General features: G+C 49.2%; 54 protein-coding genes and 1 pseudogene (1 of these 55 cut by a window edge). 49 read left to right on the top strand and 6 right to left on the bottom strand.

Translation table 11 applies throughout. The annotated features are described in order from the left end of the window. The 4 genes from FJQ58_RS11890 to FJQ58_RS11875 form a co-directional block, all read left to right on the top strand. On the top strand, positions 1-1,864 hold a 1,864-nt coding region (locus FJQ58_RS11890; protein ID WP_139993568.1), incomplete at its 5' end, for an S-layer homology domain-containing protein. A 201-nt stretch (positions 1,865-2,065) separates the two neighbouring features. Continuing rightward, on the top strand, positions 2,066-3,079 hold the full coding sequence (locus FJQ58_RS11885) for a LacI family DNA-binding transcriptional regulator (protein WP_139993566.1): 1,014 nt from the start codon (positions 2,066-2,068) through the stop codon (positions 3,077-3,079). A 226-nt stretch (positions 3,080-3,305) separates the two neighbouring features. Continuing rightward, the gene (locus tag FJQ58_RS11880; RefSeq protein ID WP_139993564.1) at positions 3,306-3,722 is read left to right on the top strand and encodes a hypothetical protein; all 417 of its coding nucleotides are present in this window, start codon (positions 3,306-3,308) and stop codon (positions 3,720-3,722) included. Next, a complete protein-coding gene (locus FJQ58_RS11875) occupies positions 3,709-6,237 on the top strand; it encodes a DUF4832 domain-containing protein (RefSeq protein ID WP_162341457.1) in 2,529 nt (842 codons plus the stop codon). Before FJQ58_RS11880 ends, FJQ58_RS11875 begins: the two co-directional genes overlap by 14 nt. Before the next feature lie 88 nt (positions 6,238-6,325). Here the strand turns inward: FJQ58_RS11875 and FJQ58_RS11870 are convergent, their stop codons facing one another. Further along, positions 6,326-7,630, bottom strand: coding sequence for a Gfo/Idh/MocA family protein (locus FJQ58_RS11870; RefSeq protein ID WP_139993560.1), 1,305 nt, complete (start codon positions 7,628-7,630; stop codon positions 6,326-6,328). A gap of 25 nt (positions 7,631-7,655) precedes the next feature. Continuing rightward, positions 7,656-9,194 (bottom strand): glycoside hydrolase family 31 protein, encoded by a 1,539-nt coding sequence (locus FJQ58_RS11865; protein ID WP_139993558.1) that lies wholly within the window; start codon positions 9,192-9,194, stop codon positions 7,656-7,658. Between the two features lie 237 nt (positions 9,195-9,431). Here FJQ58_RS11865 and FJQ58_RS11860 point away from each other — a divergent pair, with 237 nt between their 5' ends. From FJQ58_RS11860 to FJQ58_RS11830, 7 genes are all read left to right on the top strand, one after another. Then, entirely contained in the window at positions 9,432-10,754 is a 1,323-nt protein-coding gene (locus FJQ58_RS11860; protein ID WP_139993556.1) for an ABC transporter substrate-binding protein, read from the top strand. A gap of 79 nt (positions 10,755-10,833) precedes the next feature. Continuing rightward, positions 10,834-11,703 carry a carbohydrate ABC transporter permease gene (locus FJQ58_RS11855; protein WP_202915253.1) on the top strand — a complete coding sequence of 290 codons (870 nt, stop codon included), beginning with the start codon at positions 10,834-10,836 and terminating at the stop codon, positions 11,701-11,703. Between the two features lie 18 nt (positions 11,704-11,721). Then, positions 11,722-12,552, top strand: coding sequence for a carbohydrate ABC transporter permease (locus tag FJQ58_RS11850; protein ID WP_139993607.1), 831 nt, complete (start codon positions 11,722-11,724; stop codon positions 12,550-12,552). Positions 12,553-12,743: 191 nt separating this feature from the next. Beyond that, positions 12,744-19,148, top strand: coding sequence for an S-layer homology domain-containing protein (locus FJQ58_RS11845; RefSeq protein WP_139993554.1), 6,405 nt, complete (start codon positions 12,744-12,746; stop codon positions 19,146-19,148). Between the two features lie 133 nt (positions 19,149-19,281). Continuing rightward, positions 19,282-20,799 (top strand): extracellular solute-binding protein, encoded by a 1,518-nt coding sequence (locus FJQ58_RS11840; protein ID WP_139993552.1) that lies wholly within the window; start codon positions 19,282-19,284, stop codon positions 20,797-20,799. Positions 20,800-20,834: 35 nt separating this feature from the next. After that, positions 20,835-22,547, top strand: a complete 1,713-nt coding sequence (locus tag FJQ58_RS11835) for a sensor histidine kinase (RefSeq protein ID WP_139993550.1) — start codon at positions 20,835-20,837, stop codon at positions 22,545-22,547. A 17-nt stretch (positions 22,548-22,564) separates the two neighbouring features. After that, positions 22,565-24,178, top strand: coding sequence for a response regulator transcription factor (locus tag FJQ58_RS11830; RefSeq protein WP_162341455.1), 1,614 nt, complete (start codon positions 22,565-22,567; stop codon positions 24,176-24,178). Positions 24,179-24,535: 357 nt separating this feature from the next. On the opposite strand, the gene FJQ58_RS11825 is transcribed toward FJQ58_RS11830, so the two are convergent. Further along, the gene (locus FJQ58_RS11825; RefSeq protein WP_139993546.1) at positions 24,536-25,786 is read right to left on the bottom strand and encodes a response regulator transcription factor; all 1,251 of its coding nucleotides are present in this window, start codon (positions 25,784-25,786) and stop codon (positions 24,536-24,538) included. A gap of 25 nt (positions 25,787-25,811) precedes the next feature. Next, complete coding sequence (locus tag FJQ58_RS11820; RefSeq protein WP_162341453.1) at positions 25,812-27,554, bottom strand: sensor histidine kinase; 1,743 nt, start codon at positions 27,552-27,554, stop codon at positions 25,812-25,814. Between the two features lie 422 nt (positions 27,555-27,976). On the opposite strand from FJQ58_RS11820, the gene FJQ58_RS11815 reads away from it, so the two are divergent. The 4 genes from FJQ58_RS11815 to FJQ58_RS11800 all read left to right on the top strand — a co-directional run bounded on the left by FJQ58_RS11815 (position 27,977) and on the right by FJQ58_RS11800 (position 35,788). Next, positions 27,977-29,305: an ABC transporter substrate-binding protein gene (locus FJQ58_RS11815; RefSeq protein WP_139993542.1), complete on the top strand. Its 1,329-nt coding sequence runs from the start codon at positions 27,977-27,979 to the stop codon at positions 29,303-29,305. A gap of 72 nt (positions 29,306-29,377) precedes the next feature. After that, entirely contained in the window at positions 29,378-30,250 is an 873-nt protein-coding gene (locus tag FJQ58_RS11810; protein WP_139993540.1) for a carbohydrate ABC transporter permease, read from the top strand. Further along, positions 30,247-31,080, top strand: coding sequence for a carbohydrate ABC transporter permease (locus FJQ58_RS11805; protein ID WP_202915252.1), 834 nt, complete (start codon positions 30,247-30,249; stop codon positions 31,078-31,080). The genes FJQ58_RS11810 and FJQ58_RS11805 overlap by 4 nt, the downstream gene beginning before the upstream one ends. 115 nt (positions 31,081-31,195) lie before the next feature. Next, positions 31,196-35,788 carry a X2-like carbohydrate binding domain-containing protein gene (locus tag FJQ58_RS11800; protein WP_162341451.1) on the top strand — a complete coding sequence of 1,531 codons (4,593 nt, stop codon included), beginning with the start codon at positions 31,196-31,198 and terminating at the stop codon, positions 35,786-35,788. A 121-nt stretch (positions 35,789-35,909) separates the two neighbouring features. On the opposite strand, the gene FJQ58_RS11795 is transcribed toward FJQ58_RS11800, so the two are convergent. After that, positions 35,910-36,767, bottom strand: a complete 858-nt coding sequence (locus tag FJQ58_RS11795) for an SDR family oxidoreductase (RefSeq protein ID WP_139993536.1) — start codon at positions 36,765-36,767, stop codon at positions 35,910-35,912. Positions 36,768-37,164: 397 nt separating this feature from the next. Between FJQ58_RS11795 and FJQ58_RS11790 the strand changes: the two genes are divergently transcribed. The 8 genes and pseudogenes from FJQ58_RS11790 to FJQ58_RS11755 form a co-directional block, all read left to right on the top strand. Continuing rightward, positions 37,165-38,052 carry a carbohydrate ABC transporter permease gene (locus FJQ58_RS11790; RefSeq protein WP_139993534.1) on the top strand — a complete coding sequence of 296 codons (888 nt, stop codon included), beginning with the start codon at positions 37,165-37,167 and terminating at the stop codon, positions 38,050-38,052. Between the two features lie 12 nt (positions 38,053-38,064). Continuing rightward, on the top strand, positions 38,065-38,928 hold the full coding sequence (locus FJQ58_RS11785) for a carbohydrate ABC transporter permease (RefSeq protein ID WP_139993532.1): 864 nt from the start codon (positions 38,065-38,067) through the stop codon (positions 38,926-38,928). Between the two features lie 139 nt (positions 38,929-39,067). After that, the gene (locus tag FJQ58_RS11780; RefSeq protein ID WP_139993530.1) at positions 39,068-40,342 is read left to right on the top strand and encodes an ABC transporter substrate-binding protein; all 1,275 of its coding nucleotides are present in this window, start codon (positions 39,068-39,070) and stop codon (positions 40,340-40,342) included. 153 nt (positions 40,343-40,495) lie between these two features. Then, complete coding sequence (locus FJQ58_RS11775) at positions 40,496-42,097, top strand: glycoside hydrolase family 43 protein (RefSeq protein ID WP_139993528.1); 1,602 nt, start codon at positions 40,496-40,498, stop codon at positions 42,095-42,097. A gap of 7 nt (positions 42,098-42,104) precedes the next feature. Then, the gene (locus FJQ58_RS11770) at positions 42,105-43,157 is read left to right on the top strand and encodes an NAD(P)-dependent alcohol dehydrogenase (protein ID WP_139993526.1); all 1,053 of its coding nucleotides are present in this window, start codon (positions 42,105-42,107) and stop codon (positions 43,155-43,157) included. 77 nt (positions 43,158-43,234) lie between these two features. Next, entirely contained in the window at positions 43,235-45,007 is a 1,773-nt protein-coding gene (locus FJQ58_RS11765) for a sensor histidine kinase (protein ID WP_139993524.1), read from the top strand. Continuing rightward, positions 44,982-45,752: a response regulator transcription factor gene (locus FJQ58_RS11760; RefSeq protein ID WP_139993522.1), complete on the top strand. Its 771-nt coding sequence runs from the start codon at positions 44,982-44,984 to the stop codon at positions 45,750-45,752. The genes FJQ58_RS11765 and FJQ58_RS11760 overlap by 26 nt, the downstream gene beginning before the upstream one ends. 11 nt (positions 45,753-45,763) lie before the next feature. After that, positions 45,764-46,101 (top strand): annotated as a pseudogene (locus tag FJQ58_RS11755) (oxidoreductase); the annotation flags it as partial. 233 nt (positions 46,102-46,334) lie between these two features. Here the strand turns inward: FJQ58_RS11755 and FJQ58_RS11750 are convergent. Continuing rightward, positions 46,335-48,320 carry a beta-galactosidase gene (locus FJQ58_RS11750; RefSeq protein WP_139993520.1) on the bottom strand — a complete coding sequence of 662 codons (1,986 nt, stop codon included), beginning with the start codon at positions 48,318-48,320 and terminating at the stop codon, positions 46,335-46,337. 116 nt (positions 48,321-48,436) lie between these two features. Between FJQ58_RS11750 and FJQ58_RS11745 the strand changes: the two genes are divergently transcribed. From FJQ58_RS11745 to FJQ58_RS11625, 26 genes are all read left to right on the top strand, one after another. After that, a complete protein-coding gene (locus tag FJQ58_RS11745; protein WP_139993518.1) occupies positions 48,437-49,279 on the top strand; it encodes a helix-turn-helix transcriptional regulator in 843 nt (280 codons plus the stop codon). Positions 49,280-49,538: 259 nt separating this feature from the next. Continuing rightward, positions 49,539-50,432: an ABC transporter permease gene (locus tag FJQ58_RS11740; protein ID WP_139993517.1), complete on the top strand. Its 894-nt coding sequence runs from the start codon at positions 49,539-49,541 to the stop codon at positions 50,430-50,432. Positions 50,433-50,435: 3 nt separating this feature from the next. Further along, positions 50,436-51,332 (top strand): carbohydrate ABC transporter permease, encoded by an 897-nt coding sequence (locus FJQ58_RS11735; protein ID WP_138755973.1) that lies wholly within the window; start codon positions 50,436-50,438, stop codon positions 51,330-51,332. Positions 51,333-51,404: 72 nt separating this feature from the next. After that, positions 51,405-53,105, top strand: a complete 1,701-nt coding sequence (locus FJQ58_RS11730; RefSeq protein ID WP_139993515.1) for a type 2 periplasmic-binding domain-containing protein — start codon at positions 51,405-51,407, stop codon at positions 53,103-53,105. A gap of 90 nt (positions 53,106-53,195) precedes the next feature. Next, entirely contained in the window at positions 53,196-54,983 is a 1,788-nt protein-coding gene (locus FJQ58_RS11725; RefSeq protein ID WP_139993513.1) for a cache domain-containing sensor histidine kinase, read from the top strand. Then, entirely contained in the window at positions 54,983-56,581 is a 1,599-nt protein-coding gene (locus FJQ58_RS11720) for a response regulator transcription factor (RefSeq protein ID WP_238403999.1), read from the top strand. Before FJQ58_RS11725 ends, FJQ58_RS11720 begins: the two co-directional genes overlap by 1 nt. Before the next feature lie 36 nt (positions 56,582-56,617). Continuing rightward, on the top strand, positions 56,618-59,431 hold the full coding sequence (locus FJQ58_RS11715; RefSeq protein ID WP_202915251.1) for a glycoside hydrolase family 2 protein: 2,814 nt from the start codon (positions 56,618-56,620) through the stop codon (positions 59,429-59,431). 233 nt (positions 59,432-59,664) lie between these two features. Continuing rightward, positions 59,665-61,455, top strand: coding sequence for a cache domain-containing sensor histidine kinase (locus FJQ58_RS11710; RefSeq protein WP_238403997.1), 1,791 nt, complete (start codon positions 59,665-59,667; stop codon positions 61,453-61,455). Between the two features lie 4 nt (positions 61,456-61,459). Next, entirely contained in the window at positions 61,460-63,055 is a 1,596-nt protein-coding gene (locus tag FJQ58_RS11705) for a response regulator transcription factor (protein ID WP_139993509.1), read from the top strand. A 179-nt stretch (positions 63,056-63,234) separates the two neighbouring features. Continuing rightward, positions 63,235-64,680 carry a carbohydrate ABC transporter substrate-binding protein gene (locus tag FJQ58_RS11700; protein WP_139993507.1) on the top strand — a complete coding sequence of 482 codons (1,446 nt, stop codon included), beginning with the start codon at positions 63,235-63,237 and terminating at the stop codon, positions 64,678-64,680. 417 nt (positions 64,681-65,097) lie between these two features. Beyond that, complete coding sequence (locus tag FJQ58_RS11695; RefSeq protein ID WP_139993505.1) at positions 65,098-67,236, top strand: discoidin domain-containing protein; 2,139 nt, start codon at positions 65,098-65,100, stop codon at positions 67,234-67,236. 258 nt (positions 67,237-67,494) lie between these two features. Then, on the top strand, positions 67,495-68,391 hold the full coding sequence (locus FJQ58_RS11690; RefSeq protein ID WP_238403995.1) for a carbohydrate ABC transporter permease: 897 nt from the start codon (positions 67,495-67,497) through the stop codon (positions 68,389-68,391). Between the two features lies 1 nt (position 68,392). Further along, positions 68,393-69,232 carry a carbohydrate ABC transporter permease gene (locus tag FJQ58_RS11685; protein ID WP_139993504.1) on the top strand — a complete coding sequence of 280 codons (840 nt, stop codon included), beginning with the start codon at positions 68,393-68,395 and terminating at the stop codon, positions 69,230-69,232. A 43-nt stretch (positions 69,233-69,275) separates the two neighbouring features. Beyond that, positions 69,276-71,033 (top strand): glycoside hydrolase family 35 protein, encoded by a 1,758-nt coding sequence (locus FJQ58_RS11680; protein WP_139993502.1) that lies wholly within the window; start codon positions 69,276-69,278, stop codon positions 71,031-71,033. Positions 71,034-71,053: 20 nt separating this feature from the next. Next, positions 71,054-72,508, top strand: a complete 1,455-nt coding sequence (locus tag FJQ58_RS11675) for an alpha-L-fucosidase (RefSeq protein WP_139993500.1) — start codon at positions 71,054-71,056, stop codon at positions 72,506-72,508. Continuing rightward, a complete protein-coding gene (locus FJQ58_RS11670; protein ID WP_139993498.1) occupies positions 72,489-73,571 on the top strand; it encodes a peptidylprolyl isomerase in 1,083 nt (360 codons plus the stop codon). The genes FJQ58_RS11675 and FJQ58_RS11670 overlap by 20 nt, the downstream gene beginning before the upstream one ends. A gap of 365 nt (positions 73,572-73,936) precedes the next feature. After that, the gene (locus FJQ58_RS11665; RefSeq protein WP_139993496.1) at positions 73,937-75,007 is read left to right on the top strand and encodes a Gfo/Idh/MocA family protein; all 1,071 of its coding nucleotides are present in this window, start codon (positions 73,937-73,939) and stop codon (positions 75,005-75,007) included. A gap of 150 nt (positions 75,008-75,157) precedes the next feature. Then, positions 75,158-75,928 carry a sugar phosphate isomerase/epimerase family protein gene (locus FJQ58_RS11660; protein WP_139993494.1) on the top strand — a complete coding sequence of 257 codons (771 nt, stop codon included), beginning with the start codon at positions 75,158-75,160 and terminating at the stop codon, positions 75,926-75,928. Positions 75,929-76,006: 78 nt separating this feature from the next. Beyond that, on the top strand, positions 76,007-78,343 hold the full coding sequence (locus FJQ58_RS11655) for a helix-turn-helix domain-containing protein (protein WP_139993492.1): 2,337 nt from the start codon (positions 76,007-76,009) through the stop codon (positions 78,341-78,343). Between the two features lie 223 nt (positions 78,344-78,566). Beyond that, on the top strand, positions 78,567-79,469 hold the full coding sequence (locus FJQ58_RS11650; RefSeq protein WP_139993490.1) for an ABC transporter permease: 903 nt from the start codon (positions 78,567-78,569) through the stop codon (positions 79,467-79,469). Between the two features lie 16 nt (positions 79,470-79,485). After that, the gene (locus FJQ58_RS11645) at positions 79,486-80,394 is read left to right on the top strand and encodes a carbohydrate ABC transporter permease (protein ID WP_139993488.1); all 909 of its coding nucleotides are present in this window, start codon (positions 79,486-79,488) and stop codon (positions 80,392-80,394) included. A 76-nt stretch (positions 80,395-80,470) separates the two neighbouring features. After that, the gene (locus FJQ58_RS11640; RefSeq protein ID WP_139993486.1) at positions 80,471-82,063 is read left to right on the top strand and encodes an ABC transporter substrate-binding protein; all 1,593 of its coding nucleotides are present in this window, start codon (positions 80,471-80,473) and stop codon (positions 82,061-82,063) included. Positions 82,064-82,164: 101 nt separating this feature from the next. Beyond that, the gene (locus tag FJQ58_RS11635) at positions 82,165-88,209 is read left to right on the top strand and encodes an Ig-like domain-containing protein (RefSeq protein ID WP_139993484.1); all 6,045 of its coding nucleotides are present in this window, start codon (positions 82,165-82,167) and stop codon (positions 88,207-88,209) included. 16 nt (positions 88,210-88,225) lie between these two features. Continuing rightward, the gene (locus FJQ58_RS32315; RefSeq protein WP_162341449.1) at positions 88,226-88,390 is read left to right on the top strand and encodes a hypothetical protein; all 165 of its coding nucleotides are present in this window, start codon (positions 88,226-88,228) and stop codon (positions 88,388-88,390) included. Beyond that, positions 88,387-90,975 carry a beta-mannosidase gene (locus tag FJQ58_RS11630; protein ID WP_162341447.1) on the top strand — a complete coding sequence of 863 codons (2,589 nt, stop codon included), beginning with the start codon at positions 88,387-88,389 and terminating at the stop codon, positions 90,973-90,975. The genes FJQ58_RS32315 and FJQ58_RS11630 overlap by 4 nt, the downstream gene beginning before the upstream one ends. A 433-nt stretch (positions 90,976-91,408) precedes the next feature. Then, a protein-coding gene (locus tag FJQ58_RS11625) for a carbohydrate ABC transporter permease (protein ID WP_139993480.1) crosses the window boundary here: on the top strand, positions 91,409-92,272 show its 5' portion. 27 nt of this gene lie beyond the right edge of the window; 864 of the gene's 891 nt are visible here — the first part of the coding sequence; its start codon is at positions 91,409-91,411; its stop codon lies beyond the right edge, outside the window.

Raw genomic sequence — 92,272 nt, 5'->3', positions numbered from 1 at the left:
AGCAGCGTACACCTTTACGCCAACCACAGCAGGGCAAGTGACGTTGGTTTTCACGGCAAATGATGGCAACATCGATTCCACGGACACGTACACGGTGGAGCTTACGGTAAACTCTATACCTGTTCGCAAGCCTAATGTAGGCGCAACGACGAATGCAACAGTGACGGTGAACACGCCGTACACATTAGATCTCTCTACCATATTTGAAGATGCGGACAGCAATACGCTGAGCTACAAAGTTTCCGTGGATGGCGAAGCAGCGACGACTGCCGCAGCAGCGTACACCTTTACGCCAACCACAGCAGGGCAAGTGACGTTGGTTTTCACGGCAAATGATGGCAACATCGATTCCACGGACACGTACACAGTGGTACTGACCGTTAATTCGATGCCTGTTCGCAAGCCCAATGTAGGCGCAACGACGAATGCAACAGTGACGGTGAACACGCCGTATACGCTTGACCTCTCTACTATTTTCGAAGATGCGGATGGAGATCTGTTGAGCTACAAAGTAGCGGTAGATGGTAATCCAGCCATAGCTGCGAACGAGACTTACTCGTATACGCCAACTAGCGAAGGTATAGTCACGTTAGTTTTCGCTGTTCATGACGGCAAGGTCGTAGCTACTGACACATACACCGTCACGCTGACGGTTTCCAGACCCGAAGCTGGCGGGACCGGTGGACCTGCGAATCCTAGCTACCATGTGACCATTTCCGGCACTAATTCTACGCTCCCGGTTAAGATTGATGCAAAGACAGGCCGGGCGGTGATAGCTGTTGGAGCATTGGCGGAAAAGCTCTTTGTTAGTGGGGAGCCAACTGAAATTACTGTACCGATTATTCCTAATGTTGACCACTATACGCTAGAAGTACCTGCTGATACGCTGTCCGGCTCTCAAGGAACAGGCACGCTCATCTTCATCACCCCAAAGGGCAGTATTACCATTCCGGCTGATATGCTCAAAGGAATGGTTGAAACAGAAGGGAAGATAGCAGGCATTACGATTGGGCTAGGCGACAAAACCGGATTGTCTGCTGAAGCAAAAGCCGCAATCGGCAATCGACCGTTCGTGGAGCTTACACTGACTTTGGACGGCGTGCAGACGCCGTGGAACAATCCGGCTGCAGCTGTCAAGCTATCCATCCCTTACGTGCCAACGGCCGAAGAACTAGAAGATCCGGAGCACATTGTAATCTGGTACGTGGACGGCAGCGGCAATATTATTGCGGTCCCAAGCGGCCGTTACAATGCAAAAAGCGGAACAGTGACCTTTGCGACGACCCATTTTAGCGATTATGCTGTAGCTTATGTGAAAAAGGCCTTCAGCGATTTGAGCAGCGTGGAATGGGCAAGACAGTCGATTGAGGTGCTGGCCTCGAAGGGTATTATTAACGGTACAGTAGCGGGGGCGTATTCTCCATCCGCCCGTATTACTCGCGCCGATTATTTGGTCTTGCTCGTCAAAACCTTGGGATTGACAGCGGAATTTGAAGGCAATTTCGCAGATGTGAAGCCAGACGCCTACTATTACGAAACGCTTGGCGTTGCGAAGCGGCTAGGGTTGGCTACGGGTATTGGCAATGATGAATTCCATCCGCTTGAAAACATCTCGCGGCAGGATATGATGGTGTTGACCGCTCGTGCTTTGGAGAAGGCTAAGCAGTTGAAAGCATCGGGGGATCTCGCCATCTTGGCTTCGTTCAATGACAAAGGGGACATCGCAGAGTATGCGAAGGCTAGTCTAGCGGCTTTGGTGGAGGAAGGTCTAATCTCCGGCTCCGGAAATAAGCTTAACCCTCAAGCGCCAACGACACGAGCGGAAGCAGCGGTATTCCTCTACCGGATATACAACCAATATTAATTGAGGGCTAATGCAATTCCAGATACTCCTGTCGGGTTTTACACGGCAGGAGTTTTCCTTTTATTGCTGCTCAGCATCAAGGATGGTTATGCGGTTAGGCCGGTCCTTTGTGAGCAACTGCGCATGATTGACTGAATACGTTAATAAACGCTATAATTTCCTTGTTGTGCAAAAAATTTCGTAAAGATTGGGGGGACGCAAATGAAACTAAAAGAAATTGCAAAAAAGGCAAACGTTTCAATTAGTACAGTGTCCAGAATCATAAACAATCAAGGCAATTTCAGCGAGGAGACTCGCAGGAAAGTACTGGATATTGCCAACGAGCATTTAAAGCCCGGTGTCGTTCCCTCCAAGCTGGTAGGGATAGCCTATAATATAGTCATAATCGTACCAGGCAATAATGACTTCTTTGACAATGACCCGTCTACCTCTGCCGACTTGAATCATTTAAAGGAAGAGTTTGAAGCATACGGCCATCAGATTCATATTGTGAAACATGGCTTGGATTTGCAGTCCTCTCCGGCCTATAAGCTTCTAAATGAAGAAAAAGTAGACGCAGCCATCATATTTGACCCATTCGTCAATGACAAGATGTTCGAAGAGTTTGAGAAACTTGGAATTCCGTATTTGCTTACGAATGGAAGAACCTATAAGATCGGTCACAACTATATTGACTACGATAACCGTAAAGGCGCTTATGAGGTGATTCGATATTTGCATGAGCTAGGGCATCAGAAAATCGGCATTATTGCAGGCCCTAAGAATCATCTAGTGAATTTAAATCGGTTGGACGGCTGCAAAGACGCATTCCGCGATTTGAAGCTGCCATGGTTCGACAGCAATGTCTTAATGGGTGCTTTCGACCCTGCCCATGGCTATGAAGCAGTGAAGCAACTGATGAGTGGTGAGCCGTCTATAACCGCGATTTTTACGTTTAACGACATCATCGCTTTCGGTGCGATGAAGGGATTGGCGGAGATGAATATCCGTATTCCTAAGGACGTTTCCTTGGCTGGGTTTGATGATTTAAAGCTATCGGAGTTCATGGTTCCGCCTCTCACGACCGTCCGAAGGTTTCGGTACGATATTAGCTCTATTATCGTAAAAGTACTGACAGAATTGATCACGAACAAAAATATTTCAGAAGTAAATATCAGTTTGAAGACTGAGCTCATTGAGCGAGAATCCTGCGCAAGTGTGGTCAATAAGGTGTAAAAACTCTCCTTAAATCAATTCCCAAAAACCGTCCTTCAGAGTTCATGACCATCTGAGGGCGGTTTTTTCGCGTTTAAAATAGCAAAAAAACGATCATTCATTCAAGGGAAGCAAGTGTCAGAATTATTTTGATTGACGGCGCGAGCGAAGTTGGAATATACTGAAAACGCAAAAAGTTTGCGCAATTTAATTGCGTAAACTTTTTAAAATAAGGGAGGGATAATTGATGAAGAGCAGTTTTTCAAAACCTTTATTGAAAGCGTTTACTGTATTATTATCTTTTGCACTGCTGACTGGGGGTTCGTTTGTGGGACCTTTTCTTAATGTGGCATCAGCAGCTGTCGGTCCGATCAGCGTTAATTTGACCGAGACGCAAGAGGCCTACAAAAATCCCTTTAAGGGATTCAGGCCCACTCGTTTCATGAACGACACCAGCTTCTCCAATCATGAGTACGGAACTGTGTTTAAGCACTATATCAAATACACCGATTTGGAGAATGCAGCATCGGACTCCGTTCAGAAGATTAAGGATTGGAGTAATACGGCATGGGCAGGAATCGAAAGCCAGAATAAAAAGGTGATCCCTCGCGTTTTTATCGTATACCCGAATGGTGGGGAGTTTTGGCCGCGTGCCTCATGGTGATGTGACGACACAATGGACGTCCGAAACATTAAAAAACCGTCTAACCGCTTTCGTTCAGAAGCTTGGCCAAGCTTGGGACAACGACCCCAGAGTTGCCTATATCGAGCTAGGGTTGTGGGGGAATTGGGGAGAGCATCACCTTTGGCCGGATAAGATGGCGGACAATACAGATAGAATCCCGCTAAGCTTCCAGACGGCATTAGGCGACGCCGCTACACAAGCTTTTCAGAACAAGAAAGTTCAAGTGCGCTATCCCGATACGTTTCAAAATTACAACTTCGGCTTTCTATGGGATTCCTTCGCCTTAATCGATGATCTGGCAGGAGGGGAAGGCATTGTTGCAAGAAATGTCTGGAGAACACAAGTCAATGGCGGTGAGGTTGCCTACGATTGGGGGCAGAAGGAGATACAGCCGGGTGATTCGCCTAACGACACGTTAAGCGATCCGAACCATCGGAACTATGTTATCGACTGGATCAAAAAAACACATACAACAAGCCTGGGCTGGATTGATCTGTATGACGCCGGCAATTCCGCCGTATCGCAAGGGGCTGCTTTGATGCAGAAGGAGCTTGGTTACCGCTTCGTCATTAATCAGGCGACTTTTTCCGGCAGCGTGGAGCCCGGCGGGTCGATGAATGTTGCTTTTCAAGTCGTGAACAAAGGATCCGCTCCGTTCTATTACAACTGGCCTGTGGAAGCCAGCTTGCTAAGAAGCGATCGCACGGTGGCTTGGAAGGGGATTTTCAACAATGTAGACATACGGAATTGGATGCCTGGAGACAATTGGAACAGCACAACTCGCCAATATAGTCAAGCGCCTGCCGTTCAGCAGGTTTCCGGTGCATTTACGATTCCCTCCAATGTTCCGGCGGGAACCTACACCTTGGCACTTTCCATTCTTGACCCTTATGGGTATAAGCCAAGCGCTAGATTTGCCAATACAAACTACTATACAGGCGGCAGAACACCGCTTGGCAAAGTAGGAATTGGTATGGACCCTGCCAATCAAAACATCGGGCCTTTCGATTTATTGAAGTCGGACAATACGCTTTCGTATAACCTAACCCAAACGGCTTATGATGGCGGTTATAGCGGAGGAGGAAGCGCAGATACTCAGGCGCCAAGTACACCTGGGAATCTGACAGTAAGCGGGACGACTTCGAGCAGCGTCAGTCTGACGTGGTCGGCTTCAACCGACAACGTTGGCGTAACCGGCTACGAGATTTACCGCGGAGGCGTATCGGTAGGCTCTTCGAGTACCAATGCCTTTACAGACACCGGATTAAGTCCGGCCGCGAATTATAGCTACACAGTCAGGGCAAAGGATGCGGCGGGGAACGTATCCGGCAACAGCGCCTCTGTAAGCGCGACCACCAACGCTTCCGGAGGAGGCGGAACCGGGACGGCCTATGAAGCGGAGTCCGCTAGCAATACACGGACTGGGGCAGCAATCGTTTCCACGTGTGCCACATGCTCAGGCAGCTCGAAAGTAGGGTATGTCGGGAATAACGACGGTACTTTACAATTTAACGGTATTAGCGCGTCAGCTGCAGGAACGTATACGATGACGGTTTCTTACCTCAGCGGCGAGGCTCGTTCCGCACAGCTGCGCGTTAACGGTGGATCAGCTTCCACGCTTAATCTGCCTAGCACGGGGGGCTGGACTACGGTTGGCACCGTTCAGGCTCAGGTGCAGCTGAATGCAGGCAATAACACCATCCATTTCTCTAATCCGACAGGCTGGGCGCCTGATTTCGACCGCATTCAGATTTCTGGAGGAGGCAGCACTGGCGATACACAAGCGCCGACAGCGCCAACAAATTTGAGCGTGCTGAGTAAAACTGCGAACAGCGTAAGCTTGGCATGGAGCGCTTCGACAGATAATGTCGGCGTTACAGAGTATGCGATTTTCAGAAACGGGAATCAAGCGGGCACTTCTGCAACGGCTAGCTTTACGGATAGCGGATTAATTGCGAGCACGGCCTATGTGTATACGGTGCGAGCAAAAGACGCAGCAGGCAATCAATCGGCAGCAAGCGCGAGCATTACTGCAACGACAGATGCCGGAGGGAGCGGGACGAACGGGTTGTTAGTAGATAACTTTGATAACACTCCGAGCTGGCCGGGCAGCAATGATTTGGGCAAATGGTCTAGCGCAAACGGGTTTGTAAACAACGCAGGCGTCATTGAATCAGGAGCATTGAAGCTTCAGTACAACAACGACGGCTGGTTAGGCACGGATATTAATCAGAACATCGGAAGTTATTCGAAAATGGTCGTTCGCATCAAGGGCGCAAGCGGCGGCGAGCAAAATCATTTCCAGCTCACGATCGGCGGGGTGACCAAGACGTTTGCGGCTTTCAGCGGAAATACGATTACAACCAGCTACAAAGATATTGAAATTGATTTGGTTGAGAATGGCGTAGACCGCAGCAGCCCGGGACAACTGTCGATGTCCTTTTGGCATGGAAGCAGCAGTACGGTTTGGATAGATGAGATTCGTTTCGTATAAGCGGGAATTGGCTCGCTTTACGATTAACTTAGTAACACAAAACAAAGACCGGCCCGCAGAACTGCGGGCCGGTCTTTGTAAATCCCTACTAGGATTCATGAGCAAGCTGAGGCGTGCTGTGAAGTGTCGTTGAGGAAAAAGATTGGCGAAAGAGCTTCATGTCGACAACGTCGCCGTTCCTCAGTCTGGATTCCTCGGCGGCAAAGGCCATAAGATGGCTTTCCAGAGAGGCCTCTGCAGAAGTCAGCGTATCTATAAATCGTCCATTCCGAAGGTCGGACAGGAACTGCCGCATAATCCCGTCGTCGCCGCCTTGATGGCCGCTTTCGCCGATTGGGGTTTGAATGACGGATTGAGTGCCAGACGAAAACTCGAATAGATCGATGCGGCCGCTTAGCAAATCGCCCCGAATTTCCCCTTTGGTCCCCATGACTTGGACGATACGATTCATATCACGAGTAAAACCGCACATGCTGAATATAACGGTAGCTCCGTTTTCGAATTCCATATTTACCGTCTGATGATCGACCACATTATTATCTGTCCGATAAACACATTTGCCATAGGGACCTTCCATAATGGCTTTCATCCGATTGGCTTCGGTAGGGGGATCGGCGATGAGTGCCGCAAAAGGATTTGACTTAATATCCTGCATATAAAATCGCAATGCGGAATAAGGACAGGCATGTTCCACCTCGCAGCCATCCGTACAGCGGTCGGCCGAGCCGGCAGGGGCATTTTCAATTCGAAAATGGCCTAATGACCCAAAGGAACTGATCCTCGTACAATCGGCATCAACAATCCAACGAATCAGATCCATGTCGTGACAAGACTTGGCTAAAATCATTGGACTGGACAAAGTGTCGTTCCGCCAGTTGCCTCTGACAAAGCTGTGGGCATGATGGAGGTAGCCGACGTTTTCATTGTGTTGAATGGACATCACATTTCCGATAAGGCCGTCCGTAATGAGTTGCTTCATTTTTTGCCAAAAAGGCGTATAGCGTGAGACGTGGCAGATGGAGAGCAAGCGGCCTTCTTCGCGTGCGACTTTCTCCATTTCCACACACTCCATGGGACTGTTGGACATGGGCTTCTCAAGAAGGACGTGATATCCCTTTCTGAGAGCGGCAATCGTTGGTTCGTAATGCATCTGATCCTGTGTGCAGATGAGGAGGGCATCACAAAGCTTCGGTTGGCTCAGCAGCTCTTCCCATGTGGAGTAGAGCTGCTCTGAGGTTAGGTTTAAGGCGTCGGCAATCCTCGTTCTTCTCTCATCGTTCGGTTCGGCAACGGCGACTACCTCTGCCTCGCGGGGAAATCTCTGAACATAGGGCATATAGGATAAGAAACCTCTAGCGCCTGCTCCTATTACAGCTAATTTAATCGTTTTCATAAGATGATCTCCTTAACGAGAGGATTCAAATTTTTCTAAACCAGGGCAATCGAGAAAGAGGCGCGTTAATTTCAATCTGGATAGGGCCATCGACTATGCTTCCGTCATCACCCAGCCACCGGCCTTCCGGAAACTGGACGCTTCGAGTCTTTTGTCCCTTGTGCAGGACTGGGGCTACTAGTACGGATTCGCCAACCATGAATTGATCCTGAACTGCATGAAAGCCTTGAAGCGGGAAAACGAATTCCAGACTGCGGAGGATGGGAAGTCCATCTTTCGCAGCTTGGTCGGCAAGCTTGGAGATGAGAGGGCCTAATTCCGTTCGTATCCGAACAGCCTCCATACACCATGACAATTCATCGCCGTTTAACACGCGCCAAGGCGCCATGGAAAACTGCATCGCGGGAAATAAAGCCGAGCATTGAACGTAGCGGATAAAGAGCTCGGAATCAAAACGGAAATGAGGCGAATTAATATCGCCATCCATCCCTCCGCCAACCATGTCAGGACAATTAAAAGCGTATCCCATCAGGCCCTGCGCAATAGCGTTGGGGATGAGTCCCTGTAGTCCGGTCGCTGCTTCCCATGTGTGCGTCTTATCCCGCTGCCGCTGGATAAGCGCTTGTCCCCCAAGCTTCCAGCACATGCGCAGTTCGCTAAGGGCATATCCGATTCCGAGCCTGGCATAGGACTCGCAATCTTCCATCGCGAGGACGGGGCGTGACCATGCGATATCTCCTGTCACATCATCCATTAGGTCAGGCAAGAGGGGTTCTCCGGCATCCAGCTTGAATCCGTCAACACCGTAATCCTCAATCAGCCTGTCTAATTGCTGTCTGAACCAAGCGGCTCCGTCTAGGTTTGTATAGTCGATGACCGCGCTGTACCCGTTCCACCATCTCCTTAGGACAGGCGTGCCGTTAGCATGCTTCATCAAGAATCCAAGATCACGCAGCTTCCGGAAGGTGATGCTGTCGGGACTCACGTACGGGCATACCCAAAGCATGATTTTAAACCCTAATTCATGCAAAGCAGCGATCATGCCGGCAGGGTCGGGAAATCTATGCTTGTCAAAGTCCCAGGTTCCATAGTCTTGCATCCAATTGTCGTCAATGATTAACACGCCTGGAGGCATGCCTTGCTGAATAATAGATCTCGCATAATGGAGGAGCTTTTCCTGTGTCGGTTCATAAAACATTTCTACCCATGTGCAGTATTGCGGTGCTTCAAAGGCTAGTTTGTCAGGCGTAATGCCGGAAGGCGGGAAATATTTATTAGATGCATGCCGGTAAGCGCCTTGAAGGGTTCCATGTCCTTCTTCAATCCATAGCTTCTGTTTGTGATCGATCGTTAAGGTATTCTCATGAAAAGAAAAAGCAAATGGCTCTTCGCTCCAAATATACCTTCCCTGATTAGATAGCAATAAGGGGGAAGCTTGATTATCATCCGTCATACGCAAATCACGCGAATGAGGCCGGTCGCCAAACGGCATTAAATGCCCTTCGTTAATAACTCCTCCCCACCAGAACTCCCCGGGGTTTCTTTGTAATTCCGTGATCTTCATAATCAGACACTCCTAATTTGTGTTATGAAATAATTTGCGCAATTATTTACTAGTATTATGTAGGAATCCTTATTCGAATGCAAATGGTTTTTATCTTAATAATTGGGCATTCAATCTTAAAAATGAGGCATTTAAAATGAATATACGTTTCATTTAAAATGAATAAGTGAAGAGGCAAATGAATTTGCGTAAATATTTGCGCAAACATTGCTTACGCAAAATTTAGGGGGATGCAAAATGGCAAAAAGAAACAAGTTTTCATTTATGTTTGCGGTTGTTTTCATTGTTTTGGCTTTGGTTACAGCTGCATGCAGCGGCAACTCGAACAGCACCGTGAATAATGGTTCCAAAAACAATGCTGAGGGAGAGACGGATAAGCCCCAAAAAAACGTAACGCTTACCTATTCCATTTGGGATAAAATTCAGCAGCCGGCGATGGAAGCCATTGCGAAAGAATTTACAGCAGAAAACCCGAATATCAAAATCAAAGTTGAAGTCATCCCATGGGGAGATTATTGGACAAAAATGTCTGCTGCTGCCCCGGCCGGAACATTGCCTGATGTTTTTTGGATGCATGGCGGTCAATTTGTTAAATATGCAACGGGCAATTTCCTTGAGCCAATCACCAGCAAGGTACAAGCCGGCGAAATTGATTTAAATAACTATGCAGCAGATCTTGCTTCCATCTATACGTTGAACGGCGAAAATTATGGCGTGCCAAAGGATTTCGACACGATCGGTTTGGCTTACAACAAAGAGCTATTCGATCAAGCGAATATCCCGTATCCAGACGACACTTGGGATTACGCGAAGCTTGCCGAGGTTGCTAAGCAGCTGAGCCAGCCGGATAAAGGCATCTATGGCTTTGGAGCGAAACTGGACACGCAAACCGGATATTGGAACGATATGCTGGCGAATGGCGGAAGTATTCTTTCATCTGATTTGAGTAAATCGGGGTATGATGATCCAGCTTCCATTGAAGCTTTGAAAGCTCGCTATCAAATGATTCTTGACGGTGCTTCTCCGACTCATCAACAAATGACGGATACAGAAGCAACCGAAATGTTCAAGTCCGGAAGATTAGCGATGATCTTTGACGGATCTTGGCGGATTAGCGATATCGATAGCAGCGAAATTATTAAGGACAAATGGGATTGGGCGAAATTGCCTTCAGGCAAGGTAAAAAGAGGCAATATCATTAATGGTTTAGGAAATGTCATGTCGGCAAAAGGAAAGAATAAGGAAGAAGCTTGGCTATTCCTCAAATTCCTTGGCTCCCAGAAGGCAGCAGAAATTACGGCGGAAATGGGTGCGGCAATACCGGCATTCAACGGCACGCAAGATGCGTGGCTGTCTTCGAGACCGCATTTGAATCTCAAAATATTTACAGAGCAAGTAGCTGACGCCATTCCGTATCCGAGCGGTTCCAAATCGTACCCAGTATGGTTTGCGAAAGAGCCGGAGATTATGTCGCAAGCGTGGGGCGGAGCGATCTCGGTAGAGGATGCTGCGAAGAAGATCGCTGAGATGATGAATCAAGCAATAGCTGAAACGAAATAAGTGCGTTTTCTAAATTAAAGTGAATCGGGGGACGTTCTTGACGATCGGGAACGTCCCCGATAGATAGGGAGTGGTCAGATTGAATTCCAGAAGCAGATATGTTTGGGCCTACTTCATGATCGCACCGACTCTCATAGGCACATTGGTTTTCTGGGGTTGGCCGGTTCTCCAGTCGATTTTGCTAGGATTCCAACAGTCGGAGAATTTCGGACTCGTTAATCATTGGGTTGGATTTGCTAACTACGAAAAATTATTCCGTGACGCAGAGTTTTGGCAGAACCTGCGCAACACCTTGTATTATGTTGCTTTGTTTGTGCCTGTTACCCTCATTCTCTCTACTATTTTTGCCGTGCTGCTGAATACAAAGATCAAAGGGTTGTCCATTTACCGCGTTATATTTTTCTTGCCTCAAGTCACGATGCCTGCAGCGGCAGCGATGGTTTGGGTTGTCTTGTTCGCTCAGGATTTCGGGCTTATCAACCATATCCTAGGCACTCGCGTAGCTTGGTTGTCTAATTCCAATTATGCCATGATCGTGTTGGTTATCGTTGGCGTGTGGGGAGCCATCGGCCTTAATATGCTGCTGATTCTCGCAGGCTTGCAAGGGATACCTAAATCGCTTTATGAAGCGGCGGACATTGATGGTGCCAAAAGATTCAACAAATTTCGCTATATTACCATTCCCATGTTAACGCCAACACTTTTTTTCACAAGCATTATCCTGTTGATTGGAGCAACGCAGATCTTTGATTCTATCTTCCTGATTATAGGGAAGACGAATGTTGCGCTTCCATCGGTTCGCTCGCTTGTTTATGCCTATTACCAAAACAGCTTCGTTTATTTTAATCCCAATTATGGCGCCGCAATTATCAATGTATTACTGTTGATCAACCTTTTGCTGACAGGGATTCAATTTGCTTTTCAGAAAAAGTGGGTCGTCTACGACTGAGGAGGAAGGATGACAGAAATGCAGATCTCATCGGCGAGGAATATCAACTGGATCGTTCATATCATTCTTATTATCAGCGCCGTTGTTATGCTCGTTCCATTTGTATGGATGGTGCTGACTTCGCTGAAGACAACTACGGAAGCAACTCAAATTCCGATTCATTTTTTCCCTAGTGCCCCGAGCTTAAGAGGGTATATTGAGGCCATCAAGCAATCCGCTTTTCCCCATTATTACATGAATACCGTGTTCACGGCCATCATGAAGACCGTGTTTCCAGTTATCTTTAGCTCGATGGCGGCCTATGCCTTTGCTCGGTTAAGGTTCCCGGGAAGTACGATTCTTTTTGTATTGATTATCTCGGTCATGATGGTGCCTAATCCGGTCTTTTATACGCCGCAATATATGATGATGAGCGACCTAGGTTTGGTCAATACCGTTACTGCGCTTTGGATTACCTCATTAATCAGTCCTTTCGCTACGTTTCTTTTGAGGCAATTTTTCATGACCATATCGAAAGAATTGGAAGAAGCGGCCGTGCTGGATGGCTGTAATCCATTTCAAATTTATTGGCATATCATGCTTCCGCTAGTTAAGTCAGCTTTAGTGGCCATTGTCATTATTCAATTGCAGTGGTCGTGGAATGAACTGCAATGGCCGCTTATTATTAACAGCTCACCTGAGAAGATGACCTTGTCTTCAGGCATTGCAACATTAGTCTCCATGTTCGGAACGGATTACCCTGTGTTAATGGCAGGCGCGTTCATGGCGGTTGTTCCGATGATCATCCTGTTCTTTATCTTTCAAAAGCAGTTTATCGAAGGTATCGCATTTAGCGCGCATAAAGGATAAGGGCGGCGACAGCCGCTTCGCCTTGAGCTTCTTGTGATTAGCATGCTCCGTTTCAAATCCATTTCTGCAGGTATCCGGACTTCTGTGAGTCTGGATGGCCTGCAGCTCATTTTACGATTGGCAAAACCAAATAAGCAAAGGGATTTTTGATAGCGTTTTCATTCATTGACAGTTAATTGAGGAGGATTTTGATGAATCCATTATCCATACAAGATATGAGGAAGGCATCAGGCAAAGTATTTCTTATTGCATGCTTATTGTTAAGCACATTCTTTGGAAATGCTGCAAGCATTGCTAACGCAGACCCCGCACCAACGCGCGTACCAACTAATCCTTACCCGAGTCCTGCGACGGATCTTAATCTAACCAAGCATGACTTGACGTATGCCCCAAGCCCGCTAGACAACCCGCTGAAAGGGTTCGCACCGTTCTACCCGTGGGAGACAGAGACTTCATTCCCGCACAGCTTGGAGTGGTATTATGTCCCATTGAAAGCAGTGATGAATGGCCCGAATTCCTTTACATTCGACACAGGCATAGAGCCAGCATTGAATGCCATTGCTGCAAGGGGGAATCAGGCAGCGCTGAGGGTGTATCTTGAATATCCGGGCAAGGAGGACGCCATACCGGATTTTATTCACCAAAGCGGCGTTGACATGCGCCATAACGCTACTTTTAATCAGGACGAGCCTGACTACGATGATCCGTTAATGGTAACCTATTTAACAAACTTTATTGAGGCTTTCGGCGCTAAGTATGATGGGGATCCGCGCATTGGCTTTATTCATATGGGGCTCGTCGGACTATGGGGGGAGTGGCATACGTACCCTTACGATGAGGATGCTGCGGATGGTTTGCCGAACTACATGCCAAGCGCAGCTACCATCGGAGAGATATTCGGCGCGTATGATGCGGCCTTCGACCAAACCAAGCTTGAGGTCCGATATCCGGGCTTGCCTGGCGCATCGGAATATAATATTGGATACCATGATGACTCCTTCGGCTATAAGGAGGGTGACCCACTTCAGAGCGTTACGCAGCCAGAGAGTATGGGGGGAGCCTATTACTCGTTCTTGACCAAAATGCTGGAAGCCGGCTCAGAGAACAAATGGATCTCGCAATCCATTGGCGGAGAAGTGCGCCCGGAAATTCAAAGCAGCTTCTTCAGCGGCGGCGCTAATGTTGATCATGCGATGGATGATATTGAATTGACCCATGCGACGTGGATGATCAACCAAGGCGGCATCAGCAATTATAATGCCAACGATGCCGTTGTTGCCGCGGGCGTGAGAAAGATGGGCTACGATTTAAATGTGAAGAGTGCCCATTATAATGATGTTGCTCAAGGCGACCCGCTTAAGGTTGGAGTAACGATTCAGAATAATGGCGTTGCTCCTTTCGCTTATCCATGGAAGGTCGAGCTAGGAATTAAGAGTGTATCAGGTAAGCTAATTAAGCAATGGGATACGGGCTGGGATATGACAAAGGTTATGCCTTTGCAAATTAGAACGTATCCGGAGTGGAACCTTTCCGGCGATCCGAAGTATGTCCCATTCGGCGAGCCCTATTATTTTGATACGTCCATTCCTTCTCTAGGCTTAAACGATGGTTACTATTATTTAGTTATGAAGGTTGTTAATCCGTTAGAGGCGATTAGCACTAAGGCGAAAAAAGTAGGATTCGCAAATACGGATCAAGACAACGCAGGCTGGCTCAATTTGGGTCCCGTGCTGGTAGGAGATTGCGCTTCACCGTGCGTGGCGCCTCCAACTTCACCGCCATCGCCGCCAAAGCGCCTGCTCGTGGATGATTATAACGGAACGCCAGCGTGGTCTGGCAACACTCAAAATGACCTTAACCAATGGACCGGTTCAAGCGGTTTTGCCAACGGGAATGGCGCTGGCGTGGTCCAAGATGGCGCATTAGTCCTGCAATATCAGAATATGTCGCGGTTGGAAACCAATATCGGCCGAAACGTTGCAGATACGAGGAAGCTGGTTCTTCGGATGAAGGGAGCCGTCGGTGGAGAAGAGAATCAGGTCAGCCTCAGCGTTGGCGGGGTAATGAAAACGATCGGTCAATTCAGCGGAGATACGATCACAACCAGCTATAAAGACATAGTTATCGACTTGCCGGATCAAGGGGTGAATTTGTCGCAAACCATCTGGAGCCTTGCGATTTCACAAGCGGCTTGGGATACGACAGGCACCATTTATATCGATGAAATTTACTTTACGGACAAGTATGAATCAGATACTGACCCTGGCACTGATCCTGGTACTAACCCAGGCACTAATCCAGGTTCGGGAAAGCCGGGTCTCATTGATAATTTCGAGTCCTATGCCGATGATGCTGCTCTTGGGCAAGCCTGGACGGAAGCGTGGTCGGACAAACCGGGCTCAGTGACAAGAGCGCTTGGCCAATCGAGCGGAAGCAAGGGCCTTACGCTTTCGGTTGCGATCGCGGATTCGGAGTGGTCGAATACCATCTATTCCATCCCTTCGGACAAACGTGATTGGTCCAAATTCGACGGTTTAAGCTTCTGGGTAGACAATGCAACAACGGATAATAAAAGTTTCAGCATGAATGTCGCGCTTCAAACGCCAGCAGCCAAAGGGGAGTTTGGCTTGAAGGAAGGCGGGTCAGCATCGACAATCGCTGCTGACGGAAGCTGGCAGGCTGCGGCGTTTAACGGAAGCTCGCTAAATGTTCCCGCTGGCTTCAAAGGCGTGGTAAGAATTGCTTGGGATCAATTCGTTCAATCCGCATGGCAGTGTGACGGTGTTCAAGCGGACTGCGCTGCAGTGTTGGATGCCAGCGAAGTAACAGGGCTTCAGTTCGGATACCCGCCAGCCGGTTATATTCACAATGTCATCACGATTGATGACATCATGCTCTATCGAGCGGATAAAGTATTGGAAGATTTCGAATCGTATGAGGGCGATGCCGCTTTGCAGAATATCTGGAGAGTAGACTGGGAGTCCGGAGAACCATCTGCGCTTCGTGCGATTGACAAAGTCAATTATGCGAATGGCAGTCAGGCGATGAAATTCGCAGTTTCCCCGCCTTCGGGCAAATCGATATCCGATTGGGTCAATATTAAACGTGCGGCGTTTACCGGAACAGACACAGATTGGTCCGCATTTGATGGATTCACATTCTGGGCTAATAACACGTCGCCAAGCAACAAAAATATGGATCTCAATATATCGCTAGTTACCGATGCACCAAAAGGAGAGTTTTCGTTAAAAGAAGGAGGAGTCGTGAACTTCTACTATGCAGCAGACGGCTGGAAGTCGACTACCCTCGGTGGAGGCTCGCTTTCCATTCCTGCCGGCTACAAAGGAATGGTTCGAATTCCTTGGAGCGCGTTTGCTCAGTCTGAATGGCAAGGCTGCGATGCTTGCAATGCTGTATTCGATGCGAGCAAAGTGCTTCAAATTCAATTCGGCTTTGGCCCTAAAAATCAAGCGGATAACATCCTTAGTATCGACCAGATTGGCCTCTATGCGTTAGCGGGCAGAACAAGCGGATCCGGAGGAGGCACAACGACACCTCCTGCCGAACACCCGAGCCCGCCGGCTTGGGCAACAACGGAAGGAACGCATGCTTTGGCGTATGAGCCTGCACCGGTAGATAATCCGCTCAAGGGATTCCTTCCTTTCTATGATGCAGCGGAGGAAGCATATTTCAAAGAGGGCGATGATTGGAGAGACCGGCCTACACAGCTTCCATACAGCTTGGAGTTTTTCTACTTGCCGCTGAGCAAGCTGATGAACAATCTGGATGACTTTAACTGGTCTGAACTGGATAAACGGCTTGCAGAGGTGGCGTCCCGAGGCAATCAGTCCGTATTCAGGGTGTATCTGGACTATCCGAACAAACCTTCAGCAATCCCTCAATTTCTAATTGATGAAGGGCTGAAGACTTATCAATATGAGGAATTCGACAATGGCAAGGATGCCACGAGTTTGGCGCCTGACTATAACGATGAGCGATTATTGGACGCTTTGGACAATTTCATTGGCGCGCTAGGAACGCGTTATGATGGCGATCCTCGAATCGGGTCCATTATGATCGGCTTAATCGGCTTCTGGGGCGAGTGGCATACGTATCCCTATGACGGGAATCTGAAGTCGCCTAACCTGATGCCAACAGATGCCAACATGAAGCGGGTTCTTACCGCTATAGACAACGCGTTCGACGAAACGCAGCTCGTATTAAGAAATCCAATGGAGAATAGCACGCTTAAAACCAAAAACTTCGATGTTGGCTATCATGATGATTCCTTTGCCTTCCAGACACTCCCGCCAAGCTTAGGCGGACAAGGCTGGCATTTCTGGGGAAAAGTCAATGACGCAGGAGTAACGGAATTCTGGAAGACGAATAGCATGGGCGGAGAGATGAGACCGGAAATTCAAGTGAAAATGTGGAATAACGATCCGCCTAGATACAATGAACCATCGACGCCGATCGAGGGGGCGCAGGGAGAGGATTATTACACGAGTCTTGGCTTAACCCATGCATCTTGGTTGCTTGCTCAAGGAATTTTCCAAACTCCTCTGGATCCAGAGCCTCTGGCAAGAGCTACGGAAGGCTCGCGTAGAATGGGCTATGAATATTATGTGCCTACCGCTTATCTGGACGCGACAAATGGAAACCTGAAAGTAGGCGTAGAGCTTGAGAACAAAGGAGTAGCGCCGTTCTATTACAACTGGAAGGTTGAGCTTGCTGCCAAATCTGGTAATGACATCGTTAAAATATGGAATCCGAATTGGAATTTAGAAGGCATTCTTCCAAATACGAATGGATTTGATCACAACAAGTTGTTTGAATTCACTAACAATTCGGAATTAAGCAATGGAAGCTACCAAATGATGATGCGGTATGTCAATCCGTTAGAAGAAATCAATGCAGATGCCAAGACATTTAACTTCGCAAATGCAGAGCAAAATGCAAACGGTTGGCTGAATCTGGGCAGCGTAGACGTATCGAATAGCGCTGCTGAAGCCCCAGTAAGAGTTACGGGATTAACGACGAATACGCCTGGCCAGGTACAATTGGCTCCAGGTGCAAGCAAGCAAATGGACGTTACCGTAACTCCGGAGCAGGCTAGCAATAAAAGAGTTGTCTGGTCTTCCGCGGACCATAAGGTTGCCTATGTGTCAACCGCAGGCTTGGTCACGGCAGTGGGCGTTGGCCAAACCGTCATAACGGCTAAAACTTCGGATGGCAATCTGGAGAAGCTATTTTATGTAACGATCTCTTCCGAGTCGAACCCGCCATCTGGCGGCACTGGCGGCACATCAACACCGCCTACAACATCAATACCGGAAATAACGGACAAAGGAATTAAGCTGGGACAAGACGCTGTCATGCTTGTTCCGACAACGAATGAGAATGGCGAAATTGAAATGGTAGCGACCATTGATGCGAAGAAGCTTCAGGATGCCTTCCATGCCCTTCTTACAGGCTCGACTAATGCAAATTCAAAATCGGTTATCATCAACCTGAAAAATGAAGGTAGAAATACGAAGGTGAATATTCCATCATCTGCAATTGCAGGTATTGCGAGTGAGCTGCCGGAAGCGTCACTCATGGTAGAGACGGATTTTGGAAGCTACAAGGTTCCTGTCCAAAGTTTAGGATTAGCCACATTAGCGAAAAAGCTGGGCGTCGGTCCTGAAGAAATGACCATAAGCATTGTCATTAGCAGAGTTGCAGACAGTGTAGCAGACCTAATGTCTGAGCAGGCAACCAAAGAAGGGCTGACATTGCTTGCCCCTGCACTGGATTACAACATTTTTGCTCAAGCTAACGGAAAGTCGTTGGAGATTACCGGCTTCGGCAGCACCTATCTGGAAAGAACGGTTATGGTGCCGGGAGCCGTAGATCCAACAAAAACGACGGCACTTCTATTCAACCCGGATACAGCAACCTTTCATTTTGTTCCATCCGTTCTTTTAGCAAATGGCGGAAATACAGAGGTTGTCATCAAACGGAATGGAAACAGCATTTATACGGTAGCATCGGGCAGTAAGGCGTTCTCTGATCTTTCTGGCCATTGGGCTCAATCAGACATCGAGCTGCTAGCCTCTAAGCGAATGATTAATGGGGTTTCGCTTAACGTCTTTTCGCCGGACAAACCGATTACTCGCGCAGAGTTCACAGCTATACTCGTTCGTTCTCTCGGATGGAGTACGCTAAGTACGGACGCCGGTTTTAACGACGTGTCCAAAGGGGATTGGTTTGCAGCTCCGATTGCAGCAGCGGTTGAAGCGGGAATCATTGAAGGCTTTAGTGATGGTTCATTTAAACCCAATGAACGAATCACTCGCGAGCAGATGACGGTTATGCTATCGAGAGCTCTGGGCTATGTGAACAAATTCGTCCAAGCGAATGAAAAAACGCTTGAGAAATATACGGATAACGGTTCCATCAGTGTTTGGGCCAAACAGGCAATAGCTGAATTGCTCACTGCTCAAATCATCCAAGGCAAGTCAGAACAGACGCTGGATCCTGGCGCTCATGCAAGCCGAGCGGAAGCGGCTGTCATGATGAAACGGTTCTTGCAGTTCGTACAGTTTATTAACTAAATAATAAATGAGGTTAAGGAGCACATGAGTTTAGAATTCATGTGCTCCTATTCTGTGAAGGCATCATATTCACTTTGAAAAAATTAGTGTAGACTAGCTTTGAGGCTCTACAGTATAGGGGGTGTGCTTTTCGATGAAACCTGCTGTTATTGGAATCGTTGCCATGCTTTTCGCGTCTCTCCTGTACATCCTATACAGCAACTTCGGACCCGATGCTTCAAATAAGCCGGGAATCCAAAATGCCAAATCAGCGGATAAACAAGTAGAAGACGCGCCAGCATCATTTGTCACGCTGAAGGTCATTATGCCTGGCGATTTGTCGGTGCGCATGGGTGACTTCGTTGAGAATGAACTGAATGACCGATTGAAAAAAGATTTAAATATGAAGCTTGAATTGACGTATATCCCGTGGTCTAATTACCAGCAAAAATTGGAGCTGGCCTTATCCACCGGAGAAAATTACGATTTGTTCTGGTATGGGGCACCCTTCGTCTCTGTTTATTATACGAAGGGATATATTCAGCCTTTAGATGAGCTGCTGAACCAATACGGGCAGGAGCTGATTAAACATATTCCCGATGAGAATTTCAAGCAAAATCGGATTGACGATAAGCTTTGGGCAATACCTTCACAGGCGTTTACGTCAGCAGGAAAATTTTCTTCCGTCATGGTTCGCCAGGATTTGCTAGAGAAGGCCAGCATGTCGGAAATAAAGACAATTGCAGATTTAGAACTATTTTTCAAAAGAATGCAGGCCATAGATCCGAGTTATTACGGCTACTTGGAAACGGACCGAGGCCATGAAATGCTGTGGCGCGAGCTAACGGATCGAAACTACTCTTCATTGGATGAGCGAATGTTATTTATGATTGACGAGGATTCAGGCGAGATTCTAAGTTATGTAGAATCTGATTTGTACAAGCAGGTGGCTCATTTACGCGAGTCATGGGTGAAGATGGGGATCATTGACAAAAATTTAGTGGGCAATCCGGCAGCGAAGATCGATCAGGAAAATGCAGGCAAGCTTCTTTTTCGAGTAGGCGCGGTTTCCAGAGCGATGGAGAACCTGCAGACGGCACGGAATGCCGATCCCAATGCCAGGCTGCGCGAGTATTATCTGGCTAAGGAGAAACCGAAGTTTATCACTACCCCAAGCAATGAAGCTTTCATGATAACTGCGGCATCAGAAAATCCTGAACGTGCGATGATGTTTATGAATTGGATTTTGCAAAACAAAGAAAATTATAATTTTATTATTTATGGGGTAGAGGGGAAGGACTATGAGCTGGAAAACGGTAAAATCAAGCAGTTAACCAATGACCAGTTAATATACGAATGGATGTGGCGCAACAAGGACTATTTTCTCGCACCTGCCCGTGTAGAGGATGACATTATCGATGACATGCTTGCGAATGACGAGAACTCTCGCATTTCCAAGCTATTCGGCTTTCATTTCAATGAGGCGTCCGTCAAAAATGAGATGGCGCAGGTCATGGCGGTCTATAAGGAGAAAATTGAGCCTATCAATTTTGGATTAGCCAGCTATGAAGAGTACTATGAGGATGCAATCGCAGCGCTCAAGAAGGCAGGCTTTGACATTGTATTTACTGAATTGAAGAAGCAATTCGCGGAATTTCAACTCCAACATTAAGATGCTGAGCCCGAATTTGGAGAGGACGATCGGTCATGAGCAGATTCAGCATATTTACCAAGCTAATAGCCACGTTGTTCATTTTACTTATTCCAATCTTACTTTTATTCGCGGTGTCGAACCGAACAAGTACGCGTGTATTGACGGACGAGATTATTAAGGTAAAGCAGTATCAAATTGAAACGTTCGCCAACCAATTGGATGAGTTGTTTTTCCGGCTGGATACCTATAAGAAAATGCTGTACGAAAGCACGGATGTACGAAATTTAGCCTATCCCGATTTGCTTGACGATGTCTTAGATAAGTATAGAATCAATCGAACGGTCTCCGAAGAAATTAATCGGCTTGCCGGTTATGGCGATTGGAAAGCCGTCATTGCCGTTCTCTACCCTCGTACTGGAATCGTCATCAAAAGCAACTCCAGCCTAAATGCGCTTCCGAAACAGTTTCCCGCCCAGGATACATTTTGGCAATACTATTCCGATCCTAATGAGGACTATTTTATGGAAATATTGTCTTATCCGGAGAACTCAGCGGAGTCAGGCGATGCGCATATGAGAGTGCTGCTTAAATTCGGCGTGGCAGCTTTGCGCAGCGCGTTATCTGAATTTAAAGGCAACGGCTCAGGAGATCCCTTCTTGTATCATCCGGGAGCAGACCCTATTTATAATTATTCCGTAAACGTGGATCAAATTGACGAATTTCTTCCTAGGCTTAGAGAGATCGACAGCTCAATGGAAAGCGGATACATGCTGCTTAAGTCAGATAAGACCAGATTTCAGGTCCACTATCAAAAGCTGGAATCCTTAGGCTGGTATCTGGTTGATTACGTGCCTATCAGCCATATTATGGCGCCCATCAGCCGGAATCAGACGATGTTTTATGTGATAAGCGGAATGCTTTTGTTCATGGGGGCTTATCTTGCTTTTGTGATGTATCGCAATATTCAGATCCCATTCCGGAAGCTGATTCAGAACATGAATTTGATCGAAAAAGGCATCTATTCCGTAAGGATGGTGGACAAGCCCAAAGGGGAGTACCGTTTTCTATATGAGAAATTCAACTCCATGGCTGCTAAAATAGAGAAACTGATTGAGGATGTGTTTAAAGAGCAGCTTCGGTCGAAGGATGCGACGCTGAAGCAGCTGCAATCGCAGATCAATCCGCATTTCCTGTACAATACGCTGGCTTATATCAAAAGCATGATTGAGCTAAAGGAAGACAAAGCGGCCATTTCGATGACCATGAACTTGAGCAAGTACTACCGCTATACAACCAAGACGGGGAACAGAATGGTGCGGTTGAAGGAAGAGTTGGATTTGGTCCATTTCTATCTAGAAATCCATTGCATGCTGAGAGATGATTTTGAATTTCATATCGAGGTCGAGCCGCAGATGGGAGACCTGGAAATTCCGCGTTTAATCGTGCAGCCGCTTGTTGAAAATGTCATCCTTCATTCGTTTAATAATCATTCAGAATATGGTTTGATTCGAATCCGCTGCTGGAGAGATGGAAGCATGAACCATGTCGCGGTTGAAGATACGGGCACGGGCATTGATTATGCGGTAATCGATTCGATTAGAAGAAAGATTCATTCGAGCAATGAAGAAATAGAGTCCGGCCTAAAAAATGTGCATCAACGGCTGCGTTTGATGTATGGTGGCGATTCGGGTTTGCTGCTCAGCCAATCGAAATTAGGCGGGCTTTGCGTAGAATTATGCTGGAGCGGCAGGGAAGACGTTTCTTGAAAGAAGGAGGGACAAGGATGTACGAGATATTGATCGTGGACGATCACACACACTTGGTTGACAGTCTGGCGATTGGGCTTCCGTGGGAGCAAATGGGGATCACCAATGTCTATAAGGCTTATTCCGGCGAGGAGGCCTTGGAGCTGCTTAATTACCGTTCCGTTGATATCGTGGTTACGGATATCCATATGAACGGAATGACTGGGCTTGAATTGATCGCCCGAATCAATGAGAAATGGAAAAACACAAAAGCGGTGATTATAACCGGATTTGATGAATTTCAATATGCGAAGGAAGCCATCCAACAGCAAGTAAGCGATTATCTTTTGAAGCCGGTATCGAATGAGGAATTGGAGCAAACCCTACGAGGCATTATTAATCGGATTACAGAAGAAGGAAATGAGCTGTTGAATCAGCAAAAATTCGTTTACCGTTTCCGCGAAAGCCTGCCCAAATTAAGGGAGATGTTCTTGCATGAACTGATTTCCGGCAAAAACTACCCCATAGCTGCCTTGAAGGATAAAATCAATCTCTATGGGCTTCCCTTTTCTGTTGAAAAGGAAGCCATCCTCTTAGCGATGAGAGTGGAGGAGGATTATTCGAATACGGATCTTTACAGTCTCTCGTTAATTGAATATGCGATGTTTAACATTGTAGAAGAAGTCTTTTCAAATAAATTTAATGTGATGTATTGTAAGGACTCTCATGATTATTTAATTTTTCTGGTTCAAGTAAGTTCAATAGAGCAGTCAGACAAAGAAAATTCCGCTATGGTAGAAGATTTGGCTAGGCTCTCCCAGCATCAAATCAAGCTGTATTTAAAATCGAAGGTTTCCATCGTGCTCAGCAATTGGGGAGGCTTCCCGAAAGACATCCTGCCGATGTACCATTCTGCTTTATCCATCTACACCGATTATATCGGTTATCAGACGGAAAGCTTTTTTCATGTGACGCAAATAAAAGAAGAGTTCGAAATTCAGCCGCTTGCAGAGCTTTATCGTTCCCAAACGTTAATGGAGTTAATTGATATCGAGCAGTGGACGGCATTTGAGAGCAAGCTGACCCGGATATTCGATGAGCTAGAACGCGCAGGCAGCGGAGTTCGTGAATACGGGGTTGAAATTTATGTGACGCTGCTGCAAACCTATTCCTATTATTTGCACAAGAAAGGCAAACGGATCTTTGAAGTGTTTGGAAGGGATATCGAGAAAATGCTGAAAGTGGATGCCAGCTGGAGCGTGGGGCCGTTAAAAGAGTGGGCTTTCAGCAGCTATATCCAAATCAAAGCTTACAGCGACAGCCGCTCGGATCATATTCGATTTGACTTGATGGATCGAATTCGCCGCTTTATACAAGAAAACGTAAAGGATATCACCCTTCAAACGGTGGCCGATCATGTCAATCTGCACCCCGTATATGTATCCAACTTATTTAAGCAGGAAACGGGAGAGAACTTCTCCAACTATGTGCTTCGCCTGCGAATGGAGAAAGCGGTACAAATGTTGAAGCATAAGGACCTGAAAATAAGCGAAATTGCGCATGAAGTTGGCTACCAGAAACCGCAGTATTTTATTAAGCTGTTTAAATCTCATTACGGGATGACACCGCAAGAATTTAAGAATAGCTTGTGAGGAAGGATGGCGGGGAAGCAAATAAAGGTACTTGACCGGGAGGCTTGGAACATCTGATGCTATTATATGCAGAAAAACCGCGATTTCTGCGGTTTCTGCTGCATAGATGTTCTTATCTTTAAGAAGTGACTTATTTAGCAATCTTGCATAAAGGGGGTATAATTTTTTCTTTTTATTGAAGAACAGGTCTCAGATTGTTATCTTTACTGCTGATTATTTATTTCGATTATCGATTTATGAAGGGAAGAAGGAGCTAACGCCGAATAAACAAAACCATTCATATAAGTAAAGGCCCAGTTGAGTTTATCAATTGGGCCTTTACCATGTAGTGAAAATGACATCTGCCTCAGCAGTCCATTACTGCTCACTCAGGTTGTTAACGGACAGCCGGTAATCGGAGGGGGAGATGCCATGCACCAGCTTGAATTTACGGAAAAAATAATTAGGGTCGAGGAAACCGACCGCCGTAGCAATTTCGGTTGCCTTTAATGCAGTCACGGCCAGCATCTTCTTGGCATGGTTGAGCCGGATGCGGTTAAGGTAGTCGTTGAAGGACTCCCCTATCTCCTTCTTGAATAATCTGCCCAGATAGACGCTATTGACATTAAATTGATGTGACAACAGCTGCAGGGTGAGCTCCTCGCTATATTGTTCCTGTACGTAGCGTTCAACCTGCCGGATGATCGGATTGTGCGAGACCAGCTCAAGCTCGCGCTCCGTCTCAAGCACTCCCTTGCTGGCACTGCACTGCGCAAGCGCTTCGCTATACGATTCATGGAGCAAGCGAGGCAGGCATGTGACCTTCCCGAAATAATTGACCCAAGGTGTTTTTAAAATTTCGCCATACCGCTTGGAAAGCTCCGTCATCCAGCTTTGGTTGCTAGCACGGAAGCCGTCGGAGTCATTGCCCTCGTCCGTAAATAATACAACAATTTGCCGATGCTCATTAAGAAAGGCAATGCCTCGCCCTCTCTCCTGGAGCACTTCTTCGACGCTATTGAGAATCGCGAATGAACGATATTGCTCCTCAGTTCGTGCCAGCTCACCTTCTTGACGATCATGCCAATCAATGATGCAAATTTGATATTGTTCATTCATGAGCAGCGGCAGTTGCAGAAATTTCAGCTTCTCGCGCAGTTGATCGTATTGAATCCGGTTCTGCACCCAGCGCAGGAGGATGTTGTTTTTCAACAATTGAAACGATTCTCTCTGCATTTGCTCGGCGATATATTGCCCCTGAAAGCGCTCGGTGCAAGAAGCTATAATTTCAGTAAGCTCGGAGGCATCAATCGGCTTGAGCAAATAATCCTCGACATGGTGCTTCATGGCTTGCCGCACATAAGCGTATTCATTATACCCGCTCAGCACAACGATGGAGGTATTCCAGTTTCTTAGCCTGATCTGCTCGATTAGATGCAGCCCGTCTCCCTTAGGCATACGAATGTCGGTCAGCACGATATGGGAGCGATTCGCTTCCATAAGCTCCAGTGCTTCGTAAGCGCCCTCTGCCTCTGCTAACCGCGTAATATTAAGCGCTTTCCAATTAATGAGCCGCTTTAAGCCTTCTCTAATATATTGATCGTCGTCGACAATTAATAGACTTGTCATCGTATAACCTCCTCTGGAAAGCTGCTTAACGTTTATAGGGAAATATCATAGTAAGCTGAAAGGAGCGTGTCTCGGACAAGCGCTCGGGCAGAGACAAGCCGTACTCATTACCATAATAATGCTTGATGCGCTCGTGAATATTTTTAAGACCCAAATGCTGCTCCGGGAAGGTATTCTCGGTTTGCAGCAGCAGTTGGAGCCGGTTATGCTCCTCCGCGGTTATATCCTTGCCATTGTTATAAATATCGATAAAGAGCAGCTCGCCTTCCCGCTTGATGGCAATGGTAATAACAGGATCGTCATATTGCTCCAGCTGGCCATGCTGGATCGCGTTCTCAATGACAGGCTGCAGGGTGAACTTGAGCATAAAGCAGTTCTCCAGATTAATCTCAGAGACGACCCGAATTTCGATCCGGTTGGACTTGCCAAGCATAAGCAGCTCTAAGTAGTAAGTCGTATGCGCCAGCTCCTCCTGCACGGAGATCAGATCGTCCGTGGGCTGAAGCATCCAGCGGTACAGCCGGCCAAGGTGATAGAGCTTCTCCGCCAGAAAAGGCTGCTCGCTAATAACGGCCTGCATGCGCAGAGACTCCAACGTATTGTATAGAAAATGAGGATGAATCTGCGTCTTTAAGGCAATGAATTCCGCATTGCGCTTCCGAATTTCAGCGATATACACCTGGCTGATATGATTTTGCAGCTCCTGTGCCATGCGATTGAAACGAAGCATCAGATCGCTGATTTCATCCTCGCCGCTTACGGGCATTAATGGGGTAAACGGGTTGCGCTGCACTTTCTTGAAGTGCTTGCTCATCTGGTTAAATCGCCCCACGATAAACCGCTGAATCAGATGGATGATAATAATGCAGACAAACCAGCTTAGGCCAAGGATGATAAGGATACGAACGGCGATATCCGCGAGCTTGCTTTGCAAATTAGACTTGTAGCTGATGCCGATCATTTCGATTTCGTAGGGATCAATGGCGACTTGCGAGATTAAATCCTGGGATTCGGACCAGTCTGATTGTTCATCCGGCCGGCTATCGAGCAGCACGGCGCCGTTCTGCTTAATGATGAGTCTGTAGTCCGAGCTTTCGGAATCGAACTCATTTGTTATGGTTTGTGTATTCAAAGTGATGAGATGATAACCATATACCTGATCGGGACGAATGCTGGTTGGGCTATAGATAGGATTTACAATATATAACATTTGGTCGGAAGGGGCTAGCAGCTGCTCCGAGCTTCCGAAATAGGGATGCTGGTACGTCTTTGGAAATGATTCGAAAAATGCTTTGTAAGGAAAGGCGGAATTGACGCCATACCGCTGCTGCTGCGATTCAACAAACAGCCGTTCATCTTGCAGGCGATACATGATCACCGATGAAGTATAAGGGTTGCGGGAAAGCATATGCGTCATCACGTTCTTAATATAATTTCGTTCGGTTATCGCTTTTCTGTCATCCAAATCCTCAGGGATATTTTCGGGGAGGAACATTTCATATACGCTGCTCTGCATATTACTGTTTTGATAGAGGCTCATAGAATCATATTTAAACCGCTCCATGATATCTAGAAATTGCATTCTTAGCTTTTCCGTGCGAAAGGCCAGCAGCTCATGTTCCTTTTTCTCCAGGATAGAGTAGAAGTTATTGTAGACGACGAGGCCGAGCAGCAAAAAAATGAGCAGCAAGGCTGCGCCAATGCCAATATTCAGCTTCCGAAAAATAAATCTGCCAATCCATTCACGATATAAATGTTTTATCCACAAGGAGCCGGCTCCTTTGGTGTTGAGAGAAATAGGGATCATACAGCCGTTCGTTCATCTAACGTCATTCTATGAGCAAAATTAAAGCGCTGTCAACTGTTAAGGGGCAAGCTGCCAATTCAAGGCAAAGGGAAGGACAGGGGCAAAATGCCCATGCGTTTGATGAGGAAAAGAGTGGAAGAGATACAGTTTTTCCAGTAAAGCTATGTTTTTTACTCTAGCTGAAACGGCCCAGCGACCATATCGGCCCATGTTTGACGGCAGAAGTGCGCAGCATGCGATTGAAGTTGCAGTGAAGCGGAGTTGCAGTCTCCAAAAGTAGTTTAATTGGTCTAGTGAAAGTAGCATTTGTGCTGTGGCGGCAAGAAGCGACATCTTCCTATAATAGATTTGAGGTTATTAAACGAGATGAAGAGGTGGTCGCAATGAGAAAGTGGTTTGCACTTGGCATGAGCATGATGCTGGTTACGGGATTGGCGGCGTGCGGGGGCAATAACAATGGCGGCGGGAATGAATCCACGCCAACCCAGACGGCTAACGGCAGCGAGGGGAAGGAAACAGATAAAGCACCGGCCAAGGATGTTGAAATCGTATTTCAATCCTGGGTTACCCCGAACCTGACGGTAGAATATTATGATCAGTTGATTAAGAGGTTTGAAAGCGCTAACCCTGGCATTAAAGTAAAACGCATTCAACCGCCAGCGAATGAAGGGTCGCCGGACAGCTACCTGAAAACCTTGCTTGCATCGGGAGATTTCCCTGACGTTGTTCTGAACGCTACCATTCAAATGTTCGTAGATGCGGATGCTTTGCTTGAGATTCCAATCGACGAGGATATTCAGCAAATTAATAATTTTGAGTCGGATATGATTGACGGCAAGCTATACAATATTTCGGCCATCAGACAGCCGCAATCTCTTATTTTTTATAATAAAAAGCTGTTTGCCGAAGCTGGCATTGCCTCCACTCCCAAGTCATGGGCAGAGCTGGAAGCAGCGGCCGAGAAGCTGAAAGCCAAAAATATTACACCGCTGCTGACGGCAGGCGACTGGACGGCTGGGTTCACGTTCTCCGTCATGACCTCGCCAACCGTGTATAAGGACAATAAGGTCTGGTATGCGGATCGCTTCGACAACAAAGTGAAATTCACCGATGACAACTGGAAGGAAGCGGCGAGCTTTTATGCCAAGCTTGTGGAGAAGGGATACTTCAACAAGGGTGCCCTAAGCATTGACTACACAGCGGTTGAGCAGGAGTTTTTGAAGGGCAAGGGAGCGATGTACCCGATGGGCTCATGGTTTAGCGCGGCTGAAGCTGTATCCGATAAGGACTTTGAGGTAGGCGTATTTGCAGTACCGACGAAGGATGGCACGCAATATATGTTAGGCGGAGAGAATGCGGGCGGCTATGCGGTAGCCAAAAACTCGAAGCATTCGGAAGAGGCTTTGAAGTTTGCTAAATTTATGATGCTTGATCCGGAAGCGCACAAGGGCTACCTGCAAGCGGATGCTTTGTTCTCTAACTTGAAAGAGCCTCTTAAATGGGATATGTCGCCGTTGCAATCGGAAATTTACGATCTGCTGCTGAATAACCCTCCGATGGTTGGGCATTTGAACAATAAAGTCGGCAGAGTGCCCGTTGCAGGCATTCAGGATCAATACAACAAAGTGGCCCAAAACATTATGCTCGGTGACGTAGATGTAGAGAAAGGTTTGCAATCACTAGACGAATATTGGGACAAGAACAACAAATAAAGCTGCGGCAGAAGGGGCGAGCCACAGGTCTCGCCCCTTTCCCAATGGCATCATGAAAGGCGGTGATCCGATTTGCTAAAAAATGATCGATGGTCTTTTGCATTAATGTTTTCCCCAGGGATTATCATTTACTTCTGTTTTCTGCTGATTCCCATCTTCTTGCTAGTCTATTATTCCTTTTACAATTGGGATGGCCTAAGCCCTTCCTATTCATTTGCCGGATTGAGCAATTACGTGGAAGCCTTTCATGACAAAGCTTTTGCACGGGCGTTGCAGGTTACCTTGTTTATTACGGTAGTGTCGACGCTGGCTGTGAATATACTTGGCATTGCCTTTGCGGTCCTCTTGAACCATAAAGGGCGGATGACGAATTTTTATAGATCCGTATTTTTCTTCCCGCTGCTGCTAAGCACGGTCTCGATCGGCTTTATATGGAAGAGCATTCTGAGCTACAACGGATTGCTTAATAATTTGCTGGAGAAGCTTGGAGCGGAGCGAATCGAGTTTTTCGGAAACCCGGACCTGGCCGTATGGACGATCACCTTCCTTGCCATCTGGCAATCTACCGGTTTTATCATCGTCATCTATTTGGCGGGACTTCAATCCATTCCAGGCAGCTTGTATGAAGCGGTCAAAATAGACGGGGCTAACCGATGGCAGCAGTTTCGGCATATTACGTTTCCGATGTTGGCGCCCGCTTTTACGATGAGCATCATCTTTATGTTTACAGGCTCAATGCGGGAATACGACCGCGTAGCTATTCTTACCTCTGGCGGGCCGGCCGGCGCGACGGAAACCATCGCTTATCAAGTGGTCAAGGTAGGGTTTAGCGCAAATCGGCTTAGCTACTCGGCAAGCCTAGCTGTTTATATGCTGATTATCGTAAGTCTATTATCGGTTTCCTTGACCGTCTATTTACGAAGAAGAGAGGAGAGGCTGCTGTGAGGAGAAATCTCGCTCCGTATGCAAGGCATCTATTCCTCATGCCTTTGTCTCTTTTATTGCTTGTTCCGTTCTATATCGCAATTGTTAATGCATTTAAGACAAGGGCAGACATATTGGACAATCCCTTTTCATTGCCTTTCCTTAACCTGACGCTGGACAATTTCATCAGATCGGCCGTGACGCCGTCCTTTAATATTTTCAAAGCCTATGGAACATCAATTTTGATAACCTCGGTCTCGGTTGTGCTGTTAATTGTGCTGTGCTCGATGATGTCTTTTGTGTTTGCCCGCGTGAGCAACCGCTTCCTGTCAGTGTGCTATTTATTGCTGCTGTCAGGGCTCATGATACCGCCGCAGGTCATTTTGATTCCGCTGGTTAAGGTACTGGCCAAGCTTGGGCTGATGTTTACGCCGCAGGGGCTCATCCTGTACAATATCGGATTTTATGTACCGTTCACGGTATTTATATTCGTAGGCTTCATTCGCACGCTGTCGAAAGAGCTGGATGAGTCGGCAAAGATCGATGGAGCGAGCCAATTTACGATTTTTTGGAAAATATTATTCCCGCTGCTGCGCCCTGCTACGGCTTCCGCGGTCATCTTCTTATGCCTATGGATTTGGAATGACTTCATTAATCCGGTCATTATTTTGGGCTCTACCAAAAGCTATACCGTAACGACGGGAATTTTTCAAGCCGTAGGGCAGTACAGCACGAACTGGGAGGATGTTTTTGCGCTGGTCGTACTCGCGTCGGCTCCGATCTTTCTCCTCTATCTGTTTATGCAGCGGCAGTTTATTGCCGGATTGACGGAAGGCTCGCTCAAGGGCTAGCCTGTTCCAAACGAAGTACAAACCTTGACTGAACTTATGATCCAGTGCGGATGAGGTAAGACCGTACTGGATGATATGTAAAGTAAATAAAAACACAATCGTAGGAGGTTTATTGATGAAAAGAAAGCTTGCTTTACTCATCGCCATATACATGGTGTTCACAAGCTTATCTCTTGCAGGTACCGTTACACCGGTTCAAGCTGCTGCGCAGCAAAGCTTTTATGTATCACCTCTTGGGGATGACAACAACAGCGGAGCTTCGGAGTCCCCTTTCCGAACGATAGAAAAAGCTAGACAGGCCGTACGCGAAATAAACAGCACCATGACAAACGATATCTATGTCTATTTGCAGGATGGCGAATATCCGTTAGCGGAGACGCTGGCCTTTGACAGCCTGGACTCTGGAAATAATGGCTACAAGGTTATCTACACGGCTGATACGGGAGCGAATCCGGTGATTAGCGGCGGCGTAGACATTACTGCAGGCTGGGAGCTATATGACGCTGATAAAAACATTTATAAGAAGACAGGTGTGGACTGGAATTTCAGACAGCTGTATGTCGGCGAGAACCGGGGTATTCGTGCCCGTCAGCCCAATATGACGGATGATGTGGTTAAAGGCCCCTACTATCGGGCAAAGAACGGTGAATATCCTTATGTGGTCGATGAGGATGTCCGCTCATGGGCCAGCCAATTAAGCGGCACCTCCGCTGAAATGGTCATCGTGCAAAGCTGGAGCCAAGTGCGCGGCCGTGTTGACAGCATTAATGCAGCAACGGGCCAAGTCGATTTTAAATTCCCTGAGAGCGGCTTTTCCTATAATCATCATAGCCAAGGAAATTCGCCATACTTCTTTGAAAACGCTTTATCCTTGCTTGATGCAGAAGGCGAGTGGTATCTGGATACTGCGGAGCAAACGGTATATTACAAGCCGAGAAGCAGCGAAACGATGAACGCCACGCGGATGATCGCGCCAAAGCTGGAGACGGTTGTGAAATTGGAAGGAACGCCAGGCAGCAAGGTTCAGAACATTGAATTATCAGGCATTCAAATGATGCATAGCAACTGGCTGGCGCCGTCGAGCTATGGCTATGTGGATGTGCAGGCCGGTTTCAGGTACCAGTCCGTGACTGGCGGCAACAATACGGAAATTAGAAATACGGCACGTTATACCGCATCCAGAGCGATGCTTGAGTTAAAATACACGAGCAATATTACGATCTCTGAAAATCGTTTTCAGAACGCGGGAAGCTGGGGCATTATGGGCTATGAGGGGACGGACCACACCACCATAACCTGGAACAAATTTACCGACAACGCCGGTGGCGGCGTGGCAATGGGCATTGTTGGCGATTTATGGGATGACAACGAAGGACAGGACAAGGCGTATACGCTGCCTGATGGCCAAAGCCAATACGATACGATCTCCCATAATACCATTGACCATGTCGGTCTGGATTATGGTGATATGGTCGGCATTGGAGCGATGCTGCCCCAAAACATGACGATTGCCAACAACGAAATTAGCAACCTGCCGTATTCCGGCATCAGTATCGGTTGGAACTGGGCGGATACGGATCATGGCATGACAAATAATCAGGTGCATAACAATTACATTCATGACTCCGTCAGGCTTATTCAGGACGGCGGCGGCATTTACACCTTAGGCCGCATGGACGGAAAATCGAATATCTACTACAACTATATTAAAAATATGCGAAAAGGCGAATACGCCGCCTGGAACCATATCATGGGCGTTTATTTGGATGGGCAAACGAGCTACCGGATGGTTGAGCGAAACGTGATCGATAATACGGAGCATGGCTTCTCGGGCTCAGCTCATGACAATATTATTAGGTACAACTATTATAATGTTGATTTTGGCGGCGTAAACCCTTCAAGCACGGCTTATGGAAATTGGAGTGTATCAGGCAATAACTGGCCGCAGGAGGCACTGGATATCATCGCCGCCGCAGGTCCGGGGAAAGCGCCGCTTCCGGCACCGAAAGAGCCGATAAATCTCGCTTTGAAGAAACCGATAACGGCATTCTCGCAAAGCAAAGACCCGGCATTCGCGGTTGATGGCGATACGACGACGAGGTGGGCACAGGAAGAAGGCAGAAGCGACGCTCAGTGGCTTACGGTAGATTTGGGCGGCGTCTATTCCATCGCTTCTACGAGTACGATGTTTGAGCTGAACTCCGGCTACAAATATAAAATTGAATACTCGGAGGACGGGGATAGCTGGGAGCTGTTTGCCGACAAGACAGCCGCTGCTACCACGCAGCAAACGAATCAGGATATAAATGCTGTTATGGCACGTTATATGAGGATTACGATGACCCATGATTGGGGCGGAAGCATCTACGAATTCAGCGTGCACCCTGGAGAAGGCGGCACGGCTCCCGAAGCGAATTCCTTGATTCAACGGAGCGAGGCCACTTTCGACAAAAATCCGATCAGACAATCAGACATTCAGGTCAAAATGGTATTGAACGGCGGCAATCTGGATGGAATCCAAAACGGGGCGGCTGCACTAGTGCCTGGCCAAGATTATACTTTGTTTTGGGATCAGGTATTGCTTCATAAATCCTATCTCCAATCACTGCCAAACGGAGAAAATCATCTGACCTTCGATTTTGCAACAGGAATGGACCCTGTTCTGAAGGTCAATGTGATCGAGGATGACGGCTCCGTCAATGTGGCGCTTAACAAACCGATTACGGCTTCCTCGCAAAGCATGGAGCCAGCCAATGCCGTGGATGGCAATCCGAATACAAGATGGGCGCAGCAGGAAGGCGTTTGGAATACCGAAGGCTGGCTGATGGTGGATTTACAAGGCGTTTATACCGTGAAATCCGTTACGACAATGTTCGAACTGGCAAGCGGGTACAAATATAAGATCGAATATTCAATGGATGGGCAGAACTGGAGCACCTATGCTGACCGAACAGGAAGCGAGACGACGCAGCAAACGTACCAGGATAACAATGAAAATGAAATATCCGCAAGGTATATGAGAATTAAGGCGTTGTACAGCCTGGGACCGAGCATCTATGAGTTCAGCGTATTTGGCACTAAGACAGGCCCAGATTCAACGCTGGATCAGGCAACGGCTGTTTTTAACAAAAACCCAAATAACCAAACCGATCTCAATGTGGGTATGGAGCTTCAAGGCAATACATTAACCGGCATCAAAAATAGATCGCTTTACCTGATCCCCGATACGGACTATAGCGTTTCAGGAAATGAGGTCGTTATTCATCGATCCTACCTTGCAGCGCTTGGTGAAGGGAAAAACAGCCTGACCTTTGAATTTAGCTCAGGTGACAATAAGCAGGTAGAGGTTAGCGTGACAGATATTAGCGGCGCTGAAATCGATATTGCTTTGAGCAAAGCGGTAGTCGCATCGTCCCAAAGCAAAAACCCGTTATTTGCCGTAGACGGCAGTCCAGATACAAGGTGGGCCCAGCAGGAAGGGTTAACCGTACCTCAGTGGCTGAAGGTCGATCTTGGCAAGGAATACGACATCACAGGCGTGAGAACCAAATTCGAGCTGGAAGCGGGCTACAAATACAAGCTTGAAACCTCGACAGACGGAACTAGCTGGACGACATACGCGGACAAGACTGGCACAGCCACTACGCAGCAGATCAATGAGGATCGCAAGGCGGCAGCAGTTTCAGCGAGGTATATTCGTTTGAACGTAACGGATTCGAGTGGAAACGGGGCCAGCATATACGATTTGAACGTGTTTACTTTTAAAGAGGCGGTGGCAGCTGATTCCGCTGTAAGCCCAACATCGGTCGTGTTTGACAAAAATCCTTTGCAGCAGCTGGACGCAGTGATCGATGTAGTCTTAAACGGAAATACGTTGATTGGCGTGAAAAATGGAGAAGCGCAGCTGACGCCAGGTGTGGATTACACGTGGAGCAACGGCAAAGTGACGCTGCTGAAATCGTATTTGTCTGCTCTTGAGGTAGGCACGGCGAACCTTACCTTTACGTTTAGCGCAGGACAAGCTGCCAATCTCTCTTTGCAAGTGGTCAACACGAGCGAAGGCGGGAATAATGGAGGCAACAACGGTGGCAATAATGGCGGCAACAATGGAGGCAATAACGGCGGAAATCCTTCGGATGGCGGAACGGGAGTAGACCAAGGGTCGGAAGCTTCTAAATTTACGGATGTTAAAGGCCACTGGGCGCAAGCCAGCATCGAGGAAGCTGTGAAGCAAGGCATCGTCAAAGGCTATACGGATGGCACGTTTAAGCCGAATGCAACGGTGACGCGAGCAGAGTTTGTCGTTATGCTCATGAACGGACTGAAGCTAGCTGGCAGCAAAGCGGAGCTGAGCTTTGTGGATGGCGAGAAGATTGGCGCGTGGTCACAGGACGCAATCGCGCAAGCGCTGCAAGCAGGCATCATTACTGGCTATAATGACGGGAGCTTCCGTCCGTCTGCGAATGTAACTCGTGCGGAGCTTGCCGTTATGATTGCAAGAGCCGGCGGAGTGGAGCTTGCCGAAGCGAAGGCGACGAGCTTTGCAGACGATAGCAGCATCCCTGTCTGGGCGAAAAGTGCGGTAAATGCCGTGAAAGAAGCGGGAATTTTGAAGGGGAGAACAGGCAACCTGTTCGCACCCAACGCACAGGCAACAAGAGCCGAGGCAATCACCATTATTTTAAATTTGCTGCAAGCTAACAAGTAATTACATCAACGTTTTTGTAAAAGAGTACAAAACGACCGCTCCTGGGCAATTACCGGGAGCGGTCATTTGGCATTTTCGAAACGGGTACGGCCTATATCTTATTTACCGTTTCACCTTTAAATTAACGCGCAGCTAAAGCTGACACAAATACGTTCAAAGGAGTAGCGGGGCGACCCAATAGCGTCTCCAGATCAGCACTTTCTACATCAAGTGAGCCTGCACGAATTGGACCTTGCATATCTACAAACATCGCAACGACAAAGTCCGGCAATCCCGCATCGCGCAAAGCTTGGCCAAAGGCCGCGTCGTCTACCTCTATGACGTTAATTGCTTTGCCGAGCACCTCGCCCGTAATCGCGGCTAGCTCCGCTTGCGTAAGAGGCTTGCCGGACAGCTCGTAGATCGTATTGTCATGTCCTTCCCCAGCGAGAACAACGGCAGCCGCTTCGGCGTAGTCGCTGCGCAATGCCCAGCCTGCGCGTGCGCTACCGGCAGCATTCAGCCAAGGCGCGCCATGGATGGCACCTTGCACGCTGCCTGCTTCGTTCTCGGCGTACCAGTTGTTCCGCAGGAACGAATAAGGAATTCCCGTTGCGCGAATCGCTTCCTCTGTCGCGCGGTGCACTTCGGCAAGAGAGAGGGTACTTTCATCTGCTTTGGCTACGCTTGTGTAAGCAATAAAGCCAACGCCTGCTTTCTTGGCTGCATCGACAGCAGCTTGATGCTGACGAATGCGAGTGGCATTATCTCCGTCAGCGGAAACAATTAGCAGGCGGTCTACGCCTGCAAAGGCTTGATCCAAAGTTTCCGGCTGATCGAAGTCGCCGTGGCGCACATCAACGCCTTTCGCTTGCAAATGGGCTGCCTTCTCTGGCGTACGCACGCTTACGGCCAGCTTCTCCGCAGGTACGGTCTTTAACAAAGTATCGATTACAATAGATCCAAACTGTCCCGTTGCTCCAGTTACTAATATCGTCATTTTTCATTCCTCCATTGGGTATATGTTTATGAAAAAAAGGTATTCACAGCGTAGCTTGAAATTCTTATGGGAAGCGAAGCATAGTCCCTTAGGAATGGCTTCATTGTTCGCATTCCTCTTGTAACTATAATAGTTACATGTTGGCGTGTTGTCAACCCGTGCTGTAAGAATAGCTGCTCATCCTACTTGAAAGAAGCTTGACTTATCATATCAAATGCTGCATTCGGAAGAATGCGGTTGTTTATATTCTTTCCAGTATGCTGTCGGATGAACCAATGAAAGTGCTATTTTACCTAATCAACGTATCATTACAATGATTTGTTAGCTTGATAGAATGATGAAAACGGATACAAAGAAGTTAGACATCATGCGCATGAAGCCGGAGAGGGTGTTACGGATGAACGAGACAGGCGCCAGTCGCTTGGGAAGCAGGCTGTTTTTTATGGGACCTGCGCTGTTGATTTTTTTGGCGGTCATTATTGTGCCGATCAGTATGAGTATTTATTATAGCTTCTTCCAATGGGACGGAGTATCGGCAAAGGTTTTCAACGGATTTGGCAATTTCAATCAGCTGTTTCATGATCCGATTCTATGGATCGCATTGAAAAATTCAGTGTATTTAACATTGGGAGCGCTTTTCATTCAGCTGCCGGTCGGATTGTTTCTAGCGATTGTGCTTGGTTATAAGCTCAGAGGCTCCAATTTTATGAAAACGATTTATTTCACGCCGGTAATGCTGTCTACAGCGGTACTCGGCATCTTGTGGGGGCAAATCTACGATCCGAATTTCGGGCTATTGAATAATTTGCTGGTGCAGCTTGGACTGGATCAGTGGGCGCATGCGTGGCTCGGGGATGAAGCGACGGCGCTCGGTTCGGTTATCGCCGTTGTGGCATGGCAGTTTATTGGCTTTTACATTATCGTTTACTTCGGTGCGCTTCAGGGAATTTCAGACGAGGTGCTGGAGGCTGCGCGGGTAGAGGGTGCAGGAGAGTGGAAAATCATATTCAGTATCCAGATCCCTCTGATCTGGCCGACCATTACGTTCACGGTGCTGAACTGCGTGATCAATTCTTTGAAATATTTTGATTTGATTTATATTATGACCGGCGGCGGTCCGAATAATAGCAGTGAAGTGCTAGCAAGCTATATGATGAAAAATGCCTTTCGGATGATGGATTTTGGTTACGGAAGCACCATCTCGACCTTCCTCCTGCTGTTTGGGCTTTGCCTGGCATTAATTATTTCAAAGGTTCTGGGCCGCACAGGCGCCAGATTCCAATAGGAGAAGGGAGAGATGAAGATGAGCGCGTCTCAAACGATGCAGCCGGCAGGAACACGCGGCAAGGGCTTATCCCGATTGCTGCTATACGTACTGCTTCTGGTCCATCTCGTATTTACAGGATATCCGTTCGTATGGATGGTCATTTCCTCATTTAAGACCAATAAGGAATACTTCGCCAATCCTTGGGGACTGCCAAAGTCCTGGCATTTCGATAATTATGTACAGGCATGGAACCAAGGAATCAACGGCTACTTGTTCAACAGCTTGTACATTACTTTTTTCTCCGTTGTCGGACTGCTGGTTGTAGCAACGCTAATCGGATTTTACTTATCGATTCGTCCTTTTAAAGGCTCGAAGCTGCTGTTGGGGGCGTTTTTTCTCGGCATGCTGATTCCGATCCACAGCACGTTGATTCCGCTGTTTACAATGGCGAACAAGCTTGGCGTATACGATACGTTTTGGGCATTATTTTTCCCTTATGTCGCTTTCAATCTCCCGGTGGCAGTCTTTATAGCCCACGGGTTCTTCCAAGGCGTGCCTAAGGAGCTGGAGGAAGCGGCGATGATTGACGGCTGCTCGATTTATCAAACCTTCTTTAAGGTATATTTTCCGATTGCGAAGCCTGTGCTCGCGACGATTACGATTCTTTCTTTCTTCAATATTATGAATGATTTCGTCTTTCCGCTGGTCATGGTATCCAAAGAATCGCTCAAAACCTTGCCGCTTGGCCTTATGATGTTTAAAGGAAACTTTAGCGCGGATTATTCACTCATTAGCGCGGCACTCGTCATTACGACCGCTCCTATTATTATTTTGTATATGTTTCTGCAAAAGTATATACAAAAGGGGGTGGTAGCCGGAGCGGTGAAGGGTTAATGGGCTGGCATGGAAAAAGGGGAATGCAGGCTTTGAAGGAAAAAGAGAAAACGGAATAAACCGCCTGTTCCATCATGCAGGTAGACTGTTTGATTGAGCATGCGGCATTCGACACTCACTATACTAGGAGGAAATCAATATGAAAAAAGCTCTTATCTTACTATTAGCGATGATGATCGTAGTAGTGGCGGGCTGCTCTAGCGCTGGAAATAAAGCAGAGGGCGGCAAGAACGGAGAAGCTGCAGGCGATGTGACCAAGTTGACCATGTGGAGCATGGAGACGAGAAACAAGGCGATTATCGAAAAGTCGATTAAGCAGTTTAATGACGAGCATCCGAATATTCAGCTTACGGCCGAGTTCTTTGAGGACGAGGCGTTGAAAACGAAAATGAAAGTGGCGATTACAGGCAATCAGGTGCCGGATATTATTACGTATTGGAGCGGTGAAACCTTCGATACGCTGGTATCCAACAGCATGCTGGGCGATATCACAGAGCAGCTCGGCAAAGATGAAGCCTTCACAAACGATGTGCTTAACGGCGGTTTGGAAACGTTCTCTTATGACGGCAAAAACTACGGCATTCCGGTTCTGTTTAGCGGAGTATCCCTTTGGTACAACAAGCAGATTTTTGAGGAAAACGGCCTGACTCCTCCGACAACTTACGCGGAGCTGCTTACGTTGGTGGATCAGCTTAATGCCAAAAATATCGTTCCGATTACGGTCGCAGGCAAAGACCGCTGGCCGGTTCTGCACTGGTTCTCTTATCTGGCACAGCGGATCGGCGGCATGGAGCCGTTCGAGAGTGCCCAAAAAGGCGAAGCGGATTTCACTCAGGACACGTTCGTAAAAGCGGGCGATATGTTGAGAGAGCTTGCGGTAGATCACAAGGGCTTCATTAACGGCTTCTTGGGTCTGGATTATGCGGCGGCGGAATCGCTGTTTACGAGCGGCAAAGCGGCTATGTATCTTCAAGGCGAATGGGCAATGAACTCCTTCCTGGACGATGATTTTGCCGATAAAGTAGGCTTTGTTCCGTTCCCGGCAGTAGATGGCGGCCAAGGCGGCATCAACATTTACCAAGGCGGCTTTGGCGCAGGCATGGCGATTTCTTCGAAGACGAATCATGAGGCTGCCTATGAAGCGATTCGTTTCCTTACCGATTCCGTGCAGCGGAAAGAAATTAACGAAGGCGCGAACATCAGCCCGATGAAAACGCCTGGACTGGACCAGTCGAAGATGAATCCGCTCTCGTATGCTTACGGCAGCTCAATCAGCAGCAGTCTGGAAGGCTTCTTCAGCTACTACGACCAGGCGCTTGACGCCAAGCGTGCGGAGCAGTTCCTGAATTCGGTTGGCGCGATTGTTGGCCAAAACAAGATCAGCGTCAAAGATGAGCTAGCGAAAGTGAAGTAAGCTGGCGGCAGTTAATTAGGAGCAACAACTAAATGAAATGCACTTGAAAATAAAGTTTCAGCGAAGCGAGAAGATCGTTCTGGAGGAACGCAGTGTTCACTTTTGCGGCCGTAAGAATGATTTCCTCGCGCAGCGGAATAGGAGGCGTTCACGATTAACGTAATTAACAATCCGATATTACGGGGCTTCAACCCTGATCCTTCGATAATACGTGTCGGCGACGATTATTATATTGCAACCTCGACCTTTGAATGGTTTCCCGGCGTCCAGATTCACCATTCCCGCGATTTAGTGAATTGGCGGGTGCTCGCGCATCCGCTGGCTCGGGCCAGCCAGCTGGATATGATCGGGAATCCCGACTCGGGTGGAGTATGGGCACCGTGCCTGAGCTACGACAACGGGACGTTTTATCTCATCTTTACGGATGTGAAGAGCCACATGGGTCCCTTTAAGGACACCCATAACTATATGGTCACGGCTACTGATATACTGGGGCCTTGGTCGGAACCGATTTATTTGAACAGCAGCGGCTTCGATCCTTCCTTATTCCATGACGAGGATGGTACCAAGTGGGTGACTAATCTGACTTGGGATCATCGGAAAGGCAAAAATCCGTTCGGGGGCATCGTCATTCAGCAGTATTCCGAGGAGCAGAAGGCGCTGACGGGTCCGATTCATACGCTATTCGGCGGCACGTCCCTTGGCTTGACCGAAGGGCCTCATATTTACCGTCATGGCGATTATTATTATATGATCACGGCCGAAGGCGGCACGCGCTATGGACATGCGGCCACCGTGGCACGCTCGCGGACGCTGCTTGGCACATACGAAGCCGATCCGGCAGGCCCGCTCGTTACAGCGGCGGACCGCCCTGAGCTGGAGCTGCAGAAGGCGGGGCATGCCAGCCTCGTAGAGACACAGGATGGACAGCATTACATTGTCCACTTGTGCGCGCGGCCGCTGAGTACGCTGGGAAGCTGCACGCTGGGCCGGGAAACGGCCATTCAACCAGTGGAATGGACAAAGGAAGGCTGGCTGCGGCTTAGCCATGGGGGGCACTCGCCACAGGTTCAAGTGAAAGGTCCTGGGCTGCCGGAGCATCGATTTGAGGCGGAGCCGGAGATCGAGCATTTTGACGGGGAAACGATCAGCATTCATTTGCATACGCTGCGCGAGCCGCTCGGAGAGCAATGGGCAACTTGGAAGGAACGTCCCGGCCATATGCGGCTTAAAGGAAGAGAGTCCCTCTATTCCACCCACCGGCAGAGCATGATCGCGCGCCGCCAGCAATCGTTCACGGTGGATGCGGAAACCGTGGTTGAATTTGAGCCGGATACCTATCAGCAGCTAGCTGGGCTTATTTACTATTACAATACAAAGAACTATTATTATTTATGGATCAGTCGCGACGAGAAGCTGGGCAAATGCCTAGGTTTGATGTCTAGCGACCGCGGCGTATATGATGAGCCGCTTGGGCAGCCCGTAACGATTGACGGGGCAGAGCGCTGCTATCTGAAGGCGGAAATCCGCCATGAAGCGCTGCAATTTTATTATTCGCTGAATGGGGCGGCTTGGCAGCCGATTGGCCCGGTTCTGGATGCCAGCAAAATATCGGATGAGAACGCGGAGTTGGTAAAGGATGGTTTTGCGCTGGATCAAGGCTTCACCGGAGCGTTTATCGGCATTTGCGTGCAGGACTTAAGCGGACAGGCTAAGTATGCGGACTTTGATTATTTCAAGTATTCCGAAGGGTGAGATGATAATGAGCATGAATATGATGGATGCAGCCGTTATGAATAAACCGCTGGATATAGAGATTAAGAAAGTACCGGTTCCGACACCGAAGGACGATGAAGCGCTTGTTAAAGTTTACTGTATTGGCGTATGCGGCTCGGACGTTCATTACTATGAGCACGGAAGAATCGGCCGCTATGTGGTGGAGAAGCCGATTATTCTCGGCCATGAGCTGGCTGGCGAGGTGGTTGCTGTCGGCAAGGGCGTAGCCAATGTGGCAGTAGGTGACCGCGTAGCCGTGGAGCCGGGCGTAGCGTGCGGACGCTGTGAATATTGCAAATCGGGACGTTACAATTTGTGTCCGGATGTTGTGTTTATGGCAACGCCGCCGGTTGACGGCGCATGGGCTGAATATGTAGCTGTGCGCAGCGACTTCCTGTTCAAGCTGCCGGATGAGATCAGCTTTGAGCAAGGGGCTCTTCTGGAGCCTTTGTCCGTAGGCTTGCACGCGATGAACCGCGCGAGAGTTACTCCGGCAGACCGCCTGCTGGTTACGGGGCTTGGCCCGATCGGCCTGCTCGCGATTCAAGCGGCTAAAGTGTACGGCGTCAGTGAAATTTATGCGACCGACGTTGTGCCGTTCCGGCAGGAGCTGGCGAAGGAAATGGGCGTTACGGCAGTTATCGATCCGATGAAGGAAGACGTGCAAGCTCGCATTGCCGAATTAACTGGTGGCAAAGGCGTTACCGTTATTGTCGAGACATCAGGAAACGGACGAGCGATCGCGGATACGATCCGTACCGTTAAGCGCGGCGGACGCATCGTGCTTGTCGGGATGCCGGCTGCTTCCGAAATTTCGGTTGATGTGAACGCGATTATCGATGCCGAGGTGGACGTGCTCGGATTGTTCCGCTATGCGAATACCTACCCGGGTGCCATTCAGGCACTTAGCCAGTCCAGCGTAGACATTGAGAAGGTCATTACGCATAAATATTCGCTGCAGGATACGAAGGCGGCGGTGGAGATGGCCCGCACACAGAAGGACACCAGTATAAAAATTATGATTTATCCAAATAAATAAACCGTATGCGCACAAAACCTATCCACTCGTGCAAGAGAGGATAGGTTTTGTGCAAGTTTCTCTGGAGGAACAAAGAAGTGGGATATCTCAAAAAAATAGGACTGGATCAGACGAGAGGTCAAATTTTTTTCAGCTTTATTTTGACGATGACACTGGTCCTTCTGCTTACGGTAAGCAGCCTCTATGTGCTACTGTCCATGGTGCAGCGGGATAATGCGGCGCTTTACATTGATGAGATTGCCCTGCAAACGAGCGGCAGATTGGAATCGCAGCTTAACGAGGTTAATGTTTTGACCTTGCAGCTGGCGATGGATGACCGGATACAAGAAGCGCTGAGCTTGGAGAAGCAGGGGCATGAGACGGCCTATGACGAGAGAATGAAGCTGAGGAAGCTGCTTATTGAGAAGACGGCTTACTCCGATACGATAAAGGATATTGAGCTATACAGCTTGACCGGCAGTCTCTACCCCATCGTGGAGAAGAGCATCGAAGAGCGGATAGAGGAGCGTTATTTGAAGCAGGCGGATGATATTCATCAAGCGGGCGAGATGATATGGATCGGGCGCGATCCGGATAATCCGAATGATTTGCTGGCCGTCAGGCAGTTAAAGATCGAGAAGGAGAAGTACGCCAGCGGCGGTTATCTGCTTATCCGGCTCAAGCCTTCGATTATCGAGCTAGGCACTACGGACAAGGCGAAGGATAAAGGCCGAGTGACGCGCTTGCTTGATGAGAACAACAACAGCATGGTTGTTGGGGAAGAAAGCGGACTGCTCTTATCTGTAGGTACGCTTGAAGGGGAGAGCAGCGATTATGTGACAGTAGAGCGAGCCATTCGGTCAACGGGCTGGAAGCTGCAAATCATGATTCCGAAAAAAACGCTGGCCGCCGATATTTACTTTTTGCGCGATGTGCTGCTTTGGGCAAGCGTGCTGAGCATCTTCGCATTTGCGATACTGTCCTATTATTTATCCAAGTTTATTACATCGCCAATCAGAAGCCTGACGCGCATTATCCAGGGCGGCAAGCATGGCAGTCCACGGGAGAATCCAGATCAGTATTTCAACCGCGAGGTCAATCAATTGAGCTTGACCTATAACCAGATGGTTAAGCAGATTAATCATTTGATTACTTCGGTTTACGAGATTGAGATTGTGAAGAGCAAAAGCGAAATTAAAGCGCTTCATTCGCAAATCAATCCGCACTTTTTGTTCAACACGCTCGATTCGCTTTATTGGGACCATATCCGCAAGGGCGAGCAGGAGCGGGCTCAAACGGTCATTCAGCTTGCTGACCTGTTCCGCTATACGATTCATTCAAGCACGCAGGACGGATTTGTGGCCATTGATGAGGAGCTGGAGCAGGTTAAGCGGTACGCCGATATTATGAAAATGCGCTGGCGCGACAGGCTGACGATTGAGATCGACTGCGAGCGGGAACTCGGTGACATTAGAATTCCGAAGCTTTCCATTCAGCCGCTGGTCGAAAATGCGATCGTGCACGGCATCGAGCCGATGGAGCACGGCGGCACGATCAGGCTAAGCGTAAAGAAGGAAGCGGGCATTATTTCCTTTACGGTGCAAGATAACGGCATCGGCATGGTTCCAAGCGAGCTGCATCAAATCAGAGAACGCTTACAAAATGACGTGAGCATTGCCTTTGTAACAGGGAGCAACGGGATTGGGTTATTTAACGTGTGCAAGCTCATACAGCTCCAATACGGGAAGCAGTACGGCTTGACCATTGACAGCGTGCCGGGCGCAGGGACGACAATTGTATTGAAGATACCGCTGCAGCTCGAGCCAGAGAGGGGAACTATGGACGATGACTCACAACATCCTGGTCGTTGATGATGAGTACAATTCTCGCATGGGAGTAACATTCACGCTGGAGCAATGGGGAGAGGATAGGGTAAAGGTCGATATGGCCGATAATGGCAAGCAGGCGATTCGTCTGTTGGGCGAGAATCCTTACGATTTGCTCATTACCGATATTCGAATGCCTCTGATGTCGGGCATCGAGCTGCTTGAGACATTGCGGGACGAGCAAAATGAGATTAATACAATTTTGCTCACCGGCTTTGCCGAATTCGAGTATGCACAGAAGGCGCTGAGGCTTGGTGCCGTCGATTATTTGTTGAAGCCGATCCGGCAGGAGCAGCTCATTGCGTCGGTAGGGAAAGTATTTCAGTCCAAATCGGAGGAAACGGCAAACTTGCTGTCGTATGGCATCCCATCCAGCAACGCCTATATCCTTAGTGCGGTTAAGTATATTCATGAAAGCATTGGCATGCCCTTGTCCATTAAGGAGATCGCGCAGCATGTCCATCTGAATCCGAGCTATCTCAGCGTTCTGTTCAAGGAAGAGACCGGCGTTAGCTTCAGCGATTATGTCATTCGTCTGCGAATGAAGCGGGCTAAGGAGCTGCTCTATCATTCCCCGCTCAGCATGGATAGCATTTCGGAGCAGATCGGCCTTCAGACGGCGAGCTATTTTATCCGGATTTTCAAAAAATACGAAGGCATTACGCCGAAGCAGTACAGGGAGCAGTATAAGACGATCACGGCTGGAGGCAGCCAGGGTTCTCATTCATAAGGGGAAGAGCTAGCACTGCTTTTGCCAAAGAATATCAGGCAGCTGGAATAGATATGTTTGATATTTCTTCTGGTGGAGAAGGACCTATCGCTGAATGGGGCAGACTAGGAACTCATGCTGCATATCAGGTTCCACTGACTAAAGAGATCAAGAAGCTATAGATGTTCCGGTGATAGCCGTAGGTAGACTGGATGCCCTCATTTTGGCAAATGCCGTTATTGGTAATGAAGAAGCGGATTTGGTTGCAGTGGGCAGAGGATTGCTGAGAAACCCTTACTGGGCACTGGAAGCTGCTTTAAAATTAAGTAAAGAAACACAAATTCCTAAGCATTACACAACAGGATTCTAATCAAAATCTGAGGTGATAACGAGCAGCATTGCACGAAAGGCGTAGTACATTCTAGTAATCCTCGCGGACCAGATTAAAGAGCCTTACGAACGTGAATTGAAAAGTGATGTGAGTTATCGGCTTGTAATTGAGGTATCAACTTTATAAAAACTAAAAGAAAAACTCAGAGACATGTCTCTGAGTTTTTTTGGCTGTCGAGCAAAATTCCTTCACTAAGATGCAAGCCGCTAATCTTATAAAGTTAGAATATCTACTCCCAGTGCTGGCAGCGTTATCTTCTGCTCCGATCTCTCGCTCGTCAACAAGCTGCGATAGGGAACGTCAAGCGTAATCTCTCGTTTCTCATTCGTCAAATTGATCAGGAACAGGAAGCTTTCCTCACCCTTCGTTCGAATCGATAGCTCGACACCTTCCGGCAGCTGGAATTTGGGCGTTAAGTCCTTTTCCTTCAATATGCCTTCGAATAGCTGATAGAAATACGATGGGTCCGGCCAAGTGCCGACATAATACACTTCACCTTCACCAAGCTTATTGACAGTAACCGCCGGCACACCCTCGTAAAAGTCGTTGTCGTACCAGGCAATTGGTTCTGCTCCTCGCAGTTCCAGAAGATCGCACCATTGCTTCGCAGCGAATGTCTGGCCCTCCGCGTTCCGAATTCGATGCTCGCTGTTGCCGATTGCATCATATTCACTAACGACAACACCCGCCGCTTCCGCCAGCAGCCCCGGCAGAGGCAGCATCTCACATACATTCCTCATGTTCTTCACGCCTGTTCGATTGGTGAGGACGACCGTGCCGCCCCCGGCCGCGAACCGCTCCAGCCGCTGCGCTACTTCTTCACTTAACAGAAAGAGGGAAGGGACAATGACCAGCTTGTAGCCATCAAGCTCCTCGGACCAGTTGATAACGTCCGTACCGACGCCCATTTTCAGAAATGCATTGTGCATAGAGGACAAGTTATCTATATAGTGCATTCCTCCCTCTGCCTGTGGCTGAAGGGAAAGCGCAGTATGCTGGTCATGCGAATGCAGAATCGCAACCTGGGTAACGATTGTCGAGCCAGCAAGCAGTTCTCCTAGCTGGTTCACCTCGCGAGTAAGCTCCGCGAACTCCTTGAACCTGCGTCCAGGAACATTGCTATGGTCAATAAGTCCGTGCCAGAACTGTTCGGCTCCGACGGCAGCACTTCGCCAGCGGAAATGGACGACCATATCCGCGCCGCGAGCGATTGTCTGCCAGGAACGAGCTCGGATCAGTCCAGGATAAGGGGTGCGTTGAATCGGCATCCAGGCGCCCTGCGGTCCGCTGAGCTGCTCCATTACCCAGAAATTGCGGCGCTTGATACCGCGAACCAAGTCCAGCGACAGCGCTCCATTTCTCGGAAACCGATCGCCATAATCGCGATACAGCTCATTCGGATAATAATCGACAGAAACGAAATCCAGCTCTTTGTGGAGATCATAATAGTCCAGGGTATTCGGAAATTGCCACATGTTATGCGTTGCGAATTGGCCTGGACAGTTTCTACGTAGAATTTCAAGCTGCCATCCCAGCAGATAGCCTACGCTGTCCGAGCAAAATCGTTTGTATTCCAGAAGATAGGAAGGATTCATCGGCTTGCTGCCACCGAGCGGCGTCGTTACCTCGGCCCAACTGCTGTATTCCCCGCTCCAGACGACCGTGCCCCATTCCCGGTTCAACTCCTCCAGACTGGAATAACGTTTCTGCAGCCAAGCGACAAATGCACGATTGCACGTATCGCAATGGCATTCCTGATAGTGCATCTCGTTATCGATTTGCCAGCCTATGACGGCGGGATGCTTCGCATAGCGCTGTGACATCGCTTCCACAAAATTGGAGCCCAGCATTCTCAAGGAATAGCTGTTGTTGCAGCGATGTCCACGCACACCCGGCCGGATTATTTGACGTTGCTCATCCATTGGCAGCACATCCGAATAACGGGTTGTCATCCAGTTCGGCGGGGTATTGGTAGGTGTGCATAACACGATCTCCATGCCGCGTGCGGCGAATACTTCTATAGCCGCATCCAACCATTCAAACCGATAATCACCCTCGGTTGGTTCCATTCGGCTCCAGGCGAACTCCGCCATTCGCACAACAGCAACACCCGTCTCTTGCATAAGCGCTGCATCCTTCTCCCATAGCTCGACAGTCCATTGCTCTGGATAATAATCAATTCCGATCTTAATCGTCATCCTGTGATCTCCTTTATTCATCAATATATTGCGATTATATGTTATATTAATTCGAGTGAATATCTTAAATAATTAATACGATATAACAATATTAAGTTGAAAGGAGAATTGGTCGCATGCCTCATCCCAATCGTGCTTTCCCGGTACTATCCGCCAGAGACAAGCTGCTCCCTTTTTATTTGCTTGGCATTGGTCTGCATCATGAACAGGAGCATATACGCCGAGACCCAGGCATTCAAGATTATCAGTGGATTCAATGCCGCAGTGGCGAGGGCAAGCTCAAACTAAGTGAAACGGAGCATATCGTCAAGCCAGGCATGGGCATGCTGCTGTTCCCCGGTCAGAAGCATGAATACTATGCTTTATCGGGGAGCTGGGAAGTCGACTGGATCATCTTCGATGGCAGTGGTTCAGCGAGCTTGTTTGAAACAGTCGGCATTGTCGACACATGCGTATTCGCGCTCGCATCGCCCGAATACCTTCTATCCCGAATGCGTGAGCTGCTGCAAGCTGCCCTTACGCCTCATGAGCAAACGTTAAGCAATTACGCCTGCTCGGCCATCCTCTATACCTTATTGACGGAGATTATTCAGCGCGTCTCTGTCGAGGGCAGCGACACCGTCGGGCAGCAGTATGAACGGTTAAAGCCGGTCCTAGACTATATTGACCAGCATTATGCCAAAGAGATTACCTTGCAGACGCTCGCCGGACTGATGTGCGTCACACCGGAATATTTCTGCCATTTGTTCAAGAAGACGACAGGCATTCGACCCATCAGCTATGTCAATCAGGTAAGGATCAACAAGAGCAAGGAACTGCTGCTCGACAATGTGCAGCGCGGGATGCAGGATATTGCTCATCAAGTCGGCTTTGAATCTGCCAGCTATTATGGAGCAATCTTCAAGAGGCTGGAACGGCTCACACCCGGCGCCTTCCGCCGTAGCTATCAGAAGTCGTAACATTTGTACTCTCCGTGCTCGTTTTGGTGAATAAAGGTGTAGAATAAACGCAGCAAGCGGTCCTTTTTCTCCAAATGGATAAGGTAACAATAAGCATTCTCAAGAAAAAAACGAAGATATTAACAGGCGACCTCATGGCCGCTTATTTTTTTGTTATCGTACAAAGAGCAAATCATTACGATGAAAATCCAATCAACGTTATATGGTGTACCAATTTGAAACCCCTTACAATGTATAACAGAAGGAGGGATGCGACATCATGTTAGCACAACTATACAAATATCGTTGGCAATATGTCATGATTTTACCGGCAGTTTTGCTTTTGTTTCTATTTAATTATGTTCCTATGGCGGGCATTCAAATCGCATTCCGCGATTTTCAGATCGGGTCCTCCATATGGGACAGCGCTTGGGTTGGATTGCAAAACTTCACGTTTCTGCAAGAGCCTCAGTTTTGGATCGTTGTCAAAAACACATTGTTCATCTCGGTATTAAAATTTGTATTCGGATTTCCGGCTCCAATTATATTGGCCATTATGATTAATGAATTGGTGAGTGCAGGCTTCAAAAGATTCGTTCAATCGGTCAGCTACCTGCCTCATTTCTTCTCATGGATTGTTGTCGCTTATATTTTGCAATCATTTCTTACGTTAGACGGCGGCTTGGCGAATGATTTGATTACAAAAATGGGCGGAGAGCCGATCTTCTTCCTAGGCTCGGAGAGCTGGTTCAGACCGATGATCGTCTCCAGTGGATTGTGGAAGGAAGTAGGCTGGAATACGATTCTTTATCTCGCAGCCATTACAGCTATTGATCCTCAGCAGTATGAAGCAGCCAAGGTGGAAGGCGCCGGGAAGTGGGCGCAAATCCGGCATGTTACGCTGCCAGGCATGATCCCGACGGTTTCAATCGTTCTCATTCTTAGCATTCCAAGTTTGATTACCGTGGGCATGGATCAGATTTATCCGCTCTTGAATCCGGCGAACATGCAGGTGGCGGACGTTCTCGATACGTATGTGCTTCGAACCGGCCTTCAACAGGGGTATTTCGGAATGGCCACTGCAATCGGTCTCCTGTCATCCGTTATCGGTCTTATTCTAGTCGTGCTCACGAATCAGATATCTAGAAAATTGAATGGCGAGGGGTTATGGTAATCGATGAAACGTACATCTGGAGAGATCATTTCCCAAATCATTCTTATTGTTCTTATGCTTCTGCTATGTTTATCCGTGCTCTATCCATTCGCGTATATGCTGGCGATCTCGCTGAATGAAGGCACCGACGCAGCGAAGGGCGGCGTATATTTGTTGCCAAGGGCATTTACACTAATCAACTATGAAATCGTGCTTGGCAACGAAGTGATCCAGCATGCTTATCTCATTACGATCCTTCGTACCATTGCAGGTACGATAGCTGGCCTTATGGTCACACTGATGGTGGCATTCGGTTTATCTTACACGAAGGTGCCATTCCGCAAATCGATTCTGAGCTATATTTTGCTCACGATGCTCTTCAGCGGCGGACTTGTCCCCCTCTATATTCAGCTCTATAATTTGGGTCTTATAAACAATTTCTTGGTTTATATCATACCGGGTATGTTCTCTGCCTGGAATATGTTTGTCATGCTGAAGTTCATTCAAGGTATTCCAGAGGCACTTGTTGAGTCGGCGGAGCTAGATGGCGCAGGGCCATTCCGCGTATTGCTGCAAATCATCGTCCCGCTATCGAAGCCGATGCTTGCAGCAATCGGATTGTTCACTGCCGTTGGCCATTGGAACGACTGGTTCGCTGGAGCGTTCTATGTGACCAAGCAAGATCTGATTCCGGTACAAACGTTTTTACAGCAGTTATTATCGGCGCAGGATATGTCGGCCATCTTGGGCTCGAACTCAAATCAGGAAGCACTCGCAAGAGGAACGCAAATGCAGAACGTGACGCTTATGTCGGTCAAAATGGCGACGGTAATGGTCAGCGCGATTCCGATTCTATGTGTTTATCCTTTCCTTCAGAAGTATTTCGTGAAGGGTGTATTGATCGGCTCCGTCAAAGGATAGGAGCGGCTACTTTAGGGTATTGGGCTTCATCACATACCGTTAATTATGCAAGTGAAAAGGGGAGAAATAAGCATGCAGAGCAAATGGGTAAAGAAGACCGGTTTAATGGCCATGTCCGCGGTCGTATTGCTTTCTGTGGTCGCAGGATGTTCAGGCTCAAACACACCTAAGAACGAACCAAAAAGCACGAATGCGGCGCAAGGCGGAACGGAAACGACAAAAGGCTCACAGAAATTCAATCTATGGTTGGGCTGGTCGGCAACGGTTAATAATGATAGCCTTGTCCAAAAAAAATGGAAGGAAGCGGAGCCGGGCATTGAGGTTGTGCTTGAAGCTACTCAAGGTGACGCCGTAACGGCGCTTAACTTGAAGCTAAATACCGGCGGCTTCGAGGATGCAGCTGTTTTCGGTCGCAGTGAAATTGTAAAAGCAGCGATGATTCGCTCCAATAAAATTTTGTCAGTCGAGCAATATTTCGATATGCCTGATAAATATCCTAACCTTGCAGCGATTCCTAAGCTATATTTGGACCAAATGAAGGATGCGGACGGGCATATATGGTCCATTCCAACCTGGTTCGACCAAAACCCTGACAATCCATGGCCGGGCTGGGCGTCGCAAACATGGCTTGTTCGTACGGACGTTCTGGAGAAAGCCGGAATGACCAAAGCGGATTTGGCTACGATTGAAGGCGTTGAAGCATACTTGAAAAAAGCCGCTGAGCAAAAAGACGCGTCAGGCAAGCCGCTGATTCCGCTTAGCTTCTTAATGGATCCTAACGATACGGCTGGCTGGAATGATGAAAATGCGATTTTGAGCGCATTTGGCGTAACGACAGGAGGCGGTATTATCCCGGTCGAGAAGAAGGGTGACGAACTTGTCCTCTTGTATGACGACCCACAGTATAAAGCGGCTTACCAATGGATCAACAAAATGTATCGTTCCAATCTGGTGGACCCAGAGGTTGTAACCGATAAAAAGGAACGCTACAAAGAGAAAAACAAAGCTGGACGCGTAGCGATGAACGTAGGCTCCTTCTTTAACGTAGATAATTCAATCTGGGAGACGCTGGACGGTCCGACTGAGCCAGGCTGGTTCTATGAGGTCGTTCCATTCCCTAAGGTAGATGGCGTTGAGGCGCTTGGAGCGAACACTGTCATCAACCCGTATCCAGGATATGACGTCTACCTTAGCAAAGATTCCAAAAATCTAGAGGCGGCTCTAAAGTTCCTTGATTACACGCTTCAGCCTAAAGCGGATCAGCAGCAAGTCGTTAACGAAGGACCAGAAGGAACGTTCTGGGGCTGGGTCGATCAGCCGCTAGGACGATGGAAATATATTGATGCAGAATATGATAAAGCGCGTAATTCCGGCGAGCCTGCACAGAAAGCGAAAGTAACGCCAGAGCTGTATATGATTTCTTCCTACAATAATGACTGGTATCCATGGTGGAATTACGGTGAAGGAGATAAAGTCGGAAACGACAAAACGTCGAAAATGACGGAAACGGTTGGTCAAATGGGAGCCGTGCGCAGCACGCAAACCCATGACTTGGTTAAAGCGAAGGGAGGCGGACTGCTAGAGAAATACTTGCCTGAGCTCGAAAACATTCGCAAAGAGTATAGAGCTAAATTCATCATGTCCAAAAGCGACGAGCAGTTCGAAGCAACATGGCAGGCGTTCCGTGATGCCCTTGAGAAACGTGGACACTGGACTGAAGTTAAGCAAGAATGGCAGGAGCAATATGAAGTGTTGTTGAAAGAGCAAGGCTAGCTGTAAACGATGGTGGAGCAACCCCTTCTAGGAGGTTGCTCCCTTTTCCATTGTTACGAATACGATTACAATACGGAAAGGAGGGATATGATGCAATTTCGCCGCAGCCTTGAACGAATCGTTATCAGGTACACCCAGAAAATGAATCTGCGTACAAAAATATTAATTCTTTATGGAGCGATTATTTTTATTCCCACGATCTTTTTAGGCATTGGAGCGGGTTATCTTGCGCTTGAAAGCTTCAGAGCGAATTATTTGGTTACGATTAATGAAGCGATGCGCCAAACTGTTCAAAATATAGACTTTCGCAAGCAGAGCTACGATGTGCTTGCCACGCGGACGGCAACGGACGGGGAACTAATCTCGCGATTAAGCCGCGATTATTCGGATATGTTCGAGCAGTTGAACACAGTCGAGTATGTGGACCGTTCATTCGTATTCACGAGTAAATATTTACCGGGTATCGACGATTTTCGAATTTATCACACGAATCCGACGCTTGTGCAGGATGGACGATTACTTTGGAAGCCGGAAGGGCGTATGTTACAGCCTGGCTTGAATGAAACGGATTGGTTCACCCAAACGGCCGAGGCTTCAAGCTCGTTAATATGGAGCAATGTAAACAAGGATAAGCTTGTAATCTCTCATAAAGTGATGAGTCCTGCCGGCAATATGCAGGGCATTATTTATATGCTGCTAGACTATAAGTCGGTCTTCGGCAACCTTTTTAATCAGCCGTTCAGCGGTTCGGGTGAATTATCGATTATTGACAATTACGGCACGATCATCGTTTCCTCCGATCCAGAAAAAATCGGATTAAAGATTCAATCGACAACGCTGAACAATCACTGGAATGAAGCGAGCTTATCTGACGGCGTAATGGTGGGTGGCAATCTGCTTATGGTCAGGCCGATTGATTCGAACTGGCATGTGGCCGCGCTGATCCAGATGGATCAGCTTGAGCGCCAGTCCAAGACGATTTTATACGGCATCATTGCTGTTATTTTTTTATTTCTGCTTTGTTCGACTTTTTTGATCATGACGGTGCTGAAAAATGTCGTATGGCGGATTCGTAAGCTTGGCACGCGCATGTACGATGTCAGTCAAGGACAATTCGATGTCAGTATTCGCAATACGGCTAAAGATGAGCTCGGCGATTTGGAAATTTTGTTTAATTCGATGTCTGGCCGTCTGGGTATGCTCGTTGAAGACATTACGCAAGCGAAGCTCAAGGAACGCGAGCAATCATTCAAAGCTCTGCAGGCTCAAATCAATCCGCATTTTATATACAATTCGTTAAGTTTGCTAAGGTGGCGTGCGCTGGATCTTCAAGACGAAAATCAGCTGCGCACTATAGACGCCTTGACCGCCTTTTACCGTCTGGCGCTGGACAATAAAATTAATGTTATACAAATAAAGGGCGAGCTTGATCATGTGAAAGCTTATTTGGACATTCAAGAAATGCGTTATCCGGGAAGGGTGACCATCGAGTGGCATATCGAGCAAGAGCTGCTGGAGCTTTATACGATCAAGCTGTTATTACAGCCTATTGTGGAAAATTGTTATTTGCATGGCAACATTACAGGGAAGAAGGGCGGCGTTATCCGAATTTCGGCGCAGCTCGAACAAGACAACATTCGATTCGAGGTGTTCGATAACGGAATAGGCATCTCTAGAGAGATGCTGGAACAGATTCAATTAGGAAAGCAGGCGGGGAACGGAAACGGATACGGTACGGCTAATATTCGCGAGCGGCTCCAGCTCTATTTTGAGAACAAGCATGAATTTTCCATCGACAGCAAAGAGAACGAATGGACGGCGGCAACGATTATCATACCGGCAAGCGTTCATAAGCCGCAGATTAGGAAGGTGATGTAATGTTGTTACAAGCGTTGATTGTGGATGATGAGCCTACCCAAATTCAGGGGCTGGTGCGCTATATCAAGTGGCAGGAGCTAGGCTATGAAATGCCTTTCGCCGCAGAGTCCGGTCAAGAAGCGCTCGACCTATTGCGGAATACTTCTATTGATGTGTTGATATCCGATGTATCCATGCCTGTTATGACAGGAATTGAGCTTGTTGCAGAGGCTAAAGCGATCCAGGCACAGCTTCAAGTGCTGATGATCAGCGGCTACAACGAATTCGAATTTGTACAGGAAGCGATGAACGTGGGGGCGCAAGCGTATGTGTTGAAGCCGATTAAAGTGGAAGAGGTAGAGAGCAAGCTTACCGGGTTCCGCAAGACATTAACCAAGTTAAAGCAAATTGAGAATCAAGCGCAGGAGCTGCAGCAGAAAGTATCCGGCAGCCTCGATATCGTCAGAGAACGGTTCGTATCCGATGTTATTGGGGAGGCAGGCATTCATGCCCAAATGCTGCATTCATGGGGCAGCTTGCTGGAGCTTCCTGCAAGCAATCAAGAAATTGGATTAATCGTTTTGGGCTATGATCACTTTCATTCCTCGGTGCAGGACGCAAGAGAGCGGGTTGTGATCAGCAACGGATTTTTGAGAACGGTTCATATCGGCTTAAGCGATTTTGATCATGTGTATGTCGCAAAGACTGTCACCGACGAAATCGTGGCCTTGCACATTAATTTAACTCCGCTTGAACGCGCATCAATTGAAAAACAGCTTGCTTTCATCCAAACTGTCATGCAGGAGCAGTACGGCTCAACGGTTACGATTGGCAATAGCAGAGTATGTACCGACTGGGAGGATGTACCAACGCTTTATAAGGAAGTTAAATTCATGATGGCGAGATTCCGCTTGATGGAGAGCGGGCAAATTCTGCACTATGATCGGCTGGATGAATCGGAATTCCAACAATTTCGTCTGCGTGAAGAGATTATACCCGAGATTATACAGCTGACAGAAGATGCTGCCGATGCTCATAAGGTTGTTGACTACGTTAATAATGTGTTTGATATGCTGCTTCCTCAGCCTTCCATGCCATTTACGTATATACAGGCGTTTGGCATGGCATTGCTCAGTGAACTGGCTCGCAAGCAGACTTGGAATAAAGAGCTGGGCGGGGAAATGAATTTGGAGATGTGGCAGAAGCTGATCGATTGCAGAAGCGAGGCGCAAATTCGTGAAGTCGTGATCGAATACGTTCAACGCCATATGGTTATCGAGAAGAAAGGTGAAGCCAGCCAAAGGCATAATCTGATCGGCAAGGTTTCCGAGTATTTGGAGGCACATTTCCAAGAACATATCACAGTGAAGCAAATTGCTGAAATTCATCATCTGAATGCAAGTTACTTGAGTGTGCTGTTCAAAAAAGAGATGGGCAAAACAATATCTGATTTTTTACAGGAAACGCGCATGAATAAAGCGAAAGAGCTGCTTAACAATCCGAGCATCAAGGTGTACGAGGTGTCTGAGCAGGTCGGATTTCAGACTGCAGCTTATTTTGCCTATTTGTTCAAGAAGACGACGGGCTATACGCCGCAAGAATATAGAGATTACCATTAAGGCTGATTATGCCAAGAGCTGGAGGCTAGGATAGAAATGATGATAGAGTCCATTGCGGGAACGTGGAGATTTCAACTAGATGAGTCGAAGAAGGGGATCGACAAGCAATATTATAAAGAGCAGCTGCAAGATAATATTCAACTGCCGGGAACGACTGCAGAAAATAAAAAAGGGAAATACAACCTTGCAAGGGAAGTAGCCCATCTTACCGAAACGTATCCGCTAACTGGATATGCTTGGTACCAGCGTGATATTGAAATTAAGCCAGCCTGGGCGGGCAAGCCTATTCGGCTGTATATGGAACGAACAAGAATAACGCAGGTGTGGATCGGCGAAGAATGGAAAGGTACTCAGAATAGTGTCAGCGCGCCTCATGTCTATGAATTGGGAGCGATGGCTCCGGGAACTTATACGTTAACGGTAATGGTTGATAATAGCAGCCTGCCGGTTAAAGGTGGGCATATGACATCCCCCGACACGCAAACGAACTGGAACGGACTGCTGGGCAAAATCGAAATACAGGCGGCAGAATTGATCCGTGTGGAACGGATTAATGCCTATCCCGATGTAGCGAATAAGTCGGTGCGTTTCTCTTTTCAGTTGATTAACGAAACTTCAAGCGTTGCCGATGTCCGGCTTTCATTTGAGTTGTCGGATGCTGCGGGGACAGCTCTCCCAGCTTCTAAGCATGCAAAGAGGATACTGAATATCTCTTCAGAGCCAGGCTCTCAAACGGTCGAATGGGATTACGGGATAGGCGAGGATGCCGTGCTGTGGGACGAATTTACTCCTGCGCTTTATCGCATGGGAATCAACCTGGAGGCCATTTCCGGGAAAGAAAACTACCGGGATGAGCAAGCTGTAAACTTCGGCCTGCGTCAATTTGGCACAGAAGGCACTCAGTTTACGAATAACGGCAAGAAGGTATTTTTGCGGGGCAAGCATGACGCTTTAACTTTTCCAATAACGGGCTATTCGCCGATGACCGTGGAGGAGTGGATTAAAGTATTATCCATTGCGAAAGCGTATGGCATTAACCATTACCGCTTCCACACCTGTTGTCCACCAGAAGCGGGTTTTATGGCTGCGGATTTGCTCGGCGTTTATTTCGAGCCGGAGCTGCCGTATTGGGGAGCCTTCCAAGATCCAGAGGATGAGGAATACGATGAAGCAAGGGCAAAGTATTTGCGCGAGGAAGGCTTGCGAATTCTGGAAGCATATGGCAATCACCCATCATTTGCTTTGTTCACGCTCGGTAACGAATTGCATGGGAGCCGCAAAGCGATGCTGGCACTGCTGAAGGAGTACCGGGAACGAGACAGCAGACGCTTATATGCCGAAGGAGCGAACAACTATTTCTGGGCGCCTTCCTTTACGGAAGAGTCTGATTTCTGGGTGACGATGCGGACCGGACATGCCGGGTCCATCGTTAGAGCTTCGTTCTCGCATGCGGACTTGCCGCTTGGACATGTGCAGGCAAGCTATCCATCAACGCTCACGGACTACAGGCATAATCTGCCGGATATCCAAGCGCCTATCATCAGCCATGAGGTCGGTCAATATCAATCATTCCCTAACTTCGGCGAGATCGATAAATATGTCGGTGTTCTGCATGCGCGTAATTTTGAAATTTTCCGTGAAAGGCTTGAGCAGGCGGGGATGAGTGATCAAGCGGATGATTTCTTTCAAGCCTCCGGGCAGCTTGCCGTTATATGCTACCGCGAAGAAATTGAGGCCGCTTTGCGCACGCCGGGCTTCGGCGGGTTTCAATTGCTCGATCTGCAGGATTTCCCTGGTCAAGGGACGGCATTGGTGGGCGTATTGGATGCGTTCATGGAATCAAAAGGGTTTATCGAACCGGAGAAATGGCGTGAGTTTTGCTCGGACATCGTGCTGCTTGCCCGTTTTCCGCGATATACGTATACCGTGAATGAGACATTCGAAGCGCAATTGGAAATGGCGAATTACGGTGCTAACGAGCTCTCGGGCGTTCAGTTGGAGTGGTCGCTTACTCAGGGCGATCAGCTAATTGAGGCTGGCACGACAGACGCTGCAGATGCCCAGCAAGGTGCTTTGGCTTCCATAGGAACACTTCAAATCAAGTTGTCCCAAGTGAAGGCGCCAGCTAAGCTTACGCTGCAGCTTGCATGGAAGGAGGGCGGGATCATGAATCATTATGACATTTGGGTATACCCGGAAGCAGTCGATACGAATGCAAATGAAGGCATTCCTGTACGTCGGCGGCTCGACCAGGAGGTTCATGATTTGCTGGATCGCGGCGAACGGGTGCTGCTGATTGCCGAGCAGGACCAGCTATCTTCCCATATTGACGGGGCCTTCGCTTCGGATTTCTGGTGTTACCCGATGTTTAGATCCATTTGCGAAGGAAATAAAGCGGCACCTGCACCGGGAACGCTAGGCTTGCTATGTGATGAGCAGCATCCCGCATTCCAGGCATTCCCGACTGAGTTCCATAGCAATTGGCAATGGTGGCCGATTATGATGAACTCGCACTCGCTTGTATTGGATGATTTGCCAGCTGATTTCCGCCCAATCGTGCAGGTTATTGACAACTTCGAGCGTAATCATAAGCTCGGCTTGATCTTTGAAGCTAAAGTAGGCAGCGGAAGCCTGCTCGTATGCGCGAGCGATCTAATTGGCCAGCAGGATAAGCCGGAAGCTAGGCAACTGCTTCACAGTCTGCGCAGCTATGCTGCCTCAGAGGAGTTCAAGCCGGCAAGCGAGCTAAGTTTCGAGCAGCTTCGCAGCGTATTAGATCCGAATGCGGTGACCGAAAGACAGGCACATCGCGGCCAAGCGGTTATTAATCCTTCTTATCCGAACGAATAGTTTAGAATAGTAACAGCCTTGCTCTCAGGTGAGCAGGGCTGCTGCTGTTTGAACCCACTTTATACTATAGCTAATCTAAAGGGTCATCCTGATGGTATAACATTCGGGATGCTCCTTTTTGTGATGAGGAAAATTGTTTTTTTTAACATGGTAGACTGAACATTATTTTCCACTTAAGATAGAGTTATTCTTTTGAGGATACATGAACGGAGTAAGAGGCGGGCGGTGCAAGAATGAAAGGGAATTTGAAGCTGAGAAATTTGCAGGACTCTACTTTTTTGCGGAAATTGTCCATTAAGCATCGTTTGTTAATCGCTTTTCTGATCACCTCTCTATTGCCTGTCGTCTTTGTTGCTCTTTATTCAAATATTAGCTACGAGAAGTCCATTTCGGAGAAACTAAGCACGTCCACTCTGCAAGTGCTAGCCGGCTCTGCTATAAATGCTTCACGAGAGCTTGAGCAATACGAGACGCTAAGTGAATCAATTATTATCAACAGCCTCATTCAGAACGGGCTCCAGCATGTGAGCAGCATGACTGATTTCGAGAAATATGGTTTGCAGACGAATATTAAAGACGCACTGGGAGAGCAAGTGTTTCGGCTTAGCAATATTTCCAATGTAGTCATTCTCGCCAATGATGAACAAGCTTTTTTTGATTTGGGCTTCGAATGGTACCCTCATAATCAGCTGAACGACGCCCTTCAAGGAATAGCGGAGACGGCCGGCAACATTAAATGGACGCACCTGCAATCCAATCGAGGCTCGAACAAAATTGCGCTCAGCCGCATCATTTACTCGCAAGATAATCTTAACCAAAGCTTAGGCTACCTTATTATCGTAATCGACGAGAAGGTCTTCTCGCGCAACACCTTTGAGCATGTAGATCTGGGGAAAGGCGGAAGGCTTTATATTACGGATAATAGGGGCATAGTCGTGTCTTCGGTATCTCCGTCCATTCCCCAGGGGCAGTTGTACGAGCAACAGGAAGTGTTCAACACCTTAATGTCCAATGCTTCGGACCGCACCTTTTATGCGAATATCGATGGGAAAAGAGTGCTCGTAGGCAGTAGCTATATTCGGTCGGCAGATTGGTATATGATCGGACTCATTCCTCACTCGTATATTATTTCGGAGCTTGCTGTTATTAGAGAAAACATCATTTATATCTGCTTGCTCATTCTTCTATTGGCAGGATTGCTAGCCATGTGGATTTATCGCAGCATTAATAGGCCTATGCGTGACCTACTTCAATATGCAAAACAGATCAAGCTGGGAAAATTAGAAACGAGGCTTGGCGCCACCCACCCCGATGAAATGGGAAAGCTGTCCGAGACGATCGATCAGATGGTGGACCGGCTCAAAAGGCTGATCTACCAGGTGGAGGAAGAGCAGCAGGCGAAGAGGGATGCGGAGCTGAAGATGCTCCAAGCGCAGATCAACCCTCATTTTTTATTCAATACGTTAAACTCCTTGAAATGGAGCGCGATGATGAGCGGCAACGAAAACGTGGAGCAGGGAATCGCGTCATTGTCGGAATTGCTCCGCAATACGATTTTGGACACAGAGGAAATGATTACCTTAGAGAAGGAACTGGACAATGTATTGCATTACGCAGTCATCCAACGAATTAGGTACGGCGACTCGTTCAAGCTAGTATGCAGCATGAATGATGACCAGTTGTATCGCTGCCTTGTTCCGCGATTCATTTTGCAGCCTATTGTGGAAAATTCGATTCTCCATGCGGGAAGCGGGGAGGGGCGGAGAGTGCAGATCGCTGTGAATGGCTCGATTAGCGATGGCATGCTTTTGCTCAAAATTTCGGATGATGGAAAAGGCTTTGATATGGCAAAGGTGCAGCAGCGGAAGTATTCCCACGATAAGCTTTCGGGAATTGGGATGAGCAACGTGGATGAAAGGATACGCCTTCATGTCGGAAAGCAGTACGGGATCGAAACTTGGAGTGAGCCGGATATCGGGACGGAAACCTTAATCAGATTGCCAATGACGATGAAAGAAGGGTAAAGACATGTACAAAGTGATTATCGTAGATGATGAGATGATCGTTCGCCATGCAGTCAAAACCATCATCAAATGGGAGGATAGCCGGTTTGAGTATGCGGGATCCGCTGCGAGCGGCGTCTCGGCGCTTGAATTGGTGCGGAGAACGAATGCGGATATTGTGATCACAGATATCAAAATGGCGGAAATGGATGGCCTTAAGCTCATCAAATCCCTAATGGCGGGCGGATTTAAAGGCGAAGTCCTCGTGCTTAGCAATTATAACGATTTTGAACTTGTCCGAGAGGCGCTCAAATGCGGAGCCCACGATTATATGCTTAAGCTCACGTTGAAGACGGAAACGTTTATGCATACCCTCGAAGAAATCGCGGTTAAGCTGGATGGGAAGAAGATTCATGCTGCGGCCCCCATAGCTATTAATGACCATGCAAACGGAGAGATTGAACGGCTGTATGATTTGTTGAAAAATTATGAGCAAGGCGAAGCGGGCCATATCCATCTAACTGCTTTCAATCAAGAACAGCAGAGAGCGGCAGCTATGCTGGATGGATCATGCTGTTATACGTTCAATTTCTATTTGCAAGAGGGGGAGCTCCATCCTAATCAGACGATAGATTTCCATGAAACGCTAGAAAAGCTTGCCGAGGGGCTTTTTCCGAAGAAGCTATTTTTATTTGTGTTTTATACGCAGCCGAACCGTTACACTCTCATTACGGCGACACCTTTTGTGCAAAATATCGTTGACCCTGAAGAGATTGCCCAGCGTATGACTAAGCTTTCGGAAATGTATTATGGGCTGGCTGTTAATGTGATTTATGCTCAAGTCGCGGCATCCCTTGAAAGCCTTATAGAGCAAATGTACAGGAATAGGCAGGCAGAGGAGCTCAGGTTCTATGCTGCCTATAAAGAAGGCTACCATTCAAATACGAAGCTTGCCGTTGATACGGATGAAGGGTTTCGCGCAGCGGAAACGAAGCTGAAAGAGAGCCTGCGCGGCTTCGGCGGGAGCGCCATTGAGCTTTGGGTGGAAAGCGCTTTTGTCTTGATTGAATCTGCAGCGAAGCATGGCGTCCATTCAAAGTCGCTTAAGCGAATTTTAGGAGGCGGCATTTGGGGGTTGTCTAACTTGATCGCGCAGCAGAAGGAAACGCCGTGGAACGAGAAATGCTGGATAGAGAAAATCGAAGCGGCGGACTCGGATTCCAGCTTAAAGCTTCTCATTAAAGAAATGTCGGATGAGCTATTGGGCTCCATCGGGAAAGGCCCCCAAATCTCGGCGCTGCGCGAGGAAATTCGACAAGCCTTGGCGTATTTGGAACAACATTATGCCGACCGAGTGTCCATCTCGGATGTTGCCTCTTACGTAGCGCTGTCAGAGCCGTATCTTTGTCAAATCTTCAAAGCAGAGACAGGGAGCAGCATTCTTACGCGGTTAAATGAAATACGAATGAACAAAGCCTACGAGCTGTTATTATCCGGAAAGTACCTGGTAAAGCAGGTTGCAATTGAGGTAGGCATTCCAGATCCCTTTTATTTCAACCGTTTGTTTCGAAAGCGCTTTGGCAGCGCCCCCAAAAATGTCATTGGCGTTTCTCCAAGGTAAAAGAAATCATAAGATCGTACAGGTAAGGGATGAGATTAATAAGAATCGGATAGGCTCGTTCATTCAGTTCCGGAGCAGGCTTAAAATTCTCCATCATCATCCGCTCTTTTGTTCATTTGGTAATGCCCCCGGTGAACTTATAATAAAGCTCATCACAAACGAAAGGGGTCACTAAATCCATGAGAAAAAAGAATTGGTTTACGGCTGCATCAGCCGCTATTCTGTTGACCACGATGTTAGCTGGCTGTGGATCAAGCAACAACGCAAATAATGAGCCTTCGCCGACATCCCCGACTGCACCGGCAGCAACGGAGGCAGCCACCGCTGCTCCGTCGGAGAGCACTGCGCCAGAGAAGCAAACGTTTGATAACCCGGAGCTGGACGTTGCTGTTTTCCAAGGCGGCTATGGCAGGGAATTCTGGGACAGCGTCGCTGAGGAATTCATGAAGGATTACCCAGGAACGAAAATCAGCATTACGGCCAGCCCCAAAATCGCTGAGCTGGTTCGTCCGAAAATCGTTGCCGGCAACCCGCCGGATTTCATGTACATTGCCGGCAGTGACAATACGCCTCTTGTGAATGGCCTGATTAAAGACAAAGCACTGCTTGATCTGACGGCCGTATTTGATGAATTAACGCCGGAGGGTACTCCGCTAAAGGATAAAATTCTCGATGGCGTGCTGAATTCCCGGGCTACGGCACCATATGATGATGGCAAAGTTTATTTGGCGCCTTACAACTTTGGCGTTATGGGCTTGTGGTACAACAAAGCGTTATTCGATGCCAAAGGGATTACGCCGCCAAAAACATGGGATGATTTCTTTGCCGCAAATGCGGCAGCCAAAGAGAACGGACGCGCGCTCTTTACTTACCAAGGGATTTATCCTGGCTATTTGGAAGAAATGATCGTGCCTGCCATTTATGGGGCGGGAGGACAAGACGCATTGAAGCAATTTTTCGACTTCGATCCTGAGTTTTGGAAGAGCGATACGTTCAAGCAGGTGTGGGCCCTTGTTGAGAAGCTTGCGACAGAGGATAATGCCCTGATGAATGGAACGGTTGCGCTTAACCACACCCAATCGCAGACGGCGTTCCTTCAAGGGAAATCGATGTTTATTCCTAACGGCAGCTGGTTCGAGGATGAAATGAAGGATGCGCCTCGTGAGGATGGGTTTAAATTCGGTTATCTAGGCGTTCCATCGTTCGGAGCGGATGCTCCGGTATCAGCCCTGACCAGCGTAGAGACCGTCATGATTCCCGCCAAAGCCAAAAATCCTGAGCTTGCCAAAGCCTTCCTCAAGTATCTGTACACGGATAAGGTTATTAAGCTCAATGGCGAGAAGGCCAAAGCGGTGATGGCGGTTAAAGGCGCGCCGGATCTAGTGAAGGAGTACATTACGGAGACAACGTATAACGTGTATAAAGCGGCGGATGACGGCATGATCGCAGTAAACGGCAACTTTATGCCTGTAGCGAAAGGCAGCAAATACAACCCTAGTGATGAAGTGTATAAGCCATTCTCCTCGATTATGAGCAAGCAAATGACCTTGGAGCAGTACAGTGAAAAGCTTTATAAAGTATATTCGGAAATTAAGAAGGAATTGGATGCTGCTGGAGCACAGTAACCTGTTTTGGAATCATAGTCATAAAGGTGATTAAGAAGCAGTTGAAAAGCAGGATGAGCGGTGGGGTTTACCTCCATCTCATTCTGCTTTTTTTGTTGCGGGCTTTTTTTTTGCGAGGAACCTGAAAATCCTCTATGTAGATCGTCCATTTTGTTCATTTGGTGAATTCTAATGTGAATCTATAATAAGGAGCAACTGGCGGCGCAACGCACACACTTGAAGCGATTGGTTTTACTGTCTCATTCCATGATCGGCTTGCTCCAGAATGGAGAGGGGGTGATAGGCATCTACCCGGAACTGGCACCAAACCATAGGGTAAGAGAGGTGATATGTATTCAAGCTAACGGCAGGTTAAAGGAAAGCTAGCGATTTTCCAACTTAATGAGAAGTTCAAACAAGTTTGGAGGGAGCAATAACATGAAAAAGCATTTTTTAAGTGTATTAGCTTTGCTAGTTTTATGTTCCACTATATTTGTAATCGGGCCAGCGCCTGCAAGCGCGGCAAATACGACCTATTACGTTGATTCTGCTGCCGGAAACGATACGAACAGCGGGACCTCAACCAGTGCCGCATGGAAAACCTTAACGAAGGTGAATGCAACGACGTTCCAGCCAGGCGACCAAATTCTGTTCAAATCAGGCGGAGTATGGAACGGCCAGCTATGGCCGAAAGGCTCAGGAGATGCGAATGCCCCCATTAAAATTGATAAGTACGGAGGAACCGCTCGTCCCATTATTAATGGCGGAGGAACCCAGCGCGATTACCAAGCGACAGGCGCCGTTATGCTGCGGAACCAGCAGTACTGGGAGATCAGCAACCTCGAAGTGACGAATGACGATAACTTTAACGTAGATTTGGTTACGACTACGTATGCAAGCAGCAAGCCTTCCAACATTCGAGACGGCATTCTGATCGTGCTGGACACGAATCAAGTGGCAGCGGGCGGAGACACCATCATGGACCATATTTATATTCATGACAACTATGTGCATGACGTGGATAGCCCGAACGAATGGCCAAATTTATATGGAAACGCTTCCTTTAACGGCGGCATTATGTTTTATGTCATTGGAGCGTTAAAGGCCAATATGACCTTCAACGACGTCCGGATCGAGAACAATACGATTGAGAAGGTTGATTTGCTTGCGATTGCCAACTTCAATTACACGACAACCACGGCATTCCAAGATGAGATTGGGCCTAATAATTTGTGGCAAACGAATATTTATATCGGCCACAATTATATGCGCAACATTGGGCAAGGGGCTATCGATGTTTGTGATGCGAAGGATGCGATTGTAGAGTACAACGTTGTCGACGGCTGGTCGAAACGCTACAATGCTGAGAGCGCAGGCATCTATCCTTGGAAATCCCAAAACGTCACGTTCCAGAACAACGAGGTTTATGGCGGTCCCACGACAACAGGTGCCAATAATGGAGATGGAACGGCCTTCGATTTTGATTCCCCCAACAGCAATATCGTCTATCAATTCAACTATACCCACAACAATCCAATGGGGTGGATGTCCTACCTCGGCAGAAGCAGCAACAATATTGCCAGATATAACATCAGTGACGATAATGCCGCATACCTGATTAAGTTCGGCTGGTTCGATGTCGACACTTCGGCCACCTATTTCCTGAACAATGTATTTATTTATAACGGCGGCGTAACGAAATTCACGAATTCCAACGCTAACCTTGCCTCTACTTATTTTAAAAGTGTGCCTTACTATTTTTACAATAACGTCTTCTATGACAAAAATACGCCTTCCTCCAGCTTCTGGCCGAGCAGCTCGGGCAGCTACGGTACGGCGGTATTCAGAAACAATGCATTCTATGTCACCACAGGCAGCCATGCCGCTGGAGAACCGAATGATCCGGCGAAGGTCATCGCGCCACCGCAAATGGTGAACCCGGGACAAACGCCGACGCTAGGGGCTAATGGCTTTAAAAGCGGCGCTACCGTTTGGGATGGCTACAAGCTGCAAGCCACTTCCCCATTAATAAATGCAGGATACAATGTGCCGCAGCTGGGGACCAAGGATTTTTATGGCAACTCCTTATTTAACGGCGCTGCTCCGGATATCGGCGCATTCGAATCCGCGGTAATCGGCGGAGGAAGCGGCGGGCCGACATCGGTGACTGTAGGCGGAACGGTTACGGCTAGCTCGACAAGCAGCCCTGCGGGAGAAGAGAAGGAGAAAGCGTTCGATGCCAACACCTCTACGAAATGGTTAATTACAACGGGAAACGGCTGGATTCAGTATCAATTTGTAACCGGCGTTACGCATAAAGTAACCTCGTATGCGATTACGTCGGCCAACGATGTGCCGGCCAGAGACCCTAAAAATTGGACGCTTCAAGGCTCCAACAATGGCACGAGCTGGACGACGCTTGATACGCGAACGAATGAAGCATTTGCCAGCCGATTCTTAACCCAAACGTATACCTTCACGAACACGACTGCTTACGCGTATTACCGATTGAACGTGACCGCCAATAGCGGCGGTGCAGCACAGCTGCAGCTTGCTGAAATCGCTTTGTTTACGTAATGAGCAAGGAAACGCCGCCGCCTGGCTTCAGACGGCGGCTTCTGCCGTTCACGCTTGGCGCTTCATCGATAGAACCTGTACGATTTTATGATTCGGCAGGCGGAGATGCCAGGAATGTCATGGTTTTCTCCATAAACATCTTCGCTTTTGTTCATTTGGCAATGCCCTCCGCGAATATATAATTAGCTCATCACAGACATCCGTGCTGCATGAAGCCGGCAAGAATCCGTGCAGCATGTGCGGCAGAGGGAAGGAACGATGACGATGGCCATGACCATGAGAACAAAAAGATCGCTTTTTATCATTGCCTGTTTATTACCGGGCCTGGCGTTATTCTGCTTATTTAAAGTGTATCCCACGTTTCAGATTTTTCAGAAGTCGCTGTACCTTTGGACGGGACTAAGCGATAAGCCCAAATTTATCGGTTTCAAAAATTTTGTTGACCTTTTCCAGGATGAGACCTTTCTTCTGTCCATGCGCAATACGGGCTTTCTTATGCTGGTCGTGCCAGTCGTGACGATTATTGTTGCTTTGATTAATGCATCCGTCCTAACGCAATCGAAATTAAAGGAACGCGGATTTTATCGTACCGTTTTCTTTTTTCCTAGCATTTTGTCGTTCGTTGTCATTGCGATTTTATGGTCCTTCATCTATCACCCGACGATGGGATTTGTGAACTCTGGCTTAGACATCCTTGGGCTTGGCGAATGGGCAAAGCCTTGGCTTGGAGACCAGCGAACGGTTCTCTGGGCACTGGCTATCACCCTCATATGGCAGGCTGCCGGATATTATATGGTGATGTATATGGCAGGCATCGACAGCATTTCACCCGAGCTTTATGAAGCAGCTAATTTGGATGGAGCCACCCGGATACAGCAATTTTTCAACATTACGATTCCGCTGCTCTGGGAAATCATTCGCGTTACGATTATTTTCAGCATTAACGGCGTCCTAAGCATTAGCTTTATCATCGTCTCGATCATGACGGGGGGCGGTCCAGACCGGCACTCAGAGGTCGTTATGACCTACTTGTATTCCCAAGCGTTCACCAACTCGAATTTCGGTTATGCCATGGCTATAGGCGTTGTTGTGTTCATTATTTCGATGCTGCTTGCCTTTATAAGCAATAAGCTTACGGAAAAGGGGGCGCATTAAGATGTCCACTCGAGCATCCCTCATGGGAAGAACCGCGCTTCGCCTCTTCCTTCTCGTACAGGCCGTTTTGGTCGTATATCCGCTCTTATGGAATGTACTGGCCTCCTTTAAGACCAATGCAGAGGTCATGGAAAGCCCGTGGAAGCTGCCAACGAGCATCCATTGGAACAATTACGTTCAGGCATTCTCAACGGCAAGAATCGGAGACTATATGGTCAATTCGGTCATCATCGTTTTGTTATCGATGGCAGTTCTCCTGTTTGCGGCGGTTCCCTCTGCCTATGTATTGGGGCGGATGAAGTTCCGCGGCCGCGGATTTATATCGCAATTTTATATGGCGGGACTCTTTATCGGGGGCGTCTATATTATTGTTCCGCTGTTTATTTTCATGAATGATTTGCATATGCTCGATAATCGCTTTTGGTTAAGCGCGGTCTATGCAACAGGCAGCCTGCCTTTTTCGGTCTATTTGCTTACCGGATTCATGAAGTCGATTCCGCTCGATTACGAGGAAGCTGCCATGATAGATGGCTGCGGCTATTTCGGCATATTGCTGCGCATTATTGTGCCTATGGCACGGCCAGGCATTATTACGCTTATCGTATTTAGCTTCTTTGATTTTTGGAATGAATACGTTCTAGCGATGACCTTTATTACAAGCGACAGCAAGAAGACAATTCCGGTGGGCTTGTCTAACCTCATGCAAATCCAGCAATTCGCTACCGATTGGGGCTCTTTATTTGCCGGATTAGTCATTGTGCTTGCGCCAACCATCCTCGTATATGCTTTGCTGCAGAAAAAACTGACCGAAGGCATGTCGCTGGGCGGAGTAAAGGGATAGTTCGGTATGGCTTAATTTCACAATCAGGAAGGGTGGATATCGTTTGGCGACTTTTAAAGTGCAAGGGGATCAATTCATGTACGAAGGCGCGCCTGTGCGCCTGCTCTCGGGAGCGATCCATTATTTCCGGGTCGTTCCAGAATATTGGACGGATAGGCTGCTAAAGCTGAAGGCTTGCGGATTGAATGCCGTTGAGACCTATGTGCCTTGGAACATCCATGAGCCTCGCAAAGGGGAGTTTCACTTTGCAGGCCAGAATGATCTGGAAAGCTTTGTTAGGCTAGCGGGCGAATTAGGATTGCACGTCATTGTCAGGCCTAGCCCTTATATTTGCGCGGAATGGGAATTTGGCGGATTGCCGGCATGGCTGCTTGAGGATGCCAATCTGCGATTGCGATGTTATGATGAGAGTTATTTGAAGCATGTAGATGAATATTTTGACGAGCTGCTTCCGCGTTTGAAGCCGCTGCTATGTACGAATGGAGGCCCGGTTATTGCCCTTCAGATCGAGAATGAATATGGGAGCTATGGGAATGACAAGCGGTATCTTTCCTATATTCGCGACGCAATGGTGGGCAAGGGAATGGATGTTTTGCTCTTCACCTCGGATGGGCCGGAAGACCATATGCTGCAAGGCGGTATGATTGACGGCGTGCTCGCCACGGTTAACTTTGGCTCAAAGCCGACAGAGGCCTTTCATAAGCTTCGCGAATATCAGGCGGATGGACCGCTTATGTGTATGGAGTTCTGGAATGGCTGGTTTGACCATTGGATGGAAAGCCATCAAACTAGGCCGCCCTCGGAGGTAGCAGAGGCTTTGGATGAAATGCTGGGCGCAGGCGCCTCGGTCAATTTCTATATGTTTCATGGGGGAACGAACTTTGGTTTCTATAACGGTGCCAACCATGTTCATCAATATGAGCCTACGACAAACAGTTACGATTATGACACGCTCCTTAATGAGTCGGGAGAGCCCACGCCTAAGTTTTATGCAGTGCGGGAAGTGCTTGAGAAGCATGTCCAGCTGCCAGCTTTGCAATTGCCAGAGCCCATAGCCAAACGAGCCTATGGAAGAGTAGTGATGAAGCTGCAAGCAAGCTTATTCGAGCAGCTAGATGCCCTCTCGGAGCCAGTCTTGCGGGCTTGCCCGGAGCCAATGGAGAAGCTGGGCCAATCGCAGGGGTATATTCTTTATTCCACATTTGTCAGAGGCCCGAGATCCGAGGCACAGCTGACGCTTCAAGAAGTAAGAGACAGGGCTTTGGTTTTTGTCGACGGTGAGCATAGGGGCGTCATTGAACGTTGGTCGCCTCGTACCTTGCCAATAACCGTACCGGAACAAGGTGTTCGTTTGGACATTTTGGTCGAAAATATGGGCCGTATTAATTATGGGCCATATCTCCGTGATCCCAAAGGAATTACGGAGGGGGTAAGGCTGGATAACCAATTTTTATACGGCTGGACCATGTATCCGCTGCCATTAAGCAGCTTAATCGAGCTGGTGTTTACGGAAGTACAAGGGGAAGAGAAGCCGTCGAATTCCCACCCTGTTTTTTACAAAGGGATGCTTGAGATAGATCAGCCCGCGGATACCTTCATCACCCTTGAAGGCTGGACCAAGGGGAATGTCTTCATTAATGGCGTTCATTTGGGCAGGTATTGGGAAGTAGGACCAACCAAAACATTGTATATTCCCGCGCCTTTGTTGCGAGCTGGAGTAAATGAGTTCATCGTATTCGAGCTTCACGGCACTGCCGAAGCCGTCGTAACGTTAACCGATCAAGCAGATTTAGGCGCATAAATAGTTAAGGAGGTTAGAGAATGAGTGTTTCGGTTATTGAAGCGGCGCTTGTCGCTCCATCATCCCGGCAGCTGGCTTGGCAAGAAATCGAGTTTTACGGATTCATCCACTTTACGGTTAATACGTTTACGGATAGGGAATGGGGGACGGGTGAGGAGTCGCCCCTGCTCTTTCATCCGACGGAGCTGGACGCAGCGCAGTGGGTAGCCGCATGCAAAAGCGCAGGGATGAAAGCCGTTATTCTGACTTGCAAGCATCATGACGGCTTCTGTTTATGGCCAAGCGAATGGACGGATCATTCGGTAAAGAGCAGCCCTTGGAGAAGCGGCGAAGGTGATTTAGTAAGGGAAGTATCCGACGCTTGCCATGAGGCCGGACTGAAATTCGGCATTTACGTATCCCCATGGGATCGTCATGAACGATGCTATGGCGATTCCGAACGATACAACACCTTCTTTCTGAATCAATTGCATGAGCTGTTAACAGGATACGGAGAGCTGTTTTGCGTATGGTTCGATGGCGCATGCGGCGAAGGACCGAACGGCAAGCGGCAAGTCTATGACTGGGATGCCTATTACAGCTTGATTCGCAAGCATCAGCCTCACGCGGTTATTTCGGTTTGCGGTCCTGATGTAAGGTGGTGCGGCAATGAAGCCGGTCATACAAGGAAAGTGGAATGGAGTGTCGTACCCGCAACTCTGCAGGATAACGAGAAGATACAAGCTAATTCGCAGCAGTTAGAAGGCGACGAGTTCTCAAAGCGCATCGGGTCGGATGAAGAGGATTTGGGAAGCCGTCAAGTGCTGGCTAAAGCAGAACGCGTCGTTTGGTATCCGGCAGAGGTGAATACTTCCATACGCCCTGGTTGGTTTTATCATGAAAATGAAGATGCCTCGGTTAAATCAACGGAGGAGCTTGTCGATCTCTATGAGCGAACGGTAGGCGGCAACTCTACCTTTCTGCTAAATCTTCCACCTGACAGGCGAGGTCTTATTCACGAGAATGATGAGCAGCGAATGCGAGAGCTTGGAGAACGGTTAGGAAGAATGTATCGCACAAATACAGCTGCCGGTTCACGGGTGGTTGCCTCTGTTTGCAAGAGTGATGAGCATGAGGGTGCCCGAATAACGGATGGTCTCAAAGAGACGTATTGGCGCCCCTCTGCCGGCATTGAACAAGCTTGGCTAGAGGTAGAGCTGGGCGGCAAGCAAATGATAGACCGCATTGTGCTCAAAGAATATTTGCCGGAAGGCCAGCGCATTGAGAAGTTTCATTTAGAGTGGTTTGACGGAGAAAAGTGGCAAACCTTCTACGAAGGAAATGTGATTGGATACAAGAAGATTTGCCGCTTCGAGCCGATTGAAACCGAACGTCTCCGCATTCAAATTACCGAGTCTAGATGGTATCCGACAGTAAGCGAATGTAGCGTCTACTGGACGCAGATGGAGGAGAAACATGAACCGGACCGTGGCTAACCAATCGATGGGTACCGGTGTCAAGCATCGGCGTGCATTAATCGTTGCGGCTGTTGGAATAGTAGCGGTTGCTGCCCTATTGGCGGCAGCCTTTTTGCCGTCTCATTCTAAGGGGAACGCAGTCATCATGGAGGTCGGCGGGTTACCCGTCACGCACAACGAATTTCTGCTTTATATGAGCAAGGAAAAAGGCGAGGTCACCAACTATTTTAATGTCACTTATGGGGCAGAGGACAGCAAACACTATTGGACGGAAACATTTGGCGATGAGCGTCCGATTGATAGGCTGAAGGAACAAGCGATGGATGAGGCTGTAAAAGGAAAAACCTTGCAGCTGCTAGCTATGGAGAAAGGGCTCATTGAAGACAGTTCTTTTCAGAGCTTTGTGATGAATTGGGAGCAAAATAATGAAGGCAGAGCCAAAAGCTTGGAAAAGGGAGAAGCTATTTTTGGGCTAGGAGAGTATGAGCTTAGCCAATACTATTTCTACTCCTTAAGCAATGTAAGGCTTGATCTCGAGAAAAAGCTTGGAGAGGGTGAATTGAAGGTTTCAGAACAAGAGGTTAGCGAGAGCTACCGCACGCATGAAGCAGAGTTTGAGAATCAAACGCAAATCACCTTCGATGAATTTTCTATCCCGTATAGTGATGGAGATAGAGCAGAAGTTCTCGAAAGCATAAATCTAGCCTTAAAGAGCCTCGATTCGGGAGCCGAATTCTCGGAGGTAGCAAAGGAATACAGCAAGGATGGCATCCGCAAGAGCTCCATCATTCTGAATGATCAACAATCGCCGCTAAAAGCAGACTTCATGCTGCAGCAAGCGGCTAAACCATTAAAGGTTGGCGAGCATTCTTCCGTTATCGATACGAGCACCAGCTTTACGATTATTCGGCTGATTGAGAAAAAGGAAGGCTATGCTGTGCCGCTTGCAAGCGTGGAGTCGCAGCTTCAAAGCGAGGTGCTTGCGAATAAGTTTAATCGCTATTTGGAGGAGAAGGCCAAAGACGTTACGGTCAAAGTCAATCCAAGCGCGTATGGCCGCTTGAAGGCAACAGGAGGATAGCTGGACTAAGGGTACGATTTTTCCCTTGAGAAATAATTGTAAAAGAGGTTCTTTCAGACGTGCTATATTTTTAAAAAATAGCGGCAGCCATGGATTAATGCATTTGCATCCATGGCTGTTTTTGTTCAGAAACCATATACCGCATTTCCCCGATCATGCAATAATTCGCGTGCTTAAACAAGGTTTATTCCTCGTTTTTGCGACCTTCAGCCTTTAATCGTAGGAAAAGACTTAAATTGAAGTGTACACCCCTGGAGTGCGGCAGTTAAACTGGGGTTGCCGGAATGGACGGAGTAGGGTTGGCGCTAGCGATCAGGCCTGCCCTATTCTTCCGGAAGAATGACTAAACTAAAGGGGAACACAGGATGACCAAATTGAAAGTTGGAATCATCGGAGTTGGGGAAGTTGCCCAGCTTATTCATTTGCCGATTCTGGAATCGTTGCCAGAGCTTTACGAGCTCGCTGCATTCTGTGATATTTCGCAGCAGTTGCTCGCCAAGATGGGAGAGAAGTATCGGGTTACGAATTTGTATACGAGCGCCGAAGAGATGCTGAAATGGGCAGAGCTCGATGCCGTCCTAGTATTGAATAATATGGAATACCATACCGAATGCGTCGTTGCGGCGCTGCGAAGAAACATTCATGTGTTCGTCGAAAAGCCGATGTGCATGACTGAAGCCGAAGTTCACGAAATCATTCGGGAGCGGGATGCCTCGGACGCTCAGGTCATGGTCGGCTATATGAGAAGGTTTGCGCCGGCTTACCTGCGGGCCTTGGAAGAAGTCCGGGGGCTGGGGCCGATCAATTACGCACGGGTGCGCGGCATCATCGGGCCTAACGCTTTCTTCACGGGACAGTCGGGGATCCATGCTTACCGCTTCGACGATATTCCTGCCGAGGCAGCACAGGATCGCAAGGAAAGGCATGTCCGGCTTATGAAGGAAGCCGTCGGTGAGGCTTCCGCAGAGGAGTATGCCTCGTACGCTCTCTTGCTGGGCTTGAACAGCCATGATATATCCGCCATGCGCGAGATGCTCGGCGTCCCCCGCAGCGTGAAGGCGGCTGCAGCGACGCAGGGCGGCCGATTCAAAACCGCGATTCTCGAGTTCGACGGATATAACGTGCTGTTCGAGACAGGCATGGATCGACAAGGGAGGTTCGATGCCCACATTGAGGTATTTGGGGAAAGCAAATCGGTGCTTGTACAATACGATACCCCGTATCTGCGGCAATTGCCGACGACGCTTCACATTCGCGAGACGATTGGAGAGGCATTGGAGGAAACGGTAATCCGTCCGACCTACAAGGACGCTTATACGTGCGAGTTGGAGTACTTCTATCAGGTAGCCGCCAACGGATTGCCCCCCAAGACGACGCCGGAAGATTATGGTCAGGATCTCAAAATATTCGAAATGATGATTAAAGCCATGAAATAGGGAAATGACCGAGTGGACTCGAAAGGTCGCTTGGGGGCGTGGCTCCTTGCCGTTCGAGCGGGAGGGCGCGGCGCAACTGCTGGAACGAGAGTCCGATATTAGCGGCGAGTTGGAAACCGCCTGGTAAATATAATCGAAGGAGGCTGCAAATTGAAGCACAAATTTGCTGTTCAGCTGTACACGCTGCGCAAGGAATGCGAGCAGGATTTTCCCGCGACACTAAGAAAGCTCGGCCGCATGGGCTGGGCCGGAGTCGAAACGGCAGGTTTGCACGGCTTTGCGGCAGAAACGATTGCCGAAGTGTTGAGGGAAGCTGGATTGAAGGTGGCGGGCATGCATATTTCCGTCGAGCGTCTCCGCTCTGATGCGGAGAATGTCAAAGCCGAGGCGACGCTGCTGGGGACGAAACGTCTGATCTGTCCATCCGTACCCCACGAGTGGCGTAATGAGCAGGGGTATATCAAGTTGCGGGCTGAGCTGAACGCGGCGGCTTCGGAGCTGCGGGCTGATGGCTTCACGGTCGGATTCCATAACCATGCCTTCGAGTTCGAGACTACCGTCGGCGGAATGGACGCACTGTCCTACTTGATCGAGCCGACCGCTGATAATGCCGTGCTGGCGGAAATTGATGTATACTGGATAAAAAAAGCGGGATACGATCCGGCGGCGTTTATCGTGCCGTACAGCGGCCGTATGCCGACGGTTCATCTGAAGGATATGTCCGGCGATGGGCGCGGCGTCTATGCCGAAATCGGGACGGGCATTATCGACTTCGCGCCGCTTCTCCTGTGGGGCGAGAATAACGGCGTCGAATGGTATGTCGTCGAACAGGATATGTGCGAGGGCGACCCATTGGACAGCGTAGGGCACAGCCTGGAGCACCTGTACGAGCTGGTGGACCGGTTGGAGCACGGGGCGTAAAAAATCCGCGAAGGACTGGCGCATGCCAGTCTTTTCGCCATTGTTGGGTCATGACGGCAACCGGGGGGAGATATCCGCATGAAGCGATTTGGAATCAAGGTTTATTTTACGAAGATGGTGCTATGGATAAGCGTGGCGATTCTGCTCCTGATCGTTGCGCTGTCGACGGTCGTCTACATCAACGCCCAGAAGCTGCTGGTGAAGAACGAGTACGCCTCCAATCAGAAGATTCTTTATCAGGTCAAATATAATATGGCGTTTATGGACGAGACGATTGCCAACCTGTGCAAATCGCTTTATCTGAACAGCGATGTGAGCGCGGTCATGTACGCGAAGCTGGAAAATATGGTCGACGTGGCCAACCGCTTGAATAAAGTTACCAGCTCGATCACTTCGACCAATCCGTATATTCATTCCATTACGATCTATAACCGGAATCTGGACCAGACCTACAATGCGGGCAGCCCCGTGTTTTTTCATGACGAATTGCTCGACGCGCTGTACGGCAAGGATCAGCTGCCTCCAAAGATGAAGCCGATCTTCCGCAACATCAGGAAGCTCGTGAACAGCGAGACGAGGCCTGAGCATGTATTCTCCTATTTAATGTATGAAACTTCACCCGACGATCTGAAGCCGGACGGGGTCGTTATTGTCAACGTCAGGTCGGAATGGCTGCTGAATAACATCGCCCAAATCAATATGATCGACAAGCGCAAGGGCGACGGCATCTTCATCCTGGACCAATTCGGAGAGTATCTGAACGACGGCACGGGTGATTATGAAATTATGGAATGGGCAAAAGCCCAATTGTCGGCTTACAGAAGCGCCCATCCGGACACCGATCCGGACGGCTTTTTCGAGGGCGAGCGCGGCGGCGCGCCTTACCTCATCACGTATTCGAATGTCGGGAGCGCCGGAATGACGCTGTTAAAGATACAGCCCGTACCCGAAGTGTATCAATATATCGTCAAACTGCGGACCAGCATTATTTTCATTACGTTGATTGCCTTGCTTCTGGCACTTGTCGTATCTATTCTAATCTCCCGCAAAATTTATCGGCCGTTCGGCAATCTCGTGAATTCAATCCGCATGGATCGGCCGCGCCGCTCGGGCGATGACGAGGTCATCGACGAAATCTCCTATTTGAACAGCGTCTACCGGCAGTCGATGGAGGAGCTCGATCTCTTCTACAAGGAGAAGGACGAATACAAGGATGTAATGCGGCATTATTGGCTAAGCCGGCTGCTGGACGAACGATTCAATATAACGCGCACAGAGCTAGCGGCTTTGTTCAAGGAAATGAGGATTTCATTGCCTGTGGAAGGTTCTTACGCGGTATGCTTATTGAAAATCGACAGCTACAAGGAATTCCAGCAAGCCTACAGCGCCAAGGATAAGGCTACCTTTCGGTTTGCGCTGATTAATATAGCCTCTGAACTCGTCGCCCGGAAATATCCGAACGAAGGAATTGATATGAAGGAGGACCACGTGCTGCTGATCGTCGGTCTTCCGGAGCGGGACGCGTCCGGACCGGTTGAACTGGTGACGCTACTAACCGAGGCGCAGGATGTATTCAGCCGTTACTTCAAGGTAACGTTCACGACTTCGCTCAGCGACCCGGCAGATTCGCTGAGCGGCTTGCATGCGCTGTATAATCAAGCGCAGGACCAGGCGATGTACCGGCTTCAGCTCGGACACGGCTCCATCATTACGAACGCACGCATTCGCAAGAACGCAGAGAATAAAAGAGCCGGCTATTCAAAGGAATTGGAAGACTGGCTCGCGGAGACGATCAAGTCGGGCAACGTTGCCGCTATGAAGGAGGTTCTGGCGAATTTATTCGGAGAGATGGAGAAGCTGAACTATCACAATGCTCTTGTCTCGATCATTCGGCTGGTCGACGCGGCGATCAAAGCGCTGGAGGAAGCGAAGGCGCCCGCCGCACCTGCGCTGCAGATCGCCTCGATTGGCCGCCACATTTTGGAGAAGGAGACGATGGCCGAAATCCATCGGATCGTCCGGGAGGGACTGCAGGATTCCATCAACAAGGAAACGGTCGGCAATGCGGAATCGCTGAACTATTTTCTCGTCGACGCGGTCACGGAATATGTTCATAAGAACTATCGAGATTCCTCCCTGAGCTTACCCGCGATCGCTTCCATTATGAAGATTTCCTCCCGCAGCCTGAGCAAAATGTACAAGGAAGCGACGCAGCTGTCGATTCCGGATCTCATTAACGGCGTGAGGCTGACTAAAGCGGCGGAGCTCCTGATCCAGGAGGATTTGAGCGTCTACGAGGTCGTGCAGCGTGTGGGTTTTACGAACGAAACGTATTTTTTCAGCCTGTTCAAGAAGAAATACAAGGTGACGCCGAAGGAATACGCCTTGCAAAGGAACGTCAATAAATTCATATAGTTCGGCTTCGAGAAGATCGAACCGGAGTTTCGGCGCTGCTGCGCTGAGCTCCGGTTTTTTGCTGCTGTAACGGCCTTATAAATGGTGCAAATGCTGCAATTGAAGCTCCAGCGACGCTTTTTTGCAGGATATTACCGGATTTAAAATATACAATTCTACTTTCCTGGCCTACAGTGAGGTTATCGCTTGTCAGACGCAACACGGAAAAGGAAGTGAGGAATGAATGCTTAAAAGTATCCGGAAAAATGCCGGCTTGTCCATGTTGGCACTGCCGGGCTTCTTGCTCATCATTGTTTTTAATTATGTGCCGCTTTACGGGTTGCTGCTGCCCTTCAAATCCTACCGCTATAATCTTGGCATCTGGAACAGCCCCTCAGTCGGATTCGAAAACTTCGGTTTCCTGTTCAGCGGCGATGTCCTTTACCGCGTATTGAGGAACACGCTGCTCTACAATCTGACCTTCATTGTACTTGGCACGACGCTCTCAGTAATCGTTGCGCTGCTGCTGTACGAATTGAGCCGTCGCTTCGTGAAGGCCTATCAAACGATCCTGTTCATTCCCTACTTTATCTCCTGGGTCGTGGCAGGTTTTGCGTTCCGCTCGCTGTTCGATATGGAATATGGCGTCATCAATCGCTTGCTGGTCTCCATGGGCGAGGAGCCGATCCTATGGTATAGCGATCCGAAATATTGGCCTTATATTATTGTGGTCGCAGCCGTGTGGAAGGGGCTCGGATACAGCTCCGTCATCTATTATGCGGCGTTGATGGGCATCGATTCGGAATATTACGATGCGGCCAAGATCGATGGAGCCAGCAAGCTTAGGCAGGCCTTCTCCATCTCGGTGCCGATCATTAAGCCAATGATCGTCATGCTGGTCATTTTGCAGATCGGCAGCATCTGTTACAGCGATTTTGGTCTGTTCTACAATGTGACGCTGAATTCTTCCTTGCTCTACAGCACCACGGATGTCATCGACACGTTCGTCTATCGGTCCCTGGTCGACCTAGGCGATATCGGGATGGCTTCGGCAGCCGGCTTCTTCCAATCCATCGTCGGCTTCTGCCTGGTGCTTGCTACCAATACCATTGTCAAAAAGATCAATCCAGAAAACTCTCTTTTCTAAGGGGACTGAAAGAACGATGAAAACACATTCGACGACGCTCACTGAACGAAGGGTAACTACCGGTAAGCTGTTCATTCATCTGATTTTTATTGTCTTGTGCGCCGCTTGCATCTTCCCGTTCCTGGTCATTATCGGGACCTCGGTACAGAGTGAGAGCGACATTGTGAAGTTCGGCTACTCTATCATTCCGAAGAACTTCACGCTTGATGCCTATCGCGTCATTCTACACGATCCTGCGATGCTGTTACGCTCGTATTTCGTTACGATTCTGACAACGGTTATCGGCTCGCTCGTCGGGATGTGGGTGACAACCACCTATGCATATGCGATCTCACGCAAGGATTACCGACTGCGGTCGTTTCTCGCTTTCTTCATTTTCTTCACGATGCTCTTTCACGGCGGCATGGTGCCCTCCTACATTCTGATGGTCAAGTGGCTGGGTCTGAAAAATAATTTGCTTGCGCTCATTCTGCCTTACTTAATTAGCGGATGGTTCGTGATGCTGATGAAGGGGTTCTTGCAAACGATTCCAGAGGCGCTCATCGAGTCGGCCAAAATCGACGGGGCAAGCGAGCTGCGAATTTTTGCGCAGATCGTCCTCCCGATCTCCAAGCCAGCACTCGCGACTTTGGGGCTGTTCTTCGCCTTGCAATATTGGAACGACTGGTGGCTGACCCTGCTCTACGTCGAACAAGACCATCTGATTAAGCTGCAGTACTTGCTCATCCGCGTCCTGAAAAACATGGAGTATTTGAATTCGGCGGAAGCCATTGAATATGGACTGGTAAAGCCAGGTATGATGGTCCCTTCCTTGAGCGCCAGAATGGCGATGTGCATTTTGGCCGCGGGGCCGATGCTGCTCGTATTCCCATTGTTCCAGAAATATTTTGTGCAAGGCTTGACGGTCGGGTCGGTTAAAGGGTGATAATTACAACCATAAGGCTTGTCCGCTTGCGGTTGTTAATTATAGATTAAGCACTAAACTAAGGGAGGCATTCCAGGTGAGTCTAAGAAAGAAAAAGGGATCGAAATGGCTTGTAACGGGAACGTCCGCAATTATGGCCGCAATGTTGATCGTCGTCGGCTGCAGTTCGAAGGAAGAGGGGGGCTCCAGCCCAAGCGGCAGTCCCGCGCCAACGGAGCCGGCTACGCAAGCCGCCTCGCCGTCCGCATCACCCGAGGGAGAGGCCGGCAAAGGGACCGAAGAGTTTGTGAAGCTTAGTTGGTACATGCCAAAGCCGATCGACAACATGAAGGATCAGGAAGCGGTCGAAACGGAAGCGAACAAAATCATTAAGGAACAGCTAAACGCTAGTCTGCATCTCAATCTCATTGACAACGCCGGCTGGGAAGACAAGATGAAGCTCATCTCGGCTGCTGGCGAGCCTTATGACCTTGTATTTACCACCTTTGCGTCCAACCGGATCAACGACAACGTGCAGAAGGGCGCCTTCATGCCGCTTGATGATCTGCTGCAGAAGTACGGGCAGAACATTTTGGCGAAGGTCGACCCACGCGCCTGGAAAGCGGTTACCTACAAAGGGAAAATCATGGCTATTCCCGCTCAGACGCCGTATTCACCTGCTGGTGCGCACGTCTTCAAGAAAGATATCGTCGAGAAGTACGGCTTCGACTATAAGAGCGTCAAGAGCATTCAGGATCTGGAGCCGTTCCTGGCCGAGATCAAGAAGAACGAGCCGGACATGATTCCGCTATTGGCTACGGCCAACGGAACGGCTTCCGGCATTACCCTGTACGACTACACAACGATTACGCCAGGCATTTCGTACAGCGAGCTGGACGGAAGCATCGTTAAAATTCTCGATGTTCCTCAGAACAAGGAAAACTACAGAACAATCAACGATTTCTACAAGAAAGGCTACATCGCCAAGGATGCCGCCATAAAGACAGATTATCTGGCTGAAGCCAAATCGGGTAAATATGCCGTTATGCGGGATTCGGGCGGCTACACCGAGGACGGGTCGAAATCGACGGCTACGTACGGCTTCCCAACGGTGGAGACGATGTCCGGTTACCCGACGATCTCGACGAACTCGATGACGTCCGCCGCTTCGGCTATCAGCGCCACCTCCAAAAATCCGGAAAGGGCAATGATGCTGCTCAATTTGATCTGGGGCGACAAGTACCTGCTTAATACGCTGGCTTACGGGGTTGAAGGCAAGAACTACACCGTCAAGACTGGCAACGTGAAGGAAGACAATCCGACGATCGAGGCGACAAGCGGATCGGAACAAACATGGGCGATTTGGCACAACTGGCTTGGGCCACTGTGGGATCAATGGGATTCGAACTGGAACTCCACGGCCGCACTGGAAGCGATGAAGGCCAACAACGATAACGGGAAACCGTCAGGCATTCTCGGGTTCATCTTCAACTCCGAGCCGGTGAAGAATGAAATCGCACAGGTCAGTGCCCTCCAGAAGGAATCGACCCCGATTCTGACAACCGGCTCAATGCCGGACTTCGAGAAGTATTACACGGAGCTGCAGCAGCGGATGAACGCTGCCGGCATGGATAAAATTTTGGCCGAAGCCCAAAAGCAGTTCGATGCTTGGAAAGCGGAAAACAGCTAATACGACGATAAACAGGAAACGGCGGCTTTGCTACAAGGTAGTAGGCCGCCGTTTGTTTAGACCAATTCATAAATCATTATCCAAAGAAAGGGGAATTCATAATGATGTTTAAGGGTATAAGGGGATGGACTGCGTTAAGCTTGTTGACAATTGTATGCGCTTTCCTGGTGTTGGCCCGGCCCCATGCGGTTGCTGCGGATAGTCCACCGGAGGGAGCCGCATATTTGGTAGATGAGGACTTCTCGTTCCTCTCTAATCTGGTGCCCGGCGAGAGCCAGCCTTCCGGCTGGGACATTCGCGCTGCGGGGGGCGCGCTCGTCAGCACATACGCCACAACGCTCAAGGTCAGCGATACGAGCTCCGTTCTTCCAGTATCCATGAGCCGAAAGTTTCCTGCGCAAAGTGAAACGACACTCACGATGGAGTACCGTTTCAAGCCGCTGGCAATTATTAATGGCATTAAGTGGCAACTGCTGGACGGTGATACACCCGGTGTAAGCATCGCGACGAGCGGCGGCAACCTTGTGCTGGAAACGTCCGGCGGCGGCATCCACACGCTGCAAGCCTACTCGGCCAATACGGAGTATGGGATCAAGGTGGTTGCCGATTTGACCTCCTCGCAGGCGGATGTGTACGTTAACGGCGTTAAGAAAGCGACAGCCGCAAGCTTCGCCAATTCGGTCAATGCCCTGAATAGGTTCCAACTGTCAACGGGGGCTTCCTCGACGGGAGACTTTTTCTTCACGCCGCTCAAAATCTACAAAGGTTACGCCGTCAACGAGCGGCTGCTGTCCGTCGTGAGCGGCTTCTTGCCCCAGGATTGGTCAGCGAGCGCCGCCAGCGGCACGATTGCCGTGGAACAGATGAGCGGCGGCAGCTCCTCCCAGCTGTACGTTATGTCACCGCGTCCGGATCTCTACAGCATACGGATGAATGCCGCGTCCGCGACTGGCGCTATGGAGCTTGCCAAGAGCTTCGCCCCGCTGACGGACGATCTGACCGCGGAATTTAAGCTGTTTATCCCGGTCAAGACGAACGGTCTCGCCGCGGAGCTGCGGAGCGGTTCCAATACTGCGCTGAAACTGGTCACGTCGAACGGGAAACTATCGTACCTCGATAGGGATGGACTGCCCGTCGAGCTGTACGATTACAAGGCCAACCTGTGGTACAGCCTAAAGGTGAAGCTGAAGTGGACCTCCTCAGCCCTCTTAGCCGACATCTATATAAACGGCAAGCTGCAGGCCGAGGATATCGAACTGGATGAGGGAATTTCCCTTATCGACGGTATCCGGTTCTCGACCTCCGCCGCCGATAAAGGCACGATGTGGCTCGACGACATTCTCGTATACGAGAATACGCCGCTGCAGGAGGATTATGTGCCGCAGCCTGTTGCCGTAAGCACTGGAGACCAACTTGTCGGGGTACAGAGCTGTCCGATGTGGAGAGAGGGAACTCATCTAGGCTGGGACATGATTAATCCGTTTCCCGACAGGACGCCGTATCTCGGCTTCTATGACGAAGGCAACCCGGAGACGGCGGATTGGGAAATCAAATGGATGGTCGAGCACGGCATCGGATTCCAGATGTCTTGCTGGTTCAGGCCGATCGGCGGCGAGAACGCGCCAGTCAAGGACTCCTTTATGTCCAATGCCCTGCACGATGGCTACTTCAACGCACAGTATAGTGATCAACTTCAGTTCGCGATCATGTGGGAGAATCTAAACTCCAGGGCTGCCGATAGCAACGACTTCCGGACGAACCTGGTGCCTTATTGGGTAGAGTATTATTTTAAGGACCCTAGGTATTTGAAAATCGACAATAAGCCTGTGTTTACCATTTACAATTACAACGAATTCGTCAAGCTTTCAGGCTCGATCATCGGCGCCAAAGCAGACATAGATTACTTGCGGAACGCGGCGATTGCAGCCGGCTTCGACGACCTAATTATACTGAACGTATACAACGGCACTAGCGCACAGGATTTAATCAATCGCCGATCGGCGGGCTTCGACGCGGTTTACGCCTACTCGTGGGGCTCCTTCGGCGGGCATCAAGAATTCCAAAAGCTAAGGCTGACGACCGAAAGCGGTTTCGGAGAGCTTGATGTCATTGCCGGCTTGAGCATGGGACGGGACGATACGGCATGGGGGCTAGCCTCCGGGTATTATGCGACGCCAGGGGAGTTCAAATCGCTGGCGCAGTGGACGAAGGATAGTTATATCCCCTCCTTGTCTGCGGACAATCTAGGCAAAAAGCTGGTCATGCTTGACAACTGGAACGAATTCGGTGAAGGGCACTTTCTTATGCCTGCGGGTCTGGCCGGCTTCGGGTACGTTGATGCGATCCGCGACGTATTCGCGGCTGGGGCAGGAACGCATACGGACGCGGTACCGTCGCAGGATCAGAAAGACAGGATCGGTGTTCTGTACCCTGCGGACAGAATAGTGCCGAACCGTACATTGAGTCCTCCCGCCATTTCTGCCAATTCCGTTGTCTCTTGGGAATTCAACACCGACGGCGACAGCGAGGGCTGGAGCGTATTGAAGCAGATCGTCTCGGCTGGCGTCTCAGATGGGAGCTTTACGGGCACTTCCAATAATACGGACCCCGGCATTATATCCGCAGACCATCTCGGCATACGGGCGGAGGACGTTCCTTACCTGAAAATCCGGATGAAGAATGACGCCAACGATATTGACGGCCGCGTGTTTTTTACAACGGAGCTCGACGGGGACTGGAACGAGACGAAAGCGATGGGCTTCTACGTGAATCCGCAGGATGACGGATATACGGACTACTACGTTGAAATGTGGAGGAACAAAAGCTGGAAGGGGAACATTCGGCAAATCCGGATCGATCCGATCTCAGCGACGGGCAAGATCAGCATCGATTATATCCGGGCGGTCGCGGACGACTCCACGGACATCAAGCTATATTTGGACGGCAAGCGGAGAAGCTTCAGTCAACCGCCGCTTGTTCTGGACAATGTCCCTATGATTCCGATCAAGGATGTGTGGCTGCTGATGGGCGTCAAGTCCGAATGGGACGCCGCGGCGCAGAAGCTGATCGGTGTTTCCGCCAAAGGAGGCAGCGTGCATGAACTGGCGGTCGGCAGCATGGCGGCACTTAAGGATGGTCAGTCCGTGGCGCTTGATCATTCGCCTGTTCTGCTCCCGAACGGCACGGTGCTCGCGCCGCTCACGTATCTCCGGCATGCTTTCGGATCAACCGTGAGCTGGGACGATATCACGGGCAAGATCGGGATTTATCCGGGCGGGGTCCTCTGGGACTTCGAGTTCGCGGACGGCTGGACGGCAAACGGGCAAATTGAGGACAGCGTGGTGTTGGGAGGGACTTTCGATGGCGTTTCCTTGGGCGTCTCCGGCGCGACGGAGCCTGCCATCAGCTCGCCCGACTTGCTGGAGCTGGACGCGGCCTCCATTAAGCGCATTCGGGTAAAACTTCGCAATGGGACTGCGGGGAACGAAGCGCGGATTTATTATACGGTCAATGGAGATACGGCCTGGAATGAGCTCAAGATGATCTCGTCCTACATCCTGCCGAACGAACCGCTCTACCGGGAATATGTATTTGATGCGACTGCGGCTGCCGGCTGGACCGGCGTCATTCGTCAGATCAAGATCGTACCGACTCGGTCTTCCGGCGATTTTAGCCTCGATTCCGTGCAGCTGGATACGGAGACTTCGCTGTCAATCTTGGGCGATAACCTAGTAACTGATCCCGGAATGGAGGGGAAGACGCTTAGCGCGATGACGCAGAACACTGCGCTGGGATTGGACAGCTCGCAGTTTCACAGCGGCCGCCAATCGTTGAAGGTCATAAAGAATGGCCGATACAGCAGTGCGATGTTCAAGCTTAACGGCGTTGTGCAGGGCCAGGAGTATCGTTATTCGATCTGGTCTAAACTGGCGGCCGAACCGACGCTTTCAGAGCCGCTGAGACTTTGTTTGCAGTACACGGTGGACGGACAGGTGAAGCAATTTATCATGTACACAAGTCCGGGGTTAAGCGCACAGAAATGGACACAGGTGCAGGGCAATTACACTATCGCAGAAACAAGCGCCGTTTCCAACGTATACTTGTTCGTCTATACCGAGGTTGACGGCAACCACGATTATTACGTTGACGATGTCGAGGCCAGGCCGGTGACCTATTCGACGAGCCCGACTTGGGTCAACGTTACGGGTTTAAGTTTGGAAGCGGCCACTACCGTCTACTACGGGGAAACGCTGACGCTTAAGCCGACGTTCCAGCCCGCAAGCGGAGTCGGCAACAAGGAATTGATTTGGAGCTCGGATCGTCCGGAAGTGGCGGTTGTCGATATTAACGGCACCGTTTACGGCAAAGGCTTGGGGACGGCGCAGATTTCCGCAATGTCTGCGGATGGCGGCTTCGTGGCTACGACCGCAGTGACGGTTGCACTCAGTCCGAGCCTTGCGGCCAATGCCGTGTTAGAGAGTAATCTTATTGTCGACGGCGGTATGGAAGGAAGCGCACTGCCGTCGGCGTATTATGGCTCTAGCGCGACAGTATCCCTTGTGTCATCGGAGCATCGCAACGGGGCTCAGGGGCTGCGCGTCGTCAAAATGAACAATAATCGGTACGCCGCGGTCTTTATGCCCGTTGCGGTGGAGAAAAGCAAACTCTATTACTATTCCGCATGGGGCAAGTTGGGAGCCGCGCCGACCAGTCCTGGTCTGCTGCGTATCTGTCTCCAATACAAGCTGGACGGCGTAGTGCAACAGAAAATTTTGTTTACGAGCGCGACGCTTGGCTATGCCGGGTGGGTCCAAGCGCAGGGCTTTTACGAGATTCAGGAAACCGGGGTGGTTACGGATACGCGTCTGTATCTCTATACCGAGCAGTTGGGCGCGGTTCAGGATTTCTATGTTGACGACGTCGAGGTTCGGGAAGTGAGCTATGCTGCTACGGGAATCGAGCTGAATAAGAGTGCGACAGTAATTCCGCTCGGTCAGACGGAAACCTTGGTTGCTACAGTGCTGCCTGCTAATGCAACGGACAAGAGCGTCGTCTGGAGCTCGGCCAATCCGGCGGTCGCCACGGTCGATAGTGACGGTACGGTGACGGCCATCGACGAAGGAACGGCCGTTATCACGGCGATGACAGCGGACGGAGGCTTCGTGATGTCCGCGATGGTCAATGTCGATGCGACGGCCCCCATTACGACTGCCGTTCTCAGTCCGGCGCCGGACGGGTCGGGCGGCACGTATGAAGGGCCGGTTTCGCTGACGCTGACGGCGACCGATGGCATATCTGGCATACAACAAACGGAATATAGTCTGGACAGCGGCGCAACGTGGTTGCCGTATTCGATGGCGCTGGAATTCAGTAAGCAAGGCTCCTATACGGTGCAGTACAAGTCAACTGACCTGGCGGGCAACACGGAGACGGCGGCGAGCGTCAGCTTCAGCCTGACAGCAACCGCTACGACAATCGAGCTAAAGGACAGCGAGGGTAACCCGATTAGTGGCGCCATGGTCAAATATTTTGACGGCACTTGGAAGGAACTAGGGGTTACGGACGCCTCGGGCCAAGCGACCAAGTCGCTGCCTGAACGGAGCTATACGTTTTCCATGACTTATCGGGGCGTAACAAAACAGCTGGCTAGGAATACGGCAGTGGATACGGCAGAGGTCGTCTTCCAAACGGTCAAGGCGCGCGTACAGCTTCTGGACAGCGGAGACAACGGGCTTGCAGGCGGCAGTGCGAGAGTATATACAGGCGGCAGTTGGCAGACGATCGGCACGACGGGAGCCGAGGAAATCGGCATGGAGCTGCTTGCCGGCTCCTATACGTTCGGAATGACGTACGAGGGCGCATACAACGAGCTGGTTCAGGATATCGGACACGACGGCACGGTTGTTTTCCGGACGACAAATGTTCTAATTGGGCTGGAGGACGCGCTGGGCAATTCGGTGGACGGGGGTCAGGCTAAATTCTATTCGGGAGGCAGCTGGCGCGTCATTGGCAGCACGGTTGGCGGGAAAGTCCGTAAGGAGCTGCTGCCGGCAACCTACACGTTCGGCATGACCTATGGGACAGCGCTCCCGAACGTTCAGCAAAATATCGCGGCGGATTCGACGGTCGTATTTCAAATACCATAGTCTGTGCCTCAGGTGGATGCCCGGCGAGGATATGGGACCGCCGGGCGATACCCAAAATGAGGGGTTCACATTCTTCGGTGGTACCGTTCGAACAGAATGGACCGATTGGGGCAGCGGGCATAAAACCAACAACGAAGCGGCACAAAGCAAGTTTATAGATAGTGGGGAGCAATGGACATGAAGCGGACATTGATGCTGACGGGAGCATGGCAATTGACAGGCGAGGGAGATGGTGATGACGAAGGGCCGACGGGAAATCAGACGAAAATTGCGATCGAAGCGCAAGTGCCTGGACACGTGCACCAGGATTTGCAAGCGGCTGGGCTGATCCGGGACATAGGATACCGTAAGCAGGCGGACGAATGCGAGTGGGTCGAGCGCTGGCGGTGGGCGTACCGCCGCGAATTTGTGGTTGACAGTCTTGAACTTAGTCGAGCGGTGCTGGAATTTGACGGTTTGGATACGTATTCGGAGATTTATTTGAACGGGACGTGGCTAGCTCGAACCGACAATATGTTCATCCGTTACCGGTTCGACGTGTCGGGGCTTCTGCGGGCAGGAACAAATGAGCTTGCGGTCAGGTTCTGCACCGTAGCCGACGGTGTGGAGGGCAAAGCTTATATCGGCCGCGGCGCGGCGTTTACGAGCGAACGCTTGTATGTGCGGCGCATGCAGTGTACCTTCGGCTGGGATTGGGTAGGCCGTCTTGTAAGCTACGGCATTTGGCGACCGGTTCGGCTCGTATTTGAAGAGCTCGCGGCCATTGACGATCTTCATGTGTATACGAAGGCGATTGATGGCCGAGGAGCTTCAATCGGATTTGCGGTGGAGACGCGCCGGCATAACGTGCAGGCGCTTCGCGTGGAGGCGGCGATCCTCGATCCGGAGGGCCATTCCGTATGGGAATCCTCCAAAAAGCTAATCGGCAACCAACTGGAGCTGTCGGCGGATTTGGCAGAGCCTGCGCTGTGGTGGCCAGCCGGGTACGGTGAACAGCCGTTGTATAGAGCAGTTGCTAGGCTAGTCACGGAGACGGGCGTCGTCGTCGATGTAAGGGAGTATACTTTCGGCATCCGCACGGTCCGCATAGAGCAGTTGCAGGATCAACCCGGAAGCGCGGAAGCGCGGATGACCGACAGGCTGCGCGCGTCCGGAGCGGAATGGGATGCAAACGGAGACCGGCCGGGCAGCGGCTTTGCGCTGCTTGTGAACGGAGTTTCAATCTACTGCAAGGGAGCCAACTGGGTGCCGTGCTCGCCCTTTCCGTCGCGCGTTCCGGCTGCGCATTACGAGCATCTTCTGCGACTGGCTTGCGATGCCGGCATGACCATGCTTCGCTGTTGGGGCGGGGGCATCTATGAACCCGAGCCGTTCTGGAAAGAGTGCGACCGGTTGGGATTACTCGTCTGTCAGGATTTTATGATGGCATGCGGCACTTATCCCGAAGAGGATGCAGAATGGACGGCGTCGTTGGCGATTGAGGCGGAAACCGCCATTCGCTCGCTGCGGAATCATCCGAGCCTCGTCTGGTGGAACGGAGACAACGAAAACGGCATGTTCGGCAATGAAGAAGATCCGGACTACATCGGCCGGGCCATCGCTGAGCGGATTACGGGCCGGCTGTGCGCGGAGTTGGACCCGCAGCGGCCCTTTCTGCCTACCAGTCCTTACGGAGGTATGACGAACAATTCGTTTACGATCGGTACCGCTCATTATACCGGAGCATTATTTGAGATGTTCGATGTCTTCCGCAAGACGGATTTACGCGATTACCGCGCTTATTTTGAGGGCTTGCTCAGTCGGTTCTGTCCGGAGTTTCCGATGTTCGGCACACCCGAGCTTCATACGCTGCGCCGATTCATGAGCGAAGAGGATCTGAACGATCCCGCATTCGATATGCTGGAATATCATACGAAGAACCACCCGGGGCTCGTCGATTTTTCACTCTTTGGGGCGCTTCGAACGCTGGCTGATAAGCTGACGCCGACTCCTGCTTCCAGGGTCGAACAAATTCGAAACATGTCCTTTGTCCAGCACGAATTGACCCGCCTTGTTGTCGAAGCTTATAGGCGCAACCGTCCCTATACGGGAGGAATTCTGTTTTGGATGTACAACGATTGCTGGCCAGCGAGCGGATGGAGTCTCGTCGATTATTACGGGTTTCCGAAGGCCGGATACTACGGCTTCAAACAAGCCGCAAGGCCAGTAATCGCTTCGATCGAGCGAAACAAAGCCGATGGCCGTTATGCATTCTGGGTATGCAGCGACCTGCCGGATGAGGTTCGCGGCAAGGCGAAGCTGCGCATCCTGAAGTTGGACGACGCGGTCGGCTCTGCTGCGGAATGGGAGCGCGACATCGCCTTTACGCTCAGACCGGGTACTTCTTCTATCGTCGCAGATGCGCCGCTCGCTGAGCTTGATGGTTTGCTGTTGAATGACAATCGGATAGCCGTTATGGAGATTACCGGGTCGTTCGGCGTCGAGCGCTGCATTTACTTCGCCGGAGTTCCGGCGGATATGAAGCTGCGGTCCTCTGGAGTGCGAATTGAAACCCGCGTCAGCGGGTCCGAAGGAGGAGGAGAAGTGACCGTAACCGCAGACAAGTTCGCCAAAGCCGTTCTGCTTCATGGTGCCTACGTGTTCTCGGACAATTACTTCGATCTGTTGCCTGGCGAGTCCAGAATGATCGAATACCGCAAGCTTGTCGCTGAGAAACCGACATTGGAAGAGGGCGAACAAGATATCGAGCTGTTCAGTTGGAATTAATCAGTCGTACGTATGAGGAGAATGGAGCTGGAAAGAAATGAGTGGTAATTACCGAAGGGTGCGAGCGCGAGTAGGGGTTAATACTGTTGATCAAGAGCCGTAATACGGGGGACGCGATAATCATGGAGGTCGGCCGTTGGCGAAGAGAGTCCGATTGATAGGCTAATAAAACAAACGATGGAAAGTGTGCGATTTCTTCCTACAGAGAAGTTCCAATGGATTCTACATTGGAACTTTTTTTTTAATGCAGTAGTGTGATTTCCATAGCAATTCCGCAGAAAATGATCTATGTAAAAAAAACTTGAAGGTATTGTTGCCCATCGTCCTAGCCTCATAAAAGTAGTTTCGTCCCCCCACATTGATGGATTGCCCCATCCCGTTAGCCCGTCTCCTTCTTATACAATGAAGCTACAACACGGGAGGAGATGGAAGCATGCAAAGAAATCGAATAGGTGCCTACTTGTTCAGCTTTCCCAGTTTTTTTCTGACAATGGCCCTTGGCGTATATCCGGTATTTTGGGCGCTTCGATATATGTTTTATGAATACCAGGGCTACGGGACGCCTAAATTTATTGGGCTTGAGAACTTTGCCAGAGTGGCGCGTGATACAGAGTTCTGGCAGTCAGTGGCGAATACGTTTGTGTATGCGGGAGGCAAACTGATTATAACGCTGCCGTTATCGCTCATTCTGGCTGTTATCCTAAACCGCAAGCTGCGCGGCCGCCATGCTTTCCGAGCGATCTTTTTCCTGCCGACGATCTTTAGCGCCTCGGTAATGTCCATCGTGTTTTATATTGTTTTTAACTCTTACAACGGAATTATCAACCAATACCTCATCAAGCTGAATATCGTATCGGGTCCCGTCGATTGGCTCGGTGCAGCTCATGCGATGCTAACGATTATTATCATTGCCGTATGGGGCGCTGTGGGCAACTATATGCTTCTCTTCATTGCAGGTTTACAGGGCATTCCTGAGGATGTCTACGAAGCTGCGTCGCTGGACGGCGTAAATCCGGCTCAACGCTTATGGTACATTACGATTCCGATGCTGGGGCCGGTGCTTCAGATGATTATCATGCTGGCGATTACAACTTCTCTCAAAGGCTACGAGAGCATCATGGTCTTGACCGAAGGCGGACCTTTTGGCAAAACGGAAGTTATGTATCTCTACTTGTACAAGTTGTTTTTCCCGCTGACCACGACAGGCACCTCTGTGCAAAATATCGGTTACGGCAGCGCGGTCGGCTTCACGACAGCCATCATCGTCGGTTTGGTCACCTGGCTTTACTTCTGGATG

The organism is Paenibacillus paridis (assembly GCF_006345825.1).
In the GTDB taxonomy this organism is placed as follows: domain Bacteria; phylum Bacillota; class Bacilli; order Paenibacillales; family Paenibacillaceae; genus Pristimantibacillus; species Pristimantibacillus paridis.
Note: the sequence above shows the minus strand (reverse complement) of the source record. Positions and strands in the feature narration are given on the sequence as shown.

Bases quoted from the DNA above. Each gene is read 5' to 3' on its own strand.
- FJQ58_RS11885 (WP_139993566.1), top strand. From the start codon at position 2,066: ATGAAACTAAAAGAAATTGCAAAAAAGGCAAACGTTTCAATTAGTACA.
- FJQ58_RS11880 (WP_139993564.1), top strand. From the start codon at position 3,306: ATGAAGAGCAGTTTTTCAAAACCTTTATTGAAAGCGTTTACTGTATTA.
- FJQ58_RS11870 (WP_139993560.1), bottom strand. From the start codon at position 7,630: ATGAAAACGATTAAATTAGCTGTAATAGGAGCAGGCGCTAGAGGTTTC.
- FJQ58_RS11865 (WP_139993558.1), bottom strand. From the start codon at position 9,194: ATGAAGATCACGGAATTACAAAGAAACCCCGGGGAGTTCTGGTGGGGA.
- FJQ58_RS11860 (WP_139993556.1), top strand. From the start codon at position 9,432: ATGGCAAAAAGAAACAAGTTTTCATTTATGTTTGCGGTTGTTTTCATT.
- FJQ58_RS11850 (WP_139993607.1), top strand. From the start codon at position 11,722: ATGCAGATCTCATCGGCGAGGAATATCAACTGGATCGTTCATATCATT.
- FJQ58_RS11845 (WP_139993554.1), top strand. From the start codon at position 12,744: ATGAATCCATTATCCATACAAGATATGAGGAAGGCATCAGGCAAAGTA.
- FJQ58_RS11840 (WP_139993552.1), top strand. From the start codon at position 19,282: ATGAAACCTGCTGTTATTGGAATCGTTGCCATGCTTTTCGCGTCTCTC.
- FJQ58_RS11835 (WP_139993550.1), top strand. From the start codon at position 20,835: ATGAGCAGATTCAGCATATTTACCAAGCTAATAGCCACGTTGTTCATT.
- FJQ58_RS11830 (WP_162341455.1), top strand. From the start codon at position 22,565: ATGTACGAGATATTGATCGTGGACGATCACACACACTTGGTTGACAGT.
- FJQ58_RS11825 (WP_139993546.1), bottom strand. From the start codon at position 25,786: ATGACAAGTCTATTAATTGTCGACGACGATCAATATATTAGAGAAGGC.
- FJQ58_RS11815 (WP_139993542.1), top strand. From the start codon at position 27,977: ATGAGAAAGTGGTTTGCACTTGGCATGAGCATGATGCTGGTTACGGGA.
- FJQ58_RS11800 (WP_162341451.1), top strand. From the start codon at position 31,196: ATGAAAAGAAAGCTTGCTTTACTCATCGCCATATACATGGTGTTCACA.
- FJQ58_RS11795 (WP_139993536.1), bottom strand. From the start codon at position 36,767: ATGACGATATTAGTAACTGGAGCAACGGGACAGTTTGGATCTATTGTA.
- FJQ58_RS11790 (WP_139993534.1), top strand. From the start codon at position 37,165: ATGAACGAGACAGGCGCCAGTCGCTTGGGAAGCAGGCTGTTTTTTATG.
- FJQ58_RS11785 (WP_139993532.1), top strand. From the start codon at position 38,065: ATGAAGATGAGCGCGTCTCAAACGATGCAGCCGGCAGGAACACGCGGC.
- FJQ58_RS11780 (WP_139993530.1), top strand. From the start codon at position 39,068: ATGAAAAAAGCTCTTATCTTACTATTAGCGATGATGATCGTAGTAGTG.
- FJQ58_RS11770 (WP_139993526.1), top strand. From the start codon at position 42,105: ATGAGCATGAATATGATGGATGCAGCCGTTATGAATAAACCGCTGGAT.
- FJQ58_RS11760 (WP_139993522.1), top strand. From the start codon at position 44,982: ATGACTCACAACATCCTGGTCGTTGATGATGAGTACAATTCTCGCATG.
- FJQ58_RS11750 (WP_139993520.1), bottom strand. From the start codon at position 48,320: ATGACGATTAAGATCGGAATTGATTATTATCCAGAGCAATGGACTGTC.
- FJQ58_RS11745 (WP_139993518.1), top strand. From the start codon at position 48,437: ATGCCTCATCCCAATCGTGCTTTCCCGGTACTATCCGCCAGAGACAAG.
- FJQ58_RS11740 (WP_139993517.1), top strand. From the start codon at position 49,539: ATGTTAGCACAACTATACAAATATCGTTGGCAATATGTCATGATTTTA.
- FJQ58_RS11735 (WP_138755973.1), top strand. From the start codon at position 50,436: ATGAAACGTACATCTGGAGAGATCATTTCCCAAATCATTCTTATTGTT.
- FJQ58_RS11730 (WP_139993515.1), top strand. From the start codon at position 51,405: ATGCAGAGCAAATGGGTAAAGAAGACCGGTTTAATGGCCATGTCCGCG.
- FJQ58_RS11725 (WP_139993513.1), top strand. From the start codon at position 53,196: ATGCAATTTCGCCGCAGCCTTGAACGAATCGTTATCAGGTACACCCAG.
- FJQ58_RS11720 (WP_238403999.1), top strand. From the start codon at position 54,983: ATGTTGTTACAAGCGTTGATTGTGGATGATGAGCCTACCCAAATTCAG.
- FJQ58_RS11715 (WP_202915251.1), top strand. From the start codon at position 56,618: ATGATGATAGAGTCCATTGCGGGAACGTGGAGATTTCAACTAGATGAG.
- FJQ58_RS11710 (WP_238403997.1), top strand. From the start codon at position 59,665: ATGAAAGGGAATTTGAAGCTGAGAAATTTGCAGGACTCTACTTTTTTG.
- FJQ58_RS11705 (WP_139993509.1), top strand. From the start codon at position 61,460: ATGTACAAAGTGATTATCGTAGATGATGAGATGATCGTTCGCCATGCA.
- FJQ58_RS11700 (WP_139993507.1), top strand. From the start codon at position 63,235: ATGAGAAAAAAGAATTGGTTTACGGCTGCATCAGCCGCTATTCTGTTG.
- FJQ58_RS11695 (WP_139993505.1), top strand. From the start codon at position 65,098: ATGAAAAAGCATTTTTTAAGTGTATTAGCTTTGCTAGTTTTATGTTCC.
- FJQ58_RS11690 (WP_238403995.1), top strand. From the start codon at position 67,495: ATGACGATGGCCATGACCATGAGAACAAAAAGATCGCTTTTTATCATT.
- FJQ58_RS11685 (WP_139993504.1), top strand. From the start codon at position 68,393: ATGTCCACTCGAGCATCCCTCATGGGAAGAACCGCGCTTCGCCTCTTC.
- FJQ58_RS11675 (WP_139993500.1), top strand. From the start codon at position 71,054: ATGAGTGTTTCGGTTATTGAAGCGGCGCTTGTCGCTCCATCATCCCGG.
- FJQ58_RS11670 (WP_139993498.1), top strand. From the start codon at position 72,489: ATGAACCGGACCGTGGCTAACCAATCGATGGGTACCGGTGTCAAGCAT.
- FJQ58_RS11665 (WP_139993496.1), top strand. From the start codon at position 73,937: ATGACCAAATTGAAAGTTGGAATCATCGGAGTTGGGGAAGTTGCCCAG.
- FJQ58_RS11655 (WP_139993492.1), top strand. From the start codon at position 76,007: ATGAAGCGATTTGGAATCAAGGTTTATTTTACGAAGATGGTGCTATGG.
- FJQ58_RS11650 (WP_139993490.1), top strand. From the start codon at position 78,567: ATGCTTAAAAGTATCCGGAAAAATGCCGGCTTGTCCATGTTGGCACTG.
- FJQ58_RS11645 (WP_139993488.1), top strand. From the start codon at position 79,486: ATGAAAACACATTCGACGACGCTCACTGAACGAAGGGTAACTACCGGT.
- FJQ58_RS11635 (WP_139993484.1), top strand. From the start codon at position 82,165: ATGATGTTTAAGGGTATAAGGGGATGGACTGCGTTAAGCTTGTTGACA.
- FJQ58_RS32315 (WP_162341449.1), top strand. From the start codon at position 88,226: ATGCCCGGCGAGGATATGGGACCGCCGGGCGATACCCAAAATGAGGGG.
- FJQ58_RS11630 (WP_162341447.1), top strand. From the start codon at position 88,387: ATGAAGCGGACATTGATGCTGACGGGAGCATGGCAATTGACAGGCGAG.